Below are 115,343 nucleotides of genomic sequence, written 5' to 3' on the forward strand. Positions count from 1 at the left end.
CTGACCCACTCCGCGCTCGATCAGCAACAGCGGTGAGCCTTCCATGTCGCGCAGCCGCTCCAGAACTGACCACACCGTCGATTCGGGAAGCATGCCGGCGGCGATGGACAGTGATCGCCCGCCTACACCGACGGTGGGAACGCCTTCCACTATCTGGCCTGACACTGCAGCAGCCCACGCCAATGCTTGAACGACGGCATGGGTAGTCCATCGGTCTCGTCGGTGAAGAAACTCCTTAGCAACCCAGGTTTGAGCGTGGGTAAGCCATGAGCAAAGTACTGGATCGTAGGTACCCCCTGTGTGCTTTTGCTTGTGCCCGGTATCCCGGACTGGTTCTGGGAGTGTTGATGTGGCCCAGTCGAGGGCGCGGGCAGCGTCGCGGCGGATGGCGCGTTCGGGTTGGGCGTAGCGGGCGTACGCGGCACGCACACCCACCCACGCGGGTTCGGTGACACGGGTGAGGATGTCGGCGGTGCTGGCGCCGGCGAGGACGGCGTGGGTGATGACGGACTGGCGTGCTTCCGAGCGGGAGAGCCAGCGGCGGGTGTCGATGCGGCCGGTGCTGGCGAAGTCGAGGACGCAGCGCGGCGGCGGGGTGGAGCGGCAGAAACGCGGATGTAACCGGGCGTCATCGCTGCTGCCGAGGACCCGTTCGGCGGACGTCTCGGCGCGGATGTGGGCGACGATCGGGCTTGTAGCCGCTCCGCCCGTTCCTCCGAGCAGAGCTTCGAGCCGCTGAAGTGTGCCGGCATCGGACCCGACTATCAGGATGTCGGACGCTGCCGCCGGGTCAAGATCGACGAGGGTTCTGTAGCCACCTTCTTTGCACTGCGAGCCCGGCACGGTGATGCAGCCGGTGGCGTCGTTTGTCATCGGTGTGATGTCCAACGTGGGAAGTCGCGCTGAGAGAAGGCGCAACAACGGCCGTACCTCGTCAGCAGTGACTGTTCTTCCCGGTGCCAGCGGTATCAGCACGTGTCGGCCGCCGCTGGTCGATTCGTCGACTACTGCGCGGCCGCCGCATTCGGTCAACCAAGCCAGCAGACGCGTCACGTCGGCGACAACGGCGGCGTGGCCGTGGTGTTTGGTGTCGAAGTCTAAGGCAACGACGCCGGCGCGACCGCGTGAGAACAACGGCACAGCCGATGGCAATGCCGGCCTTTTGACCGTCAACGGACCCGCCGACACGTATTTACGCGTCGTCGGGTCGTACAGCCTCATCGACCGGCGCGCAGCAATGGCCGGTGCGAATCGATGCCACAGCCGGTCCGCAGTCGCATCCGGATGGACGACACGAGCATTCAATCTTGTACCTACTTCAGGGCACGATGTACCCTGAGACATGTCCGCCAAGACAGTCCCTTCGGGGAAAAGCAACACAGAACGAGTTGCGAGCTAGTCACTCGCCTCTCTGACTTCAGAAACCCTCGGCCCGCACGCCGGGGGTTTTTGTCATCTCAAGGTGCTGCGCAGATTTAGTTGGTCGTATGACCCAAACGTCGGTTTGGGGTCAAGACAGCTACGCAGTCAACGGCAGCACCCCCTGCTCTTGCGCGCGATTCAGCTCGCGCGCAAGATCTTCCCGGTCACTAGCAATCGCAATAAGATCGGCAACGTACTGACTCAGAGACGTAGCGCCAGCCGAGCTCCGCTGTGCCTTGAGCGTGTCAATCAGCTCTGACGGCAGTCGGACAGTCAGCGACGTCCGGTCACCCTTACTGGGCATCGGCATGGCACGGCCTCCTTCGTCTTCGGTCCCAACCGGAGTCCATCCTGAACCAGAATCATTTTCGAAGCGCTGTGACACGCCGAGGAAGACACCGAGAATTACACCCCTGTCATTCAGACGGTCTCCATGCGTTACCCGGACCGCACTCAACTGATGCGTCAGACATGGTCGGCGACCAGTGTCCGTAAACGTGGGGGACACTGTCTGGCATGGAGATTGCCCAAACCATCTCGAAAACTCTGCCTCACCCGCGCTACCGGCTGCCGTTTGCCGGAGACGTCATTGGTCTCGATACCGCCAAGCCTGTTCAAAAAGAGATGGCAATGGCCACCGAACTCGGGGGGATCTACGAACGCAAGATTTTTGGCCACCGACTCGTGGTGGTCTCGGAACCCGAGCTTGTTGCGGAAGTAAACGACGAGAAGTACTGGGCCAAATTTCTTGCCCTGCCACATCGGAAGCTACGTGCCATCGGCGAAGACGGTCTGTTCACCGCGTTCAACTCAGAGCCGAACTGGCATCGCGCGCATGTCGTGCTCGGGCCGGCGTTCAGCAAAGCGGCCATGCGCGGTTACCACGAAGCCATGCAGCAATCAGTCAACGAACTTCGGACCTCGTGGGACGGCAGATCGGGTCCGGTAGACGCCTACGACGAGTGCTCGAAACTGACCTTCGACGTCATCGGGCGTTGCGCCCTGTCGCATGATTTCGGCTCATTTCGCCAGCCCGTACCCTTTGCGGACGCCATCGCCCGCGTCCTTCAATATGTCAACAAGTCATCGAACGATGTGCCGATCATCCGCTCTGTCCTAGGTCGACGAGCGACGAGGCAGCACGATGAGGACCTCCGGTTCATACGCCACACCGTCGACACCCTGATCGAACAGCGAATGGCCCAGCCCAACTCCAACAAAACGACTCCGGATCTGCTCGCACACATGCTCAACACGCCAGACCCCCATACGGGCGACAGACTGACACTGGAGAACATCCGCAATCAGATCATTACTTTCTTGATCGCGGGAAACGAGACAACAGCATCAACCATCGCCTTTGCGTTGCATTTCCTGAGCACCCGACCGGATGAGATGCAGCGGATACGCGCCGAAGTCGACGCCGTCACTCCGGATGGCACCGACATCGAGTTCGAGAACGTGCCCAAGCTGCGACGGACACGACACGTCGTCGACGAAACTCTCCGCCTGTGGCCCGCTGCACCCGGCTACTTCCGCAAGGCACGTGAGCGCGGCGCAACCTCACTGGGCGGATACGAGGTGCCCGAGGGATGGGTCTTTGTTCTCCTTCCACAGCTGCACCGCTCACCGGAGTGGGGGCCAGAGGCACACAACTTCGACCCCGACAGGTTCGCCACAAGCCAGGCAAGCGACACCAACCGCCGCATCTACAAGCCTTGGGGTACTGGTCTGCGAGCGTGTATCGGCCGCCAATTCGCCCTACACGAGGCGGTGCTTGCGTTGGCGTCCATAGCTCGTCGGTACGAGATTCGGGCAGACCCCGATTACCAGCTCGACGTACGCGAAGCAGTGACAATGAGGCCACATGGCGTCAGACTTTCTGTTTCGCGGCGATCGTGACTGTACCGTCGTCTGTCTAGGTCGATCAGGAAGGGGAACCTGTGGACATCGTGAACAGCTGGCACCTGGTGGAAACCCTGGTTCCAGGACAGATGACAGTCATCAGTACTGGGGGGAAGGTCCGAGATTGGACCAAAATCGATCGCTTGTCACCTGGGCCTGAGTTCGATCTGCATGGTTTTCTGGAACTCACACGCAGTTCTTGCGCCGAGCAAGATGTGCTCTTCAAAGGCCGTCGGCGTGAAGCTCGCATTCGCGCAGTACCAGTTCTAGGGCCGTCAGGGGAAACCCACGGCATACAGGTCTGGGTGGGGGACCCGGAGGTCGAACCCGACCCCGTGCGCACCGTTTCCGGAATAGCCTGGCTACTCGAACGCACCGTCATCGAGCAGACAGTCGAGGCTTCCGCAATGTCCGGCGTCTCTGCTGCTGATCACGTACCGGAACGAACCCCGGCTGAGTACAACGCCAAGGCCGTCAAATTCGATGGGTCCGAGGAATTATTCGCCCAGGCGCTGGTCCCTACACACGGTCAAAAGTGGGACGGCCCAATGTCCGTTCTCCACGCAGATGGCCGAATCATGCGTTGGCATTGCTGGGGCAGGGGGAGAACTGACCCTCCCAACGTCGGCCTCAGGCTGCTGTGGCACGACGTGACAGACACAACGGAACCCGACAAACCGACATTGGCTGAGCTGGGAATGCCGAGCGGCCTCGAGAGCGGTGGAACACGCATCGCTGTATTCGACGGCCGAACCGGGATTTTGACGATGTGGCTACCGGAAGCTCCAACCTGGGTGAAATGGCGCGATCTCACAAGCGGCTGCGGCGTGTTGCACGACGACGACCGGGCGACACTGTCAGATGCTCTAGAAAAGTGGACACACGATACGTCTCCCGTGTCAGCTGATGTACGCATCCGTGCAATCGACGGCGACGAGGTGACCGGCTGGAAGTGGCAGCAAACCCGACTCGAGCTACGGCCCTACCCCGGACAACTTGGTGACCGGCTGGTCCTTGCGGTGCTCCCCGCGCTACAACCTTCCGAGCAGCCGCTCGAGGTTCCCACTCCCTGACAGATCGTGATAGCTTCGCCCCCGGCACCTTCCACTCTCCCCAAGAGTTGAAGACTTCCTGTCGGCCGCATGGCCCTCAGACGCAGCCTTTGAGCACCACGTGGAACACATTTCACGTGGCTAACAAGCACGCGTCTTGGAGCCAGAATGTCAACCCAGAGTCAAATTAGCAGTCAGGCCGGTTCGCCCCGTGGCCGCTTCCGCACACGCTCGTATGCCTCACTGACCCGTTGCGCCGGGTACCCCAACGCTTCCGCTATCTGGCGGGCGACCGGCGCGCTCAGCTTGCTCTGCCCGCGCTCGAGCGCCCCGATGTACTGGCTACTAACGCCGATTTCGCTCGCGAGCATCCCCTGGGTCAGCCCCCTGGATATTCGCAGATCACCGAGGTACTCCTCGTCCTCCGGCACTGAGACGAAATCGCTGATCTCACTCCCAAATTCCTTAGCGCATCGAGCAAGAGTGTCAATACGGGGATGGGACTGGCCTCGCTCCCACTGTGAGTACGTCGTCAAGGCCACTCCGAGAACGCGCGCAACCTCGGCACCACTCAGCTTGAGTTCAATTCGTCGTGCCCGCAGCTTGTCAGGTGCGAAACCACGCAACCGACGCCTCACCGATGGAACCTCACGAGAGGACACGATGCCACTTGTCCCAATTCGGTAGCACATAAAGCATGTTTCGATGCTATTGTATAGAGACAGTTGTTTAGACGATGCAATCGAAGTTCGCCCCTGGGCGTCGACAGAGCAAGATTCGGCTTACGGGCGCACACCGCATCAACCGCAGCGTCTACGCATCACTGATACTCCACAGAAAGTGAGAAGCCAACTGGCACAGAGTAACTCGAATTAGCAGACTCCAGATGCGCCGTGATTGGTCGTCCCGAAACGCATCCGGAGTCCCCTCCACCTACAGAACAAAGCCCGATATCGGGCCCAACTTGTATCCGCAGGGGCTCTCCCAGCCTATGCGGATCTAGCAGAACCGCAATCGGATCGGAGACACCTATGACATCTGTCGCGCAACCGCGAACGTTACATCCGGGCTCCACCTGCAATCCCGGCACCGCCCTCTGCCCCTCGGTCAACGACCGTGTTGCGGGCCTGGCCGTGTGTTCGCTCCCAGCCGTGCCCCACCACAGCCACCACAGGCTGATCTGCGAAGAGACGGGCGCGGTGATTGGTGAATGGACTGACGCCAATGCGACGTTCCTGGAACCACTTCCACGGTCTCCGCTCTTCAGCCACGTGGCCTAGTACCCCCCAATCTCGACTGATGCCTGAAGAGGCGATCAGTCGCGAGGGTCTACGCGGCGAACTCACTGCACTGAGGCTCCCGTGTAACCCCTCAGTTGGTGGACCGGCGCGAGGGTCGCACGGTGACGCTTCGACCTCATCGTGTGCCGAACTGCGCGACCCCGCCGGGACGTCGAACACACTCCCACCCCTCCACTTACAGAAAGGAACACGACCGATGCCTTGGATCTTCTCGCAGCTTTGGTTCTGGCTCGGCCTGCTGGGCTGAGCTCTCGTGGATGCCAGCGTGCAACGGACGCGCGCTGGCATCCACTCCCAAGGCATCACCCGTCGTCTGCGCTGAGGGATCACCCGAAGGCTGACCCTCGTTTTCGGTCGCTTTCTCAGCGCGGACGGTGGTGGTTCCACCATCAACCACTCCTGTCACACCACCCAATACCGCTGCATCGCAGCGGCTTACGAAAGGCACATCCGCACAATGTCTCCTCAGCAAGGAATCGGTGGGCGTCACCGCCGCCGCAGGGACCGGGCTCTCGTTCTGACTGCCGTTCCTGTGGCCGTCGCCCTCGCGTGGGGCACCGCGACCGCACACGCGGCACCGCAGGACTTCGTGACCGCACCCGACACCGCACAGTCCGTAACCACCGACACCACCCCCGTCGCACCGCCGCCCGCCCCGACCCAGGAACGCCAGTTCCTGCCCGGCTACCAGGCCTCACCCCAGGTGCAGCAGTCCCAGTGGCGTAGCTACAACGACTACAGGTCCGGCAACCAGCAGTCCTCGTACCAGACCACCTACTACGAGCCCGCTCCCGCGCCGCAGGCCGCTCCGACCGATGCACCGCCTGCCCTGCAAGCGGCCCCGCCGCCCCCGCCGCCGGTTCCGACGGTGCAGCGCAAGGTCATCGCCCCGATCGACGCGCCCGAAGGCTATGTCCTCGTCGGCGGCGAACTCGTCCCATACGACCCGAACCTGCTCGACCCGAACCTGGTCGAGCAGTTCAACAACACCGGAGCCGCAATCCAGGCCGACGGCGGAAACTGGCTCGTGGACAACGGATTCGCCGACGCCTCCCGCGCGGACCGCATCGCCGCAGGCACCATCACCGGCGTCGTCGCAGGCGGCGCGGCCGGCCTCGCCGCATCCGCCGTCCCGGCCGCAGTCATCACCGGTACCGCAGCCGCCATCGGCGGCGGACTCGGCGTCGCCGCCACCACAGGCACCGGAGCCATCGTCTGGGGCGGACCGGTCGGCTGGGTCTTCATCCCCGGTGCAGCCGCACTGGCCGGGGCAGGCGTGGGTGCCGCCTTGTCGGCACCGATCGTTCTCGGTCTGACCGGTGCAGGCGCTGCGATCGGCGGCGTTCTCGGTGCCACCGTCCTCGGCGGTGAGCAGCAGATCATCGAAGAGCCCGCGCCACTCCCGGCACCCGAGGCCGTCCCGGCACCCCCGGCACCCCCGGCCCCGCCGGTCACCGCCGCTCCGCTGGCACTGGATGCCCCCAGCGTTCAGAGCGCCATCGACGCCCCGGTGTGGACCGAACCGGCCTTCGAGCAGGCCGCGCAGTTCACCTCGACAGTGCTCGAGCAGCCCGCTGTGGCTGACACCGTCGCTGCGGTGAACACCGCCGTCGCACCGGTTCTCGACCAGGCGAACGCTGCCCTGGCAGGCCTGAACTCCGCGATCTGATCTCCGGGTGCAGCCCGACCGTACCGGTGGGCGGGCTGTATCCGAAGGTTCGATCCCGTTCCTGCACTTCGACACTCGGAAAGGCCCTGTTGTGGCACCTCGAGAGACCCCCGACGACAGCTCCGATGATTGGTTCGCCGACCCTATCGTCGCCGACACAGAGACTGCCGCTGCAGCGTCCGAGCGCAGACTGACCGTCCTGACCGACCAGCACCAAACCGACGCCGATCCCGACGACGACTGGTTCGCAAGCGACTCTGCGAACGACATGGACCCCGCCCGGCCAACGGACGGATACAGCTCCTTCGACGAACGGACCTCTCTACTTCGCACTGGAGGCCCCTACACCGCGCCCACGCCTCCGCAGTCCTGGTGGCGTCGCCACCGCTCCACTGTCGCCGTGACGACTGCCGTCACGGTCCTGGTCGGGGGAGGGTTGGGAGCAGCTCTGGTCCTCACCGGCGTCGATGACGAACCGCAACCACCGCCTGTACTGCTGCCCGACGAGATTTTCACCACCACAACGGCTCCGACCTCGACTGCTCCCGCCGCAGCCGGTGCCGCCGCAGCAGATGTCACCTGGTGCCGAAGGCAAGCCGACGGTGACCCGGTCACCGAAGACAGCGACGATCCCGGCGCGGTGGCGATCTGGCGGTTCGAGAAGGCCTTCTACTTCGACCGCGACGGTGCCGCTGCCCGCGCCGCAGGGGCACCGGATGCGGTGATGGCGTCCGCACAGCGGCTCCAGACGGGCATCGACCAGCTCGAACCCGACATCGAGTTCTGCGTGCTCGCTGATCCGGTCGACGCCGGGATCTACGACGTCACCGTCGTCGAACGCGGCCCTGGCATCGACGGCCGGATGAGCCGCCAACGGATCACCACCACCAAGACGCAGGACGGCACGACGCTCATCTCCGCCATCGTCCCGCGCTGACCCCTATGACCAGGCACATCCGCTGGACCCCACCGAAGAAGAGAGAAGCCGTGCACACAACCATCGACCAGGTTCGTCGCCTCACTCCGCGCCTGCTCGCCGCCACCGCCGCGATGACGGTCGCGGTCTCCGCCAGCGGCGTCGCGGCCGCGCAGCCCTCCGCCGCACCCACCCCGTCCGGATCGGCGACCACCAGCCAATCCAGCACCGACGGCGACTGCCCGGTGCTGCATCTCGTCGTCGTCCCCGGTACCACCGAGATCGACGAGAACTCCTCACCCGACGCCGATTCCGGATTCTTCTCCCGGCTGACCGTCCCTGCGATGCGCGATGCGAACTCCGGCGACGGCCCAGCGCTCGAACGCAGCTACGTCCCCTACCCGGCGAGTTTCGGTGGCAAGCCCGGCGATCGCTCCGCCGTTCCCTACGCCCAGTCCGTCGACATCGGCGTCGAGAACACCACCAGGATGATTTCCGACATCGCCGCACGCTGCCCCGGCACCAAGGTCTTCCTCTCCGGCTACTCCCAGGGCGGCGAGGTCGCCTCCCAGGTCACCCGCGAAATCGGAGCAGGAACCGGCCCCGTCGACGCCGACCACTTCGCCGGCGCAGCACTGTTCTCCGACCCCACCCGAGCTGAAGGCGAAGACGTCATCGCCAGCGGGGGATCGGTCCCCGCCCCGGCACCGGGCACCAGCGGCGCAGCAGTGGACACCGTCCAACTCGCCCCGGCCGTCGCCGCAGCGGCACCAGCAGGTGGCGGTATCGCACCGACACCGAAGATCGCCGGATTCGGAGCAGTCTCGGACCGCGTCGCTTCCTACTGCACCGCAGGCGATCTCGCGTGCGACACACCCATCGACGCCCCCGCCGCGAAACTCGTGGCCTCCATCGCCGGGCAGTCCTCGATGGACACCCGCGACCCCGTGAAGATCCTCACCGACGTCTCCACCGCCGTCGGACGGACCGCCCTGATGACCGGTGCGTCGGTGATCAACGACAACATCGACTTCGACTCCAAGGCAGGACGATTCGAGGTCAACTCGTCGTCGGAGACCGTGCTGTCGAAGATGGCGAAGTACTCCGACCCCTCCGCCACCTCGACCGACGAGATGATCGACGAGGCCGTCGGTGCGGTCACCAAGATCGCGGGCATGGCTATCGGGGCGGCGATCACCGTCGCCAAGGACGTCATCACCCCCGAGACGATCGGCCAGCTCGCCACCGTCGGCCTGACCAACCCACCCGCAGCCCTCGGCATTCTCGCGACCAAGGTCCTCTCGTCCGCGGTCAAGCTCGTGCCCCCGGCGACGATCGACTCGGCCGTCGACGTCGCGTTCAAGGAAGTGTCGAACACCATCGACGAGAACGCCGGTCTCGCTCAGCTCGTCACCGACACCTCGTACTGGAACACCGCGACCAAACATGGCTCCTACGACAGTGTTCCGGTCGGATCCAAAGGTGAGACCCCGGTCGAGCTGACCGTGCGGTGGATCGTCGCACTCGCCGCTGACCTGACCGGCGATCAGTCTCTCGCCGACAAGGTCGGGGCAGTGATCAAGCAGGGTGCGTCGCTGTTCGCCACCACCGACACCGTCCGTAGCGCCGGAAGCATCCTCGCCGCCCACGCCACCGTCGGGGCCAGCGGGACCGCCACGACGACCTCAGCGGGCACCACCACCTCGGACGTTCCCGCCGCAGCACCCACGACCGTCTCGCCGACCACCACTCGGTGACCGAGAACGCCGGAGAAGGAGGTGCCCCCGACATGGCCGCACAACCAGCAGAGCACCGTGACTACTACCGAGACGACGAACCGTCGGTCACCCCGGCCGGACTGCGGATACCACCGCAATCCCGGCAGGCACCGATTCACGAAAAGCCGGTCGCGGTCCACGGTCGCCTGCCCGCGATGTGGCTCCTCGCCGCTCACGGACGCTCCGGCGCAGGCACACTTGCCCAGATCTGGGCCCCGGCGGGCGATGCCCGCCGGGGCTGGCCCGCCCGCGACCGCCACCCGCACGTCGTGGTCGTGTGCCGCACCGACCGGGACGGCCTCGACGCCGCCCACGATCTGCTCTTGCAAGCGGCCGCAGGTCTGACCGGCGGCTGCACCCTCCTCGGATTGGCGCTGGTTCCCGATGCACCCGGCCCGCTCCCGAAGACTCTGCGCAGGCGCGCCGACGTCGTCGCCTCAGCAGCTCCGGCGGTCTGGCGGATTCCGTACGTCGAGGATCTGCGTACCCACAGCCAGAGCGAGCTCGCGATCTGGACACCCACCGAACCCGACCCACCCCCACCGGGACGGATGCGGGCACCAGACCCCTCGACCACCACCCCGCACCACCAGCTCGCCGTGATCGGGCGGGAGATCTTCGCCGCCGCCCGCATCGCCGCAGGCCACTGAACCACAACACCTTTCACCGGAACAGAAAGAGAACAACGATGATCACCACACTCACCGCATCGACGACCACATTCCTTGCGCAGAACATCGGCGACGTCAGCCCCACCGCACCCGACGGTGAAACAGGCGACAAGATCAACATGCTGCTGTCCTGGCTGATGTGGGGCTGCATCATCGCCGCCGTCGCCGGGATCATGCTCTGCGGAGCGATGCTCGCCTTCGAGAAGATCACCGGCGGGCAGGGCAACGCCACCGGAAAACTCGTCGGCGGCCTGTTCGGGTCCATCGTCATCGGTGGAGCCGCCGGCCTGGTCAACATGCTCGTCCTATGACCGGCGTCAGGCTCCAACCGGTCGAGCTGACACCGATCGGCGGCCCCGGACTCGACATGGGCTCGCTGACAGACGCCTCGGTGAACCTCGAGCAACTCCTTCACTGGCTGACCATGGCCGCGTGGGTATCAGCGTCGATGTCGGTGCTCGGGGCGCTCTACGGGCTCGTGATGCTCGCGTTCGGGAGCAGACGGGCACCCGGGGTCATCGTCGGCGGGGTCGTTGGAACAATCGTCGCCGCGATCGCCGCGACGACAGTCATACCGCCGCTACAGGAGACGCTGACGTGAGCATCCTCGCCGCCGGCATCGACACTGCCGTCGTCATCGCGCAACCACCGACCACCCCCGTCGAGTGGCCGGACGAAGTCTGGCAACCGATCATGACCGGCCTGTCCTGGCTGCTCTGGTTCGCGATCATCACCTGCATCGCAGCGCTGTTCGTGTGCGGGGCGGTATTCGTCAACCAACGCAAATCCACCGGAACACAGATCGTAGAGGACGCCACCCTGACCCGGATCCTGATCTGCGCGGCCATCATCGGCTCCGCATCCGGCATTACCCAAGCCGTCCTCGCCTGAGTTCAATCCCGCTGCACCCGAACTGCATTCAACCGAAAGGCATCTCCTGATGACCGTCTCGCGCACACTCCGGATCGCCGCAGCCGCGGCGACCGTCCTTGTTCTCGCTGCGTGCGGATCCGACAACGACGGCGACCCGGCCACCGGGGAAGGCAATCCGGCACCGGACCTCCGCTCTGCCCCGGCCGAGCTGACCTGGCGCGAGATCGCAGGGGTATCGGTGCCGACCTCACGGGTCGACGGGCCCGCCACCGGAACGTCGGTGAACCGCAGCGGGTACTCCCAGACCCCGCAGGGCGCGGTCCTGGCCGCCATCGTCGGCCAGACCGCACTCGCCGTCGCCGACGATCGCGCATGGCCGGAGGTCGTCAACACCGTCACCGCACCCGGACCCGGACGTGACGAGTTCGCGGCCGCACGTGCCGCCGTCACCGTCTCCGGATCCGTTCCGGCCGATTCCGCACCGAGGTTCGTCGGGTTCGAGGTGACCGACTACAGCAACGACCCGCTCTCGGCGGCGGTGTCGGTGGCTCAAACCATCGGCGGTGACGACCAGCTCTACGCCTACCCCGTTGCCCTGCAATGGATCGCGGACGACTGGCGCATCGTTCTTCCGACCGCGGAGGAGAACATCGACGCGGTCGAGCTGGACTCCCTCGACGGCTACACCACGTTGGAGCAGAACTCATGAGCGCCTTGACACGCAAACTCCTTATCGGCCTCGCTGTGTTCGTCGTCGTCGCGGTCATCGGCGCGATCGTGTTCGTCATCCCGAACATGAACGACGACGCCACCCCGCCGAGCACCGCTGCTCCGTCGCCGACGACAGCGGCACCTGCACCTGGTGACTCCGAGCTCGACACCGGTGCTGAGGGCTTCGGTGTTCCCGACGCGGACCTGTCCGGTCGCACGGTGATGGTCCCGAACAACCCTGCCGGCCAACCCCTGCCGCAGCGAGAACCGACCGGGCCGCGAGTCGAATGCACCAACGACGGCCGACCGGTCACCTCCCCGGAGTCGATGATGATCCAACGCAACTTCGGTGTCTCGACCCTGTACTCCGAGACGGACGGCCCCTCGTATATCGACGGCCTGGTCCTCGCCGGCTACACCCGCACCCCGCAAGGCGCGGCACTGGCCGCCGCGAACTTCCTACCCCGCGGCCTCGCGGGCGGACCCGTGGCTGTCGAATCCACGGAGAAGCTCACCCTGATACCCGACGAGAAGATCGGTACCCAGGAGAAGAAAGAAGCAGAACTCGCGAAACCGGTCAACACCGAGACTGTGGCATTGCGGGCACCCATGGCGTTCAAGATCCTCTCCTGCACGGACAGTTTCGCCGTCGTCGAGCTCGCTCAGATCCGCGATGTCGATGACGCCGGTAGACGGATGCAGAACCCGACCTACACAGGACTGCGCCTGAATATGGCGTGGGATGGTGGCACCTGGAAGGTCAGCAAACTCGACGGTGCCACTACTGGCGGCCCGTACAGCTCGCTCGATGGTTTCACCCGGTGGGCACTGTGACCCGCACAGCGGCCTTCGCCGCCCGCGCTGTCGTCATCGCACTGCTCTCACTGATCGCGGTAGTCGGGGCCAGCGGACTCGCCCACGCCCAAGATCCGACACCGGCACCCACACCGAATCTGACCGAGCAGATCAACCCCGACGCCGACGGCAACGACTTCCAGCAACAACGCCGCGAGTGCGTTGCCGAAGGCTCGCCGGTCCTCGGTGACGGTTGGCTCAACGACGCACTCGAGGGAACCGCCGTGGGCGGCTTCATGGACGAGGCACTGTGCCTGGACAACGCGTTCACCGATCACCCCGGCGACGCGTTCTCCACCGCCGTCGACTCCACACTCTCGACATTCTGGGGTGACCCGGTCGGAGACTTCGCCAAATCAGTGATGGAAGGCAACACCCAAGCATTCCGGTCGGTGATGACGTTCTGGATGTCCTCGGGCATCCCGGGCCTCGCCGCCGAGAACGCCATGTCGGGCCTGCGCAACATCATCTCCGGATTCACCGTGGTCGCCTTGTTCGCCTCGATCGTGATTGCGATGACCAAACTTGCGATCGCCCGAAAACAAGCGGTGATGGAAGGGGCCACCGAGACCGCGACCATGCTGGTGCGCACAGTCGTCACCGTCTCGCTCCTTCCGATCCTGGTGTTGATGTTCCACCAAGGCGGCGACATCGCCTCGTCGTATGCGCTGGAGAAGTTCGTCGGCGGCAACCTCGACGAGAAGATCACCGCCATCACCGCGTTCGATGACAAGACCGGTCTCGGCCCGATCCTCGCGCTCGCCTGCGCTGGATTCGCCTTCCTCGGCTCCGTCGCCCAGCTCATCGCCCTGCTCATCCGTGAGGCAGTGCTGTGCGTCGTCGTCGCTGTCATTCCTATCGCCGCCGCATCCTCGGCCACCGGCACCGGTCGCAGCTCCTACAAGTCGATGATCGCCTTCACTCTCGGCGCTCTCCTGTTCAAGCCGGTCGCGACGCTGCTGTACCTGTTCGCGTTCTGGGCGTCCTCGGCGTCGAGCTCGGACCAGATCGCAACAGTCATCATCGGCTCCGTCCTCCTGGCCATCATCGGGTTCGCCCTGCCCACCCTGATCAAGATCGTCGCTCCCGCCGCAGACACCATCTCCGCCGGCGGCCGGGAAGTGGGAATGCTCGGTGCAGCAGGCGGGGCGGTGATGGGGGCCGGCGGTATGGCCGCGTCGCGTGCCCTCGGCTCGGTCGCAAACTCCGTCGGCGGATCCTCGGGCGGCGGCGGCAAAGGCGGCTCCTCGGGCGGGAACGGCACCGGCGCACGTTCCACCCCCGGATTTCAGGGCCGCTACAACGGTGGATCGAGCCCCTCGCACGCGGGTGCATCGTCCGGGCCGTTGGGCGCCGCCCGCAGAGCCGGAACGGCCGCTGCATCGGTCGGGAGCGCCGGAACCTCGGCAGCTCTGCGCGGAGCGGCAGGGGCACTCAAAGCCGCCGGAAACGCCGGACGCACCGCCGGATCGGTCTCGACCACCCTCGGCTCGGCCGCAGAAGGCGCAGTCGGCAACTACCACGGACGGATTCAACGATGAGCGCCCAGCTCGAAGCCCCGTACGAGCCGCCGATCTACTCGGCAGGCAACCGGCCGCAGAGCACGTTCGCGTTCGGCCTCCCGACGAAGGTCATCGCCTACGGTGCAGGGTTTTTCGCGGTCTCGTTCGCGGTGCTGATCTTCGGCAACGTCGTGGCCGGACTCGCGTTGATGGGCATCGGCGCGCTCATCCTAGCCCCTCTGGTCATCGCCCCGAACGGCCGAACCCTCTACGAGACAGGACAACTGAGAATGCAATGGCTGCGGCGCAAGCACATCGACAAGTCCACCGAGTACCACGCCGGACCACACTCGAGGATCCCCGGTGGCCGCTACAAACTCCCCGGACTGCTCGCCCGCACCAAGGTCTACATGGGAATCGACCGACACGGCAACGAATTCGGGATGATCCACAACCCCGACGATCACCGCTACACCGTCGTCTTCGATGCCCTGCCCGGCGGCGACGAAGCGATCGTCCAGCGCGACAAGGACCTCTACACCGCCGATTGGGGTGTCTACCTCGCCGACCTCGGCCTGCCCGGCGACATCGTCGGTGCCGTGGTGGTGGTGGAAAACATCCCGGCTACCGGGCTGCGATTGGCGCGGCGAGCGGAACACGAACTCGTGGAGAACCCGCCGCCGTTGGCGAAAGCGTTCGTCGAGCAGTCCGCCGTCCGGATGCCCTCGGGTCGCCACCGCACCCTGGCACGGCTGTCGATCACCTTCCGCGCCACCACCCGCGAGCGGCAGAAGGATCCGGAGGAGATGGCCACCGAACTGGCCCGCCGCCTGCCGGATCTGTACGAGTCGCTGGCCGGTGCCGGGATCGACGCGCAGCCGATGACCGCCGCCGAGATCACCGCGGCCGTGCACCGCTCCTACAACCCCTCGACCGAAAACGACTTCGAGGAAATGGAGATCTCCGGCGAAGAGCACGGAGTCGACTGGGACGACGCCGGACCGGGACGAGCGAAAACCGAATGGGGTCACTACCGCCACGACGGCGGCGTCTCGGTCGTCTGGGAGATGGCCGCACCGCCCGAGTCGGTGTTCACCGACACCGTCCTCAAACCGCTCCTGCAGCCGCACGACGACCTCCCGCGCAAACGCCTCACTCTCGTCTACCGCCCCTACACCGCCGGGGACGCCGCCAAGAAGGTCGACAAGCAACACCGAGACGCTCTGCACGCGATCAACTCTCGCGGCAACAAGATCACCTCCGCTGGGTCGGAGAAGCGCCACGAGATCGCCGAGCAGGCCCGCCACGAGATGGTCTCCGGAGCCGGATACGAACGCTATTCCGCACTGCTGACGATCACCGTCGGATCGGTCGAGGAGATCGCGAATGCGGCGGCGGTCACCGAGTCGCTCGCCGCCCGCTCCCGGCTGCGGTTGCGCCGCGCGTTCGCGTTCCAGGACGCCGCGTTCGCCGCCGGTCTCGGTGTCGGTGTGCTGCTGCCCGATCAAATCTCCACTTCGATCCTCGTGCGTCGCAGCTAGAGCGCCGCCGACCGCATCCGGCCCACCCTGCCCGAGAAAAGAGACACCCACGATGACGACGACCGACCACCGCCCGCGCAGGAACTACGACCCGCGATACGACGAGACGAGGTCAGACGAGCATGGCCTGTACGAGACGTCAGCGCCGCAGCCGTCGGCGTTCGTTCGGTGGATCATCGGCGACACCGACTACGCCGAAATCGCCGCAGCCGTCGCCACCGGCGACGCCGAAGAGCCCAACCCGTACTCCCGACGCGGCATAGGCCTCGCACGGTGGCGCAACGACCACCCTCACGTCGAGCGGGCCGTCCACGACGCCGCTGGGGACCCGTGGTGGCGGGCAGCGCTGTCGTCGAGCACACGCGGCCTCAAAGGGCCCGGTGGTGGGCGGATGTCGACCGTCCCGGCCCCGATCGAGTACGAAGCAACCTCGGTGCAGATGTGCGGGCTCAACCCGTGGGCGATCGGCGCGGCCGCACCCTCGGCCGGCACCATCGTCGGCCAGCACGCCATCACCGGCAACGCCGTCTCGTGCGATCCGTTCGCGTACTTCCGCGACAAGCTCATCGGCAACCCCTCGATGTTCGTCCTGTCCCTGCCCGGCCTGGGGAAGTCGACGCTGATCCGCAAGATTCTCCTCGGGGCGTGCGGCTGGGGACAGACCCCGATCGTCGCCGGGGATATCAAGGGTGAATACGTCAAGCTCACCCACTTGGTCGGCGGGCAGGTGATCACCCTCGGGCACGGCGGGGGACATCTCAACCCCCTCGCCGCCGGTGCCCTCGGGCAAGCCGTGGTCCGCGCGATCGCCGCCCGCGATGCCGCCACCGACCCCGAACGTATCGCCGAGCTCGACGAGCTGATCGACGTCGCGACCATCACCATCTCCACCCGCCAGATCAATGCCGTCTGTGCCTTGGTCGAGCTGATTCGCTACGACACCCACTCGGTGAAGGCCTTCGAGAACTCCCTGATCGGTATCGCCCTGCGTGAGCTGTACGCCGACGACGGATTCTCCTACACCCGCCCGCCGCTGCTCAAAGACCTCTACGCCCGCATCGACGCCGGATCGGCGGACATGCTCCAAGCGGCCTACAAGACCGACCGCGAGGGCTACCGCGAGGCCATCACCGAACTGATGCAGGCCCTCGGCGCACTGACCTCCGGCCCACTCGGGGACATCTTCGCCGACCACACCACCGAACCGATCGACCTCGATGCACCGATGATCTGCATCGACGTCTCTTCCCTCGACCGCGGCGACACCACCCTCAAAGCCGCCGTGATGCTCTCCTGCTGGGCCGACGCGTACGGCACCGTGGAAGCTGCGCACCTGCTCGCCGACGCAGGACTGGACCGCCAACGCCTGTTCCTGATGGCGCTCGACGAGCTGTGGCAGGTCATCGGCGCAGGACCGGGCATGGTCGCCCGCGTCAACGAGATCACCCGCCTCAACCGCACCGACGCAACCGGTTTGCTGATGATCACCCACACCGGCCGCGACCTCGAAACCCTGCCCACCGAAGCCGATATCAAGACCGCGAAGGGGTTCATCGACCGCGCCGGCATGGTCGTGTGCGGTGGCCTGCCGATCGGTGAGGTCGAACGCCTCTCCGGGGAGCTGAAGTTCACCGCCGCCGAAGCTGGCATGGTCACGTCCTGGTCGCGCGGCGCGGCGCTGCGCGGATCCGAACGCCGCACCGTCCGTAACCCGATCGGGCGCGGGAAGTTCCTGATCAAAGTCGCCAAGGACAACACCCCCGGCATTCCCATCCAGACGGTGCTCACCGACGTCGAATACGACACCGGAGTCCACGACACCAACGCCCGCTTCGCTGAGTACTTCGCCGGCGGCCAGCACCACGCCGCCGATTCCGGTGACGCCCACTACGCCCAGGACTCTGTACTGGTCGGAGCGCAGTGATGACCGCCGAGTACCCCCGCGCCGAATACTCGGCGCAGACCCGCTCGTGGGCGCTTGATCAATACGAGAAGTCTCGCCACAACTACGCCTCCCGAGCCGAATGCGTTGCCGCCTTGGCTGTCTCGATCGGGGCACACGAGAACACCGTGGCCCGGTGGATCAAAGACAAGTACGGCTCGCCGCGTCGCCCCGCAGCGGACGAGGTGACCGCACGACTGCGGGCCGCCGAGGAGGAGATCACCCGACTGCGGTCGGAGAACCGTTCCCTCACCGAGCGTTTGGCCGCCCACGCCCCGCGATCGATCGGTGCGGAGTCGATTTCGGCGGCCGCGTTGTGAAGAAGGGCGGCGCGATCGCCCTCGCTGTGGTGCTCGCACTGTCACTGTTCGTGGTCCTGTTCGTCACCACCGGTGTGCGCGAGGAAGTGCCGACCGATTGTCTTCCCGGGAAGGGCATTTCCTCTGCTGCGGGTGGGGTTCCGGCGGGGTCGTTCGCCAAGCCGGTCAAGACCACCGAATCGACAGTGTCGAGCCCGTTCGGGACGCGGTGGGGCACCAACCATAACGGCATCGACCTCGCAGGTCCGGTCGGGACACCGATCTATGCTTACGCCGACGGCGTCGTCTCGAAAGCCGGACCCGCCGACGGGTTCGGGATGTGGATCGTCCTCGATCACAACATCGACGGCGCGGTCGTCTCCACGGTGTACGGCCACATGTTCCCCGACGGTGTGCTGGTGAAGGTCGGGGACCGCGTCACCGCGGGTCAGCACATCGCCGACATCGGCAACAATGGACAGTCGACCGGTGCGCACCTGCACTTCGAGTACCACCCCGGCGGCTGGGCACCGGGCAACGCGATCGACCCGCAACCCTTCTACGACGCCGCCGCCGACCCCGGCACCGGACAGACAGGCCAGACTCCACAATCTCCATCGACGACCGCACCCGCGCCCTCGACAGGAGGCGGTACCGCGGAGATGGCGGCGCTGCCCGCCACCGTCGGATCCGAGGAGCATTTCCAGGTCGACACCGTCCGCGTCGCCCGCGCCGTGCACGCGAAGTTCCCGCAGATCACCACGATCGGCGGGTGGCGCGCAGACGGTGGGGGGTTCGACGATCACCCCTCCGGCCGCGCCGCGGACATCATGATCGACAATTGGTCCTCCGAGGAAGGCAAAGCGCTCGGTGACCAGGTCAAGGACTACCTGTGGAGCAACCGCGACTACTTCCAGATCGAGTACATGATCTGGCGACAGGAATACATCCCCTCTCACGGTGAACCGAACACCATGGAGGACAGGGGATCTCCGACCCAGAACCACTTCGACCACGTCCACGTCACCACCGTCGGCCACGGACCGCCCGCACCCGGTCAGACCTACGGGCCCGTCCCCGGCGGCAGTGGATCCGCACCGAAAGCAACCGGCACCTGCACCACCGCACCCGGTGCCGGACTCGGCGATCACGGACAACTCGCCGCCGGCCAGATACCGCCCGAGTTCGAGCCGTGGCTCACCCTCTCGGCCGAGCAATGCCGCGAACTCTCACCCACGGTCCTCGCCGCTCAGCTCGAACAGGAATCCGGCTTCACACCCGGCCTGACCAGCCCCGCCGGTGCCGAGGGGTATGCACAGTTCCTCCCCGGAACGTGGGCGTCGTTCGGTTTCCCCGTCGACGACCAGGGAGTGGTCACCGGGGCAGCAGGGGAGGGCGACCCCAACGACATCGGTGACGCTGTCATGGCGCAGGGCCGCTACAACTGCTCGGTCGCAGACACCTTGCGGCCGGGGATCGAATCCGGTGCCATCACCGGCGATCCCGTGGAGCTGATGCTCGCCGGATACAACGCCGGCCCCGGAGCGGTACAGCAGTTCGGCGGCGTCCCGCCGTACTCGGAGACCCAGAACTACGTCACCACGATCACCGCCACCGCATCCGACTACGACCTGGCCCGATAGCCACCACCGACCAATGCTCGACGGAAAGGCCCGCTCATGAGCACCACACCGACACGCACCGGCTACCACCTGACGTCCCACGACCGGCATCGAGCACTGACAGCCCTTGCTCTGACCTCGGTCATCGTATGGACGGTGTGGGCTGTTCCCGTCGCCCGATTGATCCTGGAATCGATGATCACCACGATCGAGGACACCGGCCGGGCCGCGGCGACCCGCGACGTTCTCGCGCATGGTTGGTGGGCCGTCATCGTCGTCACCGCGGCGATGACCATAGGCAGCGTCGTCGCTGTCGCCGACGCCTCTGCGCGAGCGCAGAACTGGACTGTCACGGCGCTCCGCAAAGCCATCCACTTGGCGGCGACCGCGCTCGTCATGTGGGCGATATGGACGGTCAGCGTTGTCGCCGCAGCAGGAGTCCCCACCGTCGGTTGATGCTGCACCCACTCGCACATTGTTGTCGGTGGCCACCAGGACACTGACACCATCACAGATCAAGGAGCACAGACATGACACAGATCCTCCACAGCCGCCAGGTGGACGCACCGATCGTCGACTGGCTCGAAGTGATCGCCAAAGCCGCTGCACTGGGCCAGATCTCCGACACTGACGCTGAATCAGCGACCGAAGTCGACTCGCAGGAGAGCGCGAGATGAGCCGACGAGCAGGCATCGTGTTCGCGTGTCTCGGCATCGTCGGTGTCATCGCCATTGCCGCTGTGATCGTGTTCGTGTTCCGCGGCCCGGACACACCGCCACCACCGGGCACGGACGCCGGAATCGCCATCGACCCGTCCGCCACCGACCCGGTCGGCGTCGCGACGTCGGTGATGTCCGCTGTGTACACCTGGCAACCCGCAGTGCAGGATTCACCGTGGGATGCCCTGCACGCCCAGCGCGGCAACCTCACCGGCCCGATGGCCACCGCCGCCGCCACACCACCCGATCCAGCGCCGCAACCGATCCCGGAATGGTCGGCGTGGGCACGCAGCGGCGACATCGTCACCGCCGTCGCCCAACCGGACACCAGCGTCTACACCGACGGCACAGCCGCCGAGATGGACGGTGACACCCAGGCCACCGTGGCTCTCGTCATCGACCGCGTCGTCCAACACCGCAGCGGTGAGATCACCCCGTTCACCGGCTACACCGGAGCCGTCGACCTCGAACGCACCGACGACGGCTGGAAAGTCGCGAACTATCGCCTCGTCAGCGCGGGCCTCTAGCCGACTGGCCACCGACAACACCCTCGCTGTCCACACGCCGCACACACCGCAGAGAAGGATCCATTGTCATGGGAAAAGTCGGAATCCTCACCGAAAAGCCCTCCGCAGCACGTAACTTCGCGACCGCTTTGGGCGGTATGAGTGGCACGTTCGGGGGCACGGAGTACGTCATCGTCCACGCTCGCGGCCACCTGCTGGAGTTGAAGGATCCTTCCGCGATGGTGCCCGCGCCTCTCACCGACAAGTACAAGAGCTGGGAGCTCGAACATCTCCCGTGGAACGCCGACGACTTCCGCTGGGAGCGAGAAATCCGGCGCCGGGTGTCCGGCGGCAAGCTGGTCACCGATCCGGACGCGAAAAGCCTGCTCCACGAACTGAAGACGACCCTCTCGGGCTGCGAGAGCATCTGCAATGCAGCCGATCTCGACCCGACCGGTGAAGGCTCACTCCTGGGCTGGGAGATCGTGGAGTACCTGGGCCTTGAGAACAAGAAGCTCGAACGCATGGAGTTCCTCGACGAAACACCAGCATCGCTGCGTAAGGCCTTCACAGCCCGTCGCCCGGTCACCGCGATCGCCGCCGAGGGCGACTACCGCAAGGCCGACTTCCGGTCGAAGTGGGACATGCTCTCGATGCAGTTCACCAGACTCGCGACCAAGACGACCGGGGCAACCACCGTGCTACGCAACGGGCGGCTCAAGTCCGCGATGGTCGTCATCGTCGGCAACGGACTCGACGCGCACCACGGATACGTCAAGAAGGCGTTCTACGAGAACCGGTTTCGGGACGAGAACGGCGTGACATACACCGACCCCGAGGTCGATCGATTCGAGAACGAGAGCGATGTTCCCGGCGGCCTGCAGTCGTCACCGGTCGTCCACGACGGGACCACGCGCAAGAAAACGGGACCGCCGAAACTGATGGACCTGGCCGCACTGTCGTCTCTGTTGTCGAAGAAAGGTTTCGGGGCGAAGAACGTTCTCGACACCTATCAGAAGATGTACGAGGCGCAGGTGGTGTCCTACCCGCGCACCGAGGACAAGTTCATCTCGATCGAGCAGTTCAACGAGCTGCTTCCCTCGGTCGACGCGATCGCCGGCGTCGTCGGAGTGGATCCGGCGGCGCTGAGCCACCGCGGCCCGCGCACGAGCCACGTCAAGTCCGGTGGCGCGCACGGTGCCAACCGTCCGGGGCCCAACGTGCCGCCGAGCCTCGCGGCAGTGGAGAAGGCCTACGGCGAGCTGGGTCGGGAGATCTACGAGCTTCTCGCGAAGAACTACCTGACGATGCTCGCCCCCGATTACGAGTACGACCAGCATCGCGGGCACGTCGCGATGTATCCGAGCTTCGTCGGCTCGCTGAATGTGCCCGCAGTGCTCGGATGGAAAGGTGTGTTCGTCGTCGACGAGGAGGACCAGCAGACGGACGACCAGCCAGAAGGAGTCACCGCGCTCGGTACCGTCGCCGACCCATTCGTCCACGAAGGCTTCCCCGCCCGGCCCCCGCACCCGACAATGGGCTGGCTGATGAAACAGCTCGAGAAGCGGAACGTGGGTACCGGTGCGACCCGGACGAGCACCTATGCCGAGGTCACGAACAACTCGGGCGGCAAGGCCTTGATGGTCGAGCAGCGCGGCAAGATCACCCTCAGCGCGATCGGTGAACTCAACCATCGGATCCTGCCAGGCACGCACATCGGGGATCTGACGATCACCGAGCAGGTCTTCGAGCAGATGGCGCAGATCGAGGCCGGAACCGGCGAGGCAGCCGACTATCTGTCCCTCGTGGCGGACCTGGTGCGCCGCGACCTCGAGACGATGACCGCGAATGCAAAGGCGTTGTCCGGCGAGCTCACCGCACGGATGGGCAAGGCCGGGGTGACCCGGGAAGCGGTGGAGATGATCGAGCTGCCACCGGAGCTGCATTTCACCCACGCAGGCACGGTCGTGACCCGCGCGAAGCGGGTCTTCGGTGGCCACCGATTCACCGACACCGAAGTAGCGGCACTGCTCGCCGGTCAGGTCATCGAGATCGTCGCGACGAGCGCGAAGTCGGGAAAGACGTTCACCTGCACGGGAAAACTCGAACCAGGAGTGAGGGAGAAAGACGGCAAGCAGTACCCACACGTGAGCTTCAACCCGCAGTTCGCCGAGCGTGCACCTCGGACCGACCTGGTCAGCGGAGTGTGGAAAGGCAAATCCGTCACGTTCAAAGGCCGCGGATGGGGTGCCAACGAACACTGGCCGGGTAAGGACTTCACCGAGCAGGAACTCGCGTCGCTGCTGGCCGGGGAGACCATCGAATTCGACGCCACAAGCAAGACAGGTAAGACGTACCGGGCCAAAGGCGCGCTGGCCGCTGGTACCTACCAGGGCAGCAAGACATTCGGATTCAAGCTGAAATTCGAGGACCGCAAATCCACCGCAGGCACCAAGAAACGCACCGCGCGTCGGTAAACGGGTGCCGCAGGGCAGCGGCGGGGTCGTACGCCTGTACCCATCGGGAAACGAGTCCGCGCGGCAGGCTTTAGAAGAAGGTCAGCTGTGCCTCGTCGACGCGGACACGTCCGGGCTTCGTCCGGCGGGGTCGGACCGGGGGAGCGTGCCGGGCCGGCACCGCCGATGCGGTGAACCCGGCCGAATCGAGTCCGGCGCACGCGCGGCACGCCAATTCCTCTCGTACACGCGATCGTTCGGCCACGCGCGCACGTCCGACCGCAGTGTCTCGGGCACTCCACTCCAACTCCCACGCCGCCGATCCTGGAGGCGGCGCGCCCACAGCCCGGTCGGTCACTCGATCGAGTAGTTGATCGATTCTGTCGATCAACACCTGCGCTAGCTCGTCGAGCACACGCTCAGGCACCGTGACCACGGACTGGTTGTCGCTCACACCCGCCACTGTAGAGGCGGGCACCGACGAACAGCCCGCACCCGACGCCCACGTCGACGGGCCGAGCACCGACTCGATAACTCAGCGCCGAGATCCTCGATGGGGATTGCCGGGGTGTCCCTCCCCACCACCCGCGAGCGCGGACAACATGGCGCGCGTCGAGGCCGCGCAGGAACGGGAGTCCCGGGCCGGGAGTGTCCACACAGCAGGAACCATGCAGCGCTCGGGAGATCATTCAAACAACTGACATCGGGGAGAGCGACCGAACGGGTTGCGTGCCGCCTGTAGCAGAATCACCGGAATGTCCGAGAGTTTCTATCCGTCGCCTGGTCAACTCCCCTCGAAACCAGAAGAGTCCACGAGTGCTCACCGTTCCCGGGGACCTAAGCTCGGGTTGATCTGCGTTGCGGTGGGGCTGGGCATCGTGCTTGCGATATTTGTCGCGGCACTGATGTACGTGGGCCTTCGCATCAGATCCGCCGGCGGTTGGTACGCATTCGGCTTGACGGGGCTGATCATCGGTACGGCGTTCGCTGGCGTCGCTGCCGCTTCTTACCGCCGCTCGGAACCGGTGCGGTGGTGGCAGATCCTCGGCGCAGCATTCGGCGTTGGCTTTCTGCTGAACTCCATCAATCGAGCAGCGCGTACCGAACCGATCTCCATTCTGGTCGGTGTAGTCAACGCCGCCTCATTGGCTTTGCTGCTCATCGGCGGAATCGTCGCAGTGATACAGGTTTCCGCCAAGCCAACGGCGGGACCTTCGGTCGAGAGGCTGGTAGCTCCGATCGTCGGGCACACCGCAGATGGCCGGCCGGTCTACGGCCAACCGGTAAGCAATACGTCCGGTTTGGCACAACAAACCAACGTTTTCGCCGTTCTGGCATTGGTCTTCGGCATCATCGGTGGCCTGCTGGGCATAGTCTTCGGCCACATCGCATTGAATCAAATTCGTCGTACCGGAGAGGCCGGTCGAGGCATGGCGATCGCAGGACTAGCACTCGGATATATCTACTTGGCCTGCATACTCCTGGCCGTCGTCGGCTACGGCCTGTTCAGTCTCAACCTGTGACCGCACTCGAAGTCACGACGATCACCGTAGTTGACCCGCGCACGACCCCAGCGCCGATAGCGCACTAGGGGCCGAGACAACCGGTGCTGTGCCACCAGAAGACAGAATAACGTCCAACGAACCAGGTTGGACGAACGCCCGAAAACACACATGGGTTTTCGCGGAGGCGCGTCGTCTGCAGTTCCTCGTCGACGACGGTCGAATGCAGGTCAGTGAGCCGCGTTGTACGCCTCTTCGATGGCGGCCGGGATGCGCCCGCGGTCATTGATCTCGTACCCCTCGTCGGCTGCCCACTGCCGGATTGCGCGTGTCTGCGCCGGGTCACGCGTGGCCGGTGTCCCGGTCTTCGAGGGCGTCGTCGCACCGGCGGGGGAGGGCTTACGCTTACGGCCACCGACCCGTACCGCGTGCTCGATGTAGTAGTGGATCTTCTTGTGGAACTCGTTGGCGTTCTTCGCTTTCAGATCGATCACGTATTCGACACCGTTGACTGCGAATTCGATCGTCTCGCCGGATTCGTCGTCGATGACGGACCCGTCGATATCGTCCACCAATTGGGTTGTCACTCGTTTAGCCAAAGCCGGAGAACCTTTCGATCACACATGTCACGAACTCGATGATCGCCAGCGTAGCGAACAAACGAGTTGCCGAGCTGCAAACCCCCTTTCACCGGCGGAGGGGCGCGCCGCACCGTCAGTTCGTTTTTCAGAAACACACATTGAGCGGTCGATATGAGCGGCGATAGAATCGCCCAGTCCGAAGCAGCTCATATGATGTGCGACTCGCCGAAGGGGATCTGAAATGTCCGAACCTGCAACTCCATCGGCCGACAACGACTGGCTCATGAAGGAGCTACAGAGGGTCCAAGCCGAATACGTTCATAACCCTAGAGACGACTGGTACACCGAAGACGACCTGGTGGAGAGTGGATACCGCCGCGAAGCCTTGGTCGATCTTTTCGGAAAGCCGGTTCCAGGACACGACGGGATCATTGGATGGACCGTCTCATCGGTAGCAAAGATCGAGCAGACCCAGTTGGCCCCTGCCTACGAGCTGCTCCAGTCGGCTTTCGGCGCGTTCAGCGGCGCGGCCGACACCATGACCTCTCGCGTGATGTACAGCTCGCTCGATTCATAACATGTCCGAGACCCGCTACATGTCGGGAGCCAGGACCACATCGCACCAGAAATTTCGCCCAAGCGGGTAGTATTGAATTACATTGTCCGACAGCGCTTTCAAGCCGTCACCTGACATACGATCCGTTCTCGGCCAATCCCGGACAGTGAAAGGTGGACTGCCGAAAATACACCACCACGCAACAATCATTCCGCTATGCATCGGTGACTCACCGAATAGCGTCGGTGAGTCACCGGTCATGTAGCTAAGCGCCGTGGGCGGTGCCGCCGACAGCTTCGGCGATCATCGGAGCAATCCTTGCCGAGTCCGCGATGCCCTCGGAACTGTTCAACGTCAGCACGGCATACGCGTCGGGCAACGCAACATGAACCCCGCCGAAGGAATCGCTGGCTTCCTGCCATACCGCGAGCGCCTCCCCGTCCCCGAAGACATTGATTCCGGCGTCGTAGCCGTTGACTGCCATGTCGAACCGCATCCGAGCACCTGACAGGCCAACCTCTGCACGCACGGGAGGGGTGTACTCGATGCCGAGACTATCGAGCGCCGTGGTGAACTTTTGCGCAACAGGATCGGACTCGAAAACCGGCTCAGCTGTGGTCTCTACTTTCTGCAGCTCGAAGGTCATCGAACCGATTTCGTCCTGGCCAAGGTTCGCGGTGGCCACAAGCTTCACTGGAGTTGTCGTGTCGGACAGTTCGTACGCGATCGCGTTGGGGACAGTGCCGCCCACCTTGATCTTGTTCATCTGGGAGTCGAGGAACGCAGCGTCTGGCAGTGAGCCAACAGCAAGCTTGTTTTCCGCGTTGGGATCGTTGTCCTGGTACGCCTCGAAGCGGGATATCCACGCCGTCCCCGGATCAGTCTGCTTGCCGGAAACATTTGTCGTGTCGTACCAGAATGCGATGACCGGCTTGTCGCCGTACTCATTTCCGTCCTCACCGACCTGAATTGTCTTCACGTCGGTGATCGTGATGGTGACGTCCTCCGTCACGAGGACGTTGTCTTCGAACGACGCCTGGGCGGGTGCAGCAGTCGGCGCGTCGACAGCGACCGTCGAGCCAGGCGTCGGTTCAGCAGTTGGTCCTTCCGCGCCGCATCCGCTGAGAGCGATGGCCACGATAGTGACAGTCGCGCAGGTGAGAGACAACTTTTTGATGCGATGCATGCGGAGTCCTTGGTTGATAATGGGCCTGAACAATAGAACCAGTAGTTCGGTTTCTGATCATTGTTCACGAGTACCGGCAAGTCGGGTGCCCCGGCCCCGAAGCACCAAGCCCCACAACCTGACGTTGGCGAAGCTCAGGTCTGACCGACGGCGAACCGAATACCCGATCTGGACAATCCTCGTCCAGGACGCAGGTACTCCGGCCGTTCTAGACGGCCGTGTGCCTTCCTCAATGCGAGTCAATTTGTTTGACGTACTGCACTTCCCGGAATTTACTGGTCATAACGCGATCGGCACGTGGAAACCGGTTGAGAACCCGTACGTGAGCCGCGCCGGGGCGAGCGTCAGCCGTCTTCTGCTCCGGGGCGGGATGAAGACCTCGCCGCCGACTCCGACCGATACCCAGAGTCGCTCTCCGGCGACAACAGCCCTCATGGCTTTCTCGCCCTGATCGCAGCCGGGACGTCAGTGACGCCGGGTTCGGTAGATTGTGCAATGTTTCGCCCAGGCGCACGCAAGGTCGGACATGTACCGGCACGCTCTACTGCCGATGGAGCCGAACATGATCAGGGCAGCGATAGACGCGGATGTCGAACAGCTCGCCGGAGTGCGAGGGTCATCCTGATGACGGGTGAACGGTGGGTGTGGAATGCGCCGGGATTGAATTCTGGGCGCGCGGTGTTATCGTATGAGTAGCAAGGAACTGGTCCTCCGGGCGCAAGCCTCGACAGCCGGTCTGGCCCCTGGTGTAGCTACGGCAGCCAGGGGTTGCTTCATTTCTGGGCCTTCTCCGGCTCGCTGACCTTGACGAAGTGCACATTGTCGGCGATCACGTCGAACAATTTGCTGGTGCTGTTGGTGTGTGTGAGGGTCCGCCGATAGGCCATTGAGACCAGGTCAGGCAGCCACAGCAGGTGCTCGTGGCGCGGTGACGTCGACAGGAGGCGGGTGTTGCGGGGGATCAGTTTCTCGGACACCAAGGCTTTGTGGTCAGCCGTGTCTTTGTTGCGGAAGTTGCTCTGATTGCGTTCCTCGAGCACGAACAGATCGATGGCTGGCCACACATCGTCGCGGCCGGCTCCGAGCTGGATCGCGAGCTGGCGATAGCAGGCGGTCCGCGCGGTCTGAGCGTCGGTATCGTCGGCACCGACAGGGATTTGGTGCGCGATCACACATGCTTCGTGCCCATCGGCGAGGAAGTCGAGCATGTCGCGGGTCTGGTCGATTCCAGATGAGGTTTGCAACGCTTTCGTGGTGTGCCAGTAGGTTCCGTCGGCGATGTCCTCGATGCCCACCCGTAGCTCATCCATCGCGTCAAGTTCGACGATGACGGCGGTGAACACATAAAAGGTGTCCCGGTGTGCAACGACACCGTCTGGGGCCTGATACGACTCATCCAGGAAGGCCACGGGACCAGTGGTGCGTTTGTAGGCGTCGAACACGATCTGTGCAGTGGGATCGGGGCGGCGCGAAGGCATCACGACATCCTAAGGGCGGGCTCAGACAGGTCAGTTGTTGTCGCTTCCATCGACTGACCCTGATTGTCGGTGTTCCCGCTTATGATCCTCTGATCTGACAGACGGAGGATCGATGGAGCCCAGGCATCAGCGTGCCGAGCGTGAGATGGCCCGCGTGATGAGGAACATGGGATTTCATGACGCACGGGAGATGTCGGGACGTCACGACAGCGGCATCGACATCATGTCGATGTCCGCGATTGCGCAGGTAAAGATGCACTTCAAAGCCGTAGGTCGCCCTGCCCTACAAAACCTGGTTGGTGCACGTGGGGTCGACCACTCGAAACAGCTCATCTTCTTCTCGTATGAGGGATACGCGAGAACCGCCCTTGAGTACGCAAATGAAGTAGGGATGGCGCTGTTCACTTTTGATGACGTTGACTGGACGTGCGCTCCTGTCAACCGTGCCGCTACCGAGCTACTTCGTAGGCAGACAGCCAACAGGGATGAGCCGGCCGAGGATCAGATCGGTCCGTTCGAACTCCGGACCGGAGCACCGCCCTCGATCGAGCGGGTTCCCGCACCAACGAGCAAGACCTTGGTGGACAACTCGCCAGACACCGAGGGTCTCGTTGTGTTCGCCATTGCGCTCGCCGTCAATATCGCTCTCATTTTATTGTTTGATCTTCCCGCGATCTTTTGGATAATTTACTGGTTTTTAGCTATTGCTGCCATATCAGTGGTCGTGCGCGGAGATAAGTAATGTTATTGCTCGCGGCCGACCTCGGTTTACTTTGAGACGGGTCCGAGCTCGGATCCGATTGGGCCGCGCACTCACTCAAACCCGCCTCGGCTAGATAACTACTCACGCTTTCAGACTAACCCCGCCCACACCAGTACAGAGCACGCTCAAGCGGCGGTGCCCCGCTGACCACAAGCCCCGCGACCACTGGGCTGACAGACTGACTCGGTGCGCCACCACGATTTGTCGAAGCGATTGTTGAGTGCCACGTGGTCTCCCTTGCTGGGGGTTCGGGTGGTGCACTCGGACTTGCCGGAGCCGTGGACGTCGGCTCTGTCCCGATTGGGACGCGACCTGCGTGTGCGCCAGTACGGCAACGATATCGAACACGTCGATTGGGAGATCGACTACGACCCGGAGATCGACGGTGTGGTCCTGCTGAGCGCGGTGACGGTTGCCGGCGTCGATCCGGGCGAGTTCGGTGGTAGCTGGATCGGGACCCGCGTCGATTCGGACGAAGAATTCGCGCTGTGGGCGATGGCCGATTCGGTCCAGGACGTTGTGGCCGACCTCGGTACCGCATGGCCGTGGGGTGACGGCGGTGGATTCATGAGCGCCCGACTCGTCGACGGTGTCGCAATATGGAAGGACAGGAACGGTCGCGCGACGCGCATCGGAGACCTCGCCGGGATCGTCTAACCAGCCCAAACCTTGACTCCAACTAACGCTGCGCCCTGATTCGTTCCACGGCTTGGCTTTCGAATACCTGCATAAACCGGTGCGTAGTTGCGCGGTGACAGCTGAACTGCGAGCGCAAGCGAAAGACGCTGCGGCACAGTATATGCAGAGGTTTACCTGACATAAGATCCGTTATCGGCAATGAAACCCGCTTTCATCACGGGTGACGAAAGCTATCGGGAATTGCGCCCGAAGCAACGTGTTGCCATAGGGGTAACTGTTTCCAGTCGGGTGGGAACCCCATCTCGAGTGGAGTGCGAATGGAGGAAGGCAGAAAGGAGCGGTCGATCAGGCTCTCCAGTTGCTTGATCCATGTGCTACCAGGCGATGTCGTCTGCAACAGGAACGCAGCCGTGGAAATTGTGCCGTAAATTTTGTCGGATTGAGCGGGAAGTCCGTCGAACAGTGGGACCGACCGTAACGAACTTGTTCCGATTGGAACGAGCGTCCGATTCCATAGCCGAGAATGATGAGCGGAGATATTTCGGACGATTGTGAGCTGCTCGAGAAGGTTCGCCAGAGTACTGCCTGGACCTGCGGCCCGGCGTCGACGGTTGCGCCTGGCGGCTGACGATCCACGTCCGCGTCGTGGGCCGGTGGTTTCCGGAGCTGGCGTCGGCGGGATGCCGAACCAACACGCAATCGCGTCACGGTCTTCTTCCTGCATTCCGGCGAAGAGCTTTGATAGATCGCTGAAGTCCAACACGTCAGTGAGGACCCAAATCGGAACCCGTCCGGCGTAGTTGTCGAAGTGATGTTTGAGCGACTGATCCTTGTTCCTTTGGCGTTTCACCCGACCGAACGCTGTTGCGAGCCAATCCATATGGTCACCGTTACCAACGAATAGTGGGTCGAAGTTGTCACCGTCGAGGTGCGACATAGGTCCGCGGGAACCGAGGGTATGACCTACCTGGCTGCGGATGGCGACTTCCACGCGTTCGATTGCGCTCAGCATGTATGTCTTTAAGTGCCGGTCGAATTCGTACATGCGGACGATCTCGTCGAATGTCGTACCTGACACAAATTGGCTTCCCGACCCCGAATCAACATTTGGGTCCACGAACGGGTACCAGTAGCCGCTGAGCCGGTAATACCCGATCGCTCTCAACCAGCGATCTGCAATGCTGGAGTCCGGGATTGCCATCCCCCGCGACTCTAACCGCTCGACCTGCTGGGCGATCGTCAAGAAAGGTTTGAGGTCAGCCATCACCAGAGTATAGAAATCCGGCCCGCACCCAGCTGAGCTGAGGCGGGCCGAACGATTGCAACGATGGTAGCGCAAGTGGGGTGTTGGCGACAAGCAACTGGAGGGCGACACTCACACCCTCATCCCCACGACGACGTGCTGTGCGCAGATACTGGATCACTGAACCCGTATCTTTGGTGTCTACCGTCGACACCCGGATGGCGACCCGAGGTTGGACGGATAGGAGATCTCGTCGTGTACGACGGAAGCGTTACAGACTCCCCCCGCCTGCTGCTAGATACGAATGTCGTCATCGCCCATGAGAACGACGGCTCAGAGCCGCACCTCAACGCGGCCGCGGCGGACACCCTCGTCCAGCTCGCACGACATCTTGGATTCGAGCTACTTCTCAGCAGCGGCACTCGCAGCGACTTCGTCAACGCTCCCGACCAAGTACGCCATGCGAGGCTACGGACCCTTCAAAAGTATTACCGGGTGCTGGACCGAGTCCCAGAAAACCCACTCGTCAGGCAGCAATTTCCCCGTCATCTTTCGACAAACAACGCGGCCGACCTCGAAGTACTGTCGACCTACGGAACAGGATTCCCAACTGTTCTGGTCACCGAGGACAACGCCATGCGGGGACGGGCCGCCCGAGCCGGACTCACCAATGTGTTCGACATCGACGCGGCAATCGACTGGCTTCGAGAGCTCCAAGATCCGGCCCTGAACAACGCAGCATCAGCCGCGATCGTGCCGGCCTATCAGATCAACCGCAACGCCGATCTCTTCGCCAGCCTCAGAAGCGACTACGAGCCTTTCGACCGGTGGTGGTCCGACAAAGTCGTCCATCAGGAACGGCCAGCCATCATCCTGGGCTCACCCTTGGCCCCGGATGGTTTGGCGGTACTCAAAGAAGAAACCGGTACGTTCGAGCTCGGCGAACGCCTTTTGAAAATCTGCACTTTCAAGGTGCAGGACGGCAGCGGGTCAGGTCAAGCGCGACGTGGCGAGCTCCTACTGAGAGCCGTCATCGACTACGCAGCGGCCCGCAATTACCCCGCTATGTATCTCACGGCCTGGCCGAAACACGAGAAACTGGTTGGCTGGCTGAAGCAATTCGGCTTCTTCCAACACACGGTTACCGCGGACGGCGAACTGGTGATGGCCAAACACCGCGTTCCACCGCCGGGGCAGGTACCACTGGCACCGCTCGATCACGCCATCCGGTACGGCCCTCGTTCCTTAAGAATCGAAGAGGCGCACGTCGTGCCGATCAGGCACCACTACCACGATCGACTGCTACCAGACAGCGACGACCAGGGTTCGTTGTTCGAGAATGAGCCGTGCGGAAACGCAATCCGGAAGGCATACCTATGCCGCTCGAACACGAGGTTGCTAGAGCCCGGCCATCTTCTGGCTTTTCTTCGAACAAAGCCTGACGAGGAAGCTCGGGTAACTGCTGTCGGTGTCGTAGAGCAAACTTTGGTGAGCGCCCGGCCGAGCCAGATTGCGGCCTTCGTGCGGGGGCGAACCGTCTACGACTATCAGGAGATCGAGCGAATGTGTTCCAGGGGCAGCGTCCTTGCAGTCCTGTTTCGACTCGATACCCGGACTTCGCCCCCCTGGCCGGCCGCTACATTGCGTGCCGCCGGTGTCATGTCGACATCGCCCCAGAGCATTGCCAGGGTTTCGAAGGGAGGTGTCGCGTGGATTCGCACCCAGTTGGACGCGTGATTCTCATGTCCTTCCATCCGGAATACGCTCAGCGCATCTTGGACGGCACCAAACGAGTTGAGTTTCGGAAACGCCGCATCGCCGATGACGTCACACACGTCGTTGTGTACGCAACTGCTCCGGTCAGTGCGGTAGTCGGAGCGTTCGAGGTACGAGACCAGCACTCTCTGAGCCCGCACAAACTGTGGCTACGCTTCGAGGAAGTCGCAGGCATTGGCATCAAGGACTACGCGAACTACTTTTCGGGCCGAGAGACCGGAGTAGGAATCGAGGTGGGCGACACCTGGAGGGCACACACGCCGATGTACCTGCTTGAGAGTTTCGGCATCGCTCGCCCCCCACAGAGCTTCCAATACCTGGCCGACGACACCGCCGTGCTCACACTCAAATCCTTGAACAAACAACAAACCTCGCAGGCAAACGACGGCCCCGAACTACAAGTCGACCGACGTTGATTACCGCTGGGCTGTCGACATAGACGGCGAAGGTTTGCGGCGCAGTCGCTTGCCCGGTGTCGCCACAACCTACGCCTCCGCGACCTTGTCTTTGCCAGCTACACGCGCTGCTGGCGTGAGTTCGTACACTTTTCGGCGGCGACGCGTATCGAACGTCATCGAGTACGGGCTCGCCGCCAGGCTCCGGGCCCTGACGTCCAGCAGTCCCAACGCTAGATGTGGGGCATAGGGGTCGCTTTGTATCTGATGCCCGCTGTCTGGAAGTGCATTTGAATCAACCGTCAGCAGTTTCGGTATCGGTAGTTTCCAAAATATCCGCTTCCTCCAGCTGCGCGATGGCTGATCGAAGAGCGTGGAGTGCGCGAACATCATCCTCGTTGTAGGTGACGATCCTGTCCCATGCAGCAGCGTCTCCGGATCGAGCAGATTCGATCCAGTCCAGGGTGTCGGCACCGGTAGCGCCGGACGTACGCCATCGCGCACCTGCAGCAGGCGCGAGTTTTTTGAGACCGTAGCCGTGGGGTGCGTAGAAGTCTGGTCTGACAAGGTCTGTGAGCACGTCGACACCGCGTTCGGTGAGCGAGTGCACTGTCGGGCCGAGGATACGACGAAGATGCTGCTGCTCGGTTCTGCCGTAGTGAAACCAGCGAGTGCCGTGGCTGTCGCCACCGACGAGTTGTTCGCTGAGCCAGTCGACGAACCTGTTCGTCAGAGCTTCTTCATCTTCGTCATTGGACGCCCCGAAGGAGTAGTACACAGAGCCGATATCGGGCCTGGTCACCAATGCACCCCATAGATAGACACGGCCCTGCCTATCGAACTCGCAATCGACGTCGATGCTGGTGTCACTGCTCGGGACCGGGGACGCCGTGGTGCTGGTTCGGATCAGACGCACGCTCGTGGGTGCCGCGAGGTCGATAGTCTCCTCCGGCACATCATCGTTGACCACTCCCAGCAAAGATGCGACCAAGTAGTCCAGACGTTCCCCAGTCGGGCTCGCCGCGAAGTGCTTGCGCAGGTCCTTTCGAATCGTGACGAAATTCGCCGACCGGAAAGTCATCTCCTCCACCTCGGCCGACAGAGTTCTCGACAAGTGGGCGATCTCAGCGTGCAGCGGATCGTCAGGATCGTAAGTTGGTATAGGCAGCCGCCATACCGCTTTGTCGACGTGCCGTTCGTCTTTCCCATAGGACATGAGGGGCCGGACCAGCTCGGTCAAGCTGGGCGCGTTCAGAATTCCGACTAGATAATGGCCCTCGCTCAAGGTCGCGACAGCGGCCCAGTAGACCGCGTGCTCGATCACGGCAGACGTGTCTGTTACCAGTGCTGCCGAGACATGCATTCCCGATGCGGCGTAGGCCACCCGTACGGCGGGCAGCGGCACCTGCTGGGTGAGCTTCTTCATGTGGTCGATCTGTTCGGCGAGAGTCATCTTCGATTGACCATGTTCGTCCCAGACCGCTTCTCCCGCTCTTACCCATGCGGCGAGTCCGGGGTAGGCATCGATCTTGGAATGGTCACCACCCATCACCGTTCCATCACGCGTGAGAGGAACCACGAATTTCTCGGGTTCGCGCAGATGGAACGGCACGATTTGTTCGCCGAGAATGGTGGGGTACAAGAACTCCGTTTCCACCGTGCCGTGAAGGGCAGGAAGATTTTTCCACGGCAGCTTCTCGCTGGCCGACCGCTTGGATTGCACGGCCCGTCGTCCACCGGGCACGCCCAAACTCGACGTTGGCGCATCTTCCACGCGGAACATCAATCGTGGGACCAGGTTGGCTCCTTGCGCGAAACGTGAAGCGTAAGGCGACCGTTCATCGTCTTCGGTGCCGACACTGAGCTCACCGAGATGCTGGCGAAGAAGCACGGCTGTGTCGACGCTGGCATGGCGGTGCGGCGCACGTCCGGTCCAGATGAGCGCGGTTGACGGCATGGTTCGGGCCTCTTCGGTGCGGGTCCCGAAAACCACGGCTGAGCTACGTGGGAACAGGTGGGGTCGGATGCGCCTGAGGTCCCAACTGGGAGTGAACGATATGTTCGCACCGTCGAACTTGCCGCGCCGAAACCCCGACCAGTACTCACGGTCCACAACCGGGTTCGGTACGACGAACGCAAGACTGCCACCGGTCTTCAAGTAACGTTCGGCCGCGCGCGCGATGAACAGGCCCGCAAGGTCTTGGTGCGTCGCTGTTGTTTCGTTGTGCCAGAACCCTCGATCACTGGCCAGCGATTTGAACCGCCGTTGCATGGGTTCGGTCATGTACCGGTAGGACAGCCAGGGCGGGTTTCCGATCAGGACGTCGACGCGGTTCTCATCACGTCCCAACCAGGCGGGACGAGCCGCATTCCGGATGTAATAGCTCCAGATGTGGTTCCGGCCGGCTTCGTGCAATTCTTTCAATCGCACGAAGTTGGCGTTGAGATCTGGCAAGTCAGCGGAATCCAATGCGAGGCGACGGACGGTGCCATCGCTCAAACGTTGGGTCTTCTTCCCTGCTGCACGGCCGGACTCATCGACCAGCGCCTGAACCAGGTCGTCGAAGCTCGCACTGTCGGCCAAAAGATGGTCCGCAAAACGCAGCTCACCAGTGATGAGTTGATCGCCGGTGTCGGTAGGAATGACCAGGTAGTCGACAGTCAGCAAGTCATTGCGTTGATCCCAGCCGAGAGAATCTCCCAGGTAAACAGGTACGGACAAGCTGCCCCGGTCGGCCGCATTGAGTCGATCCCGTCCCAGCGCGAGAAGGTACGTCACGCGCGCGAGCGCAACCGCTACTGGGTGTAGGTCGATACCCATCACCTGCGACGACACTTTCGACATGGCATCCGCCAAGGACATACCTGCCGCGTCGGCGGCTGCGAGGAACCGCCTGACAGCATAAAAAAGGAATGTCCCCGAGCCGCAGCTCGGATCGAGAATGCGCTGGTGCAGAGGCTCGTTCACCACTTGCGAGACGATTTTGCTGGCGAGCCAGTCCGGGGTGTAGTACTCACCCAACGCCTTACGGGTTTGCGGCGAAATCACGGACTCGTAAAGCACTTTGAGAACATCGTGTTCGACTGCCGACCAGTCGAATCGAGACAGTCTGCGGGCCAGGGATGCGATGTAACCGTCGCCGCCGGGAACTTCGAGAACCCAATCGAAGAAGTCGCGGTCGACCACTCCGTGCAGACCTGCGATCGCGAACTGGTCACCGGAGAGCAGAGTGGCCGGTGCCAGCTCTTCGGCCTGTAGGCCGAGAACCAGATGGGCAATGATCTCAGCGCTGTTGACCAGCAATGTGTGTTCGAGGAACAGCTCGTCGGTGTCCGTGAACTGTGTGCCGAGGGCACCCCGGAGAAGCTTTACCCACAGCTCGCGCTTGAGCTGGACTGTAGGGGTGTCCTTACCGGCGGCGTAGATCGCTGAGAGCGTGGAAAAGTCGAGAGCGTGCGAAGAGCTTTGAGCCCCTAGTCGCTCGGCGATCTCCGTGGGGGTGGGTTTGATGGCCCGCCGGGTGGCAAGTACGCCTTCGAGCCAGCGCAAGAGCTCGTCAGCACCGGCCGATCCACCCATACTTGTCACACGAGTAGCTTCCCGAAGACCCCCGTCGACCTCGTGATAAGCGATCCACTGTCGACCGTCGGTGAGGATGCCGACGTACCGCTGGCCCATCTCAGACGACCTTGTCGCCACATAGCCCGCAAGCTGCGTGCGAGCTGCCTCGACCGCACCCGGCGTCGCGAGTGAGCGTTTGACTTCGATGACCGTGCAACCCACTTCGACGTCGATGCGACGACCATTTCCCGCGGGCGTCTCAAGGTTTACGTCCAAGTCCTGCTCGGCCAGGCCCAGTGACGCGTCGAGTAGCAACATTCGTACGTCGGATTGAATGGTGGCTTCGCTGCGCACGGACTCCGCCTTGTTCACGAGCCGGTCCATCAATGCACCACGGGGGGTGGATCCTGCCGCAGTCGCCATGCTGGGCAACGCTACTAGGAGCACTTCTGAACGCGCGCACGCCCAACCTACGCATTGCCGACCATAGAGTGAAGTGCCGCAAGCGACACGCCGGCCGCAATTGAACACCCGATACGGCCTACCAGTCGCTATCTCGGGGGTGGATAGCGTGCGCTAGTCCGGATTGCTCGGCGGGAGGTCCGAAGCCGTATCGAGATCGTCGACGATCAACTCGACTGTGAAGTCGGTGGATGGATACGGCGTCATCTCGCTCGTTTCGTCCACGAACTCCCGGCGGCCCTGGAGGATCGCGGCAGTAACGATGTCGGTCATTTCGAGCTCGAGACGATCGTTGGGATCCAGGTACCCGCGTTCCAGCGTTGCTCGTAAGGCCTCCAACCCAAGCAGAATCCGAACCTGGTCCCGTTCTTGCGACGAGAGCTCGGCCGTGCTGCCGAACTGCGCTGAAGGTCGGGATCCGTCGCAATTTTGAGGATCATCTGCATCACCGGTCTGGTCAGTCACTGGCACGCCTCCTCGTCCTTGACTTCCGCTAGAGCGGAAGTGTGAGCCAGAGGACTACCCTCTGGTCGTGCCAGCTCGGGACACCTGCGAGCGTCGGGCTCGCTTCCCCGGAAGGATGCGAGAGACCGCGGTTATGAGCTAGTCTGATGACGTTCGACCGTCGATGAGGGTCACGGTCGAGCGTCCATCCAGCAACAGCACTGCACCACACCATTTCTCGGGTGTCGGTGTCTTCGAGCTGTGGGCTGGCCGACGCTCCCAGTGAAGGCCCTCCATGTCGATTCCTCACCCGCTCCCGCCGAGCCATTTTCCGGTCCCGTCCCTTGTCGACGGTGGTGACCGTCGATGACCACCCGCACCGTCTCGACAGCCGAGCTGCAGCGCCGCTCACAGATCGCTGCCGCCGCCTACGAACGCGGCCGCCGCGCCACCCTGGCGGCCGCACGCCGCCGTAGCCTGCCCGACCGGGCGAACGTGCGCCGCGAGGAGATCCGCACTCGCTCCCACTCGTACGAGCCGCGTAGTGACAGTCGCGCATTCGGGCTGCTCGACTCCGACGTGTCGTTGGTGCGGGCGGCGGCGTATCTCGCCGCGTCCGGTGTCGCGCACGAGCTGATCACCGCGCAGACGTTCACCGATCCCACCCAGCAGGAGTGGGCGGACGCCACAGGTAATCGGACGGCTGTGCACGAGGATGCGTGGCGGGAGCGGTTGGTCGACAACGGTATCGACGATGCGGTGCTCCGTCCGGGTCTGTCGCTGGACGTCCTGGAGTTGCCTGCCGAGCTCGATGGCCTCGATTTCGACGACATCGCCGAGCACACCCTCGACGTGTCCTCCACCTCTGCCGACGTCGAACCGCTCCGTCTGGCCGATCTCATGCTCGACACACCGCGCCAGGAACAGTCCTCGGGTTCGGTCGTCGACATCACCGACCGGGTCGCGCAGGTTATCGAGCTCGACCGCGGCGTCGACACAGCGGTCGAGGCTGGTGTGGACGCATGGTGACCAAGAAGGCGACCTCGAAGGGTGCCGGCGCGTCCTCGTCGATGCTGCCGCTCATCGCAGTCATGCTCGCGATCGCGGCTATCGCCCTCGGATACGGGTCGCTGTGGCTCGGGCACGCGTTCACCGACACCGGCCAGCAGATCCCCGGCAATCCGTTCGTCGCCCTGTTCTCCGTGGCCGGCGGGCAGCTCACCTGGCCGACCGTCTCGACATGGATCTTCGTGATCACGGTGATCATCGCCTCCGGTCTCGCCGGGGTCGCCGCAGCGGCACACGCGGCCGGAAGCGGCAAGAAAGACGATGTCGACGCCAAGGCCCGACTGATGGGGCCCTCGTCGAAGCTCAGCGGGGTAACCGGCAAGCAGGCACTCGAACGGGCGAAGAAGCTGAGACCAGACCTCGTCGACCGGGACGCGCTGGACGATGCCGACATCGGGGTCATCGTCGGCCGCACCGTCCAAGGCAATCAGAAGGTGTTCATGTCGTGGGAGGACATGCTGTTCGCTCTCGCCGGGCCTCGGATGGGTAAGACCGCGGCGCTGGCGATCGATGCCCTGTGCACCGCTCCGGGCGCGGCATTGTTCACCTCGAACAAGCGTGACGGTCATGACTTCACCCGTGGTGTCCGTGAGTTGCTCGGCGCGGTGTGGCGCTACGACCTACAGGGGATCGCCGAAGGCCCCCGCACCGGCGATGACGGGTTCTGGTGGAACCCGCTGCGCGTGATCGAGACGATCATGGACGCCCGCAAGCTGGCCTCATACTTCGCTGCCGCATCGAAGGACGATTCGGCCCGCGTCGATGCCTACTTCGACGGCGGAGCTCAGGAGTTGTTGGCGCAGATGATGCTCGCGGCGGCGTGTGCGGACGGGGATCTGTTGCACGTCTACGGCTGGCTCTCCGACGAGGGGAACGAACTTCCCCAGCGGCTGCTCGAGGTTCACGGCCACCACATCATCGCCAACCGGCTCAAGTCGACCAGCGAACTCAACCCGCGCCAGCGAGATGGCCTGTACGACATGGCTCGTCGGTTCATCGGCCTGCTCGAGGAGCAGGCCTACGCGATGTCGGTTCTTCCACCGAATCGCCACGACATCTCCGTCGAGGGCGCACCGGACACCAAGATCGGCGGTTCGGTGCGGTACCCGCACTCGATGCGCGAATTCGTTGTCGAGGACTTCGTCACCAGTAACGACACGCTCTACGCGTTGTCGAAGGAAGGCCCCGACTCGTCGTCGGCGCTGACCACGGCGTTGATCGGGTCGATCATCGACGCCGCTCAGCGCGTCGCGCGCCGCAGCCCGCGCGGGCGACTGCCGGTGCCGATGCTCGGCGTCCTCGACGAAGCCGCGAACGTCTGCCGACTCCCCGAGCTCCCCGCCTGGTACTCCCACCTTGGATCGCAGGGGATCTGTGTGATGACGATCGTGCAGAACCTCTCTCAGGCCCAGAAGGTGTGGGGCCAGGACGGGGTCAAGCAGCTCCTCGATGCCGCGAACTTCCTCTGGTACGGCGGCGGTGTGAAGGACAAGAACACTCTCTCCGAGCTGTCGGCGCTCGTCGGTGATCACGACGTCGAACGCTGGTCACGATCGAGTAGTGGCGGAATGTTCGACAGTGGGTCGTCGTCGAAGTCGCAGTCCTGGTCCAAGGAAGCGATCCTGACCGTCGATGATCTCGCCGCGATCCCGAAAACCCGGGCACTGGTCCAGATCTCGGGCAATCGACCGGTGTTGGTGAAGAAGATGTATTGGTCCGACGGCCCCAATGCCGACGCGATCGATGCCTCGTTCGCGATGTACGGCATCCCCGACAAGGAGCAGATCTCCGTCCCTGATCGAGTACACGCCACCGCCACCATCGACGACGTCGACGAGGAGCCGTTCCTGTGACTGCTGACGACGACTTCCACCCCGACGACGACTTCCCCGACGAAAACTTCCCCGACGACCAGCCCGACAACTCCGATTCGGATTCGGATTCGGATTCCGAGAAGGCTGCGTCGACGAAGTTTCCGGGCTTCGATGTCTGGTTCGAGACGTGGCTGTCGGCGATCGTGGCCCGCAGGCTCTCGTCGTCTGCCGGGAAGAACCGGGTGTTCTGTCCACGCTGGTTCGAGCATCCCGAGGTCGTGGTGCGTCTGCACGCACTGTGGACGGCGTGGGAGGCAGCGTCCGCGGCCGAGGACGGGGCCGCGATGTCGGGGTGGTGGGTTCATCACGCGGACCCGCAACTGCGCACGATGCTCGACGGCGAGCATGGCCCGATGTACCTGTGCAGCCGTGACTCTCATCAGAAGACGCCGCCGATTCGGCTGAACTTGGTGCAGGCTCCGGCCGGCTGGTTCGACGAGCTCACCGGCTGAAAAACCTGACACAACCCCTGACCCGAAACAGCCAGAAGCCCTGGTGGGTCCTGCATGACCCACCAGGGCCCTTTGTGGCCGGAGATTGCGCCTCCAGCCGACGACGACGTTAACGACCCCCACCCGGCCTCGGGTTGCGCGGGTCGCTTACACCTCTCGCCCGACTTCAGGAGCGCACGCTGTGGCCAAAGATTCCGACGATTTCCAACTCGATTTGTTCGCCGAGACAGAGGACAGTGACACCCATGATCGACCCGATAACGCAGGAGATAATGAAGCTCTACCTGGAGCACCAGGGGCTGCCGCCGGAGTTGAGCCCGGAGGATCAGCAGGCGTTCCTCGAGAGCGAGAGCGAGCGGATCGCGGAGCGGATCGACAATATGAAGATCTATATGGAACAGCAAGTGCTGCGGAACTACATGCGCGACAACGGCCAGCCTCCCCCGTACATGGAGAAGGTCGGGTTGATCAATCAGGCGTGGGCGCAGGCGACGGACTTCGTGATCAACGAGGAGATCTACGGCCATCTCCCGCCGGAGATGGAGGCCTACCCGCCGGATCAGGAGAGCCCGGAAGCCGAAGCCGAGCGGGATCGGGCACGGATCCAGGTGCACCGGAGCGATCCGGAGCGGTGGCGCAACCCACTGAACTGCGCGGACCCGGACAAGGAAGCGAACCAGCTGACGGACCTGTTGTGGGCGGAGCAACCGATGAGGTTCCGGTACTACGCAGCGCATTTGATCGCGGCGCGGATCGAGGACAACGAGCCCTACCCGACGTCGACCGAGCACCCGCTGTTTCTCACGTTCACGAGCCAGCTCGACGAGCGGGTGGCCGAGCACGCGGCAAGCGGAAGGTAACCCGCCGCAGCGAATCCGACGCCCAGCTGGACCTGTTCGCGTTCGACGCCGACGGTGCAGCGCCGATCGACCCGACTGCCGTCGATGTCGGCGGCACACCGCTGCCCACACCAGTCGATCCCGACGTTCTGGTCGCTGAGGCCGACGCTTCCCAACCGGTGCCGAAGTTGCAGCCCACCCCAAAGGTTTTCGCGGACAACGCCGTCGACGCCACGGTGCTACCGCCGTCCCCGGTCGAGCTGGTGCGCGACGCGTACGGGCGGCTGGCGCGCGAGGACGAAGCCTATGTGCGGCTGGCGCGGATCCGCGCCGACCTCGACGGGACACTGACCGCCGAGCAGGTCACAGACGCTCTGATGGAGCTGCGGCGTGCGGGCGATGTGTCGTTGATTCCCGAGGAGAACCAGAAGACTCTCGGGCCCGACGATCGCGCCGCCGCGATCAGCTACGGCAACCAGAGTCGGCACCTGATCGCCGTCGACGGCCGCCGCGTCGACCAACTCCTCGCCGCGCAGAGCACTCCCCCACCCAGCGTCGAGACCGACTCCCCCACAGTCGAACCGACACCCGATCCCCCGGCGATTACCGCAGTCCCTGACACCACCGAAGGGATGATGGTCGACACTCAGACGGTCGCCGAGCGATTGTGGAATGTCGAGCCCGTCGACTTCCGGCCCGGCACCGAGATTCTGGTGCCCTCCGGAGCGAAAGCCCGTGTATCGGCGAACATCGACGCCCTGCGCACCCTCGCCGTCATCACCGCGCAGGATCGCTACGCCACCGCCGACGAGCAAGCAGTCCTGGCTCGCTGGTCGAGTTGGGGCGCGACTCCACAGGTCTTCGACCCGCGACGCGACGATTGGACCGCCGAACGCGAGCAACTACGCACGCTGCTCGACGACACCGCCTGGGGTCAGGCGCAGCGCACCATCCTCAACGCCCACTACACCGACCCGGCCATCGCGGCGGCGATGTGGAAGGCGACGATCCGGGCCGGGTTCACCGGCGGCCGTGTTCTCGAACCGGGCTGCGGGTCGGGAACATTCATCGCCCACGCCCCGGCGTCGGCGCAGATGGTCGGGGTCGAGCTCGACGCCACCACTGCCGTGATCGCCGCGGCGTTGAATCCCTTGGCGCAGATCCGCGGCGAAGGGTTCGAGAAGACCACCGCGCCGGCGTCCTCGTTCACCGCGGCGATCGGCAACGTCCCGTTCGGGGACTATCGGCTCTACGACCCGGTTCACAACCAGGCCAAGCACTCGATCCACAACCATTTCATCGTCAAATCGTTGGCGATGACTGCACCCGGCGGGTACGTCACCGTCCTGACCTCCCGCTACACCCTCGACGCCCAGAACCAGCGAGCCCGCCGCGACATCGCCGCCCTCGGCGACCTCGTCGGCGCAGTGAGGTTGCCGTCCAACGCGTTTCGGCGGGTCGCCGGGACAGAGGTCGTCACCGACATTCTCGTGTTGCGTCGCCGCGCCGACGGAGCGAAGCCCGCACCGTTGACCGAGCGGTTCCTGCAGCTCGAGAACGCCACTGCTCTCGACGATGCCGGCGAGGACAAGGGCGTATCGATCAACGCCGTCTACACCGATCACCCCGAGTGGGTGCTCGGTGAGCTGCGGGTCGGGCACGGCATGTACGGCAACGAGACTCTGTCCGTCGACGCGACCGACAGCGACGTCGACCTCGCTTCCCTGGTCGAGGATCGGCTCACCGCGATCGTCGATGTCGCGAAGACCGACGGCCTCGGGCTCACCGCATCGTGGCGCGACACCCTCGGGCCGACCCGGGAAGACTTCGAGCGCGGGCTCCTCGCGATCGGGAACGGCCCGGCCCAGGACGAGCTCGCGGTGGGAACGCTGCGGCACGACGCGCAGATGGAGACCATCGAACGCTGGAACTCCCGCGATTGGGAGCCGGTGAACACTCGCGGAGCCAAGCAGGTCGCCGAATGGGGCGAGCTGCTCGCGCTGCGCGACACCACCCACGCCCTGATCGACGCGCAACGCGGCCCCACCGACCCCAGTCAACGGCAAGCGCTGCGGGAGATCCTGGGTGAGCAGTACGACGCCTACGTTGCCCGCTACGGCCCGATCAACCGGTTCAAGATGTCGATACCCAAGGACCTCACCGAATCGCAGCACGACGCCGCTCTGGCGAAGCTGATCGAGACGTGGCGTAAGGACGAAGGGGTTGCCGGCGACCCCTACGCCGGAGAGGTTCCCGAGGACGTCTACGCCCGGCTGTCCGACGATGCCTGGATCAACCCGCGCCAGCCCACCAAGCTGCAGAGCCACCTCGGCCGAGCTATCCGCACCGACCCGACGTTCGCCGCAGTGCTCTCCCTCGAGCATTTCGACGAGGAGACCATGACGGCCCGCAAGGCGGCGATCTTCCACACCGACGTCCTGCACTCGCGTGAGCTGCGCCGCTACGCCGAGACGGTCGACGAGGCGATGGCCATCAGTCTCGACGAGCACGCGCGTCTGGACGTCGGGCGTATCGCCGAGCTGCTCGGAACCACCGCCGAGCAGGCCGAGACGCAGATGGAGGGACGCGCTTTCCGTACGTTGACCGATCCGACTCGGTGGGTGTCGTCGTCGACGTACCTGTCGGGCAATGTCCGCACCAAGCTCGCCGACGCCGAAGAGATCGCCGCCCTCGATCCCCGCTACCAGGCGAACGTCGATGCATTGACTGCGGTGATCCCTCCGCGCAAGACCGATGTCGATGTCGCTCTCGGTGCGCCGTGGGTGCCGATCGAGACCTACACCCAGTTCGTCCGCGAGACCTTCGAGGTGCCCGCCGATGTTCCGGTGACCATCGAGCGGGCATCGGGACGATGGTCGGTCACGGTCGGGCACTACGCGGACTCGGGAGCGCAGAATCTCAAATGGGGTCTGGTACCCAAACGGGGCGCGTGGTCGACGAAGTACAACTTCGAGCACCGGCCCGCCGAAGACCGCGGTATCGGCAACGCCGGTATGCGCGCCGGGGACTACGAATGGCCCGCGATGCTCACCGACCTGCTCAACAGCGACCCGATCGAGATCACCAGCTCCAAGGAGTTCCGCGAGAGTGCCGGCGCACCGACGGTGCACGATGCCGCGACCCGCGCCGCTCAGTCCAAGGCGCGACGACTGGCGCAAGAGTTCGGGCAGTGGGCGTTGCACGCCGACGAAGTGCGCCGCGAACAGCTCCTGGACATCTACAACGACAAGTTCAATTCGCTTGTCGCGCCGGTGCATTCGGGCGCTCACATGTCCTTTCCCGGTCTCGGGGAGAAGTACTCGCCGTACCCGTATCAACGCGACGCCGCCGCTCGGATCGTCTCCGAGCCGACGGTGCTGCTCGATCACGTCGTCGGGGCCGGCAAGACCGGCACCATCTTGATGGGTGCGATGGAGCTCAAGCGCCTCGGATTGGCGAACAAGCCGTGGGTGGTGGTGCCCAACCACATCATCGACCAGGTCGTGCGCGAAGCGGGTCAGTGGTATCCCGGCGCACGGATTCTGTCCGGATCGGCGGCCACCGACGCCGAGGGGCGCCGGTTGCTGGTCGCGCAGTCCGCCTCGCAGGACTGGGACATGGTGATCGTGCCGCGGTCGGCGTTCTCCTCGATCGGGGTCGATCCCGGCACGAAAGCCGAATACATCCGTACCCAGGTCGAGGCCATCGCCGCCGAGCTCGACAACGTCGAGCGCATCCAGACCGGCAAACGGCTCGAGGCGATGAAAGCCAAGCTCGAGGAGAAGCTCGAAACCGCGCTCGAACAGGCCGGGAAGGATCTGGGGCTCACGTTCGAGGCATCGGGGGCGGACTACCTCTTCGTCGACGAAGCCCACGAGTTCAAGAACCTCGCTCGCGCGTCCGGGGTCACCGAGCTCGCCAACGAAGGTTCGCACCGGGCCACCGATCTCGATCTGAAACTGAACTATCTGCGGTCGATGCGCCGCGAGGAAGCGATTACCAAAGGCATCCCGCCAGAGGAGTACGTCGAACGGGTCGCCACGTTCGCCACCGGAACCCCGGTCGCGAACTCCCTCGCCGAGCTGTGGGTGATGCAGCACTACCTGCGTCCGGATCTGCTCGAGGACGCCGGGGTCGCCCAGATCAACGACTGGGGAGCGACGTTCACCGACACCGTCGAACGGGTCGAGCTGAATTCGTCCGGATCGAGACTGCGGGCGATCACCCGGGTCGGTGAATTCACCAACGTCGGTGATCTCATCGGGATGACCAGCGTCTACACCGACGCGGTCACCCGTGATCAGGTGCCCGCGAACCTGCCCGTCAAGGACGGTGGCCGCAACACCGACGTCACGTTCACCCCGGCGCTGGAAGTGCAGGACTTCATCGCCGACCTCGGGTATCGCGCCGACCATGCCGACGCCAAACGCCCGGATATCGACAATGCGCTCAAGGTCGCCAACGACGGCCGCAACGCCACCCTCGACCCCAGGGTCGCGCACCTCGATCCGGCACCGCCGGAGCATTCCCGTGCGCACATCGTCGCCGAGCGAATCCTGGACGTGCACAACGACTCCAGCGAGAACACCTACCTCGATGCCTCCGGTGAACCCCACCCGACGCCGGGTGCGTTGCAGATCGTCTTCTGCGACCGCTCCACCCCGAAAGCCGACGGGTCGTGGTCGATCTACGACGGGATCCGCGAGGAGTTGGTCGCCGGCGGAATGGAGCCCGCGCAGATCGCCTACGTCCACGACTACCCGAAGCCGTCGGAGAAGGCCCGCCTGTTCGAGATGTGCCGCACCGGACGGGTATCGGTGGTGTTCGGGTCCACCGAGAAGATGGGCACCGGCACCAACATTCAGGATCGCGCGATCGCGCTGCACCACGTCGACGTGCCGTGGCGACCGGCCGACCTCGAACAGCGTGAGGGCCGAATCATCAGGCAGGGCAACCAGAACGGGCATGTGAAGGTGTTCAACTACGTTGCCGAGAAGACCTTCGACACCGTGATGTGGCAGACCGTGCACCGCAAGGCGCATTTCATCGAGCAGCTCAAGAGAGCGGACCGCTCGATGCGGCGGGTGGTGGACCTCGACAGCGATTCGCTTGCCGAGAACTCGGCGATGACCAAGGCCCTTGCCACCGGTGACGATCGGTACATCCAGCAGATCGAGCTCGACTCCCAGCTCCAGGAGCTCCAGTCCGAGGCGGATTCGCATTTTGCCGAGCAACGTTCGATCGAGCGTGACCGCGACCGGTTGCGCCGCGAAGTACCCCGCGCGCGTCAGCGGGTTGCTCAATTGGCCGAGGCGGCACCGGTGCTCAAAGGCCGGCGCGAGGTCGAGCAGTGGCCCGGCATGACCATTCGCGGGGTGTTCTACGACAAGCGCAGCGACGCCGCGAATGCGATGGCCTCGGCACTGCAGGGCACATATCACTCGCTCAAAGGCGAAGGATTGACCAAGACGGTGGTGATCGCGGAAATGAGCGGATTCCCGATCGAGGCGTCCCGTCCCGCCCAGGACAGTGCGCTGTATCTGTCGTTCTCCGGACTCGGGTCGTCGACGAAAGTGATCGAAGCCCGCGACCTGCACCCGAAGATCGGGGACACTGACCGCAGCCAGCACGCTTTCGGGCTGCTGACGCGGGTGGAGAACATGGCGTACACCGTCGACACCGACCTGGCCAAGGCCGAACGCTCACTTGATCGAGACGAACAACGCCTCGACGACCTCGACCTGATCGAGCTCTCGGAGTTTCCGAAAGCAGTGCAGCTCAAAGACCTCTCGAACGAAGTCGCCCGACTACGCAGGGAGATCAAGGAAGCCGAAACCAGCCCCGAAGCCCTCGCCCGAGATGCTGCACGCGCCGAACGCGCCGCAGCGAAAGGCCGCGAGCCGAAGTGGTCCCTCATGCTCAACCCCACCCCCGCCCTCGTCGAAGACCTCGGAATGGGCAGCGCCGACGCTGTACGAGCGATGATGCACGACAAAGCTATTGCTGCTCAGCTTGCCGCTGCGCAGAGTGCGGTCGCGGACGGACAGCTGGGATCGGGCGATACCTCGACCCGCCCCGGAAACTTCCTCCGCGCTGTAGACGACAACCCTGGAACGACCAAACCCTGGAACGGTACCGACAACCGAGCTCCTGAATCCGGGCCCGATCATGGGACAGAAAGAGGCCACGACTACGGTGCCGGGGACTAGCAGGGCAACTATAAACAGACGGTCCGTCAAGATATCTTGACGGACCGTCTGTACCTACTGCTTTCGGTCAGCTACCGGCGCTGCCCCTCTGATCCAGGACTTTTCTGCAACGTTCCTTCTGGCTTGTGCGCATCTCCGTCACCGACCAGGCCCGCGAAGCCGGACACCTTCCAAGTCTTCTTTGTGTTTGGACGCATCTCACCGTCTTCGGCGCTGATGAGAATTGTCTTGCCACCCGGGTAGGAGACCAGAGCGTCACCGCCTAGATGAGCCAATGCGGTGTGGGCTGCGACCAGGTTCTCGGCTGCGCGAAGTGTTTCACCATCTGGAAGGAGACCCTCGCGCTCACCAACAGCACTGCAACGCCGAGTCAATGCGCCGACGAATGCCGCGACATCGTCGACCGGTTCCGTGTGCTCACGCGCAGCAGACTCTTCCTGTAAACGCTTCTGTTGCTGGGCTTGCAATTGTTCAGGCGACTGTTTCAGGAGCCAGAGTGCGCTTGCTGGGGGTTCTTTGCCCGCACGCTTCGCGGACCGTACGGCCAGCTTCGCTGCGGCGTGTGCGCTGCGCGCGAAGCGGTCAGGCGGCAGGTCGTGAATGCGCTGTTCTAAGTTCGTCATCGTCGTCGGCTCCCTACGGTTTCCCGCGTTACACAGTTCAGTGTGCGCTTGGTGCACCAGAAATGCACGTCAGCTCGGTTCTACGGGAGCTGTGGATGCGAGGAGGTGGGCGTCGGCGTAGTACTCCCCCCATTGAGCAATGAACTGAACGAGCACCTGATCCTTGAGCTTCTCAGCCTCATCCCCCAGCAAATCGACCACCTCGAAGATGACCTCCGGGGGCAACTTCGGATCGTTGCCACCATCGGTCTCGGAATTCTCGAAAATGAACCGGAACCGCTCCCAACATCTGTCCAGCGCCTCTGCCCGGACTTCCTTCTCACGTTGAAGCCTCGCGGACTCGGCCGCAGACTCGCTGGTGCGGCGGTACGCAATGAAAGTCACCACGGCTGCGCTGATCGCGAAAAGACCCGCCGTGACAACACCCAAAGGTTGCGCGGTGACTTTCCAGAACTCCAATGGACCAGGAACCTCGTAGAGGCGACCCAAACAGAACGCAATCGCAAGCAGCACAAGACCGATCACTACGACGATCGCCTCGCCCACCCTCATACGACGGACCGCATCGTCCGCCAGGATGTCAACCGAGGTGTCCCGATCCACGCCTCCGGTCGAGCCCGGAGTACCGCTGGTCATGATCCGGCATTCAAGTAGCCGATGGGTCCGCCGCTAACGACCTTGATTCTGCTGCTCATGATCTGCCGCACCCGATCTTTGTACTGGACGGGCACTGCCGGACTAAGCGCCCGGTCCACCAAGCCTGGGTAGACGCGGTGCAACAGGGTGCCGCTGTAGTGAAACCGAGGCTTGTCTTCACCGGAACGTACTTGTTCGCTTTCGACGTCTTCGATCTTGTACACGGCAACCGGGACGGTCGCGACGGTGACGACGAACAGCTCGTTATCGATCACTCTTCTCGGGTACGAACGCCACCATCGAAGGCTGGTGGCATCGAGCTCCTCATTGGAATGTTCGGTGCTGAAACCAATCCACGGGCGATCCTCGCCGGGGTACGCCCGCTTACGTGCATCCGTTCGCAAGACGGTCAACTCACCCTCTTCGACAACAAGGTAGCTACGCCGTTCGAGACGCTCGACCACTTCCAAACGAATGGGGTTCTCCAGGACGCGGGCGGCAAGAAGCTTGTCTACCGCCCCCATGGCAATGTTGAGGCGAGATGACGTCTGACCGCGCGTGAGGATGTCCGGTACGGGCTCGTCCATACGTGTGGGGGGCGCGAATTTCGCTAGGGCCATGGTTCGTTCCTTCGATAGGAGTTTCTCCAGATCGGAGCCCGACGTAGCGCCGTGACAGTCGTCCTTGGAGATGAGAACTTCACACTACCCGTGTATTGGGTTCGATACATGATTGCTCCGCTGAACCTTTGGCACCCCGCTCAAACCGGGCGGCCCTTAGAGGCCCCGAGGTAAGGCGATGCAGTGACGGATTTCGCCGTCGCGCCGGTGTCTCGCGCGATGTGGCGGCACGCCCAGCCTGATTGTGGGTCCAATAGCTCCGGTTCACCTAGGGCGGACGAGCCCATCCAGTTAATTCACCTGAATGACGCTTCTCGCGACTGATGTCCGGCCGTCACCAAATTAGGGACGATCAGTAGGGCAGTTTCCATTCGATCGGAAACCACGGATCTTGCATTCCCAGATACACCTGAGATTTGAGAACGGCTATGGTGAACGTCCGATTTATTCGGACATCCGTATCCTCTTCAGGCTCATCGCATGGGATCACTACTCTCAACGGGTTGTGCACCGCTGTGTATTGTTCAGCTGTGTAGAACTGATCGACCTCTATTGCCCGACTGGCCACCAGAGGGGACGAGTCCACCCTGTCAGCCGAGGGCGTTATCACAATATCGAAATTAACAACTTTTGAATCCGAACCTACTTCGTTTGCGTTTTCTTTTTGGCAAGCCTCGTCGGCGTAACGCAAGCACACAGTCATCTCTGCCGGGAGACCGCTTCCGTCCAGTACATGGACTGCTGCGCCGCAGTTGGGAAAGGTCATCGCCCCACGCTGAGAGAGATATGTATTCTCAAGGGCTAAGGCAAAAGACTGCTTTAATTTACTTGTAGTTGGCATGTCTGGATGCACCGAACCTAGAATAGTGTAGTTCGATTGAAGGGGAGCAGCGACCCGAAGTACGCCGTAGGCAATAGCCCCTGCCAAAACAGCCACCACCATTCCAATAACTGCCGCGCGTTGCGCGACACTCGCCGGCTCACTACGGTCGGTATCAATCAGTTTCCGTGCCTGCTCGTTTATTACCTTTAGAAGATCTTCCTTCTCCTTTCCGTCTGGAAGTTTCTCCCATACGGTGACTTCTTTCGACAGCGTCTCGCGGATGTTCTCTCGATTTCGGACACTGATGATGTAGTTGGAGTAAATTATCGCTGCCGTCGTCAACAACGCAACGAACCCTGATATGAGGGAGCCGATCACTGCTGGCTGCATGCGCGGATGATACTCCGCATCAACCTTCTCACAATGAATCCATCTTCATCCGATGCGAGCGACGCAGTTTGGCGTTACAGCCCGAGCTCATCGTCATACAGACGCTCCGACTCGGGCGCACTGTATCGCTCCACCGGCAACCCATGTCCGGTCCCACCTTGACCGTTCCTGGAGCCGCGGGCGTCTGCAAGTATCCCCGCGACGCGCTTCTGAGCAGCAGCATCGTCGATATCCACGTTGGTGGCGCGGACCTTGGTGTCGGTCAGTCCTTCGATCGGGGATGCCACGACAGCGTGCGGTGACTTGTTAGTAGCGCGGATACGTTGTTCGGCTGTGTGCCGTCTACTAGCCAATGTCACCGAATGCAGACGCCGGCCTTGTTCGGTGATGGCGGTGTCGAACACCGCGGCTGCGGCGAGGTCTGCAGCGCGGCGTTCGGGCTCGGCGGCTCGTTGCACGATCGCGGGCCACTCGCTGGTCTCGGCCTGAACGCGTCCGGCGGCGTCGCGGGCGGCACGTTGGGTGTCGCGGACCTGGCGGGCGAGGCGTTCTTCCCGCAGTCGTGCGTCGTCGACGGCCGGTTCGATGCTCTTGCGCTCACGTCTCTTCGCAGTCGACAGCTGCTCGGAGAGCGTCGCGTGTTCAGTGCGTGCGGCCTCGTACTGTGCGGTGACGCGGCGTAGTTCGGTCTCGATCTCGCGCGCTGCTGCGATCGCAGCGGCTTGCTCGTCGAGGCGCGCGTACAGCTTCTCGGTATCCGCAACGACAGTCGGCTCGGTGCGGTCGCGTCCGGCTCGGTCGACGAACGCGGCCAGCTCGGCGTCCGGGACGAGCCGGATCGGGTCTCGTTCCATCTTCGCGAGCAGAGCGGCATCGGCCGGCGAGAGCACAGGCTGCGGCTCGGGTGCAGCCGCGGCGGCGTCCTCTACTGCCAGCTCGGTCGGGGCCGTCTGCTCGAGCTGCTCGACTGCGTCGGCTGCTGGTGCGTCGACAGCCTCAACGGAGGGCTGCACGTGCGGCGTCAAGGTTGGAGCGTCGGTCATCGCTGCACGCAGGGCTGCCTGTTCGGCCCGCCACAGCATCGCTTCGGTGCTGTCGACGTCGGCCTTGAGCTCGGCAAGCGCGGCGAGGTCGATGCTCTCGGCCGCCAGGCGTGCGGTGGTGACGTCGACGGCGGTGACTTCTCCCCCGTCGGCGGCGGTGACGCGCTCGTACTCCGCCGCGGCCTCGTGTGCGCGGGTGCGGGAAGCAGTCGCAGTGTCGTCGACGAATCCGGCGCGCCAGATCTCCCAGTCGAGACCGCGCTGCGCGAGGGCGCGGGCATCGTCGTCCCCGGCGGCAGCGACGTCGGCGGCGACAGCGGGTCGGATGACGGTGTCGATGTGATGCCAGAGTGCTTCGGCCTCGAACTCGCGGTCGGTCCACTCCTGGCGGGTGTCGAGCATCGCGATGCGGGCAGGGCGTTGCCGGTCGGCTCGCTCCTGCAGCTCGGCGAGCATCGTGCGGGCATGGAACTGTGCGGGGCTGGTGCCGTCGGAAATCCGGTTCCGCAGCTCCCGGTACCTGGTTTTCGCGTCGTCGAGATCTGCGGTGAGCAGGCGCACTCGTTCGTCGGTGGTGACCGTCGGGTACGGCAGCTCGATCGTCTCGATCTGCAAGCGCAACGCATCCCACACATCGGCTCCGGCGTCGACGTCGTCGGTGCCGGCCTCGACCGTAGCGGCCTCGATGTCGAGTGGCGGTGCGCCGGCCTCGTGGTCGACCCCGGTGTACTCGCCGTCGTACTCCGGCGGTGGTGCCTGGTCGTAGCCGCCGTCGTACTCCGGTGGTGGCGCTTGGTCGTATTCGACGGGGGCGTCGAGCGCGTCGAGGGAAGCGAGATAGTCGGCATCGGCGTCGACCGGAACCGATGCGGTTGAGCCGTCGACGACGGTGTCGGTCGCAGCAGCCTGGGTCGGTAGTGCTGCCGGGATGACGAACTCGTCGGGCAGCTCACCGCCGATGGTGTCGGAGACCGCCTCGTCGACGACGGGGACGGCTTCTTCGTCCTCGATCGAGAGTGGTTCGGCGGTGGGTGGGGTGTAGGTGCGGGCGAGGTGGTTCTCGCGCACCAGCATCTCGGCCCGCCACGTCAGCGCGGTGGCGAGTTCGTGGGCGGGCAGGGTGACACCGTGATCGACCGGGTCGATGCCGCCGTGCAGGAACTCGTACGCGGTGCCGAGCAACTGTCCCGGGGTCCACAGGGTCGGGTCGGCGGCGTCGACGGTCGCCACGAGCGAGGGCCACGCCGCATCGGACATGACGCGGACGGCGGCGGTGTAGCCGAGCAGTTCGATCAGTACCGGCGTCCACGATGGTTCGAGGACCGCGCCGTCGGTGTCGGCGTCGAGCGCGGCGACGGAGAGTTCACCGGACAGTCGCCACCACAGTGCGGCAGCGGGCAGCTCGTCGGGCAGCGGCGACGTGGCGAGGGAGTCGCGGACGAGGGTGTGGACTTCGATTCCGGCGCGTGCGGCGGCGGAGAGTCGGTCGGCGAGGATCGGGAAGTACGGGTCGCGGGCGATGTGGGTGTCGAGTTCGTCGACGAACGGACGCCACCGGGCGACGGCATCGTTTCCGGTGTCGATCACCTCGGCGGCGCGGCGGTCGAGGCTGCGTTGCGCTTTCACCGAAGCGGCGGCGAGCTGCTCGGGTCCAGTCGGACGGCGATCGGCCGGGTCGACGTCGTGTGCGGCGCGGAACACCGCGAGATCAGTGAGCAGTTCGAGGTCGGGTTCGTCGGTGAACAGCGGCCGCGCCCACACCGGTGCAGTCGTCGGTGTCCACGTGGCGACGTCGGCGGCGATGCGTGCGCAGTGCGCCACCACCAGTTCCTCGCGGGCGTCGAGGTAGGCACCCCACTCGGGAAGATCGTGTACCGCTGTCGGGATGGCAGGTAGCCACGGCAGCGGCCCAGTGGCGGAGGAATGCTTGCCGCTGGGGTCCAGACGCCAGTCGAGCACCGCGGCCCTGTCGAGAGCGGTATCGAGTTCACGCGAGCGGACAGCACTGCGCAGGGCCTCGACGGGATCGCGTCCGTGTGCACCGAGGATCGCCAAATGTCCGCGCAGGGTCGGCCACGCGGGCTCATCGGTCAGACCCGGTGCCTCTTCTTCGGCGGCCACGTCGATCGCGGCCATCACCTCCGGCCCGAGGTGCACTTCGGAGCCGGTGGCCACCGAGTAGTCATAGGCCCGCGCCGCCGGCGAGAGATTCAGGTGCGGATCGTCGGCTTCGGCGAGAGTCGAGTGCGCCGAGACCTGTGCGCCGTCGCGCCGCAGAATCTCGCGGAGGTCGTCGACCGCGGTCGGGGGAAGCATTCCGCGTTCGGTCATCGCGGTGTGCAGGTCGCCGTCCGACGCGGTCGCCAGATACAGGTGGTTGGCTTGCTTGCCGCGGGTGAGTCCGACGTAGGCGAGCTGGCGGGTTTCGTCGCCGGTGGCCACGACGTGGCAGGTGTCGGCGGTCGAGCCCTGCGCGGAGTGCACGGTTCCGGCGTAGCCGAGTTCGGTGGCGGACTGCACGTAGTCGGGTGACAGGGTGACGGTGCGCCCGAGTTCGATATGCCGGACCCGCAGCGAGCCGTCCCGGCCGACTTTCTCGACGATCCAGCGGTCACCGTTGCGGACCCAGTCGGTCTGCGAGAGCGGGTTGCGGCGGTCGTTCGAGCGGGTGCGGACGGTGTCCCCGGCGCTGGCCATGAGCCCGTCGGCGAGGACGGCTTCCCGTCCGACTCGCTTGCCGGTGGCGGCGAGGCGGTCGGTGCGGGCGCGGGTGTTGAGTTCGGCGACGAGCTCGCGGGTCGGGGCGAGCATGAGCGCGTCCTTGCCGGCCGCATGATCGGCCGCCCACGCGGTGTAGGCGTCGTCGGTGACCGTCGCGATCGACCCGACATGGACCCGTCCGTGGTCGATGTAGAACCCGATCGCGGCCTCGTCGCCATCGCGCAACGCAAGCGAGGCGGCACCTTCGGCAGGGTCGCGGAACCGGACGACCTGAGAGAGCGACAACGCGCCGATGCGGTCGTGAATATCGCGGAGCACACCACCGGAGGCGACGGAGGCGAGCTGTTGATCGTCACCGATCAACCGCACCGTTGCACCGCGCTCGACGAGTGCAGTGATTGCTTCGTCGAGATCGAGGGTGCCGGTCATGCCCGCCTCGTCGACGATGACGAGTGTGTCCTCGCCGATGTCGGTGTACCACTGCGGAACTTTCACCGACCGGCCCTCGCGCAAGCGTTGGGTGATGTCGACGAACTTCGCCAACGTATCGGTAGTCGTCAAGATATCTTGACGCAGAACTGCGGCAGCGGCAGCGGTCGGCGCGAACCCGACGACCCGCCCGGCGGCGTTCTGCCACGCGGTCGTCAGTGCTTTCATCGACGCGGTCTTGCCGGTGCCTGCGGGTGCGAGTGCGAGCTGCACTTTCGCTCCCGAGGTCGCCATCGCGCGCACCAGCGACCGCTGGCCGGCGTTGAGGTCGAGACCGTTCGCTGCGGATTCGAGCAACGCAATCTCGACGTGCTTGTCGTCGATCGCAATACCGTCGGTGCGCGCGGCGTGGGCGACGATGCGCGCTTCGGCGTCGAGTACTGCTGCGGTGGTGAGCAACTGCGATTCGTGACGGGTGTGTACATCGGCACCATCGCGTCGGCGCATCACATCCGGGGCGATATCGGCAGCGGGGTCGGTGTCGGCGGCACCGGAGAGGTCGATCGACAACTCGTCCCCGCACGCGAGGTCGGTGACCTTCTCGACGAGTGCGTCGATGCGCTCGGCCGGTGGGTCGAAGGTGCGTACTTGCCGCACGACTTCGGCGCGAATGTTGTGCCGCAGGAACCGTGATCGTTTCCGCGAGACGATGTCGAGTGAGCGTTCCGCGGTCTCACGCACCCATGCGTGATCGAAGTCCGTCGTCGCTTCGGCGGCGGTGTGCGCGGTGATCGAGGAGACCAGTTCCGACAACGCCTTCTGTGATCCGAGGATCTCGATCGCTTCTGCTCGCCAGCCGCTGCGTTGGTCGGCGTGCGAGACCGGTTCGTGCTTGGCGGCACGGGTTTCCAACGTCGCTTGCTGGGCGAGGGAGATCGCTTCGATGGCGGTCGGTTCGCGCCCGTGATCGGCCTGGAAGGTGCGCGCAAGTTCGGCGGTGCGGAGTTTGATCGCGGCGCTGCGCGAGGACCACCGCTCGGCGAGACGTTCGTCCATGCTGTCGATCTCGCGGACTGGACGTTTGCTTCTATCGGTCGACGCTCGCTCGGCGAACCGGACGCCGATGCGTTCACGCAACTGCGCTTCGAGAACGGTGTTGTAGACCTCGGAGGCGGGAACGTTGTTGCGGTACAACGCGGCCCCGTCGAGTGCGAGCCACTTGATGGTGCCGTCGGGCATCGTGGCGGCGACCTTGTTGCTGATCGCGACGTGGGTGTGCAGGTTCGGATCCCCGGCGCGTGAATCGCGGTGGGTGAACTGTGCGGCGATCAAACCGTTGCCGTCGACTTGCGCCACTCCCCCGGTACCGACGCGGGTGAAGCACGCGTGCTTCTCGAGGTACGTCACCGCGGCGGCGATCGCGGACTCGTGCGCCGCTTCGATCTGTTCCGAGACCTCGCGCGGGGCGACCGCCCACAATGCCGACACCGATTTCACCGGTGTGAACGTCAAGTCGAAACCAGCTACAGCGGTGGTCTTTTGCCGACCGACCTTGGCCACCCAGCCCGACAGTTCTCGCTCGTTCGCCGGCGCGCGTCCGTACTCCTTTGCGAACATTCTCGATCCGACATCGGTGCGGATCCGCGCGCGGTCGGCGTCGTCGATCGGGGCGTTCCACTTCTGCCCGCGTGCGAGATTGTGCGCCACGAACGCCTCCGCGCACGCCACCCGATACGCGGTCGCTCCGGAGTCGATCTTGAACGCCCGGCCCAATTTCGCCGACCGGGCGGCGTCGGCCTGAGACGCACCTTGCGCGAGCGCCAGCTCGAACATCAGGTCCGCGTTCGGGTGCAGACCTTCACCGAACAGGGCCTTCATCTGCGCCTCGGACACCTGCTGGCCTGCCGCGACCGATCCCAGACCAGCGAGACCCGCCCCGGCCCAACGGCCCGGTGACTCCCCTTTTTCGGAGTAGTAATCGGCCAACGAGGAAGCCCCGCGCTCGGTGGAATCGGCAGCCGCAACCTGCCGGGTCAGGTACTCGTACCCATCCCCAGCGGTCAGCTTGTGCAGACCCATCACAAACGCGGACTGTACCAGCGAAAGCACGCGCAGCTCCATAGTGCATGAGGTGTGTGGGTTCGTTTGGGCTTTGGATCGGTAAATGGTGACAGGTGGGATTGGGTTGGTGAAATGCAGGTTTGGTGGTGGTGGGTCGGTGATGTGGTGGGAGGTTGTGTCAGGATCTGTGTGTTTGACGGTGTCTGGGGCTATGGTTGGCGGCATGGCGTCGACACAGGCTCGGATGACTGCGCGTGCTCGGGCGCGGGCGGCGCAGCAGAAAGTGCTCGCGGACCGTCAGCGCCGGGACGCGGCGAACATGGCGTCGTTGACGGCGTTCTTCACCGCCGCCGAGCAGATCGACGCCGCGAAACTCGCGATGGCTCGCGCGCTCGACGACATCCGCACCCGCGAAGGAACACTCGCCGCCGCCGCGACACTCACCCAGATCACGACCGGCGAAGCCCGCAAACTTCTGGCACTGCTCACCGACACCGCCGACACCGGCACCGGCTCGACGCCGGACACCGTCGCGGCACCGGCCGACGACACGAACGGAGAACACAGATGAGCGTCTACACCGGCGAACTGGTGGCGGCATTGACCGACGCGGGCTACCCCGCTCCCCACACACCGGACACGGATCCGAACGTGCTCGCCTGGAGCAGCGACGGCACCGTTCCGCACATCCATGTCGACGACACCGGCCGGGTGCGCGTGCACACCGCGGCACGCCTCGACGCGGAGTTCACCCTCGGCCCGCAGCGTCAGTCCGCCGCCGATTGGGTCGCACTGCTGCACCCGCACCTTGCATCACGTGTCGCCGCCGCGACCGGCATTGCGATCGCCGAACCCGTGTCGGTCGTGCAGCGCCGCGCAGCGCTGGTGTGGCTCGAGCCTGATTTCGACAGTCACGGGACGTACGCGGTCTACACCGACAACGCACGCATCCGCGTGTCGGACAAGATCGGCGTCGAGACCGCAACCGACTTGTTCGGCACCGCCCGCGGACACCAACTCGGCGTCACACCGTCGGTGCTGTCTCTGCTGCAATCGGCACTCCTGGGAACGGTGATGATCAACGCCGACCTCGCCTACGCGTCGGCGGTCCAGGGGTACAGAATGTGGCTGCCCGCGATCTCCTTCCGCGACACCCGAGGGTTCATGGAGCGAGCTAACATCCGATTCGGTGGACGCGAGAAACCCGCGCAACCGTCCGTTCCCGACGCGCGTTTTCGTGACTTCCACGCCCCGACCATCGAACTCGCGGCCGGAGGATCGAAGACGACATCGACCTTTGCCGACGCGTCCTCTGTTGCGTTCGTTGTGCTGCGGAACGCGCGGCGTCGACACGTCGCCGATGGTCACCACCTATCGGGACGCTGACCGTGACCGCGACGATGCAACTGGCACTGTTCGGCGGGGACACCGTCGCCGAACCGGAGATGTCGGTTCGTCGATCGTGGCGTCCGTTGCAGGGACCGTTGACCGCCAAGACCGTGGCACGGTTCTGGACGAAAGTGGTCATCACGCCGACGTGCTGGCTGTGGCGATCGGCCGTCAGTTTCCCAGACGGGTACGGACGCTTCACCTTCACCGACGGCGACACACCACGAACATTGTCTGCGCACCGGTTCGCGCTGTTGCTCGCGCACGGCGACCTCGGTGACGGGATCGTCGGCGAGCACGACTGCGACGAAACCCTGTGTGTGCGAGTCGATGACGGGCACCTCAAGCGCGGCACCCAATCGACGAACCTTGCACACGCTGTTGCAACCGGACGCCACATCGGACCGACCCCGGCAGGCGGCGATCCGCGCGGGCGCTACGGGCGGGCCGTGGCGATCCGCGATGCACTCAAAGACGGCTACGACGCCGACCGACTCCGCGCCGCCCTCGCCGGATACAGCGTCGACGCACAAGCACCACCGACCTTGTTCTGAACCGAACGCCACCGAGACATGTCGGTGGCGTTCGGTAGAGATAGATCCATCAGGCCTGGGCCGCACCGCCGCACCGGTGAGAGCAGTCCTCGACGAAAAGGACGTACGACATGACGCTCTCCTCGCTCTTTACCGACGACGTCGGACCGCTGCCCTTGCTCGCGGTCGCCGGTGCCGGATTCCTGATCTGGTACGTGCGGTACCTCGGCGAGAACGACCCCGGATGGAAGGGTTTCGTGGCGAACATTCTCACCGTCATCGGCGTCGGCGCGTACCTCGTCGTCCTCGCGGTCGTGTTCGGCGCGTTCATCGCAGTGATCGTCGCGTTCATCGCCGTGATGCTGTTCATGCTTCCCCTGTTCGCACTCGGCGGTGCCAGCGGAGTCGCCGACCGCAGACCCCGACGCGGGTACCACCGCGACCCCTACGGCAACGACTACTACTGACCGCCCGGCACGCCTACAACCGGCACTCTGCATACACCGCACTCGCGCGAGGTGACGTCGGTGCAATGGCGACTGTGCACCACCTGCAACAGCACTCGTGCACAGATTGCGTGCGCCGCGCCGGACTGCGGTTGTACGACCGCACCGCGACACCGGTACAGAGTTGTCGACGCCGCTGCGCCGCTCACCCAACTAAGAATTTGCAAGATGCGCTGCGCGGATCTCGTCTGGTAGTTCGAACTATCCGGAGGCCGACATCTGTTTGTGGCAGGATCTGTTTCATGGGGTGGGAGCAGATTTTCGAGTCGTCGATACCGTTGGTCGTCGGGTTGTTCTCCGGCTGGGTTGCATCGCGTGCCGCACGCAAAACACCACACGAGAAGCTGAAGGCTTTGATCGAGATTCAAGCAGCCTTGGGCCCTAGCGCCGACCCCAGCGGGACCATAGAGAAGTCGATCGAGCTCGAGCTGAAGCGGCTCGAACGGTCGACGGTGTCTCTCGACTCGACGTGGCCTCAGATTGTCTGGGCTCGGTTCCTCAACAACCCAGCAGCTGTAATAGTTGGCTGCGGCCTAGTCCTCTACTCCGCGTTGTTCGTCGTGGCACTCAATCGCTTCGGCGGTTCCATGGGTGGCGGCGGTACGACTGATGCGAACGACAGCAGCTATGTCTGGGTCTTCGTTGGACTGGTGGTTGCTGCGATGGCGATAGTTGCGGCGACATACGTGAGCTACAGACGGGATCGTCGCGCCCTGCTGCAGGACTGACATTGCCTACGGTGATGCTCTAGACTCGGCTGCAAGTTCGAGCGTCGATGAGGGTCACGTTCGAGCGCGCCCCACCCGTACCGATTCACCCCGCACTGCGTTCACCGCATTGTGGGTTGTGTTGCTCTGTGAGCGATCGGTGCCTGTCCGGTGGGGGATATCCGCGCACCGAATCTGGAAGGCCCTCACCATGTCTGTCTCTCCCGCTGTCGACAAAGACACCGCTCTGGCGCGCGCCCGCGCCGCGATCGAGAACCGCACCAAATACATCGAGTCCCTCTTCGACGCCGCCCAGGCTTCCGCTGATGCGCGCGAGAAGGTCGCCGAAGCGACCCGCGCGGCCGAACGCGCGAACGCCGAACACGCCGCCGCGTACAAGGAAGCGATCGACGCCGGATGGACGGTCGCCGAACTGACCGGGAGTGGTCTGACCGCTCCGACACCGGTGGGCAAGAAATCATCCAAGACCTCCAAGCGCACGACCGGTCGCGGTACGCCGCGCCGCCGAGTCGGTGCCGAGAACACCGCCGGCCCCGACGGACAACGCGATGACGACGCCTCGTCGCCTGCACCCGCCGTGTCGTCCGAACCGCAGTCCTCGACTGTGTCCGCGCGCTGAACACTGCTGCCCTCGCACCACCCGCGCACCGGCACCGGTCGCGGATCCCCCGTGCGCCCTTCGCACGCTCGACGCATCTTCTCCTCGTGCGGGCGCACCCACATCACCCGAAGGATCATTGACCATGAGCCAGCCCGAATTCAACGTCGAAGTAGCCTCCCTCGACCGCAACGGCGACCCCGGTTTCGTGCACTACCGCGGCGCGTTCTACACCTCCCGCTCCGCCGGACAGTTCGCCCTCACCCAAGCAGCAGCACTGTCGGACACCCGCGAAGTCGACACCGTCTCCGTCGTCATCGACGCAGCCGGAGAGGGAACCTCACGCCGTGATGTCGAGTTCATCGGCACCCCCGGCGAACTCGCCGCCGAACTGACCGCGCTCCCCGCCTACGCCTCCGGCGCGCGGCGCACCGTCATCCCCGCACCCCGCGCAGTGACCGCCGCCGTGGCCGCTGTCGTCGAAACGTCACCCCCGTTACCCGACTCGGCGGTCGAGGGTCCCGACGCCGTCGCAGTTCTCGACGTGGAGGTGTACTCCACCCGCCCGGGCCCGATCCCGAACTCGCGCACCGACGTCGGCGCGTACACCCCCGAAGACGCACACCGCATCGCCGAGCAGCTCGCGGCAGACCTCGGCGGCACCATCGAACCGATGCGCAACGACACCGTGCTGCGCGTGACCCACGCAGCGGACGTCTCCGACACCGACCGCATCGCCGCAGAACGGTCCGTGCAGGTGCGGAACCTGCGCGCGAACCTCTCCGTCCTAGACCCGGTCGCCGACGCCGAACACATCACCGCACTCGCCGCCGACCTCGACGATCTGCGAGCTCGATCGAGGCCGGCCGCACGCCCGGACAACACCGCAGCTGTGTCCGCGTCGGTATCGACGCCGCCGATGGCGCACGCAGCGGACGCCGAACGCTCCTCGACACGTCCGCGCGGGTTGGTCACTCCCCCGACCGGACGCTCCTCCGGAGCTGCACGGGCCACCTCGTCCACGCTGCACACCTCCCCCGCCCCGACACACACAGCTGCGACATCGCGGTCAGCCGACCACGGTCTCGGATGACCACCGACCACCAGTTCCCACCGCAGACCCGGGAAGGGCGGCACCGACTACCTCGGCCCCCGCAGCGATCCGCCGCCACCGAGGGCGACAGCGCCGTCAAGCCTGCGTTCCAGCTCGACGGCGGCGACCTCGGCGCGGTCCTCGAGTTCGAGGCGGTGCTGTGGAACGAACCGATGACCGGAGTCCTCCGCGAAATCCACATCACGCCCGGACGCGTACGCGTGGTCGTTCTTCAGACCGAACAGCAGAAGGGCCTCTACCCGCGATACACATCCAGCGGTGACCCCGATGCGCCGTACCTGGTCGACTACGACATCGACTTCGGCGACGCGGTCCGGATCGTCGATCGCCACTGACACCGCTCGTCCGACTCGGCTCGTCCGTACACGCGAGAAAGGCACCCACACAGCCGGTGTGGGTGCCTTTGTCGTTCGGGCAGGGTTCGGACGGGCGGTCAGTGCTGCGGGTGCGGCGCGGTGCCGGGTGCGCCGAAGATGCCGGCCGCCAGTGCCCACGCGGTCAGGGTGCGGCGTTCGGCGTCGGTCGTCTCGTCGGCGTGGAGGTAGTCCCACTCCTGCAGCGCGTCGAGGTCGTGTGCGTCGGCTCCGACGTGTCCGCACCACCACAGGTACGCCCCGATCGGCGATTCCACCTCGGCGCTGACACCGCCTGCATCGCTCACGCGCATCCGTCTTCGTGGGGCACGAACCGCCGTATCGTCAAGATGTGTTGACGCTACGGCTTCGTCAACACATCTTGACGATTGCGCGGATGCGGGGGCGTGTTCCTGCGTCGTGGACGCGGCGGGAGTGTCGACCATGGGTCACTGCCCTCCCCGAAACGTGTTGAGCCGCTGCCACAGTGCGCGCTGAGCGCGCCCGTACTCCACGAGATGTTCGAACAGGTACTCCTCCGGCAACTCCTCGGCGGCGTGGACGATGGCCGCTGCCACGGTCCGGTAACTGCGCCGGTAGGACTGGGAGAGCACGATGTCGGCGTAGTGGACGGCGGTGAAGCCGTCTGCCCCGGCGGTGATGACTTCGTTCAAGCGGCGACGCAGGGGCGCGTCCTTGGCTCCGCCGGATCCGGATCGCATGAAGGCTGCGGTGACGCTCGCCGGGTCGTAGGGTTCGCCGGCCGCGACGAGACCTGCGATCACGACGAACATTCGCCGGTACGCGACGTCGTCGAAGTCCTCGGCGGTCACGATCGCGGTGATGCGCAGATCCTCGGCGGACACTCCCCCGGTGTGGGCACTCCACATCAGGGCGCACAGCAGCAGCGCCTCGGGGTCGGTGGACGGCTCGTGAGCAGTCTCGTCGTCGACGCCGTGGTCGTCGTCAACAGCGGCGAGGCTGCGAACGACACGCTCGGGCTCATCGGGCGGTGGGACTGCACTCAGTGGCGTCATCGTCGGGCTCGTTCTCGCAGGTGAATCTCGAAAAGGGTCAACGGAGTTGGTCGGTCAGGCGGCGGCGAGCTTGTCGAGGGCGTCGATCCGAAAGCCGGACCAGTGGGTGTTCTCGTCGACGACCACCACGGGCATCTGCCGGTAGCCGAGCCCGTCGGTGACGAACTCGCGCGCCGCTGCATCTTCGGTGACATCGACGGTCGTGTATTCGATCCCATGCTTGTTCAGACGTCGTTTCGTTTGATCGCAGCTGTTGCATTCGGGTTTCGTGTACACGGTGATCGACATAGCTCACTCCTCGAGGGAATCGTTCCGGTGGGTTCAATTCTACGCCAAATCGTTCCTATAAGCCATAGATAAAGCTAGACAATTTGACTCGAATATACTGGCGCGCAATAGATTCCGGACTGCCTAGCAGTTCGCAATTACGTCGGTTGCGTTGTTCCTGATAGTGGCAGCACACGGAGAGAAATACGAAAAAGCGACGGGGAACAGTTCATTCCACATTCGGGTCATGATGCCGTCGCCCGACTACTGCTGCGACGCCGTGATCGAGACATGCGAAAACGCCGCCGGAGCTGTTGCTCTACGGCGGCGTCAGTCGGGGGCTATCAGTATTCGAGTTCGTACTGTCGGGTGCGGTGTGAGACCAGAGACCTGCGGATTCCGAACGGGCCTTTCAAGACCATCTGCCGCCGCAACTGCATCCATTCTTGTACGAGTTCGGGTGTGGTGTTTCGTGCGGCTTCGTTGCGGAGGTGTTGTAGAGCGGCCAACCAATTCTGGATTTGTATTTTTCCTTCGACTACGCGGTGTTGTGCATCGGGCGAGATGGGGAATCTGCTATCGAGACCACGCTCCAGGTGGGTTCCGAGTTTGCGAAGGTCTCCGCTGATGAGGCAGTCCAGTCGGTACCAGTCGATCGCCGTCGATGCAGCTTTGCGGTTCATGCTCGATCACCGCTCGGGGCATGGGCCGGGTTGTCGATGATGTCTGTATCTCGGGGTTCGGCCTCGACCCACCTGACGATGCGGGAGACTACTTCTGCAGCGCTCGCGGCGAGTGCCAATACGGCTGCGGTGATCAGGAGAGTCCAGGTCATGACCAAGGTATTGCCTGGGTCGCTGTGTTGGGTCCAGAACGCGATCGTGGTGATGACGATTCCCGCGATCAGCACCAGCAGGGACCACTGCGCCGGTCGGGTCCGATGTTCGGTCTGCAAGGCGTACAGCGCTATTGCGGCGACTAGGACGACGATCAGTCCCACTGCGTACAGGATCATGATGTTCCCGCCTGGTCAGTCTTCGGCTCGAAGAGAATCATATGTGTCCACGAAGACGTGGGCCGAGACGACGAGCTTGCGGACCATGTGCAGCTGGTGCATATTCCAGGCGGTCGGCGTCATGATCCCGAGCACCCACACCCATATCACGAAGATGCCCGGAAATGACGGGAGGTCGAGAAGGAAGTACAACGCTACGAGAACCACGGCCCCAGCGGTGCAGACCCGGAAATAGAGACTGATCCGGTGGTTGAGAAAGCCCGTGTAGGTGTCCGCTGCGGCTTCGTATCGCGTGAGATGGTCGAGTGTGGGTTCGGACGTCACGAGATCGAGAGCCTTGTCGTGATCGGCCAAGGCAGAGGCGATATCCATGGTGTCCCCATTCATCGTGTCGTCGTCGGGCGGTCAGTGGTTGGACGCGTCGTTGCGGCGTTGGTCGCCGATGGACTTGGCCATGTTCGCGGTGGCGACGATCTCTTTCGTGCCTTTCGAGCCCAGCTCGTTGCCGAGACGGACAAGAGCGAACACCAATGCCACTGCAAGAGCGGGAAATGCGAGTTCGATGATGCTGACAGCGGATCCCCTCGTGACGTTGTATGCGGCTGCGGACACCCCGAGGATGCCTACCAAGACAGCGGCAAATCGGTTGAGGCCGTATCGAAGCCGGTCCACTGCCTCCGCTGACTCGAAGTAGCGTTCGGCGTTTTCTATGCTGTCGTCGAACAGGAATTCGTGGCGGATCTTGGCGTGGTCACGGAAGGTGGTGAATGGGTTCATCGGTTGTTCCTGTCGTCGTCGGCGGTGGTTTGGACGAAGCTGCGCTTCTGGTCGGCCTCGTACTCGTCACGGGTGCTGTTGAACTGCCGTGCGATCAGGTAGCCGAACAGGATGGATCCTGCGATGAAGGCGGCTTTCCATCCCCAGGCGAGGTCTGGGTAGGTGACGGCGAAGACAGTGGCAGCGACTACGGCGAAACCGATGAGGGCGAGTGCGTTGCTGTGCAGTGTCACTCGGGACGGCTTGCGTATGTAGGCGGTGCCGACGGCGTAGGCCCCGGTGACCAGGACGACGAACACGATCAGTGCTGTGCGGTTGACGAGATCCATGGCTTCTTTCGTTCCGATCTGTGGTGTCCAGTCGTGATCGACAGCTGTGTCTGTCGTTGTGTCGTTGGTGGGTCATGTTGCCAGGTGGTGCCGACACACTGCTGGGTGTCGACACCACCGGGGCCGGGTTGGGGTCAGCTGGTGAGCTGTTTGCGTGTGGTGGTCTCTATGGCGATCTTGGCGCTGTCGTAGATGCGGTCGGGGATGGTGACGATGCCGGCCGCGAGCTCCTGAACGGTGCGGAGCGCGGTCTCGCGTTCCTGCCCGGTGGCCGAGTCGTCGAGGGCGATACCGAGGGCGCTGCGGATCCGGCGAACGGTTCGTTGGCCCTCGACGCTGGTCACGCGTAGGCCCATGGTGCGGGCGTAGCCGTCGGCGCTGCGCCAGGCGGTGCGTGCTTTCTGCGCGACGACGGCGAAGGCCTGCACGCGCTCTGCGGTGTCGGGGCACTGTTCGGGCCGAGAATCGTTCATGGCGGCGAAGGCGTCGATGAAGGCTGCGGTGCGGGGCTCGGTGAGGTCGTCGAGCAGGGGCCTGATGAAGATGGAGTACGGGTCGGCCAGGTAGGCGGCGTAGGCGTCCGCGACCTCGCTGTAGACAGCGTGGGCGGCGGCGTAGTCGGCTTCGAGTGCCTTCTTGGCGTTGCGGCGGTCGACGACATGGCTGCGGGTCCGAACGATCAGGTACGCGGCCAATGCGAGGGCGAGCACAACCACGACCATCCAGACCAGCGGAGTCCAGTCCATCGGGGCCTCAGGTGCGACGTCGGACGCTGGTAGCGCCGGGGCATCTGAGACCGGTGCGTCCGGTACCGCTGGTGGATCGGAAAGGCGAACGTCAGACGCCTCCTCTGAAGAGATCTGAGAGAGAAGCACGGTATCGATCAACATGGCGGCGACCGCGATGACGAGCCCTCCCCCGCACATCTGTAGCGCGGTCCTGTCGTCGGCACCGTACATGCGAGACCAGAAGAACTTGGCTCCCCCGCCCATCATGGCAAGGACACCGAGCGCGGTGCTCATCCACATCAGGTAGGACATCAGTTCCAGTACACCGGATGCCATCGGGGGCGCATCGGGTGAGGTGAGTGCTTGGGCGAGTACGAGTGGGGTGTTCATCGACAGTGGCCTTTCCAGCATCGGCAGGAGAATGCAGGGTCAGAGTTGGCGGGCGAGGTGTGCGTTGGCAGAGGCGGCGGCAACGTCGTAGCCACCCCACGGTGAGCGGTTCGGGACCGAGCGCAGGCCGATGGTGTCGCCGCGTCGGGTAATGACGGGCCATCCGGTGGGTCGCTCCCCGATGAGCTCGATGACCTTCGCTGCCCACACCTGGTCCTTCTGCGACGGTCTGCGTTCGGGGATCACGATCGGGAGGTCGTCGAGCCAGCAGGGGTGGGCGTGATCGAGGGCGTCGCTGACTGCTTCGTGTTCGTCGGCGCGGTTCTCGCCTTCCCACGGGCAGCCGGTGCACGCGCCGCGGTAGACGTCGCCGCCGACGCACTCACATGGAGCGTCCCTGCTCGTGTCCGGGCACTGGCAGTCGAGGTCCGCTGCAACGCAGGTGGGTTGGCAGGTGTCGGTGGCTGCGGTGGGGTCGCAGATTCCAGGCCGGAACGCGTGGGAGGCGGCGGTCGAGCCGTGCCGCCCCCAGGTGGTCGCCCAGGTCTCGAAACTCCGCGATGCGAGCTGCGACCCCTCGGGTGGGGCTGGCGAACAAGGTCGGGATGCCATGGCGGTCGATGTGCAGGTTCTGCTCGTCTGCTGCGACGTCGGCCAACACGTCGAAGATGTCGATCTGGCCTGCGGTCTCGGCCATCACCGCACGCCCAGCTCGGGACGGGTGAGGGACTGCAAGGCCAGCGAGAGTCGGACGTCGCTGGCGTCGAGAACGACCGGATGGGTGCGGCTGTACCAGGCACCGGGTGCGTCGAGGAGGGCGGTGACCTCGACGCGGCCTGCGGGCGCGGTGCGGTAGCCGAGAATGTCGACGACCGTTCCGTCGAACTGGGTGTCGAGCGAAATCAGTTTCATTCCAACTCCTGTGAGGCGGCGAGGCGCGGCCGTAGCGGGCGCGAGGGTGGCGGTCATGGGTACTCCCGAGTTCTCGACGAGGAAAAGTGCGTGGGTGTTCAGGACGGCAGGTTCTGGCAGTCGGCGCATTCCCAGCGCCCGCCGGTCGAGGTGCAGGTCCGGCGCTCCTCGCAGAGCCAGCAGATCTGGTTGCGCTTGCGGGGCGAAACCTGCTGCACCGCAGCCACGGTGGCGGCCTGCACCCGGTACTGCTCGCGGGCGCTCGCGTCGCGGGCGGCGAGGTCGGCGCGGACCTGTCCGGGCTCGCGGTCCGGTCCATCGGTGCGCACGTTGAGCATGTCCCCGAAAGCGGTGCGGCAGGACTGGCACACCTCCCCCGGTACGGCGACCGGGAGAGCGCACCCGGGCAACGCGCAGTCATCGAACAGTGTTGACTGCCAGTCACATTGGGTCGATTCGGTGCGCGTCGAGGTCATACCCCAACCCTACAGCGTCACGCTGTAGGGTTGCGAGGGGTACGGCGAAGTATTTACAGCGTGGGGCTGTAAGGTGCGGGTATGTCGACAATCAGGCTCGTGCGGGGATCGGAGGAACCGTGGCCGATGCCGAATTGACACTCTCGGAGGTTCTGGAACTGATCGAGGCCTCGACCGGGAAGGCGATCGCGTCCTCGACGTGGCGGTCGTACGTCGCTCGTGGTCAGGCCCCGAAACCTGCCCGCCACCTCTCGCGCACACCGCTGTATTCGCGGGAGGACATCGAGGCGTGGCTCGCAGGCCGACCCGGCAGTGGTGCACGAACCGACCTGCGCCCACGCTGATCGCCGTTCGGCGTTCCCGGTTCACCACTGAGCGTCAACATATCTTGACGAACCAGGAAGGCCCGGGCCATCGGTGTGATGGTCGGGGCCTTGTTGTCGTGCTGGTTGCGATGCTCCAGCGGATTGTCAGGCGTCGTCGTCGACGGCTGCGTACGCGGCGTCGACGGTGATGTTGCCGATCGCGGCCTGCTCCACCGGGGTCAGGGTGTGCCCGCTGTCGGCGAGGAAGGTCAGGTAGCTGTCGATGCCGACCATGCCCCGGTAGTGCTTGGAGGAGAACCGCCAGTAATCCTTGGCATCCTGCGGCCCCGTGAGGCGGGCCTCGAACGCAGTAAGCACTCGGGCGAGCAGCAACACCTCGGCGCGAGCGGGCGTGGCAGCGGTGGCCTTACGGTCCACCTCGTGCAGCGGCGAGCCCATGATCTCGCCGTACCGCTCCGAGCACTTGGATTCGGTGAACACATCACCATGGGTCGCCAGGGTGGTCACCATCCACTTGGTGGCGTTCTTCGGGGCGCTCTTGCCCGCGAGTAGACCGGCAAGGAACGTGCGCCTGGCTTCGGTGGCGGTGGCTCCGGCACGGTTGAGGGCCTTCGCTTTTCGGCGCTCTGCGCGTTCTTTCTCGATGCGTTCGGCTTCGGCGCGCGCGGCTTTACGCTGCGCCGGGGTCAATCCGTCCTCGGTGTCGCCGCCCTCTGCATCGGCGGCGGCGATCTTCTCGGGGGCGAGTTCGAGGCCGGCCGCAGCCCGGTTGTCGTGGCGCAGGAAGAACTCGTACCCCCAGGCGGTCACTTTCTCGACCGTGTTGGCGTGCCGCAGCTGCTCGTACGCTTCGGCTTCGTCGTCGCCCTCGGTGTCGAAGTCGACTTCGTCCTCGGCGACCTCCTCACGGGTGGTCTTGTCGACCCAGACGGTGCCGGTCTCGTGGACGTGGACGTGCCACAGGTGCGGCGCCTGCTCCGGGACGTCGGCCGGGACTGCACTGCCGTCGGAAGTGCGCAGGTCCGCGAGGGAGTACCACTGCCCGTCGGTGGTGGACGGTTCGTCGTGGAGCAGGATGAAGCCGCGTGCGATGTAGTCGGCTGCGGCGGCAGTGGTCTCGGCGCGTTCGTCGATGCGGCGCGCGAGGGTGGCAAGGCGGTACTCGAAGCCGAATCTGTTGTCGAAGATCTGCTCGATCGCTTCGGTGATCCACGGCTCCGTCTCGGCGGCGGTTTCGAGATCAGCAAGCAACGCAGCCCCTTCGAGGGTGAGCTGGCGGTCGTCGAGCTGCTGGCGGGCGCGCTCGGATCGTCCTGCGCGACCGGCCTTTTCGACGTACGCCTTCGGGACGTGCAGTTGCGCGCTGACCTTGTGGACGCTCAGGCCCAGCTCGAGCAGGCCCGTGACGGCGGCGGCGCGTTGGCCGGTGGTGAGGTCTTCGCGCTGATCGTTGGACACGACCTGCTCGGTGATGCGTTCGATGCCTGCGGCCTTCTCGTCGTCGGACTGCTCACGCACCAGTACCGGGATCGAGGTGAGACCGGCTTCGCGGGCCCCGAGAGTTCTGCGCTGTCCGTCGTGGACGACCAGGGTTCCGTCGGCGCGGCGGACCGCCGAGACCGCCTGGAGGACACCGTGGGCGGCGATGGAGGCGACGAACTCAGGGTCGGCGGTGATGTCGACTCCGTCGCGGACGTTGTCGGTGATGTCGAGTTCGTGGGGGTCGACGTGGACGAGGGTGTAGCCGGTCGAGGTCGGTGCCGATTGTGCAGACATGGTGGTGGTCATGATGGCGGTCTCCCTGATTAGAGTGCGGCGGTGAGGCACCGGGCAGATTCCAGCTGCCCGGTGCCCGTTCGCAGGTGGGCGTAAGGCGAGGGTCAGCGGTCGGCGGTCTTCGCGACGGGTAGTTCCCAGATCGGATCTTCTGCACAGGGGTCGCTGATGTCGACCCAGCGCCCGGTGACCGCGTATCCGCTACGGCCGAGCAGCACCTCCGCCATGTCCGGGGTCCAGTCCATCGGCGCGTGCTCCTCGATGCCGGTCGCGTCCAGGTACTCGACCTCGATGCCGCCCCGTCGGATGGACACTCCCACTCCGCGTTCGGGGCGTTCGTCGCCGTATTCGGAGGTGACTGCCGTGAGGTTCCGCTTTGCTTCTCCCATGCCCCTAACCTTACAGCGTCACGCTGTATTGTCAAGTCCTGCAACGGTTTTCGGTTCCATGCAAATCCGAGCCGCCACGTTGCGGGCATCGAACGGCGGCACCACCCCGCTCACTCGAATCACCTACAGCGCAGGATGATCGAGCCTGCGACTCACGCCGGATCGGTGCGACGGGTGGGGTTCTGCACCGGGGGCCGGAGGTTGTAGGTGTCGTACCACTGCTGGGCGGCTTGCTTGCTCATGCCGAGGATCTCGCCGATCTTCGACCACGGAACAGGGCGCTCCTGACTGCGGAGGCGTCCGATGATGGCGTAGCGGTCGGCGATCATCGTCGAGGCCAGGAAGGCGTTGATCTCGAGCGCGTCGACGTCGGAGACCGCGCCGGCCATGCGTCGCTCGGAGTTCGCCTCCCAGGTCGCAGCGTCCTTACTTCCCTGCTCGCGCACCATCTCCGCGAGTTCGACATCGAGCAGTGCCGCCTTGTATTCGACGTATAGTTCGGTCAACTCGGTCGGGGTGAGGACGTTCTCCGATTCCATATCGTCAACATATCTTGACGTTCTCTATTCGTCAACACATCTTGACGATTGAGCGTGTTTCAGTCGACGGGAGTAGCGGCCTCGGCGGGGCACCACTGCTGATGGAGGCGAAGGAAACCCTTGCCGTTTCCGATCGGTATGTCGAAGCTCAGACAGCAAATCCACTGTCCGCGAGTTTTCGCCCACGCATGGAGCAGTCCGGGCGACTTTGTGTCCATCGCGAGACCCTCTGATCTCTCGCCTGTCCGTCACTGTTGCTGGAGCGTGTCCGTTCAGGAATGAAATCGCCGTCTCGTGGATCTACGCATTCGCTGCGCTGGCCGGGGAGGTTGTCAGACAGTTGGCTCCGAACAGGGCTTTGAGATCGCCGTATAGGGCTGGTGTCTTGTGTACTCGAAACTTCGGATCGGTTGCCCACCGTGTCGTCGTAGTGCCGGTCAGGGCGATGTGGACGTCGGTGTTCCCGGGATGGCGTTGCAGAGTTTCACGGAGGGCTTCGATGTTCGGTCGTGTACAGGAGTGCACCGCGAGGGTGAGGGTCATCGGGGAGAGTGATGGGTCGGCATTCCCCAGCTCAGGTACGCAGATGTCGACTGCAACGACTGACGTTCTACCTTCGCGAATACTGACGTTTGCGGTAACAAGTAAGACGGAATCCTCGGTGAGCGCATGCTGGAAGCCGGCGTAGGTCGTCGAGAACACCAGTATCTCGGTGGCAGCGTCGAGATCAGCGATCTCGACGATGGCCCACGACTCACCTTTCTTGTTCACGCGACGGTCGACAGCGGCAATGATGCCACCGATCTTGATCTTCTGGCCGTGACGAACCTTTCCGGCATGCACAGCCGCGATGGAGGTGTCCGTCATCGATCTGAGCGAAGTGGCGATGCCGTCGAGCGGGTGGCCGGACACGTAGAGTCCCAACATCTCTCGTTCGAGTGCGAGCTTGTGCTTGGTGTCCCACTCCTCGTCCGGCACCCGCACGTTGAACACCGCGGAGATGGACTCATCGGCGTCCTCGCCGCCGAACAGATCGAATTGACCGATCGCCTCGGCCTTCTTGGTGCCCATCACCGCGTCGATTGCGTCGGCGTGAATGAGCATCAGCCCCTTGCGTGGATGGTCGAGTGAGTCGAACGCGCCGGCTTTGATGAGGGATTCGGTGACCTTCTTACTGCAGGCAGTGGCGTCGATCTTGCCGAGGTAGTCCGAGAAGTCGGCATACTTGCTCTTCTGCTCGCGTGCCCTGATGATCGACGCCACCACGTTGGTTCCTACGTTGCGGACCGCACCGAGGCCGAAACGGATGTCTTTGCCCACCGAGGCGAAGTCGACGCGAGAGGCGTTGACGTCGGGAGGCAGCACGACGATGCCTCTGGTGCGGCAGTCCGCTAGGTAGACGGCGATTTTGTCCTTGTCATCGCCGACCGAGGTGAGTAGGCCCGCCATGTACTCGGCCGGGTAGTTGGCTTTGAGGTAGGCGGTCCAGTACATGACCAGGCTGTATCCGGCGGCATGTGATTTGTTGTAAGCGTAGCCTGCGAACGGCAGGACGGCCTCCCACAGTGCGGTGACAGCATCGTCGCTATATCTGTTGCTGCGCATGCCGTTTCGGAAGTTCTCGAACTCGGCGGCGAGCACTTCGGGCTTTTTCTTACCCATCGCTCGCCGGAGAAGGTCGGCCTGTCCGAGGGTGTAGCCGGCCACCTTCTGCGCGAGCTGCATGATCTGCTCCTGATAGACGATCAGGGCATATGTTTCTCCCAATATTTTGCGGAGTGGTTCCTCGAGCTCCGGATGGATAGGTGTTACTGCCTCGCGACCGTTCTTGCGGTCCGCGTACGCCCAGTGCGCTCCGACCCCCATCGGACCTGGTCGATACAGTGCGTTCGATGCAATGAGGTCGTTGAACTCGGTCGGTGCCATGCGAAGTAGAAGCTCTCGCATACCAGCCGAATCCATCTGGAAGACACCGAGGTTGTCTCCTCTGGCGAGCATCTCGTAGGTAGCCGCGTCGTCCAGTGCAAGGGTGTCGAGGTCGAGGTCGATTCCGCGGTTGGCCTTGATGTTGTCGATGGCGTCACCGATGACCGTGAGGTTTCGCAGACCGAGGAAGTCCATCTTGAGCAGACCGATGGCCTCGCACGACGGGTAATCCCAGCCGGTGATGATCGCGCCGTCCTGCGCGCGCTTCCACACCGGAATGGCGTCGGTGAGCGGCTCCGAGGACATGATGACCGCACAGGCGTGCACGCCTGCGTTACGGATCAGGCCTTCGAGGCCCTTGGCCGTCTTGTAGATCGTGGCCACGTCGGGGTTGGAGTCGATGAGCGCTCGAACCTCGGTGGCCTCCTTGTACCGCTCGTGCGACGGATCGGTGATACCTGCCACCGAGATGTCCTTGGCCATGATGGGGGGCGGCAGCGCCTTGGTGATCTGATCGGCGATACCGAAGCCGGGCTGGCCGAACTGCACACGGGCGGAGTCCTTGATGGCCGCCTTGGTCTTGATGGTGCCGAACGTGATCACCTGGGCGACGCGGTCGCTGCCCCACTTCTCGGTGGCGTAGCGCACCATCTCACCGCGGCGACGATCGTCGAAGTCGATATCGATATCGGGCATCGACACGCGCTCGGGGTTGAGGAATCGCTCGAACAGCAGTCCGTGCGGCAGCGGGTCGATGTTCGTGATGCCCATGGCGTAGGCAACCAACGATCCGGCCGCGGAGCCTCGGCCCGGGCCGACCCGGATACCGACGGAACGGGCGTAGTTGATGAGGTCGCCGACGACGAGGAAGTACGCCGGGAACCCCATTTCGAGGATGACGCTGATCTCGTACTTAGCGCGGTCGCGGTACTCCTGCGGCACACCGCTGGGGAAACGCCATTCGAGGCCTCTGTCGACCTCTTTCGTCAGCCAGCTGCCTTGGGTGTCGCCCTCGGGAACCGGGAAGATCGGCATCCGGTCGCGGGGTGCCCACACCTCGTCGTACGGCTGCACTCGCTCGGCGATGAGCAGCGTGCTGTCGCAGGCACCGGGCACCTGATCGTCCCAAAGCTCGCGCATCTCGGCAGCGGACTTGAGGTAGTAGCCGTCCCCGTCGAACTTGAAGCGCGTGGGATCGCTGAGCGTCTTACCGGTCTGAATGCACAGCAGCGCCTCGTGGTTCTCGGCAGCGTCCTTGGTGACGTAGTGGCAGTCGTTGGTAGCGAGCGGCGGGATGGAGAGCTTCTTGCCGATGTCGAGCAGGCCCTCGCGGACGCGTCGCTCGATGGACAGACCGTGGTCCATCAGTTCGAGGAAGAAGTTGTCCGGTCCCCAGATCTCCTGCCACTTGGCCGCGGCCTCGAGGGCTTCACGGTCCTGACCGAGACGTAGGCGCGTCTGAACCTCACCGGACGGGCATCCGGTGGTGGCGATGATGCCCTCGGCGTGCTGAGCGATGATCTCCTCGTCCATGCGGGCCCACTTGCCCAGCTGACCCTCGATGGACGCGAGCGAGGACAGCTTGAACAGATTGCGAACGCCGGTCGCGTTCTCCGCCACCATCGTCATGTGCGTGTACGCACCGCTACCGGAGACGTCGTCGGACTTCTGGCTTCGATCGCCCCACAGCACGCGCTTCTTGTTGAACCGGGACTCGGGGGCGATGTAGGCCTCGATGCCGATGATCGGTTTGATACCGGCCTTCTTGGCCTCGTTGTAGAACTCGCTGGCTCCGTACATGTTGCCGTGGTCGGTCATCCCGACCGCCGTCATCTCCAACCGCGCCGCCTCGGCGAACATCGCCCCGATCTTGGCGGCACCGTCGAGCATCGAATATTCGGTGTGGTTGTGCAAATGCACGAACGACGTTCGACTCATGGTCACCCCGATCAGCTAAGAACGCCTACTGGTTGTCGGGATCACCTCGTCCCTAGCAGCCATATGACCAGCTAGGGTCACACTGAGTCGAACAATCGACACGCGTAGTCGAACAACTGTTAGATGTAGAGCAGGTGGCGAAGTTGGATCTGGATCTGTCCGCGCTACGCGCGATGGTCGCTATTGCCGATGAGGGTCAGTTCAGTCTGGCTGCGTCTCTGTTGGGTGTAAGTCAGCAGGCGGTGTCCAAGCGAATCGCCAAGCTTGAGGGCCAACTCGGCACTCGTTTGTTCGAGCGGCAGACCGGCAACGTCGCGCTGACCGTTCACGGTGCTCGCTTTCTGCCGCACGCGCGCACAGTCCTCACATCGGCCGACACAGCAATCGCAGCGGTGCGAGAACTGCAGGTACTCCGTGTGGCGGTGCATGGTGCCCAGATCGTCGACGGAAACCTGATGAGGTTTTACTTGGAGAGGCACCCGGACGCCCAGATCGAGCTCATCATGATGGGACCGTTGAAGACATCGCGAGACGCGGTGGTCGCCGGCCGAGTGGATGTTGCATTCGCCCGCCATAATTGGAGTGCTCATCGTTTGCCGACCTATGTCAATGCTGCGCCGGCCTACCTCGACGCTCTGCATCTGTTGGTCGGTAGCGGCCATCCGCTCGCGCAACGCGACCACATCGAGTTCGACGACCTCGCAGACCTCACCGCATGGGTGCCCGGAGCTGGATTCGACTCCGAAGTGGGCGACTTCTACCGCCAGCTGAGCGACAGTTGCGGCGTCACAATCAACTCCGAGCGGCACCCCGGCGGGATAGGTTTCACCAACATTCTCGACCGCATCGCGGACTCGCAGGCGTTGGTCACTTTCGGCGGCGAAGGAACCACAACGCCGTGGCATCCCAATATTCGTCGTGTACCCATAGTGAACCCCACGCCCGCCTACCCCATGGCACTGCTGTGGCGAGAGACAGCAAGCTCGCATCCTGCGCTCAACTCGTTGATCGACTTCGTCGCCGGCAGCTACCGCAGCAACGAAACGAGTTCCCTATGGCTGCCAGAACCAGATCGCGCATTGTTCCGAAAATGACCGCCGCACCACGCAGGTGCGCACTCCACTCAAGAGGGCTCGCCGAAAGCCGTTGCATTACAACGCAATATGAGAAGAACAAGCCTTTGGCAAGCACCACGCCCGCAGCCCAGAATCAGTCAAATCGATTGCAACAACAACAGTTCACTGGCTAGAGACCTTCGGAGCGGACTTTGAGAGGTGTCCCGTCGCGGAAGGAGCCTCCGGACGAGCCTGCCACGGTGAGCGCCACGTTTTGTGCACGGATGGACAGATGTCCACGTACTGTTGCCCACCATGCCGAGACCTGGTTGGCGTGTTTGTATCACTCCACACGAGTTGGTGCCGCGGCCAGCGGTGCCGGACACAAATTTGGAGTGGCCTGGGTTCGCGCGGCCAGAGTTGGTGGCCGGCACGCCGTTCCTCATTGACCCATCATTTGAGTATGACATCGAGTTGAATGCCTTCTTCAGATCAGTCGATATGCAGGCGAAGGCGCGCCACACCCAGGTGGGCTACGCCCGCGATCTAGCCGCGTTTTTGAACTTCGTTGCTGTCTCACGAGACAGAGCTCGTTGGTGCGACGTCAACGAGGCTGACCATCTGGCGTACTGGCGCTGGCGCAGGATCGACTCTCAAGGGCCGCACATACAAGGTGCGACATGGGACCGAGAGGTTGCCGCAGTCGACAAGTTCTATCGATGGCAGGTCCGCGCGGGCCATATATTGAACAACCCTGTGCCGCAGAGAGTTCGACGACCAATGCCGTTCGGCGCGGGCCTCGTCCGTCATGACTCTTCGACCACAACACCGGCAACCTACTCGCACGATGCCGCGACGGATCGTATCGAGTGGCTCCCACCCCAGTCCTACCGTTTATGGCGCGATGTCGGGATTCGCGGATATCGCGCCGACGGTGTCCACGACACCGGGTTTCGCGGTCGCTGGGCGGCGCGCAATGCATCATTCTGCGACTTGATGGTGCGCACCGGCATGCGGTTGTCCGAGCAAGCGGCGCTGACGGTATTCGATGTGCCAACAGCTCGCGGTCTCGGGGGCTATCAACGTTTTTGGCTGCCGACGGCCATCGCCAAAGGTCGTTCGGCCCGCCGAGTCTACGTTCCTGAATCCGTGATCGCCGACCTGATCGGGTACGCGACACTCGATCGCGCGGAGGTCATCGCCCGCGCACGCGCCTGCGGACGGTACGAACAGGTTCGCCGCCCGCTCGTGATCCCTGATCCGCATTCGCCGGTCGTCGTACAGACTCGGTCCGGTCTGCGATCGACCGTGAAAGTTTCCAACCTCGATGCCGACGAACGACGCCGCTTGCTCATCGACGGGCCCGATGGCTTGACGCCGGCCGCGTTCTGGCTGTCGGAGTTCGGCACCCCCATCGCGGTCTCGACCTGGAAAGACATGTTCGCAGTCGCCAACACACGGTGTCGTCGAGCAGGAGTTCCTCTGACTGCACATGCTCACCGCCTGCGGCACACGTTCGCGGTGGTGACTCTGGAACAGCTACAGCGCGGACATATCAGCGCGATGACCGAAATGACTGCCGAACAGCGAGGGCAATGGACACAGATCTTCGGTGACCCTCTGGACTGGGTGCGACGTCGCCTCGGACACCGCTCCGTGGTGACAACACAGATCTACTTACACGCGCTGTCGGAATTGGAAATGGAAACGCGAATGATGTTGGTGCCCAACACATGGGAAGATCCCCGCGACACTCCACTCGACGTCTTCGACGTCGCCACTGAGAACAAAACACAGTGAACGGTCGCGGCAGTACCGGCACCGGGCGCCGCGCGATGCTCCCATCTGGCCCGTACACACCGACCGAAGGCGAACACGCCATCGCCTCCGGCCTCACGGTCCGATTCGATGGTGAAGACGGCCGGACTCTGCTGGTGGACGTCGCGAAGATGGCGCTGCCCGGTTGGCACACGGCAGTTGCAGAGGCTCTGGCCCTTGCCCTCGGGGCGACGGGACGCAGCAGGACGCTCAGCTCAGCGAAGGGACTGGTTACGAGGGTGCGATCCATGCTGCGATCCCTCTCGGAACTGCCGGATCCACCGACCGGACCACCGTTGCTGGAGACCGCCCACCTCCAATCTGTCTACAACCAGCGCAGAATCACGCAGAAGGACGTCTACGCCTGGCGAGGCATCGCACTTTTCGGACAGTTCCTGACGTTGCCACCGCTGGTCGATACGGTGAATTCATCAGTGATCGACTACACCTGCCGCCAAATCGGGCAGACCCGGATTGGCCAACCTGGCTACTCGGACGGAGAGTTCGATCGTATTCTCTCAGCCGCTCGGTCAGACATCACCGCATTGCGCGATCGAATTCGACTCTCGGAAGCTGCAATAGGACAAACGGGTGAACAGGAAGGCTTGGAGGGCGACAAAGAGCTCGTCGCGATTGCGGAATCAGGAGTCGTACCCCCGAGCCGGAGCTTCAGCGCGCACGTCGTCAGACTGGAGCTTGCGAGCCGGCTCTATATGACGATCCGGGACCTCGCGCCAATGCTCGTGTTGATGGTGGCGCTGACCGGCCGCAATATCGAAACCATCAAAGAGCTCCCCTGGGAACACCGAATCCTGGAGACACGCGCCGTCGAAGTTCGTGTCATCAAACGCCGCCGCGGCAATCACCGATGGTTCGAGACCGCGACGTGGGAGATCGGGCCACCGGGTCGCGAACTGCACTATCCCGGCGGTCTTTACCTACTGCTACACGAACTGACCACTCGCAGCAGGAACACTTCTGGCAGCGCATCCGTTTGGTCGATCTGGCGTAGCGGCCACAACACCGGCCTTCGCGGTATCGAAGAACATTTCGACCCATTCGCTCGCGAACTGACCGCGACAGCAATCAACCTTGCCGGATGGCGCACCCGGCATTGCCTCCACGCTGACGTCGTCGACGGAACGCCCCCGGCTCCGCTTGCGGTCACCGGCAACCGGATCAAGACCACGGCAGACGTGCGCCGTACCAAACAGATCGGCGGTCACCTCCCGTCCGCTGCCCGGAGCAACACCATCCCGGTTCTGTTCCGGAACTATCTACGCGGAGACCCGACAACACAGGAATGGGCACACACCGTTGTCGCGGCTGCCGTCAGCGACGCCGAATCGAGCGCTCTGGCAGCACACAGACGAGCGCTGCACGTTGCCGGAGGCACACTGAACGTGCAGCCGGAACGCTCCACCACCGATCCCGATGGTGAAACCCCGTCGACGCATGCAGACGCAGCCGATACCGCCTGGTCAGCGTGCCGGGATCACGAACACCATCCCGCCACCGGGAGAAGCTGTCGCGCATCGTTTCTCGACTGCTTTCACTGCGGAAACTGCGTGGTCACACCGGATCACCTTCCTGGACTGCTCGGATTGCTCGATGCGCTGGCGGCCCGCCGCGATCAGCTGTCGGAGGCCGATTGGTGGGTCCGATACGGACCGACGTGGGCGGCCATCCGCCATGACGTTCTCTCGAAGTTCAATCGGTCCGAGATCCTGGCGGCAACGGAGATCAAACCCACCGATGCACTTCTCGATCTCGTCGAATCACCATGGGAGCAAACATGACCAACGCCCACCCTCAACCGTCGACGTCGCATCCGTTCGACGAACGATGCGTATTGAACGGGCGGCCGGTGCGCCCGGAGACAGAACTCAGCCGAGCTTCCCGATTCGTAGACGACGTCTGGGATCTCAGTCCAGCTTTCTTTCAGCAACATCATGTTGCTCTGATCCTCGACTTCACATCCGTGCCATCTGTCTATCGCACCGTGGCCAAAGAACTTTTCATCGGGCTACTGGGCGGGCCTGCACCCGCCAGAGGACGCGGCTTACCGAAGGTAGCAACGATTGCCTCGATGTTGCCCACGCTACGCCACTTCTTCTCCTGGCTCGCCTCGCGACCCAACCTGCGCCAGCCGCTGCTATCGGAGTTGCAACCTTCCGATTTGATTGCGTACCAACTGCATTTGCTCGCGACGCAACCCACTCTCACGGTTCGTGATCGCTATCGCAGTTCGGTTCGGTCGCTCTATCGCTACCGCGGACTCATGGTTACCGATCAGCTGACTTTCGACCCGTACCACATCGATGGTTGGAGCGAGTCCGGCGACAGGAGCGGACCAGACAACGCGACCGCCAGAATTCCGGAGGCGGTGCTCGGACCCCTACTCACATGGAGTCTGCGATTCGTCGATGAGTTTGCATCGGACATTCTCGCGGCAGACCGCGAGTGGCGACGAGTTCGATTGGGACAAGGGTCAATTCCGCCCAAGACGAGACGATGGGTCAAGGAGGAGCTGGACCAACTCATAGCTGAATACCGTGCCGCGGACCGCCCACTACCGGGGCATAACGGACAACCGAGCATTCGCCACCTGTCCCGCATGCTTGGATGCGATCGCACGACCTTGCGGACCTACCGCCACCTCATCGAAGACACAGCTCGACTGGTCGGGGTCGACAACGACGTCTCGTGTGACGTGGTGATCAACGGACGGATCAACGGGTCCCCCTGGATCGACCGCATCCTGTTCAATCGACGTGATCGTCAAGCCGGGATCTTGCACCTGCTGTCGGCGCTGAGCGCAGCCTGCTACGTCATTATTGCGTTCCTGTCCGGCATGCGTGACAGCGAGATCAAGCATCTGCAGCGGGGCTGCATCAGCGTCAAACGTGACCCTCACGGCAGGCCCTACCGGTGGATGATGACCAGCCTCGCGTTCAAAGGTGAACGCGACCCCACCGGAGTGCAAGTGACCTGGGTTGTCGGCGCTCCGGCCGCCCGCGCCGTGGCGGTCCTCGAACTCCTCCAACCCGGTAACGAAACCCGGCTGTTCGCACCCTCAACTCATGGCACCGCAGTGCGGATCGGCAAAACCGCCGCCCACGTCAATTTGACCAAGACCACGAACGACCACATCAACAATCTGGTGTCCTGGATCGACGGCTATTGTCGCGCACATGGTCTCGCAGAGAACATACCGGCTGTGAATGCCCAAACCTGGCGGCTGACAACCCGCCAGTTCAGACGAACGCTCGCCTGGTTCATCGCACGCCAACCCGGCGGATCCATTGCCGGAGCAATTCAATATCGCCACCAAGCTGTCCAGATGTTCGAGGGCTACGCCGGCACATCGGATAGCGGTTTCCGCGCCGAAGTCGAGTCAGAGGTGGCCCTTGCCCGAGGGGAGGGTCTGATGGCAATGATCGATACCCATGAACACACCGATCTCGTTGGACCCGCCGCCGACGAAGCCCGCCGACGTCTGAGCGAGCTCGAGTCGAATATCCGATACCAAGGACAGGTCGTCACCGACCGGCGTCGGCACGACCGCTTGATACGCCGATTCGACCCAGCAATCTATCCAGGCCGATACGCCACCTGCGTCTACGATCCGGACAAGGCACTGTGCACACGCGCACAGAACCTTTCGGGCCAGAACGCGCCGACGCTCGGTGATTGTCGACCGCTCGAATGCCGCAACGTCGCGCTCACCTCAGGCAACCTCGACGAGTTGCGTTCGGAGAGCTCCGATATCGAGCGCGAGCTCGAACGAACACCGTCGCTGCCTCCGTTGCTGCAGCATCGACTACGGCAACGGAGTGAGCAGATAAATCAGTTCGTCGACCGACACGATCCGAACTCAATCCGATGAGTAAACGCATCGACCTCCCGAGCGAGCAGGACGTCCGTCGAGTGATGACAGAGCACCTCGAAGACGCAGCATCGGCCGGCGGCCGCGCCACTGTCATCGGCCTTGCCCGTCGACTGGGTCTGTCCAACGCAACCTTCTGGCGGCACTACCCCGCTATCGCTGCCGAACTCAGAGCCGCTTCCGTCGCAGCTCCCGTCGCCACACGGCATGACGACCGGACCGAACTCCTTGCCTCCAACAAGCGCGTGCAACGAGACAACGCGGCGCTGACTCAAGACCTCACCCTCGCACTGGCCGTCATCCAGCGGCTAACACTCGACAACCACGCCCTACGGAAAGAACTGGAAACAACGTCAGGGGTGATCTCCCTGCAGTCACGCTCGAACTCCGCGGACGCTGTCGTGGGCGCGTGTGGCCGGCAGGACCGCTAAGCCTCGATAAAGCTGCAAGATACTGGCGTCGGGGAGGAAGTATCCTCTGACCAGAATTGATTCGAGTTCTCACACAGCGAATCAGACCAGACCACCGAGTATGTTCACCGCTGTCCTTTTTGAGATGACTCGTTCAGCTTTTGACGTCGGACGGCAGATACACCAACGACAATGCTTGCGATCCCAGCCATGAGGACAAGCGTTGACAGCGGGTCAAATTCATGAGTCTCCACACGCGTGTCAAAATCCTGTGCAGCGCAACGCACGACGACCAGCGGTAGAAGGGGACGACTGGACTCGACGTCGACAGCCCCCGGATAAGCATTCTCGCAAATCTCTGAGGCCGAGCGACCGAGCCCAATCTGGCTGGTCGCCCCAAAAGCAACACCAACGAGCAAGACGCCGACTAGAACCAGCAGGACAGCTGGCCGTAGCCACCGAGAACCTGTATTGCTCATGCGTTCGAAGTCTAGCCGCCGTCGAGTTGGCGGCGGTCACGGTGACCGAATTGTGACCAAACTCGTGTTCGCGTGCCTCTCCAACGGTGGGCAAACTGACCGTACTGTTCGGTTCGTCCTTGATGCCCTTCACTGTGGGAGCTCCATGAAACCGAGCAGGTTACCTCTCAAGTCGCATATTGGCGATCCAAGCCCATTGATCAATGTCCGCTTCAGGCAGCATCGGACGCGAAACTAAATTGTCGCTCGAAGAATGTCACTTATCGGTGCGTTAATTACATCCCTTGCATTGCTAGTTTCTACACCTGGCGTTGCGAACGCCGATCAATTTCGCAACAACCAGTGGGTCCTCGGCTCCATCGAACGCGAATTTATCGATTTCCTTTCGGGCGCTAACCAATACGGCCAAGGCGGCACCTCGAGTATCGGAGAACCCACCAGTGGCGAGCTCTGGGCAGGAAACAGCAACGAGGGGCGGTGGCAGGAATTCGGGTTCACGAATCGCATTTACTGGTCGCCAAATGTCGACCCAAATAAAGGTCGTCAAATCGGCGGCTTGATCATGAACAAGTGGCTCAATTTGCCATCGCGTCAGTACAGAACGTATGTCAACGGCCCGTATCAATACGAGAAGCGAAGCGACGAACGTGGACGACTCGGCTACCCGGTCACACGTGAGAGCCCTGCTTCGGGCGGGCGATACAACAACTTCCAGGGCGGCGCGATTACATACAAGTTCGGAGCCACATCCGCCTATGCCACCTGGGGGAACATTCGCGATCAGTGGGCTGCGCAGAATTACGAGCTTGGACCCTTGGGCTTCCCGAGCAGTGATGAGTACCTGTGTCAAGATGGAACAACGTCCAATGATGGTTACGAGTCATATGGCGCTTCCGGACAGAACTTCCAGAACGGCCAGTATCTGACGTCAGGACGCAAGCCGCCGACATTGGGCTACAGCTCGGTCCTCTTCTCCAAACTCACCTATCAGTCATCTTCCCAATACACGACCGCAATTTCGCAGGCATCCACTGCTTGGAATGCACTTGGGAGCGTCCAGGTTACCCCCTATGACCCTGTGAACCCGACGCTCACTAATGTGGAAATTTCCGACGCCAACCGTCCGGACGTCACATGGGCCGGGCTATACAGCAACACCGACTTTGGGGTGGACACTATTCAAATGAATACAGCGAAGCTCGGTAACGCCAGTAATCAACGGAACGTTATGACACACGAGATGGGTCATGCGCTCGGTTTGGCGCACAACTGCAAAAGTCAGCTGATGGATCCGATTTCAAACTCATCGGTTTTTGCGCCGCAGTTCATGGATCAAGCCGCCTACCGTCAACTCTGGGGATGACATGATGAAGGTCAGAAGTTTAGGATCAAAGTACGGCAGGGTGGGCGTTGCGAGCTTATTCGCCTGCATTGTATTAGTTGGCTGCAGCACTTCGGCAGGCACGCAACCTGGAGATGCTGGCGCGACTGCCAGCGTGACTACGCGCACACAAGCAGTGGAAATGGACTCGGCTTTCGATGTGACAGACCCTCAGCAGCTTGCCGGTTGGGCCGACGCGGTCTTCGTCGGAACAGTGATTGAGCAAGTCGGTACGAAGGCAGTTGGGCCGTTTCCCGAGACGCAGTTTTCTGTTGAGGTGCTTCAGACCCTAAAGGGTGACGTCGCGGGCCAAATACTCGTCAATCAGCAAGGCGGGTATGGCACCGACGGTACGTTGTACTTACTGGACGATGACCCACTGATCGAGCCGGGAGCAACATACCTTATGTCGGCTGGCTTCTTGCCGTCCGAAAACTGGTACACGGTCGCTCCACGCGCGGGCAAAGTGACGTTGTCAGCAGAGGAAGTTGCTGCCGTCAGCGATGGAACTGCGCGGCGATCAACCGATGAGCCAGCGCCGGTCGCAACAATGCGAGATGCCATCGACAACGAGATTCCGTTCGATCCGAACCGCGAATCGGAGCCCGTCAGCTCCGAACCGCCAGTGCCACCAAGGTAGGTGTGTGTGACTTCAGTCGACTGGACCGGAAGCTGATCTTCACGTCCCACCAGTGCAGTTCGGGGGTGTATGACTTATTCCCGAACTGCACTGACGTTTTAGCCTGTCTTGGCTGTCGACGGGCCAAATCCTCATCCGCGTTGGCTCCGCTACAGCGGCAGCTCATGGTCCGAGCCTGATTCGGGCAGGTATCGAACCTCGTTGGTGATGGCCCGAAACAGCGGGAGACTAATCGGATGCACAGTGGTCAGAGGCAAACCCCGTCTACAATATGTTGACCAGGACTCTCCGAGGTGGATCGACGATGCGGCGCGTGGGGGGATCGAAGCTCACGGGCCAGTTCTCGTACAGGTCGGGGGTCATTGTGCGACCGCCAATCGGTGCGGCCCATGTTCGGCGACTGCGTCGGTGACCGCGGGGGCCCAGCGCAAGCCGTGTTCGCCGAACATCGGTGCGGTGAGGGTGTAGCGGCCTGTGCGCTGGGTGATTCCGCGTCCGTGGACGGTGGTCTCGAGGGTGATCGAGCCGATGCGGCCCCTGCCTTGCTCGATGCCGCCGTAGCCGACGGGGCGAGAGAAAATCGTCAGATCGAGACCAGGCATTCGACCGTCCGTGATTGCGAATACCCCTGCGTGAGTTCGGTTTCGGGCCAGCAGGGCACGTGCGCGGGTCGGCGGTACGTCGCGACCGTGGACGGTGCTGATGACCAGATCGATCCCATCGATGCAGATATTGGCGGCGTCGAGAGGGTCTGCTTGACCGGGGTCGATCAGGGCGATCTTCGACAAGTCCCCGCCGTGTTCGTGGACGGCGAGGAGCCCGAACTTGGGTTGACCGATCAGTGCGACGTGGTGGCCGGCCGCGGTGGCGGTGGCGACGAGTCCGACGAGAATCGATCCGGCACCGGTGATCGACAGGGCCGTTCCGCGGGCCAGCGCGCCGCGTGGCAGCAGTTCCGACAGCGGCATGGGCACCGGCAGGGTTTTGAGGGTTCGTGAGCGCACGGGGCCGCTCAGTGCCCGTTCATCGCCGTCGGTCGCGGCGGCCTGCGCGTTCGGCTGCGAGGGGGCGAATGCGGGCGAGTCGTCGGAGTCGGTGGGTGCGTGGTCGCGGCGTCCGGGGATCGCGGCCATGCTGCGGCGAAGAGCGGCGAGCTGTGCAGCCTTGTCCAGGCTGGTCAGGTCGGGAATCGTGTCGGCGATACCGGCCATGAGTGCGACCTTTCGCCGAACGGATCAGTGCCCTCAATCTATGCGAACATACGTTCGATGTCGAACTACCTGCGTGTGCCCGAAGCTGGCCCTGGTTCGCGAACCCTAGCGGCGTTCGCGAGGTGGTCGAGGGAGAGTTCGGGGTCGGCCGTCAGGTGGCGATGTTCGGCGAGCAGACGCCTGACGTGATCGAGGTCCGCGCGCACGGCCGGGTCGTCGGGGTCGTAGCCCTCGTCGATGATGGCGGCGCGTTCGTCTGGGTCCATGTCTAGTTCGACGCAGCAGCGCCGGGCGCGGTTCCCGTGTCGTAGATCAGGTCGTCAGAGCCGTCGTAACGGAGGCGCGCGAGTTCACCATTTCCTGATCCTGCTCGCCGTGGCGAGCCGGTCCCTGGCTAGATTCAGGGACCGGCGCGCCCCTGGTGTCTTTATGGCCGCTCATAAAATCCCGTGCGGGCGGCGGTCACGACGGATAGATCACTTTCATGGCGGCCAGCAAGCTCAGACTGTCCGAGTCCAGGTAGATGGACCAGTAGCTGTCGACGAGCGCGAAGTGGATTCCCAACCCCGAGCCGCCCCGAGCAAGAACCTGAAGGGTCTCGTCGTATCCGATGGTCAGTTCCGAGTTGTAGGTCCCTCCTGCAATCGCGTCGTACCTGTCCCGCAGATCGGTGACGACCATCGCCGGCCAAACCGGTACTGACCTTTTTCTCAGATCCTCTCGCAGTTGCTGGACCGTCGGCGAGTCGTCTGCGTTGTCTGCTGCGGCGATCAAATCCTCGCTTCGGACCTGCGGCTTTTCTATAGTTTGCACTGCTCCGGCACCGCGGTACACCCCATCCAGGTCCGCGCCGGAACGGAGGTCGTCGAAGCTCAGATTTGCGATAGACAAGTTGTTCTCGATTACCGCAAGCCTGCTCGGTACAACCCGAAAAGTAGCTGCCTCATCGTCCGGATCGGCACTTGTATCCACAACGAGCACTGGATGTTCCGGCTCGTCACATGCCCGCTGGTCGACTACGAAGAGATAGTCCGGCGGCGGAGATTCCACCAAGCCGACAATGCGTGACACCGACATGTCGGCAAACTCCGGGTCGTCGACCGTCGTCAGAAAGGCTTGAGCCTCATAACCACTGTCTTGCACGTGCGACGCCTGGGCATCTCGCGCAACCTGCGCCCAGGCACCGTCATCGCCGAAGTACGTACGGATGAGCAGGGATTGGCCCTCTGGCAGAGTTGGCATGGCACCGACTCTAGTCGTTCACAACCGTGAAACCGATGCAGTTGCGAGGGACCGAACATTCGATGCTCAGGTCAATTGTTGACGAGTTGGCTGGCTCGCTGAAATGTCACGCCGAGAAGCGATCCGATATCTCGGACGGGTACCTGAGCGGTGGCGAGCTTCTTCGCGAAGGCCTCGGTGCTGGCTTTGACGCGGGCTTCGTCCTCGGCCAGACGTGCTCGCTGTGTCGCGATCTCGGCGATGTGGACCGCGAGATCCTCTCCCCCGGGTTCGAGCTGGATGTGCTGCTCGATCTCGACATCGGCGAGGGCGACTCCGGTTTCGAGGGCGATGAGTTCTTTCGCTGCGGTGTGGACATCGTCGATGCGACGGGCTTGAGTGAGGGCGTCGAGTTCGGGGACGGCGATCATCCACCACTTGCCGTCTCGGGTCACCGACACCGTGTAAGTTTTGCTCACTGCTGTGCCTCCTTCATGGCTGCGAGGATCTTGCGGTAGACACCGGGCGAGATCGTCCGGTGCCCATCGGGCACAGTCACTTTGACTGCGCCGTCGGCCGAGACCCACGTGCTGTGCGATCCGACCGTGCGGACCGAGGTGAACCCGGCCGCTTTGAGGGCCTTGACCACTTTCCGCGTGGGCTGCTCGGTAACCATGACTTTAGTCTAGTCGATTGGACATTTTCTAGTCAAGTCGACTAGACGAAATAAGGTCGAGTAGCGGTGGCGTGGTCGACACGGGAGGAAGTGCCTATTACGCATTTCCTCATCTGGTGCATCTGCCTGCGGGTTCGGTCTGGTTAGAGTGGCAGTCGACAGCAATGTGTTTCCATTCGAGAGAGGCCGCATAGAACCGTGGCGAAAAAAATATTCACCCAATTGGTCGACAATATCGACGGCTCGGTCATCGACGACGAATCAGGCGAGACAATCGAATTCTCCGTCAACGGCGTCGACTACCTCGTAGACCTGAAGGCAAAGAACGCCAGCGAGTTTCACCGCAAGATCGGCTACTACATCGAGCACGCGACCCGCGTCGGCGGGCGTAAGCGTCGGCACTCCCCCACCTCCACGGCTCCATCTGCTGCACCCTCGAACAGCGGGGCCACACGTAATCCGGCTCAGACCAGAGCTGTCCGGCAGTGGGCCGCAGACAACGGTTACGAGATCAGCGATCGCGGCCGCATTCCCGCTGCTATCGAAGACGCATTCAACGCTGCACACTGATCATTACTTCAGGATCACCGCGCGAACTCGACGGTGTATCCGGCCTGACCGTCGATCGACAGGCTGTACTTGCACACCACCGAGCGTTGTCATGTTCGAGCCTTCCTTCCTTCGCAACTACGGATACGCCGTCATTTGCGGGCCCCGCTCCTGCAGACCCCCGCTTGAATGCCAGCAGACGAAACGAGGTGAAGTTCACCGATCAGTCAGCCGCGGGCTTGGGGAACCTGGGAACAAACTCCCGCCGGAATCGGCGCAGCCTCTTCACAAATGTCGAGATGAGAATAAACGCAACAAAGACGGCGACCATGACACCGGTGACGATCTGCAGCCAATCCGCGGCACCACAAATGGTCGCAATCACCACTGCAATCACGCCACTGATCATGGAGTTCACGACTCCGACGATGACGGCGGATCCGCCGAACAGATGAAGGACTCCGATGCGCCGTCCGAAACCGTATGTCTGGAGGAGACTGGCCCAATCATCGTGATACCCGGTGACGAAGTACGGCTCGAGGCCAGGCAACAGATCTAGGTACGCGTGCCGCAGACGGTTCATACCAATGACTAACCAAAGATCTTCGAGGTCAGCTTCTAGCAACCTCGTGTACGTCGACAACCCAACTAACAAAACCAGCGGTAGAACGAGCGAGGCAATGACTCTGAAATTCTGCCCGAATCCAGTTGCCTGGACCATCAACGAAAGGGCAACGACGGATGCCGAGACAATCGCCAGGAACGTTCCCGTGCGACTGAAGATTTCCTGCCAGAGTGCCCCCCGAGCGGCGAGAAGGCTCCAGTGCTCGACGCCGAGGATCTGGGCGTTCAAGGCGTCGGGGCCCCTATCCGCAACTGGTCGAGGCTCAGGAAAAGGTGGCGTAGCCGGGTTCTTCATGTCGTCCTAACAGGTCGAATCGAAGGCCAGCTTCCTGCCCGGCTCAGTGCGGCAACCGTGCGATCGCGGGCAAGGGTCGCTGGGCAATGTCATGAGGTTACGCCGCCGCGCAGTGACCTACCGGCTTCCGGCCCGCAGATCTTCGAGGCGATGCAGACAGTACAGAAACTTGGTGCCACGAAGCCGAACATAACAGAATTTGGACTTGACGGTCCACAAAAAGCTGGCACAGTAGCTTCCGCGTGCAGGCAGTCGAAGAGTCGTTCACTGCGGACGAGAGCGCACCGGAAGGACTGCAACGATGAGCGATGAGCGGCCAGAGGAAACAGGCCGACGGTCACCGGAAACCGTCACCCCCGCTGAGACTGCCGGTATTCACGGCCACGAGATGTCCGGGCACTCCGGTCATGCCGTCGGCCGAGAGATGTTCGCGTGTCCGCACTGCGGGCACCAACTCAGCATGTTCAGGGAGTCGCGGTCCAGCCCCGGAGACAAGGCTGCGGCGTGGGTGGCCGGCGTCGCCGGATCCTGGCCCTTCCTGCTGATCATGTTGCTGTCCATCTTTGCGTGGTTCGTGATCAACGCCATCCGGCCGATCTTCGATCCGGAGTCGTCAGCCATGCTCGACTATCTGGGAACGGTTCTGGCGATCATTGCTGCCTTGCAAGGACCGCTGATCCTGCTTTCTCAACGCCGCGAGTCCGATCGTGACCGCGCGCGAGACATCGAGACCTTCGTGATTTCACAGAACACCGAGGCCGACCTGCACTCGATCGGTTCCGCGGTCACCACCGCCCTCGAACAATGGGAACGAGATCGAGCCTTACATGCTTCGGTCGAGCCTGAACGCACTTGTGAAGGTGATGACTGCAAATAGGAGACGGACAGTTGCCCTTCCGGATCAATGGCCAACGAGCCGCCGGTCCCTCCGGAGACGGCCCGGCAGGATCTGGCCGACGGCTTCGACGCGTGGCAGCGCCACTTCTCCGACGGTCTGCAGCGAATGCAGCGCTCCGGTGAACTGAGGCAGGAGGCCGATACCGACGACCCGGCGACGTGCCTGTTTGCATCGACTCGAGTCACGAACTGCCGCCGAATCGTTCGGTACGGATCCGCGCTGCATCGTGGCCGAGGTCGACAAGCCACCCGGTGACGGCTTCCACGAACGGCGATGGCCCGCAAACGAATACGCGCGGAGACCGTGATGCGGCGAACGTCCGCTCGGCGATCGTATTCCGGGTCAACCGCCCGCCCTCCTGGAATCCAGGTGCGGACTGTCGGGTGTGCACGATGTCGACGGTAGTTCGTGTCAACCCTACGAGCTCGTCGGCGAACATCTCGTCTCGCGGACTGCGGACCGAGTACAACAACCGACAGTCGGAGCTGTCCGCCTCGCGTTCGCGTGCGGACGCAATCGCGAACAACGGCACGACTCCGGATCCGCCCGCGATGAGCTGGATAGGAGAGCGGTCGGTATCGGAGCGGGACCAGACGAAAAAGCGTCCGAGAGGTCCTTGCACCTCGACATCCTCACCCTCCGCGAGGTGACGTACGAGAAACGGTGACACCTCGCCCGTGGGCAGTTCCTGGACCATCAGAACCACGCGAGTTGACTCACCCGAGGACGCAAGAGAGTAGGACCGAGACGCCTGGTATCCGTCCGGTGCCGTGAGCCGGACATCCACATGAGCTCCGGCGTCGTTACCGGGCCACGTCGGCACATCCAATTCGAGGCGCACGGCCGATGGATTCTCGAAACGCCGACTGATCACCCGCCCGAGATGCCACTGGACGCCGCTCGAGGTTGTCACGAGTAGCGCTCTTCCCGCCATGGGTCGCCCCGAAGGTGGTAGCCGTTCTGTTCCCAGAACCCCGGTTCGTCCGAGGGCAACATCTCCATTCCGAGAACCCACTTCGCGCTCTTCCAGAAGTAGAGGTGGGGCACCAGGAGTCGGGCCGGACCGCCATGTTCGGGTGTGAGTGGTTCTCCTTCCGCCTCGGTGGCTATCCAGGCCTGCCCATCGAGGAGATCTTCGAGCGGCAGGTTCGTGGTGTAACCGCCGGAGCTATGAACCATCACGTAGTCGCAGCTGGTCTCGACATCGTCGAACAACAGGTCCAACGAAACACCCCGCCAGGCCATGTCCAGCTTGGTCCAGTGAGTGACGCAGTGAATATCGGTGACGATGTTCTCGACGCCCACCTTCTGCAGCTCATGCCAGTTCCACCGGTGTGCGACTTTGTCCTCGGTCGTGATCGTAAAGCTCCATTGGCTCTCGTCGATTGCCGGCGTCGGTTCTATCGAGAGCACCGGCCAGTCGTGGGCGAGGGTCTGCCCGGGGGGCAGTCGAGCGTCGGTGGACCTTCGCTGATTTCCGAAACCACTGTTGATAACTCCCACGACTGCACCTTTCCTCGGGCATTCACTACCGCGGCCTACGCGAACGGAACCGAAAACTGTTTCATATCACCGAGCGTCGAGTTGGACCGGAAGTCTGGAGTCGTGCTCCGACAGCCGTGTCGGGGAACGGTTGAGCTCCTCGGCGAACGCCCTCGGCGCGGGTCCTCGCGCAGCTCACGGTCCCCTTCCTGTTTAAGTACCCAAATATGGACTTTGGGGTCCAGTTTTGTGACTGGAATATATCGGAAAACCTAGGACTTTCGCGGCGAATATTGCTTTTCCAACGGGTTTCTCACTTTCGATCCAGCCTGGAGCTTACGGCAGATAGCCAGGAATATCTGGACCCATAGGTCCGTTAAACGATACGATGGCGCGGCCGCCGCGCCATTCGCAAGGAGGAGCCCACGTGATGACGAACGACTACCGCAAGACTCCTGAGTCGGTCAGCCGCCTCAACGACATGCAACTTCGGGTGACGCAGCAGGGCGGGACCGAGCCGGCGTTCCGCAACGAGTACTGGGACCACCACGAACCGGGCATCTACGTCGACATCGTCTCGGGTCAGCCGCTGTTCTCGTCCACCGCCAAATACGACAGCGGCACAGGATGGCCCAGTTTCACCGCCCCCATCGACGCCGCCGCCGTTACGACCGAGGTGGATCGGACATACGGGATGAGCCGCACAGAGGTGCGCTCGGCAGGTGCCGACAGCCACCTCGGGCACGTGTTCCCTGACGGACCGAAACCCGGCGGCCAGAGGTACTGCATGAACTCGGCCGCAATGCGCTTCGTACCCGCTTCCAGGCTGGTCGAAGAAGGGTACGGCGACTTCGCCACGTTGTTCGACACCGACCAAAATTCCTCGAACGGAGCGGCCTCATGACCAACGAGATCAACAACACCGAGACGATCACGAGCGGCGCGACAGCGGAAACGGCCGTCCTGGCCGGCGGGTGCTTCTGGGGGATGCAGGACCTGATCCGCCGTCATCCCGGGGTACTCGGGACCCGCGTCGGATACACCGGCGGACATAACGAGCATCCGACGTATCGCAACCACCCGGGCCACGCCGAAGCCATCGAGATCGTGTTCGCCCCCTCAGAGACGACCTATCGCGACATCCTGGCGCTCTTCTTCCAGATCCACGATCCCACCACGCTGAACCGACAGCGAGGCGACCGCGGCACCAGCTACCGGTCCGCGATCTTCCCCGTCACACCGGAACAGGAGCGGATCGCCCGCGACACGATCGCCGATGTGGACGCGTCGGGTTTGTGGCCAGGTAAGGCGGTCACCACGATCGAGCCGATCGGCCCTTTCTGGGAGGCTGAGCCCGAGCATCAGGATTACCTGCAGAAATATCCGAACGGCTACACCTGCCACTTCCCCCGCGATGGTTGGGTGCTGCCTGATCGGAGTTCGTCGGGCGCGGGAGCGTAGCGGTCGTCCGGTCGGGCGCGGGCCATCTTTCGGCCCGGCCCGGCCGCGAAGCCCTGATCTCGACACCGGTGTAGTTAGCCTGGGGAGATGACCGACAGCGTTAGCGGCTCTCGCCCGCGCCGCTTGACCACGCGCGGTGCCGCAACGAAGGCACGAATCGTCGATGCGGCCGATCAGTTGATGTACGAGCGCGGTGTTGCTTCCACGACCCTGGCCGACGTCCGGGCCACGAGCGAAACCTCGAAGTCACAGCTCTACCAGCACTTCGCCGGAAAGCGCGCACTTGTGTTGGCAGTCGTCGAGGTCCGCGCCGACGCAGTGCTGTCACAACAGCGCCGTCGTCTCGAGAGGATCGAGTCATTTCGCGGACTCGAACTGTGGCGTGACTGTCAGTTTCAGAAGACGGCTGCACGATGTCAGAAGTGCACTGCAGTGCAACTCCGAGTTCTCGAGCACACGTCCGGCCTTATCCAGTGAGCGCTGCGATCCCTGACTGGATAGCGCATTGATGGTGAAATTTCCCATCAAGTTTTACTGGCCGTCGGTGAGCTGCGGGTCTAGCGCCGCGGCCGGCCATGGACGGCTGTTGTCGCGCGAAGTGCTCGATCGGACACTTGCGGCATGGGCGGCGAGAAAGTTGTCGACGATTTGGATGCAGTCGTCGGCGTGGATGTGGCGCAGTCCTGTGAGGCGAGCGAACACTATCGGTCCGAGGAGCTGAATGAGGGCGAAGGTGGTGTCGATCTCGCCGAGCACAGCGCGAGCGTCAGGCGCCGTCAGGATCTGATCCAGGGACCTGCGGTATTGCTCTATGACACGGGCCCGAAGCGAGACCACCGCGCCAGGATCGAGATCGCGCCGGCTGGCGTCGCCGCTGTTGACGGGCCCCATTGCCAGCCAGGCCAGCGTGGTCATCTGCACCGGAGCTTGGTCGATGAGGTCGGCTTGGGTGGTGAGCAACGAAATCAGACGTTCACGTAGCGGACCGGTATCGATATCGGTGTCGACTGGGGGTAATAGTCGCTCGAAGGTTGCAGCGAGCAGGTCAGTGGTACTTCCGAAATGTCGGTACAGAGTGGCACGTGCAACCTTCGACATGCGGGTGACCGCCTCCACGGTGACCGCCTCCACACCGCCGGTGGACAGCAGCTGACCGGCCGCTTCGAGTAACCGGTTACGTGAGCGCGCCAGCCGGGGGTCGGCCGAGCCCTCGGTTGCAACGAGAGGGTCGACCATGAACGGGCTCCGCTCCATTTGACTGACAAGACATGTCCTCGATTGATCATTCTGTCACACCCGCAGAGTTGTGATACTAATAGTCTCGAACCGAGACGATCAGTCTCGAACTGGGAGGCTGGCCGTTGAACGAACGTAGATCCGACTCTGCCAGCGTCGCTCGATGGAGCGGTGCCCAGTGGTGGATGTTGATTGTGTCGTGCATGGCAGTCGCGTTGGTGGTGGCCGCAATGGCAGCATTGTATTCAGCGTTGCCCCAGATCGCGGTCGCGACAGGGGCGACGCAAGCCCAACTGACCTGGATAGTCGACGGTTATACGTTGGTTTTGGCGTGCTTCGTTCTGCCTGCCGGTGCGATCGGTGACCGGTACGGTCGCCGGGGGGTGCTCGTGGCGGGGTTGGCGTTGTTCGCTTTCGCGTCGGCATTGCCCTTGTTTCTCGCCGACCCGGCGTGGCTGATCGCTGCTCGCGCGTTGGCTGGGGCGGGTGCGGCGCTGGTCATGCCCTCGACGCTGTCGATACTGACCGCGGGATTTCCACCGGCGCATCGCGGCCGCGCTGTAGGTGTGTGGGCCGGGGTTGCTGGATCCGGGGCGGTCCTGGGCATCCTCGGGGCTGGTGTGCTGCTCGAGCAGTGGTCGTGGACCTCGGTGTTCGTCGGGTTGACCGTCGCCGGAGCGGTTCTGGCCGGGTTGGCATGCAGTATCGCGGAGTCCCGCCAGCAGGAGCATCCACCGGTCGATTGGGTGGGCGCGGTGACCGTAGTTGTCGCGGTCGGGGCGATCGTCTTCGCTGTGATCGAGGTTCCGGCCCGTGGCTGGTCGGATTCGCTCGTCGCCATCAGCACTGCGGTGGGCTTGTTTGCGGTTGCGGTGTTCGTCGTCGTAGAACTACGTTCCTCGGCACCCCTACTCGATGTCCGGTTGTTCGCCCGCCGTGGTTTCGGTGCCGGCGCGCTGTCTGTCTGTATCCAATTTCTGGTGACCTTCGGGGTGTTCTTGCTGTTGGTGCAGTATCTGCAGTTGATTCTCGGTTATGGACCGCTCACCGCCGCGTTGGCGTTGACCCCTATGGTCGTGCCGCTCATCGTGATCTCGGTGATTGCACCCTGGCTGTCGAACATTGTTGGGCTGCGGGTGATGACCACTGTAGGTCTGCTCACCATCGCGGCGGGACTGGTGATGGTGAGCAGACTGACCGTCGCGGCGACTTACCCTGACCTGCTGTGGCCCTTGCTCATCATGAGTGCGGGTTTGGGGTTGTGTACCGCCCCTGCGACTTTCGCCATCGTCTCGGACACTCCTGAGGCCAAGCACGGGGTGGCTGCCGCGGTCAACGACGCAGCTCGCGAAATCGGTGCCGCGATTGGGATTGCGGTAGCCGGTAGCGTGCTCGCGGCCGGTTACGTTCAGCACATTCAGCCGGCTCTGCCCCAGCTACCCGAGCCTGCCCGTGGTCCGGTGGCCGATTCTCTGGCCGCCGCGTTACAGGTCGCCGACCGCGCAGGACCAGCTGGTCAGCCGCTGGCCGAGTTCGCCAGAGCCGCATTCGTACACGGAAGTGGTCAGGCGACACTGTCGTTGGCGGCGCTGACCGCCGCTGGGGCACTCGTCCTCGCCGTCTTTGCGCCAGGTAGACGCAGCCGTACGACAGCCACCGCGGGTGATGGACGTCGGTGAAGGTCGGCCAGGGTGTCTATTCTTCGGTGTGATTCGTGTCCGTGGCCCGGAGTTGGGCTCGGGCTTGGGACTGCATGAAGTGTTCGACCTCGACCACCACGAACAGGGCAGTAGCGGTGGCTACCGAGCGGCCCTGCGCATCGTCCATCGTGGCCGTGAGATCCAGTTTGCGCCCATCACGAGACCGAACGGCAGCACGCAATACGTATGGAGTGCCGAGCAGAACCGGCGCCAGGTAGTCGAGCTCGAGACGCCGCGTCACGGCGAGCTCACCCACTGTGTAGAGCAGGAAGCCGAACAGATCGTCGAGAACGGTCGCCACCGCGCCTCCGTGTGCTATCCCGGGTGCCCCGACATGACGTTGATCGAACACATGGTGAGCCACCACGCCGTTCTCGTCACGCTGGACCGACAGGGCGTGGCCGTGCGGGTTCTGCGGCCCACAACCAAGACAGTCGGGGTGGTGGGGCGGTAGATCAGGCGAGTCGAAACTCGTGCTCCAGAACGAGCGCGCCCAGTTCTCGACAGCCGGGCCGGCCGACCCGCTGACCTCGTCCGGAACTCTTTTCATGGTCGGACCTCTCTGTCGTGAAAAAAAATTGTGCCGAGTCTGTCGCGTCATCGTGCGCTCGGCCTGCACCGCTGTTAGTTTCGATAGATAAACTGCACTATGTCAGAAGTGAACCGCGCGTTGAAAACGTCGGCGAGGTTGCAGATGAGGGTCATCCACCCCGCAGCCCAGTGGCTGGCGTCGTGATCTGATCGGCCCAGGGATTCGGACACTAGACCCGCTTGGAATAGGGATCTACAAGCATGAGCAGATCGCGTCGATCTTTCAGCACCGAGTTCAAAGACGAACTGTGCCGAGAGGTCATCGACTCTTCCAAGCCGATCAGTGAGGTCGCCAGGGCGTACGGTGTCGGCGACGACAGCTGCAGCACAGTGCGATGCGCCCCGTGTACCGCGCGCCATCGAACGACGGTGGGCATCATCTCGTGATGGCGGACAGCGAGCGTGAAGCAGACTCCAGGGACTCCACCAGGATCAGCTCGAGTTCCGACAGTCTGGCAGCCGACACGGCCACCGCAGCTGCGCGTGTTCGTACATCGAGACCGCGTTGTGTTCCGGCGCGGGCAGTTTCGGTCCAGGCCTGGGCGCAGTGATCGGCGGCCACCGCGAGGTCTGCGGTAGCGGGATCACCGGTCAGACGTGCAATCTCGGTACAGCCGTCGGCGAGAAGCCGACGAAAGAGCCCGCCTCCGGTTCCGGCCTTTTCGATGAAGATACCGAGACTGAACAGCAGCGTCTCGAGGTCATCGGGCGGAAGGTCGACCCAGCTCTTGACGTCGGTTGCCAGCTGGTCGACCGCGGCCAAACCGTCGGCACCGGCTGCTGGTATGTGGTCGGCTATTCCCGGTGTCGATGGGGCGTGCATGCTGGCGGCGGATCGGGCGAAGGCCGCGGCCGCGGCAGTCGACACGGGCGGCAGTGTCTGCGGCCACGTGATTCGGTACGTGCAGTGACGTGTCGGTTGCGGGAACGAGGTGGAAGATCGCGCCCGAGCCAGCGCGTCGAGCGGGATCTTCTGCACGTCGGCCCGATCGTTGTCGACGACCGAGGCAGTCCCCCCGATCTCGTCGTAGCCGATCACCACGATGTCGTGGCGACTCATCTGCAGTTTCACCCGTAAGTAGGGCAGCTCAGCGATATCGGCCCAGACCAGACTGGGTCTTCCCGCATCGATGTCGTCGCGAACCCATGACCATCCCTCACCGGGATCGTCGGTCGTGAGAACCTCGACTTGTCCGCCGAGCCTGCGCGGTAAGTCGATCTCGAAGTCGGCACCGCGGCCGACCAGGTACATCGGTGGGACCAGGTCGTCCGATCGCAGGTAGGACAAACCGAGATCACCACCCAGTGCGAACACCAACCCCTCGTCGGGTGGTCCGTCCCATCCCAGACCGTGCCACTGGAGAAGGTCTCGCATTGCACCTGACCCGCAGTGCCCTCCCATCCGGTGGGGATAGTTCTCGATCAGAGTCGTGGGGGTCACTGTGGCTGCCTTTCGGGTGGTTGGTCGAGCGCGCGTGTCGGCATGCTCAGCTGTTCTGGATTCTGTCGAGATACGTTCGGCGAGCAGTCATGTCGACGTCCGCGAGGAACACCGAATCTGTGTTCAGGGCCGCACCCAGTCCGGTCGCCAGCCGCCGGGGGACGAATTTCACCGCCGCGACCATTGCGCCTGCGAGACGGGTGACGCGGACGAAGGGGCGTGGATTCTCGATCAGATCTGCTGTCGCGCGGGCGATTTCCTCCGGCTCGGCGTTGCGTAATCCCTTTGCGCCGGCGGTTCCGGCGACGAGTTCGGTGTTGGTGAACGTCGGGCGGACTGTGGACAGTCGAACCCCTGACTTGCGGTACTCCAGTCGTGCGGCCTCTGTGAATCCGATGACTGCGAACTTGGTAGCGCAGTAGGTCGCCAAACCAGGTACCGCGAGCTCGCCGGCCAATGACGCAGTGTTGATGATGTGTCCGGTGCGGCGCGGCAGCATGCGCTGAAGAGCCAGTTTGGTCCCGAAGATGACACCCAGGACGTTGATCTCGACTTGACGCCGGGTTACTGCATCGTCCTCTTCGTGGGCGTGGCCGGTAGGCATGATGCCCGCGTTGTTGATCAGGATGTCGAGGGGTCCGAGTTCACGTTCGACCAGGTCCAGAAACGTTGTGAACGAGTCAGGTTCGGTGACGTCGAGTCGGGTGACGACCTTCACCCCGAGTTCGGCGGCGGCCTCCTTCGCACGTGCCTCGTCGATGTCGCCGATGGCGACCCGGTGGCCTCGTCGAATCAACTCCTTCGCTGTCTGATAGCCGATGCCGCGAGCTCCACCTGTGATCGCCACGGTCCTGGCGGGGGTGTGAGGTGCGTTGTTTGTCATCTGCTGCGCTCCTTGCATAGATGAGAGACATCGGTAGACGCCTGTCGGCCCGCTCTCGCGGTAGCGGCTGCGCACACGGGAGAGGGATATGGGTATCGCGCGTCGTCTCGTGCCCGGGGAGGCGTTCGGATCGGTCGTTCATCGCCCGCAGCCGCAATTCCAGCGGCAGAGCGAGTCTCGTCTGTTCGGTGCAACTTCCGGTGTCGGCCTTACCACGGCCGCGGCGACGAGACAGTCATGTGGCACAGCTCTGCCAGCAGGTATCGGCTCACCCGATTCGAAGGTGTCCGAGGCGGTCCGAGTGTTCACGATCGCGATTGTTCGCGGAGAGAGCTCCGACCGATCGGCAGTCGGCCGCGATACGGGGTTCGGCGCGTATGTTCTCACCGCTTGTGTTCATCGAGACTCCCGCGGAAGGTTTCGATCCCCGGGAGTTTCGTCCGGCCGGGTGCGGCCGGTGAAAACATCATCGAGTGGGTGAGCGCCCGTGAAGATCGTGGGGCCGTAGGCGTGCCGAAGCACCGTCAAGATCGCGTTCAAGGGTAGGTCGTCGAAGACTCCTCGCTCGCGGACATACTCCATGTGCTGGGCTCCGTCTGCGGTGAAGGCATGCATGAGAGCATCGCGATCGCCGTCGAATTCCACTGGCGGCACGCCGAAACGAGCGCACAACTCGACATTGAATGCCGGCGTGGCCTTCAACCACCGGCCCTCGATGTAGAGGCGACTGTAGCCGTGGTAGACGAACAGGTCGGTGCCGCCCATCAGCGTGCGCAACGTCTCGGTCTGCAGGTGATTTCGGACGTCGGCGAAGCCGAGCAGTGCTGGGATACCCGCCGCCCGGCACACTGCGGTCAACAGCACCGCCTTCGGGACGCAGTAAGCGCGCCCGGCCTCGAGGACGAAGCTCGCTCGATAGTGGGCCGGATCGTCCGACACGGTGTATGGGTCGTACCAGATTCGGTCGCGGACGGCGGCGAAGAGGCGTCTGGCCTTGTCACGGTCGCTGCTCGCATCTCCGATTGCCGCGGCGGTGAACGCCCGCACGGATTCGTGCTCGATGTCGAGGAAGTCCGTTGCTCCCAGGTATGCGTGTGGTGGCTGCGTAGTATGTGCTCCGGGCGGGCGGTCTGTCATGGTCATCGCTGATGTTCCCTTCTCTGAGCAAACCGGTTGCTGTTGTGTGCACAACGACCGAAGGATCGGTCAGTTGCGCGCGAGTCCGCCGAGCATCAGGTCTTCGCGTTGGACGGGGAGTCGCTGGGCGATCACCCGTTTGCTGTACATGAACTCGCGCGGGCGACCTATGCAGTCGGCGGCAATGAGCTCACCGGCCTGGAGATAGAAGCAACTGAAATCACTGTCGCGGGTGGGGTCACCGCTGAGAACCACTTCGTCGTATCCAGTGTTGAGGCCGGCGATCTGCAGCTTGAAGTGATACTGATCCGACCAGAACCACGGCAACGCTTCGATTTTTCTGGACTTCCCGCAGGCGGTCGACGCAGCGACTTTGGCCTGCTCTCCTGCGCTCGAGACGGACTCCAACCGTAGTCGACGGCCGTAACGGGCCATGTCGTGGCTCGCGCAGTCCCCCGCCGCCATGATGTCGGGGTCGTTGGTCCGAGTGTGATCGTCGATCACGATGCCGTTGTCGATGACAAGACCCGCATCGGCGGCGAGGTCGGTGTTCGGCTCGACGCCGACACCGACGATGACCAGATCTGCGGGGATCGATTCTCCGCTGGCCAAGGTGATTTCACGAACCTCACGGTCACCGGACAGGCCCTGAACCATCGCGTTCGTTCTGATGTCGACTCCCTGTTCGCGATGTATCCGCTCGAAGAACGTCGATACCTCGGGAGCAGTGACCCGCTCGAGCACACGCCCAGTTGCCTCGAGGACTGTGACCTGTACGCCCAGTGCGCGCAGCGATGCCGCTGTCTCGAGTCCGATGTAGCCGCCTCCGACGATCACCACCCGCTGGCCAGGGCCGGTGGCCATACGTATCCTCTCGACGTCCGCTGCGGTGCGCAGGTAGTAGACCCCGTGGAGATCGGCCCCGGGAACGGTGAGCCGACGAGGGCGGGCTCCCGTGCACAGCGCGAGCTTGTCGTAGGCCAGCTTCTCCCCGGTGTCGAGAACGACGTTGCCTTCCGACCGAACGATGGTCTCCACCTGCGCGTTCAGGAGCTGAATACCTTGCTTGGAGTAGAAGTCCGTGCTGCGAATGGCGATATCGTCGAGTACGCATTTGCCCGCCAGGTATGCCTTCGACAGCGGGGGGCGTTGATAGGGAGCGGCAGACTCGTTACCGATGAGGACGATGTCGCCTGTCCAACCTTCTTGGCGCAAACTAGCTGCCAGTTGTGCCCCAGCATGGCTTGCGCCGACGATGATCGCCCGTTGCGATGTCATACGCTGGAAGTAGGCGTCAGGCGCACCATCATCTTGCTGATGCCCCGCACGAAATTCGACTGAACATACTCGGGGTCGCCGACGACCTCGATGTTCTCGAAGCGGGGAAGCAACTCCTCCCACAGAATCCGCAGCTGCATTTCGGCCAGCCGATTGCCCATACACCGGTGCACACCGAATCCGAACGCGATGTGATTGCGCGCATTGGCACGATCGATGATGAAATCATCAGGATTCTCGAAAACGCGTTCGTCGCGGTTACCCGAGGCATACCACATCACCAATTTGTCACCCTTGCGGATGAATTGTCCGTTCAGAACGGTGTCGGCTTTGGCGATTCGGCGCATGTACGCCAAGGGTGTTTGCCATCGGATGATTTCCGAGTTCATGTTGGGGATCAAATCGGGATTGGCCTTCAATTTCTCGAACTGGTCGGGGAATTGGTTCAACGCAAGAACGCCACCGCTCATCGAGTTTCGCGTGGTGTCGTTGCCACCGACGATCAGCAGGACGAGGTTGCCCAGAAATTCCATCGGACGATCGATCAGATCCTTGGTGTCCTCGTTGCTCTGCAACATGGTGATCAGATCGAAACCGGACTCTTCCCCTGCAGACCTCCTGGCTGCTTTGTCATGCCAGAGAGCGCTGAGGCCACGGGCCATGTCACGCATGCCTTCGAACACCTCGTCGTTGTCCGAGGGCCCACCGTTGGCTTGCTCCATCGAGGTTGCCAAATCGGACCAGTAGACGAGTTTGCGGCGTTGTTCGTAGGGGAAATCCAGAAGAGTTGCGAGCATCCGAGCTGTCAACTCGATCGAGACATTCTGCACCCAGTCGAACGGCTCGTTCAAGGGGAGGTCGTCCAATACCTCCCGTACGCGCGATCGGATCAGTCCCTCCATCTCCCGGAGGTTCTTCGGTGCGACAACCCCCTGGACGGCAGCGCGCTGCTTGTCGTGGTGTGGTGGGTCCATCGCGATGAACATCTCGATATCGAGAAACCGGGGCGGAACGCCGATGACGATGAACGGTTCGGCCGAGAACACAGCGTGATTCTTGTCGACGGCCACGATATCGGCATGGCGCGTGACCGACCAGAACGGGCCGAACGGACTATTGGGTTGGTAGTGCACCGGTGCCTCGTTCCGCACGCGCTCGAAGTACGACTGCCACCGCCCTTGTCTGTAAAGAAAGGGGTTACTGAGGTCGATGTCGGCGAGCTCGACATCCTCGACCGGTGGGATGGGACTTTCGACGAAGATCTTCTTGCCATTCGTGCCAGTCACCCACCGTCGGGTCTTGTCGTACAAATGAGCGCCCTGGATCTGCAGCCCTATCGGGATGGTCGACTGGACCTTGTCGGCGATCGACTCAGAAACTTTCATGCTGTCGTGCCTGCCTTTCGCACATCACAATTGGAATTCAGGTGTTCGAACGATCAGGCCATCCCACGCTTCCGAGGCCACCATCTGGCACGACAACCGAGACGTGGGTTCACGCTCGGGGTTCATCGCCAGCATCTCCTCCTCGTCGGCGCCGGACAGACCCACCTCTCCTGACCACTGCGGGTCGACGATCACATGGCAGGTGCCACAGGCCGTTTCGCCCCCACAGTCTCCATCGATCCCCGGCACAGCATTGTCGGTTGCAATCTGCATCAGCGAGCGACCTTCGACCAGAGCCGCCTCGTGCTTCTCACCATCGTGGGCGACGAAAATTACAGCTGCCATGTCAACTCCTCGTTTTCCGGCGTGATTGACGAAAGTGTCGTCGCAAACGCGGGTGACGGCTATGTTCGGTGGAGTCATAAACTTGTGAATTCGGGTCAAAGGGGTCACCGTGAAGCTGAGCGACGAGGGCGTGCCACCGCTTGCGTTCGTTCAGTTGCTCGAACGCCGCGCACTCGACCCTGACGCCGCCGCGCGGCTTCGTGTGATCATGCACCGCGAAGGAACCAGTGAAGCGACGCTCATTCAGCATGACGTTCAGGCACCGATACGGTGGTTTCGGGAGGTCTATCCCGAACTCGATATCGCCCAGGCCACTCGACTCGGATTTGCGTTTGCCGAGCAGGCCCAGTTGACATCGTTCGGGCCTCTGAGTTCACCTTTGATCAGCGCTGGTTCGGTCGCCGAGATCGTCGATCTCCTGACATACCTACCATTGATCTCCACGGCGTTGAAGTCGCAGTTCCACACCGGCGACTACGGTCTGATCGTCGGGCTCACTGCGCACACAGGCGATTCCGCACTGGACTGCTTGGTCATCACCTACGGTGGGTCGGCGTTACTACGACTGCTGGACATGCTCGCCGGTGACATATCGCCGGTGACACTCCATCTGAGCTGGCCGGAGCCGGCCGAGGTGAGCCACGACGAAGGTCCGGGGGCGAATCGCCGGTTCTTCGACGCTCCGATTTCCTTCGTCCACGTACCCGAGGAGACCCTCAACAAGGCTTGTCGCTTCTCGGACCCCCTCGCATATCGTCTCGCTATCGCTGATCTGCAGCGAACACTCGCCCAGCGGAGTGGGTCCATGTCATCCGCCGAGAAGGTGAGGCAACAGTTGGAAAAGGACCTCGGACAGCGAACCAACCATGATGTTGCACAAGCATTGTCGATGTCGAGTAGCACGTTGAAACGGCGGCTTGCCGAAGAAGGAACCACCTATAGCAAGGTGCGCCACTCGCTGCTGTACGAGCGCGCGATGCTACGGCTCCTCGACCGATCGGTTTCGGTCAGCGAGATCGCTACCGAACTCGGATACAGCGACCTCGCCAACTTCTCTCACGCCTTCAAACGCTGGACCGGACGCTCTCCGAAAGATTTCCGAAATCCCCGACTCTCAGACGACCCGGATTCGACGTAGACCCCGCAGAACGGGGTCGAGATCGATGCCTCGTTCGTTCGCGGCCTGATCGATCTTCATCTCGGAGATTTCTGAGACGTCACCGCCTCCCTGCCGTGAGAAGAAGAGTGTGTGCAAACCCGAGTACCAACCACTAGTCACTCGACGGTGTCGGCCGGCACGCGTGCGGTCTCCGATTCGAGAAAGTCGACGAGAGCTTCCAACAGGCTGTCCGCGCGGGTTTCGACATCGGCCAGGACAGAGTCCACGTCGTCGAGAAGACCGTGGGCGTGTCTACGCGCAAGCGTTCCGCGTTCGTAGTAGCCGGGGTCGAGTAGAACCCGCGGTACTGGATCCGGTGCCGCGATCTGCTCCGGATGTTGTGACCGCGCAGTGGGCTGCAGGTGGGTGGGTGCCCTTCCGTCCCAGTGCATTCGCACGATGCCCGCTACCGCACGGGCGGTCAGCGGGGTCGCAGCCAACGGGGTGTGGCCCCACCGGTCGATCGCAGTCGACAGCGGATGTTGACCGGCCGGGTCGAAATACCGGTCGTATCCGCCGAGCCCGGTGCCGTCCACGGCATCGAAAGCGTCGGCGAGCATTCGGGTGCTCGGATACCGGGCCTGATGGCCGAGCACCTCACACCAGCGCTGGTACACCGTGCGCGGAGAAATGCCCGTCCCCGCCAGCGCGAGGGAGGTGAGGGTATGAACGCCGCGGCCTGTCTCGATGCGAAGGGCGTCGAGACCCGCATCGGCGGTGACATCGCATGCCCGCAGGGCCGCGATCTGCGTGTACGGCAGACCTGTCGTAGCGAGCGTGAGGATCAGCGCGTCTCTGCGCGCGAACAACGCTGACGGCCAACCGTATTCGGGGAGTCGGGCGATGATTCCGCCGATCACGGCTGCCACCTCCTGCAGGCGCGACGTGCGGGCCCCATCCAGCGCAGCCCGGACGGTCTCAGCGCGCCCTGGAGGAGGTAATAGATGCCGATGATGAGCGGAGTCGATCACCGCGATCCGGCGGCGTTGGGTCGTCGGCGCGGCGGGGTGCGCATACAGGAACCGAGCAAGTGACTCAGGAGAGGCCGCCAATGGGGGTTCGCCATGGGCGGTGCACCAGTCCTCGAACAGTGACCACGTGTGCCGATCCCGCCTCGGTATCGACGTGTTCGTGATGTCCGATGCACGTATCGGACAAGGGCGGTCGTCGTGGTCAGCATCTACCCCTGTCGTCCCGTCGCCGCTCACTGGTTCGGTCGGGTGCCTGGTCATAGGCCGAGCTCGGTGACGGCGTTGCCGACCAGTGGCGCATTCTCGTGAGCGTATGTTTCGACCATTGCGGGTGTGGTGTGCCCGGTTTGGCGCATGATCGCATGCGCGTCGGCACCGTTGCGGAAGGCCTGCGTGACGAAGCCGGAACGGAGGGAATGCCCGCCGAGCTGGGCGACGGTGTCGGGGCCGTATCCAGCTCGAGTAGCGCGGCGGCGGATCGCCGCGTGCACCGCGGCTCCGGACAGGGCTGTGTCGGAGAGGTTGCCGTTCTTGCGGACGGACCGAAACAGAGGGGACCGTTTCTCGACTACAGGAAGGGTGCCGCGGCAGATATGGGAGTCGAATTCCACTGCGCGGGAAAGTATTCGGATGACAGCAACTCTGCCGCCGGTGTCGAACGCTGCGACGATCTGCAGCCATCGCACCCACGCGCAGACCGGACATGACTCGTGGCGGTCGGTGAACGGGAGTGCTTTCACGGTTCCGGTGCCGTCCTGGTCGGTCTTCGATTTGCGGATACGTACGTGCGCGCCGTCGAGGCGGTCGCGGTGGACATCGCGGCATTCGAGCGCTACGAGTTCGCTGCGGCGGAATGCGCCGGTGTAGCCCATCAGGAGCAGCGCAGTGTCGCGGCGTTCGAGGACCTCCGACGCCCACCCGGCCCCACCTCGACGCGCGTAATCGACGATCGTAGTGATGTCGGAGGTCAGCAGCGGTGCGCGCGGGTTACGGGGCCGCTCCCCCGCAGACGCGTAATCCCGCCGAATACCCGAGAGAGTGGCGCGCACCATCTCGTGCCCGCACGGGTTGTCGTAGCCGGTAGCGCGGTGGCGGTCCGCGACCGCCGCGATCCATTTGCCGAACGTCGACGGCGCATACGCCCGCGTCCCGTCGACGGTGAGCGTGTCGGCAGCCGCAACGAGATAGGCCGCCACCGTAGCGGGATGCGCCGGCAACGCGTGGTGCCCGGCGACGGTGCACCAGGTCTCGAAGCGTCGCCACGCCGAATCGTAGGCGCGGCGGGTAGCACCGGACCGTGCCGACGCCATCGACCGTTCGATCCGAGCGGCGACCTCGCCCGACAGGTCCGGAAACACCTCCGCACTCCTCACCGGGACGACTGAATCCGTGTCCAGGACCTCACCTAGCTGCCGATCTGCCATGACAGGGACTGTAGCGAGCACCCCCGACAGCTCTTTCGAGTTGAAACGCGCTGAGCAGGGATTTAGACGAAGACGGTGCGGGAAGGAAAATTCTCGTCGGTCACCGCACAAATAACGTTGGTGACTGTGACACCGCCGCCAAAACGGGCCTTGTCGGCCATCGCCGCGTGTGCGTCGCGGACGACCCCGCTCCATCGGGCGAGAACTACGTCGGCGGATGTTGCAGCGGGATCCCGTGGTCGACGAACAGTCGCACCGTCTCATCCAGCTCCGCTGCGGTGCGGCACCCCCAGCGCAGGAAGTTGTACAACGAACTGGCGGATGCGGGATCGACGCGCGCTGCCTCGATGGCGGCCTCGGCTGCAGCGTGCGCGTCAGCCCATAAATCGCGCTCGGGTGCGGGATAGGACGAGCGCGTCGGAGGTGTCCCGGGATCGACCGGCTCATAGGGTCGTGGGCGCAGCAGAGATGCGTGCGCACCGCCGGCATTGATCTCACCGCTCTCGACCATCGCGATGCCGATCGCTGCGGCCTCGAGGACTTTCGCCTGCTCGTCCCAGTGCAGGTCCTCGAACGGAACCCACGCGGTCCGCAACGGGCGAGAACGACCGGCGGCCCTCCATATCGCAACGAGTCTCGTCGCCCACCGTCCGGTGCGAACCAGTGGCGAGGACACTTCGTCGACGACGGTGCGCAGAAGCCGGAACCACACTGCGGCATGTACCCGGCCTGAGCCGAGTTCCACCCATCCCGTCGTCAGAGCCTCGGTGCTGCGCCGATCGAGGTCCGTGACCGCTGAAGAAACCGGAACGGGCGAGACCCGTTCGTCCGAACCGAACCGGACCTGATCCCAGAAGATCGCATGACCAGGGAAAGCAGAGCAGGGTTCGAGTCGACAACGGTGGTCGAGGCAGCTGCTCAGCACCGGATATTGACGCAGCAGAGTCATGTTGATATCAGCAGTGGATTCGAGGCTGTCGACACATGCCGGGCATGCCCGACTGCGCGGAGTGCTAGCCCACGGCAACCATGCCTCGCTCGTGGGTGTGCGGCGTCGTCGATCCTCCCTCGCGAGGTCGGCCGGTAGCAGGATCGAAAATTGGTGGACGTAGGTGTCGAAGTCGCAGTCGGCGGGGTCGGTGCTGTCGAGCAGCCACGGTGTCCACCCCGCCAACGTCATCATCCGTACCCTCTCTACCGGAACTGCGCCGCGAACAGCCAGCTCGGCAAGTATCGGCTCCGGTGTGTAGCGGTCGAGATCCTCGACAGCACAATCGATATCGACGTCTGCGAGCAGGTCAGAAGGCCTGATGTGCGGATACAGCTCGCATATCCGGGCCAACCAGGACGAGAGGGCCTCACCTGGCAGTGGCTGCGGGTGCAGCGGCCACGGGCGAACGTACGCATCATCGGGCATAGGTGCGAGCCGCGCGTTCATGCGAGGTGGCGCTCGAACTGGCGGCGGCGCTCCGTGGGGCCGACGTACGGAGTGCGCGTGAGCACCGATGAGGTGATCGCTTCCTCTCCGCTGTCGACGGCGGTCACTGCTGCGGCAGTGAGCAGCGTTGTCAGTTCACCGATGGTGCCCTCGGAGCGAGTGAGGAGGTAGTCGGTCATCTCCGGTGATGTCAGGTGCGAGGGTTTGCGGAGGGGGAAGCTCGTGGTGAAGCTGGCCAGCAGTGATCTGGCGTCGGCCGTGTTGGTCCAGACCGGCAAAGTCATGGGGTGGAATCGGTTCTCCAGCTGAGGATCGGTCCGGATGGCGAGGTAGGCGTCGCGGGTTCCGACGGCGACAAGAGGAATGCGTAGTTCGTTGCCCAGGAATCGCAGCACGTTCAAGAATTCGCGGCGGACGTTGTCGCGGCCGGCGAGAACATTGTGGAGCTCGTCGATGATCAACATCCGTACGCCGGTGGCGCGGAGCAGCATCAATGCTTGCTGTTCGAGTTCGTGGACCCGATTGCGTGGTCGGGTCGGTGTTCCCAACGCTGTGAGCAGTGCGAGGTAGAACCGGCCAGGTGACGGGTCCGGGGGCATCTGCATGCACAACACCGGTATCTGCTCGCGGTCGGACAAGCTGATCGGCGGATGAGTGCGCCGGAACTTTTCGATGATCATCGACTTGCCGTTGTTCGTCGGACCGAGCAACAGTAGGTTCGGCATACGCTGCCGGTCCGGCCACGACAGCAACGTCTCCAGATGGTCGATGACCGTACGAGCCTGCGGATACCCGATCCACCTCTCCGACCGGATCAACCGGATCCGCTCCGCATCGTCGAGTACGGTGAGCGGTCGAACCGACTCCCGCAGGTGCCCCAAACCCTCGCCGGACGACTCGGTGGGTTCGTCGCTGCTTCCCATCGATGCGGTCATCGCCTCACCATTCCTCGATGTCGCTGAAGACCGGCGTTGCGGTGCCGCCGTCCGCTCGAGGCTCCTCCGGCGGGTGAATCGCCGGGATCGGTGCAGACGCGACGCCGGTGAGATGCATACGGCGGGCACGGTTGCGCCGGGCTTTGCGGGTAGCTTTCTGCGAGCGGTCGGTGACCTCGCGCATCTGCTCGATCATCGAAAACAGTGCGCTCTCATCGACGTTCGACCGACCTTGTTCGCGGAGACGAGTGATAGCAGCTCTGTGCTCCCACAGTGTCACCGCGGGATGTGACATCGTCCGATACGGCACCTCGACATAGCCGGCACCCTCTGGTTCGAGGACCCAGATTCTGCTCAAATCGCGTGGGTCACGTCGTATCACGAACCGCCCCAAATCCTCTCGCCGCGCAACCCACGGTTTGAGCGCGTTCGAGAAGTAGTGCACGTGATCGAGAACGAAGCCCGTGCGCGTCAGACGTCGCCGGATGACGGGAAGAAAGTCCACCAGGAACGCGGTTTCGCCGAGCACCACACGAGGGGCATGACCAACTGCGGCGACCGCGCCGGCCCACACGGCGGCCGGAGTGTTCCCGATCCCTGTGTGAACGCTCGCGTGATACGAGGCTATGGCCAGGACCAGCCAGCGCTCCAACTCACGCAATGTCAACGCCGCGTGCTTGTCCGAGTCGTAACTTCCTCGGTCCGCGGGGTTCGAGAAGGTGGTCCCAGGCAGCTCGTGCACCGCCGTCATCGCCGTTCCGATGATGCGTTCGACGATCCCGCCGTAGTGCGGTCGGCCCGGAGGACGGTATTCGAGTGTGATCGCGTGCTGGGCGCATCCGCGACGCAGCGCTTCGCTTTTGAACTCGGAGGCGTTGTCGAGATACAACTGTTTCGGCTTCCCTGCCATCGGCCAGTGCACCTGCTCCGCGAACTCGCATGCCTCCAGCCATGTCTGTTTCTCGCAGCACACGCGGCCCAGGCACAACCCGACCGATATCGACGACGGCGGCTCCAGAGTGACGACGAACCCAAGTACGGAACGGCTGAAGACATCGATGGCGATCGTCAGGTAGGGGCGGCCGATCGGTTGCCGCTCGTACTCGTCAACGACCATCAGATCGACGACGGTGTGGTCGATCTGGACCTGATCGAGAATCCCCGACACCGTCGGTGGACTGTCGCCGGCGGACTGACGTGGGCGGGCGGCATCGGGTCCTCCGCGTGACCTGGCCACCGATGCCGGATGGAGCGCGGCGATACGCGCGGTGACGGTATTTCTGGCCGGCACAGGCAGACCCGCGCGGTGGCACGCCAACGCGATACGTCGATGCAGCGCAGCGACACTGAGCTTCTGACGGTGAAGAAAATATCGGGTGAGATGATCGCCGATCACGTCCTCGACCTCGGCCGTTACTCGGCTGCGGCCACGCCCACCCGACGAGACCTTCGTCAGAAGATCGGTGACTGTCCCCGTCCCGTTCCTGAGCCTGCCGACCAACGTGTAGACCTGCCGCCTGGACAACCCCAACCGCTGCGCGGCATCGTCGACCGCTTCCAAACGCACCGGATGCATCTCCAGCAAGGGAGCCAGGACAGCGAAACGGGTCTCGGCCTGGGACCACCGCTCCCCCGACGCGGTCAGCACACCGGTCTCCACGACGTCGAGCTTGTCAGGGTCCATCACAAGCCTCCCTGTCACCGAGAGCCGAACGTGCGACCGTGCACCGCACTTCTGACATCAGGATGTCAGAAGACCACTGCACTCACCCTCGAAACACCTGCAAAGAGTGCAGCCGTCTTCTGAAATTGACAATCGAATTGTCAGTTTCAGAAGTGAGCTGCATTAGTTCAGAAGTCGTGTGCACAGATTGCTGGATGCAGTCGCATCTGCCCAAGATCATGCCTCCGTCTGACAGTAGCGGAGGTAAAGCGATCACCCGGTTCGGGCGCTACCCTTAGGGGGTATGCCTGCTACGGTCGAAGGCATGCATTCAGAGATCGGGCACAGTCACCGGGGCACCGCCTCGGTGACTGGCTTGCTGATTGCAACGGTGGTGTTCGGTGTGCTGCTGATGCATTCCGTCTCCTCGATGTCGATGTCCTCGATGTCTCGGTCGATGAGCGGCGGCCATGCCTCGATCGCAGCACCGTCCCGCATGGACGACTCGGTGTCGATTCCGGTGATGGCCGGGGAACACGACTGCCCGTCTGCACACCAGATGATGCATCCGTGTGTGGGCACGCCGGCGTCGTGGCCCGCGCTGACGGTCCCGGCGCTGAGCACTGCCGTCGACCTGGTGCCGACGTCGGTGAACCGGATCGTCGGATGCACTGACTGCACGCTCGAACGTGCGCCGCCGTGGACGTTATGGGAGTTGGACAGATCGGTGACCTTGCGAGTGTGACGGGGAGCCCGACAGACGCATGTCTGTCGGCGGATCGATACACGGCCATTCTCTGTACTACTCACTCTTGCAAGGAGTTTCCTCATGCGTACCAAAGTCATTGCCTCGATCGCTGCTGCTGCTGCGAGCGCGTTCCTCGTCGTCGGCTGTAGCGACAACGGGGCCGATTCGTCGATGGATGGCCATTCGATGGGATCGATGTCCTCTACCTCGGCATCGTCCGCGCCGGCGAGCTCGACGGCGCAGTTCAACGATGCCGACGTGATGTTCGCGCAGATGATGTACCCGCACCACGCCCAAGCAGTCGAGATGGCCGACATGGCCGAAGGCCGCACCGACAACCCGGACGTGCTGTCGCTGGCATCGGCGATCGCCGGCGCACAGCAGCCCGAGATGGACCAGATGACCACCTGGCTCACCGAGTGGGGTAAGCCCGCGCCCTCGGCTGACATGAGTCAGATGGGCGGGATGGACCACAGCTCCGACAGCGGCATGATGACCGCTCAGGACATGGACGCGTTGATGGCAGCGTCGGGACCCGAATTCGACCGCCAGTGGTTGACGATGATGATCGCCCACCACACCGGTGCCATCGAGATGGCGAACACCGAAATCGCAGACGGTTCCAACCCTGACGCCCTGGAGATGGCCCGCACCATCGTCGCCACCCAGCAGCAGGAAATCGAGACCATGCAGCGGCTGCTCGGCTGACCTGGTCCGCTATACACAACGATGGCCGCATCCTCTCCGGCGGAGAGGGTGCGGCCATCAGCGCTTCGCAGTCGTCAGGGCTGCGTTTCCGGTACGAGATCAGCTCTCACAGTGACGGTGTGCGCTGCGACGGAGAATTGGAACTCCCCTCGTTCACCGCTCCGGTGATGGTGTCGGGCGTGAGGTCGAGTCGCCGAAGCAGCTGCGCGTTCGCGGCGACGATGATCGTCGACAGCGACATCAGGATCGCGCCGATCGACATGGGCAGCACGAACCCGACCGGCGCGAGCACTCCTGCCGCGAGCGGAACTGAGATGAGGTTGTATCCCGCTGCCCACCAGAGGTTTTGCTTCATCTTCCGGTACGAGGCGCGCGAGAGTTCGATCACCGACAACACCGACCTCGGGTCGTCGCTGGCGAGGATCACTCCGGCCGACGCGATAGCAACGTCGGTACCCGCGCCGATAGCGATACCGACATCGGCCTGCGCCAGAGCCGGTGCGTCGTTGACTCCGTCACCGACCATCGCCACCGTGCGCCCTTCCTGTTGAAGTTCAGCAACGTTGTGGGACTTGTCTTCCGGTTTCACCCCCGCGAAGTAGCGGTCCACACCGAGCTCGGTCGCGACGGACTGCGCGACGGCATCGGCATCACCGGTGATCATCACCACCGCGATACCCCGAGCGTGGAGCGCATCGACTGCGGTGCGTGATTCGAGGCGGATCTCGTCTGCCAGCGCGAGGGCACCGATCACGGCCCCGTCGGCGAGGACGTGCAGGATGATCGCCCCGTCGCCCCGCCACCGGTCGGCGACAGCGAGTTCGGATCCGCGCTCCTGCTCGAGCAGCGCGGGCCCGCCGACCTGGACCCGGGTGCCGTCGACGTCCGCAGAGACCCCGACGGCGGGAGACGACTGGAAGTCTGCTGCAGCCGGGACGGTCAGGTTCCGCGCGCGTGCGGCCGCAACGATGGCGCGAGCCAGGGGATGTTCTGAGTCGGCTTCTGCGGCAGCGGCCAGCGCGAGGACGTTGTCGGCGGTGCGCCCGTCTGTCACCTCGATTGCGGTGACGGTGGGTTCACCCTTGGTGAGGGTCCCGGTCTTGTCGAAGAGCACGGTGTCCACCGTGCGCATGGTTTCGAGTGCGAGCCGGTCCTTGACCAGGACACCGCCGCGGGCGGCGCGTTCGGTGGCGATGGAGACCACCAGCGGAATCGCCAGTCCGAGTGCGTGCGGGCAGGCGATGACCAGCACGGTAATGGTGCGGATGACGGCGTCGTCGGGCATCCCGACCAGAGTCCACACAGCGGCGGTGATGATCGCGGCACCGAGAGCGAACCAGAACAGCCAACCGGCGGCCGTGTCGGCGATGCGCTGAGCGCGCGAGGTCGAGTTCTGGGCGTCGGCGACCAAGCGGCCGATGCCGGCGAGGGCGGTGTCCTCCCCTACTGCGGTGACCTGGACGCGCAGACCGGAGTCGGTGGCTACCGTGCCGGCGACGACGTGGTCGCCGTCGCTGCGGCGGACGGTGCGTGATTCGCCGGTGATCATCGATTCGTCCATGCTCGCCGATCCGGAGACGATGGTGCCGTCCGCCGGTACTCGGCCGCCGGGGCGGACGACGACGACATCACCGAGCTGCAGCTCGGCCGGGGACACCGGCACCACATCGTCGCCGTCGACGCGTTCGGCGGTGTCCGGGAGCAGCGCCGCCAACGAGTCCAGAGCGGAGGTGGTCTGCGCGAGGGATCGCATTTCGATCCAGTGCCCGAGCAGCATGATCACGATCAGCAGCGCCAGTTCCCACCAGAAGTCGAGCTGATGATCGAGCAGGCCGAGGCTCGCTCCCATCGACGCAATGAATGCGACGGTGATCGCGAGGGCGATGAGCAGCATCATTCCCGGTGCACGGGAACGGATTTCGCTGACTGCGCCGGTGAGGAACGGGGACCCGCCCCAGGCGTACATCACGGTGCCCAGCACCGGGGAGACCCAGGCGATCCACGATGAGTCGGGCAGTGAGTATCCGAGGAGCATCGCGAACATGTTCGAG

109 protein-coding genes and 1 pseudogene (2 of these 110 cut by a window edge) are annotated in these 115,343 nt (G+C 63.5%); 58 read left to right on the forward strand and 52 right to left on the reverse strand.

Annotated features, from left to right (window positions below):
• A protein-coding gene (locus CH302_RS28160) for a hypothetical protein (protein ID WP_094610733.1) crosses the window boundary here: on the reverse strand, positions 1 to 1,305 show its 5' portion. Its footprint begins 525 nt before the window's first position; the window shows 1,305 of its 1,830 coding nt (coding positions 1-1,305); it begins with the start codon at positions 1,303 to 1,305; its stop codon lies off the left edge, out of view.
• Between the two features lie 633 nt (positions 1,306 to 1,938).
• Here CH302_RS28160 and CH302_RS28170 point away from each other — a divergent pair.
• Positions 1,939 to 3,324, forward strand: a complete 1,386-nt coding sequence (locus tag CH302_RS28170; protein WP_176458347.1) for a cytochrome P450 — start codon at positions 1,939 to 1,941, stop codon at positions 3,322 to 3,324.
• Positions 3,325 to 3,365: 41 nt separating this feature from the next.
• On the forward strand, positions 3,366 to 4,400 hold the full coding sequence (locus tag CH302_RS28175) for a GAF domain-containing protein (RefSeq protein WP_255139170.1): 1,035 nt from the start codon (positions 3,366 to 3,368) through the stop codon (positions 4,398 to 4,400).
• Positions 4,401 to 4,573: 173 nt separating this feature from the next.
• Here the strand turns inward: CH302_RS28175 and CH302_RS30930 are convergent, their stop codons facing one another.
• Positions 4,574 to 5,071, reverse strand: coding sequence for a helix-turn-helix transcriptional regulator (locus CH302_RS30930; protein WP_094610732.1), 498 nt, complete (start codon positions 5,069 to 5,071; stop codon positions 4,574 to 4,576).
• 1,066 nt (positions 5,072 to 6,137) lie between these two features.
• Here CH302_RS30930 and CH302_RS28185 point away from each other — a divergent pair.
• The 18 genes from CH302_RS28185 (at position 6,138) to CH302_RS28265 (ending at position 23,761) form a co-directional block, all read left to right on the forward strand.
• A complete protein-coding gene (locus CH302_RS28185; RefSeq protein WP_255139173.1) occupies positions 6,138 to 7,349 on the forward strand; it encodes a hypothetical protein in 1,212 nt (403 codons plus the stop codon).
• A 91-nt stretch (positions 7,350 to 7,440) separates the two neighbouring features.
• Positions 7,441 to 8,286 carry a hypothetical protein gene (locus CH302_RS28190; protein WP_094610731.1) on the forward strand — a complete coding sequence of 282 codons (846 nt, stop codon included), beginning with the start codon at positions 7,441 to 7,443 and terminating at the stop codon, positions 8,284 to 8,286.
• 50 nt (positions 8,287 to 8,336) lie between these two features.
• Positions 8,337 to 10,022: a cutinase family protein gene (locus tag CH302_RS28195; RefSeq protein ID WP_255139175.1), complete on the forward strand. Its 1,686-nt coding sequence runs from the start codon at positions 8,337 to 8,339 to the stop codon at positions 10,020 to 10,022.
• A gap of 32 nt (positions 10,023 to 10,054) precedes the next feature.
• The gene (locus CH302_RS28200; RefSeq protein WP_094610802.1) at positions 10,055 to 10,693 is read left to right on the forward strand and encodes a DUF6668 family protein; all 639 of its coding nucleotides are present in this window, start codon (positions 10,055 to 10,057) and stop codon (positions 10,691 to 10,693) included.
• A 38-nt stretch (positions 10,694 to 10,731) separates the two neighbouring features.
• Entirely contained in the window at positions 10,732 to 11,025 is a 294-nt protein-coding gene (locus CH302_RS28205; RefSeq protein WP_094610729.1) for a hypothetical protein, read from the forward strand.
• Positions 11,022 to 11,315 (forward strand): hypothetical protein, encoded by a 294-nt coding sequence (locus CH302_RS28210; RefSeq protein ID WP_094610728.1) that lies wholly within the window; start codon positions 11,022 to 11,024, stop codon positions 11,313 to 11,315. Before CH302_RS28205 ends, CH302_RS28210 begins: the two co-directional genes overlap by 4 nt.
• Positions 11,312 to 11,605, forward strand: a complete 294-nt coding sequence (locus CH302_RS28215) for a hypothetical protein (RefSeq protein WP_094610727.1) — start codon at positions 11,312 to 11,314, stop codon at positions 11,603 to 11,605. Before CH302_RS28210 ends, CH302_RS28215 begins: the two co-directional genes overlap by 4 nt.
• A gap of 49 nt (positions 11,606 to 11,654) precedes the next feature.
• Positions 11,655 to 12,296: a hypothetical protein gene (locus tag CH302_RS28220; RefSeq protein ID WP_094610726.1), complete on the forward strand. Its 642-nt coding sequence runs from the start codon at positions 11,655 to 11,657 to the stop codon at positions 12,294 to 12,296.
• A complete protein-coding gene (locus CH302_RS28225; RefSeq protein WP_094610725.1) occupies positions 12,293 to 13,132 on the forward strand; it encodes a hypothetical protein in 840 nt (279 codons plus the stop codon). The genes CH302_RS28220 and CH302_RS28225 overlap by 4 nt, the downstream gene beginning before the upstream one ends.
• Positions 13,129 to 14,694, forward strand: coding sequence for a hypothetical protein (locus CH302_RS28230; RefSeq protein WP_141215892.1), 1,566 nt, complete (start codon positions 13,129 to 13,131; stop codon positions 14,692 to 14,694). The genes CH302_RS28225 and CH302_RS28230 overlap by 4 nt, the downstream gene beginning before the upstream one ends.
• The gene (locus CH302_RS28235) at positions 14,691 to 16,196 is read left to right on the forward strand and encodes an SCO6880 family protein (protein WP_094610723.1); all 1,506 of its coding nucleotides are present in this window, start codon (positions 14,691 to 14,693) and stop codon (positions 16,194 to 16,196) included. Before CH302_RS28230 ends, CH302_RS28235 begins: the two co-directional genes overlap by 4 nt.
• A gap of 52 nt (positions 16,197 to 16,248) precedes the next feature.
• Positions 16,249 to 18,120, forward strand: a complete 1,872-nt coding sequence (locus CH302_RS28240) for an ATP/GTP-binding protein (protein ID WP_094610722.1) — start codon at positions 16,249 to 16,251, stop codon at positions 18,118 to 18,120.
• On the forward strand, positions 18,120 to 18,458 hold the full coding sequence (locus CH302_RS28245; RefSeq protein WP_094610721.1) for a transposase: 339 nt from the start codon (positions 18,120 to 18,122) through the stop codon (positions 18,456 to 18,458). Before CH302_RS28240 ends, CH302_RS28245 begins: the two co-directional genes overlap by 1 nt.
• Positions 18,455 to 20,080, forward strand: a complete 1,626-nt coding sequence (locus CH302_RS28250; protein WP_094610720.1) for a peptidoglycan DD-metalloendopeptidase family protein — start codon at positions 18,455 to 18,457, stop codon at positions 20,078 to 20,080. The genes CH302_RS28245 and CH302_RS28250 overlap by 4 nt, the downstream gene beginning before the upstream one ends.
• Before the next feature lie 36 nt (positions 20,081 to 20,116).
• Positions 20,117 to 20,515 (forward strand): hypothetical protein, encoded by a 399-nt coding sequence (locus CH302_RS28255; protein ID WP_094610719.1) that lies wholly within the window; start codon positions 20,117 to 20,119, stop codon positions 20,513 to 20,515.
• Between the two features lie 74 nt (positions 20,516 to 20,589).
• Positions 20,590 to 20,736, forward strand: a complete 147-nt coding sequence (locus CH302_RS30375) for a hypothetical protein (RefSeq protein WP_176458345.1) — start codon at positions 20,590 to 20,592, stop codon at positions 20,734 to 20,736.
• A complete protein-coding gene (locus tag CH302_RS28260) occupies positions 20,733 to 21,305 on the forward strand; it encodes a hypothetical protein (RefSeq protein ID WP_255139178.1) in 573 nt (190 codons plus the stop codon). The genes CH302_RS30375 and CH302_RS28260 overlap by 4 nt, the downstream gene beginning before the upstream one ends.
• A gap of 68 nt (positions 21,306 to 21,373) precedes the next feature.
• Positions 21,374 to 23,761 carry a DNA topoisomerase III gene (locus CH302_RS28265; RefSeq protein ID WP_094610718.1) on the forward strand — a complete coding sequence of 796 codons (2,388 nt, stop codon included), beginning with the start codon at positions 21,374 to 21,376 and terminating at the stop codon, positions 23,759 to 23,761.
• Between the two features lie 70 nt (positions 23,762 to 23,831).
• Here the strand turns inward: CH302_RS28265 and CH302_RS28270 are convergent, their stop codons facing one another.
• Positions 23,832 to 24,194 carry a hypothetical protein gene (locus CH302_RS28270; RefSeq protein WP_141215891.1) on the reverse strand — a complete coding sequence of 121 codons (363 nt, stop codon included), beginning with the start codon at positions 24,192 to 24,194 and terminating at the stop codon, positions 23,832 to 23,834.
• 301 nt (positions 24,195 to 24,495) lie between these two features.
• Here CH302_RS28270 and CH302_RS31030 point away from each other — a divergent pair, with 301 nt between their 5' ends.
• Positions 24,496 to 25,263: a DUF4190 domain-containing protein gene (locus CH302_RS31030; RefSeq protein WP_255139179.1), complete on the forward strand. Its 768-nt coding sequence runs from the start codon at positions 24,496 to 24,498 to the stop codon at positions 25,261 to 25,263.
• A 209-nt stretch (positions 25,264 to 25,472) separates the two neighbouring features.
• Here the strand turns inward: CH302_RS31030 and CH302_RS28280 are convergent, their stop codons facing one another.
• Positions 25,473 to 25,841 (reverse strand): histone-like nucleoid-structuring protein Lsr2, encoded by a 369-nt coding sequence (locus tag CH302_RS28280; protein WP_094610716.1) that lies wholly within the window; start codon positions 25,839 to 25,841, stop codon positions 25,473 to 25,475.
• Positions 25,842 to 26,064: 223 nt separating this feature from the next.
• On the opposite strand from CH302_RS28280, the gene CH302_RS28285 reads away from it, so the two are divergent.
• On the forward strand, positions 26,065 to 26,400 hold the full coding sequence (locus tag CH302_RS28285) for a hypothetical protein (RefSeq protein WP_094610715.1): 336 nt from the start codon (positions 26,065 to 26,067) through the stop codon (positions 26,398 to 26,400).
• 244 nt (positions 26,401 to 26,644) lie between these two features.
• On the opposite strand, the gene CH302_RS28290 is transcribed toward CH302_RS28285, so the two are convergent.
• Positions 26,645 to 27,517 carry a DUF5067 domain-containing protein gene (locus CH302_RS28290; protein ID WP_217903137.1) on the reverse strand — a complete coding sequence of 291 codons (873 nt, stop codon included), beginning with the start codon at positions 27,515 to 27,517 and terminating at the stop codon, positions 26,645 to 26,647.
• 821 nt (positions 27,518 to 28,338) lie between these two features.
• Positions 28,339 to 29,043: a hypothetical protein gene (locus CH302_RS28295; protein ID WP_094610713.1), complete on the reverse strand. Its 705-nt coding sequence runs from the start codon at positions 29,041 to 29,043 to the stop codon at positions 28,339 to 28,341.
• A gap of 112 nt (positions 29,044 to 29,155) precedes the next feature.
• Here CH302_RS28295 and CH302_RS28300 point away from each other — a divergent pair, with 112 nt between their 5' ends.
• Positions 29,156 to 29,785, forward strand: a complete 630-nt coding sequence (locus CH302_RS28300; protein WP_094610712.1) for a restriction endonuclease — start codon at positions 29,156 to 29,158, stop codon at positions 29,783 to 29,785.
• Between the two features lie 207 nt (positions 29,786 to 29,992).
• A complete protein-coding gene (locus CH302_RS28305; RefSeq protein WP_094610711.1) occupies positions 29,993 to 30,463 on the forward strand; it encodes a hypothetical protein in 471 nt (156 codons plus the stop codon).
• 196 nt (positions 30,464 to 30,659) lie between these two features.
• On the opposite strand, the gene CH302_RS28310 is transcribed toward CH302_RS28305, so the two are convergent.
• Positions 30,660 to 31,709, reverse strand: coding sequence for an Abi family protein (locus CH302_RS28310; RefSeq protein ID WP_094610710.1), 1,050 nt, complete (start codon positions 31,707 to 31,709; stop codon positions 30,660 to 30,662).
• A gap of 234 nt (positions 31,710 to 31,943) precedes the next feature.
• Here CH302_RS28310 and CH302_RS28315 point away from each other — a divergent pair, with 234 nt between their 5' ends.
• Together CH302_RS28315 and CH302_RS28320 are read left to right on the forward strand one after the other, a co-directional pair.
• A complete protein-coding gene (locus CH302_RS28315) occupies positions 31,944 to 33,425 on the forward strand; it encodes a hypothetical protein (protein ID WP_094610709.1) in 1,482 nt (493 codons plus the stop codon).
• A 5-nt stretch (positions 33,426 to 33,430) separates the two neighbouring features.
• Entirely contained in the window at positions 33,431 to 33,880 is a 450-nt protein-coding gene (locus CH302_RS28320) for an ASCH domain-containing protein (RefSeq protein ID WP_141215898.1), read from the forward strand.
• A gap of 274 nt (positions 33,881 to 34,154) precedes the next feature.
• Here the strand turns inward: CH302_RS28320 and CH302_RS28325 are convergent, their stop codons facing one another.
• Positions 34,155 to 37,844, reverse strand: coding sequence for a ribonuclease H-like domain-containing protein (locus CH302_RS28325; protein WP_141216748.1), 3,690 nt, complete (start codon positions 37,842 to 37,844; stop codon positions 34,155 to 34,157).
• Between the two features lie 153 nt (positions 37,845 to 37,997).
• Positions 37,998 to 38,156, reverse strand: coding sequence for a hypothetical protein (locus CH302_RS30380; protein ID WP_176458344.1), 159 nt, complete (start codon positions 38,154 to 38,156; stop codon positions 37,998 to 38,000).
• A 537-nt stretch (positions 38,157 to 38,693) separates the two neighbouring features.
• Here CH302_RS30380 and CH302_RS28335 point away from each other — a divergent pair.
• The 5 genes from CH302_RS28335 to CH302_RS28355 all read left to right on the forward strand — a co-directional run bounded on the left by CH302_RS28335 (position 38,694) and on the right by CH302_RS28355 (position 48,769).
• Positions 38,694 to 39,356: a TraI DNA relaxase gene (locus CH302_RS28335; protein WP_094610707.1), complete on the forward strand. Its 663-nt coding sequence runs from the start codon at positions 38,694 to 38,696 to the stop codon at positions 39,354 to 39,356.
• A complete protein-coding gene (locus CH302_RS28340) occupies positions 39,350 to 41,248 on the forward strand; it encodes a type IV secretory system conjugative DNA transfer family protein (protein ID WP_094610706.1) in 1,899 nt (632 codons plus the stop codon). The genes CH302_RS28335 and CH302_RS28340 overlap by 7 nt, the downstream gene beginning before the upstream one ends.
• Positions 41,245 to 41,721 carry a DUF4913 domain-containing protein gene (locus tag CH302_RS28345; protein ID WP_094610705.1) on the forward strand — a complete coding sequence of 159 codons (477 nt, stop codon included), beginning with the start codon at positions 41,245 to 41,247 and terminating at the stop codon, positions 41,719 to 41,721. The genes CH302_RS28340 and CH302_RS28345 overlap by 4 nt, the downstream gene beginning before the upstream one ends.
• Before the next feature lie 245 nt (positions 41,722 to 41,966).
• The gene (locus tag CH302_RS28350; RefSeq protein ID WP_094610704.1) at positions 41,967 to 42,581 is read left to right on the forward strand and encodes a hypothetical protein; all 615 of its coding nucleotides are present in this window, start codon (positions 41,967 to 41,969) and stop codon (positions 42,579 to 42,581) included.
• Between the two features lie 158 nt (positions 42,582 to 42,739).
• Positions 42,740 to 48,769 carry a helicase-related protein gene (locus tag CH302_RS28355; RefSeq protein WP_255139226.1) on the forward strand — a complete coding sequence of 2,010 codons (6,030 nt, stop codon included), beginning with the start codon at positions 42,740 to 42,742 and terminating at the stop codon, positions 48,767 to 48,769.
• Between the two features lie 71 nt (positions 48,770 to 48,840).
• On the opposite strand, the gene CH302_RS28360 is transcribed toward CH302_RS28355, so the two are convergent.
• From CH302_RS28360 to mobF, 5 genes are all read right to left on the reverse strand, one after another.
• Positions 48,841 to 49,392, reverse strand: a complete 552-nt coding sequence (locus tag CH302_RS28360) for a hypothetical protein (protein WP_094650295.1) — start codon at positions 49,390 to 49,392, stop codon at positions 48,841 to 48,843.
• Between the two features lie 69 nt (positions 49,393 to 49,461).
• Positions 49,462 to 50,028: a hypothetical protein gene (locus tag CH302_RS28365; protein ID WP_094610703.1), complete on the reverse strand. Its 567-nt coding sequence runs from the start codon at positions 50,026 to 50,028 to the stop codon at positions 49,462 to 49,464.
• A complete protein-coding gene (locus tag CH302_RS28370) occupies positions 50,025 to 50,648 on the reverse strand; it encodes a hypothetical protein (protein WP_094650297.1) in 624 nt (207 codons plus the stop codon). Before CH302_RS28370 ends, CH302_RS28365 begins: the two co-directional genes overlap by 4 nt.
• Before the next feature lie 352 nt (positions 50,649 to 51,000).
• Positions 51,001 to 51,861, reverse strand: coding sequence for a hypothetical protein (locus tag CH302_RS28375; RefSeq protein WP_094650299.1), 861 nt, complete (start codon positions 51,859 to 51,861; stop codon positions 51,001 to 51,003).
• A gap of 74 nt (positions 51,862 to 51,935) precedes the next feature.
• A complete protein-coding gene (gene mobF, locus CH302_RS28380; protein WP_176458343.1) occupies positions 51,936 to 58,163 on the reverse strand; it encodes a MobF family relaxase in 6,228 nt (2,075 codons plus the stop codon).
• Between the two features lie 175 nt (positions 58,164 to 58,338).
• Here mobF and CH302_RS28385 point away from each other — a divergent pair, with 175 nt between their 5' ends.
• The 8 genes from CH302_RS28385 to CH302_RS28420 all read left to right on the forward strand — a co-directional run bounded on the left by CH302_RS28385 (position 58,339) and on the right by CH302_RS28420 (position 63,318).
• Positions 58,339 to 58,686 (forward strand): hypothetical protein, encoded by a 348-nt coding sequence (locus CH302_RS28385; RefSeq protein WP_141215890.1) that lies wholly within the window; start codon positions 58,339 to 58,341, stop codon positions 58,684 to 58,686.
• Positions 58,683 to 59,501 carry a hypothetical protein gene (locus CH302_RS28390; protein WP_094610698.1) on the forward strand — a complete coding sequence of 273 codons (819 nt, stop codon included), beginning with the start codon at positions 58,683 to 58,685 and terminating at the stop codon, positions 59,499 to 59,501. The genes CH302_RS28385 and CH302_RS28390 overlap by 4 nt, the downstream gene beginning before the upstream one ends.
• A 2-nt stretch (positions 59,502 to 59,503) precedes the next feature.
• Positions 59,504 to 60,058 carry a hypothetical protein gene (locus CH302_RS30385; RefSeq protein WP_176458342.1) on the forward strand — a complete coding sequence of 185 codons (555 nt, stop codon included), beginning with the start codon at positions 59,504 to 59,506 and terminating at the stop codon, positions 60,056 to 60,058.
• 110 nt (positions 60,059 to 60,168) lie between these two features.
• Positions 60,169 to 60,504, forward strand: a complete 336-nt coding sequence (locus CH302_RS28400; RefSeq protein ID WP_094610697.1) for a hypothetical protein — start codon at positions 60,169 to 60,171, stop codon at positions 60,502 to 60,504.
• A 281-nt stretch (positions 60,505 to 60,785) separates the two neighbouring features.
• A complete protein-coding gene (locus tag CH302_RS28405) occupies positions 60,786 to 61,271 on the forward strand; it encodes a hypothetical protein (RefSeq protein WP_094610696.1) in 486 nt (161 codons plus the stop codon).
• 190 nt (positions 61,272 to 61,461) lie between these two features.
• Positions 61,462 to 61,890 (forward strand): hypothetical protein, encoded by a 429-nt coding sequence (locus CH302_RS28410; protein ID WP_094610695.1) that lies wholly within the window; start codon positions 61,462 to 61,464, stop codon positions 61,888 to 61,890.
• Positions 61,891 to 62,014: 124 nt separating this feature from the next.
• Complete coding sequence (locus CH302_RS28415; protein WP_094610694.1) at positions 62,015 to 62,962, forward strand: hypothetical protein; 948 nt, start codon at positions 62,015 to 62,017, stop codon at positions 62,960 to 62,962.
• On the forward strand, positions 62,959 to 63,318 hold the full coding sequence (locus CH302_RS28420; protein WP_094610693.1) for a hypothetical protein: 360 nt from the start codon (positions 62,959 to 62,961) through the stop codon (positions 63,316 to 63,318). The genes CH302_RS28415 and CH302_RS28420 overlap by 4 nt, the downstream gene beginning before the upstream one ends.
• 98 nt (positions 63,319 to 63,416) lie before the next feature.
• On the opposite strand, the gene CH302_RS28425 is transcribed toward CH302_RS28420, so the two are convergent.
• The 12 genes from CH302_RS28425 to CH302_RS28485 form a co-directional block, all read right to left on the reverse strand.
• Positions 63,417 to 63,644: a hypothetical protein gene (locus tag CH302_RS28425; protein WP_141215889.1), complete on the reverse strand. Its 228-nt coding sequence runs from the start codon at positions 63,642 to 63,644 to the stop codon at positions 63,417 to 63,419.
• 141 nt (positions 63,645 to 63,785) lie between these two features.
• Positions 63,786 to 64,373: a DnaB-like helicase N-terminal domain-containing protein gene (locus CH302_RS28430; RefSeq protein WP_094610691.1), complete on the reverse strand. Its 588-nt coding sequence runs from the start codon at positions 64,371 to 64,373 to the stop codon at positions 63,786 to 63,788.
• Between the two features lie 54 nt (positions 64,374 to 64,427).
• Positions 64,428 to 64,661 carry a glutaredoxin family protein gene (locus CH302_RS28435; RefSeq protein WP_094610690.1) on the reverse strand — a complete coding sequence of 78 codons (234 nt, stop codon included), beginning with the start codon at positions 64,659 to 64,661 and terminating at the stop codon, positions 64,428 to 64,430.
• A 323-nt stretch (positions 64,662 to 64,984) separates the two neighbouring features.
• A complete protein-coding gene (locus tag CH302_RS30390; RefSeq protein ID WP_094610689.1) occupies positions 64,985 to 65,323 on the reverse strand; it encodes a hypothetical protein in 339 nt (112 codons plus the stop codon).
• Positions 65,320 to 65,655, reverse strand: a complete 336-nt coding sequence (locus tag CH302_RS28445; protein ID WP_094610688.1) for a hypothetical protein — start codon at positions 65,653 to 65,655, stop codon at positions 65,320 to 65,322. The genes CH302_RS30390 and CH302_RS28445 overlap by 4 nt, the downstream gene beginning before the upstream one ends.
• Positions 65,656 to 65,670: 15 nt before the next feature.
• Complete coding sequence (locus CH302_RS28450) at positions 65,671 to 66,027, reverse strand: hypothetical protein (protein ID WP_094610687.1); 357 nt, start codon at positions 66,025 to 66,027, stop codon at positions 65,671 to 65,673.
• Positions 66,028 to 66,060: 33 nt separating this feature from the next.
• On the reverse strand, positions 66,061 to 66,432 hold the full coding sequence (locus CH302_RS28455; protein WP_094610686.1) for a hypothetical protein: 372 nt from the start codon (positions 66,430 to 66,432) through the stop codon (positions 66,061 to 66,063).
• Entirely contained in the window at positions 66,429 to 66,761 is a 333-nt protein-coding gene (locus tag CH302_RS28460) for a hypothetical protein (protein WP_094610685.1), read from the reverse strand. The genes CH302_RS28455 and CH302_RS28460 overlap by 4 nt, the downstream gene beginning before the upstream one ends.
• 134 nt (positions 66,762 to 66,895) lie before the next feature.
• Complete coding sequence (locus CH302_RS28465) at positions 66,896 to 67,879, reverse strand: hypothetical protein (protein WP_094610684.1); 984 nt, start codon at positions 67,877 to 67,879, stop codon at positions 66,896 to 66,898.
• Between the two features lie 39 nt (positions 67,880 to 67,918).
• On the reverse strand, positions 67,919 to 68,491 hold the full coding sequence (locus tag CH302_RS30790) for a DUF6349 family protein (protein WP_255139189.1): 573 nt from the start codon (positions 68,489 to 68,491) through the stop codon (positions 67,919 to 67,921).
• Between the two features lie 84 nt (positions 68,492 to 68,575).
• Positions 68,576 to 68,791 carry a hypothetical protein gene (locus CH302_RS29720; protein ID WP_141215888.1) on the reverse strand — a complete coding sequence of 72 codons (216 nt, stop codon included), beginning with the start codon at positions 68,789 to 68,791 and terminating at the stop codon, positions 68,576 to 68,578.
• Positions 68,792 to 68,889: 98 nt separating this feature from the next.
• Entirely contained in the window at positions 68,890 to 69,267 is a 378-nt protein-coding gene (locus CH302_RS28485; protein WP_094610680.1) for a hypothetical protein, read from the reverse strand.
• A gap of 119 nt (positions 69,268 to 69,386) precedes the next feature.
• Here CH302_RS28485 and CH302_RS28490 point away from each other — a divergent pair, with 119 nt between their 5' ends.
• Entirely contained in the window at positions 69,387 to 69,611 is a 225-nt protein-coding gene (locus CH302_RS28490) for a helix-turn-helix transcriptional regulator (protein WP_094610679.1), read from the forward strand.
• A 126-nt stretch (positions 69,612 to 69,737) separates the two neighbouring features.
• On the opposite strand, the gene CH302_RS28495 is transcribed toward CH302_RS28490, so the two are convergent.
• From CH302_RS28495 to dnaE, 4 genes are all read right to left on the reverse strand, one after another.
• Positions 69,738 to 71,381, reverse strand: a complete 1,644-nt coding sequence (locus tag CH302_RS28495; RefSeq protein WP_094610678.1) for a ParB/RepB/Spo0J family partition protein — start codon at positions 71,379 to 71,381, stop codon at positions 69,738 to 69,740.
• Positions 71,382 to 71,473: 92 nt separating this feature from the next.
• Positions 71,474 to 71,758 (reverse strand): hypothetical protein, encoded by a 285-nt coding sequence (locus tag CH302_RS28500; RefSeq protein WP_094610677.1) that lies wholly within the window; start codon positions 71,756 to 71,758, stop codon positions 71,474 to 71,476.
• Positions 71,759 to 71,910: 152 nt separating this feature from the next.
• Positions 71,911 to 72,297: a hypothetical protein gene (locus CH302_RS28505; protein WP_094650301.1), complete on the reverse strand. Its 387-nt coding sequence runs from the start codon at positions 72,295 to 72,297 to the stop codon at positions 71,911 to 71,913.
• A gap of 300 nt (positions 72,298 to 72,597) precedes the next feature.
• Positions 72,598 to 76,161, reverse strand: coding sequence for a DNA polymerase III subunit alpha (gene dnaE / locus CH302_RS28510; RefSeq protein WP_094650303.1), 3,564 nt, complete (start codon positions 76,159 to 76,161; stop codon positions 72,598 to 72,600).
• Between the two features lie 134 nt (positions 76,162 to 76,295).
• Here dnaE and CH302_RS28515 point away from each other — a divergent pair, with 134 nt between their 5' ends.
• The 7 genes from CH302_RS28515 (at position 76,296) to CH302_RS28545 (ending at position 85,833) form a co-directional block, all read left to right on the forward strand.
• Positions 76,296 to 77,255, forward strand: coding sequence for a LysR family transcriptional regulator (locus CH302_RS28515; protein ID WP_094610798.1), 960 nt, complete (start codon positions 76,296 to 76,298; stop codon positions 77,253 to 77,255).
• Positions 77,256 to 77,639: 384 nt separating this feature from the next.
• Positions 77,640 to 79,016: a tyrosine-type recombinase/integrase gene (locus CH302_RS28520; protein WP_255139193.1), complete on the forward strand. Its 1,377-nt coding sequence runs from the start codon at positions 77,640 to 77,642 to the stop codon at positions 79,014 to 79,016.
• Positions 79,017 to 79,051: 35 nt separating this feature from the next.
• Positions 79,052 to 80,833 carry a hypothetical protein gene (locus CH302_RS28525; RefSeq protein WP_141215896.1) on the forward strand — a complete coding sequence of 594 codons (1,782 nt, stop codon included), beginning with the start codon at positions 79,052 to 79,054 and terminating at the stop codon, positions 80,831 to 80,833.
• Between the two features lie 818 nt (positions 80,834 to 81,651).
• Positions 81,652 to 82,923 (forward strand): hypothetical protein, encoded by a 1,272-nt coding sequence (locus CH302_RS29725; protein WP_141216749.1) that lies wholly within the window; start codon positions 81,652 to 81,654, stop codon positions 82,921 to 82,923.
• Positions 82,920 to 83,354, forward strand: a complete 435-nt coding sequence (locus tag CH302_RS28535; protein WP_094610795.1) for a hypothetical protein — start codon at positions 82,920 to 82,922, stop codon at positions 83,352 to 83,354. The genes CH302_RS29725 and CH302_RS28535 overlap by 4 nt, the downstream gene beginning before the upstream one ends.
• A 711-nt stretch (positions 83,355 to 84,065) precedes the next feature.
• Entirely contained in the window at positions 84,066 to 85,175 is a 1,110-nt protein-coding gene (locus tag CH302_RS28540; RefSeq protein ID WP_094610794.1) for a matrixin family metalloprotease, read from the forward strand.
• Between the two features lie 133 nt (positions 85,176 to 85,308).
• Positions 85,309 to 85,833, forward strand: coding sequence for a hypothetical protein (locus CH302_RS28545; protein WP_141216750.1), 525 nt, complete (start codon positions 85,309 to 85,311; stop codon positions 85,831 to 85,833).
• A 359-nt stretch (positions 85,834 to 86,192) separates the two neighbouring features.
• Here the strand turns inward: CH302_RS28545 and CH302_RS28550 are convergent, their stop codons facing one another.
• The 5 genes from CH302_RS28550 to CH302_RS28570 all read right to left on the reverse strand — a co-directional run bounded on the left by CH302_RS28550 (position 86,193) and on the right by CH302_RS28570 (position 88,941).
• Entirely contained in the window at positions 86,193 to 87,044 is an 852-nt protein-coding gene (locus tag CH302_RS28550; RefSeq protein WP_052056697.1) for a hypothetical protein, read from the reverse strand.
• A gap of 65 nt (positions 87,045 to 87,109) precedes the next feature.
• The gene (locus tag CH302_RS29730; RefSeq protein WP_094724361.1) at positions 87,110 to 87,310 is read right to left on the reverse strand and encodes a hypothetical protein; all 201 of its coding nucleotides are present in this window, start codon (positions 87,308 to 87,310) and stop codon (positions 87,110 to 87,112) included.
• 196 nt (positions 87,311 to 87,506) lie between these two features.
• On the reverse strand, positions 87,507 to 88,286 hold the full coding sequence (locus tag CH302_RS28560) for a DUF6924 domain-containing protein (RefSeq protein ID WP_052056699.1): 780 nt from the start codon (positions 88,284 to 88,286) through the stop codon (positions 87,507 to 87,509).
• A gap of 71 nt (positions 88,287 to 88,357) precedes the next feature.
• Positions 88,358 to 88,744, reverse strand: coding sequence for a hypothetical protein (locus CH302_RS28565; protein WP_032385459.1), 387 nt, complete (start codon positions 88,742 to 88,744; stop codon positions 88,358 to 88,360).
• Complete coding sequence (locus CH302_RS28570) at positions 88,741 to 88,941, reverse strand: type II toxin-antitoxin system HicA family toxin (protein WP_008720157.1); 201 nt, start codon at positions 88,939 to 88,941, stop codon at positions 88,741 to 88,743. The genes CH302_RS28565 and CH302_RS28570 overlap by 4 nt, the downstream gene beginning before the upstream one ends.
• Before the next feature lie 198 nt (positions 88,942 to 89,139).
• Here CH302_RS28570 and CH302_RS28575 point away from each other — a divergent pair, with 198 nt between their 5' ends.
• Positions 89,140 to 89,511: a histone-like nucleoid-structuring protein Lsr2 gene (locus CH302_RS28575; RefSeq protein WP_094610791.1), complete on the forward strand. Its 372-nt coding sequence runs from the start codon at positions 89,140 to 89,142 to the stop codon at positions 89,509 to 89,511.
• 202 nt (positions 89,512 to 89,713) lie between these two features.
• Here CH302_RS28575 and CH302_RS28580 read toward each other — a convergent pair whose 3' ends face one another.
• Positions 89,714 to 90,343 carry a hypothetical protein gene (locus CH302_RS28580; RefSeq protein ID WP_052056700.1) on the reverse strand — a complete coding sequence of 210 codons (630 nt, stop codon included), beginning with the start codon at positions 90,341 to 90,343 and terminating at the stop codon, positions 89,714 to 89,716.
• Positions 90,344 to 90,917: 574 nt separating this feature from the next.
• On the opposite strand from CH302_RS28580, the gene CH302_RS30395 reads away from it, so the two are divergent.
• Together CH302_RS30395 and CH302_RS31035 are read left to right on the forward strand one after the other, a co-directional pair.
• Positions 90,918 to 91,286 (forward strand): DUF1003 domain-containing protein, encoded by a 369-nt coding sequence (locus tag CH302_RS30395; RefSeq protein ID WP_176460803.1) that lies wholly within the window; start codon positions 90,918 to 90,920, stop codon positions 91,284 to 91,286.
• 27 nt (positions 91,287 to 91,313) lie between these two features.
• The gene (locus CH302_RS31035) at positions 91,314 to 91,562 is read left to right on the forward strand and encodes a hypothetical protein (RefSeq protein WP_371828738.1); all 249 of its coding nucleotides are present in this window, start codon (positions 91,314 to 91,316) and stop codon (positions 91,560 to 91,562) included.
• Here the strand turns inward: CH302_RS31035 and CH302_RS28595 are convergent.
• Positions 91,489 to 92,220, reverse strand: coding sequence for an FAD-binding oxidoreductase (locus CH302_RS28595; protein ID WP_170949168.1), 732 nt, complete (start codon positions 92,218 to 92,220; stop codon positions 91,489 to 91,491). The two genes, CH302_RS31035 and CH302_RS28595, sit on opposite strands and share 74 nt — an antisense overlap.
• Positions 92,217 to 92,810, reverse strand: a complete 594-nt coding sequence (locus CH302_RS28600; protein WP_032385462.1) for a molybdopterin-dependent oxidoreductase — start codon at positions 92,808 to 92,810, stop codon at positions 92,217 to 92,219. Before CH302_RS28600 ends, CH302_RS28595 begins: the two co-directional genes overlap by 4 nt.
• 409 nt (positions 92,811 to 93,219) lie before the next feature.
• Here CH302_RS28600 and msrB point away from each other — a divergent pair, with 409 nt between their 5' ends.
• The 3 genes from msrB to CH302_RS28615 all read left to right on the forward strand — a co-directional run bounded on the left by msrB (position 93,220) and on the right by CH302_RS28615 (position 94,727).
• On the forward strand, positions 93,220 to 93,693 hold the full coding sequence (gene msrB, locus CH302_RS28605) for a peptide-methionine (R)-S-oxide reductase MsrB (protein WP_032385463.1): 474 nt from the start codon (positions 93,220 to 93,222) through the stop codon (positions 93,691 to 93,693).
• Positions 93,690 to 94,250: a peptide-methionine (S)-S-oxide reductase MsrA gene (gene msrA, locus CH302_RS28610; RefSeq protein WP_032385464.1), complete on the forward strand. Its 561-nt coding sequence runs from the start codon at positions 93,690 to 93,692 to the stop codon at positions 94,248 to 94,250. Before msrB ends, msrA begins: the two co-directional genes overlap by 4 nt.
• Before the next feature lie 87 nt (positions 94,251 to 94,337).
• A complete protein-coding gene (locus CH302_RS28615) occupies positions 94,338 to 94,727 on the forward strand; it encodes a TetR/AcrR family transcriptional regulator (RefSeq protein ID WP_255139202.1) in 390 nt (129 codons plus the stop codon).
• 54 nt (positions 94,728 to 94,781) lie between these two features.
• Here CH302_RS28615 and CH302_RS28620 read toward each other — a convergent pair whose 3' ends face one another.
• Positions 94,782 to 95,486, reverse strand: a complete 705-nt coding sequence (locus CH302_RS28620) for a TetR/AcrR family transcriptional regulator (protein ID WP_032364248.1) — start codon at positions 95,484 to 95,486, stop codon at positions 94,782 to 94,784.
• Between the two features lie 203 nt (positions 95,487 to 95,689).
• Between CH302_RS28620 and CH302_RS28625 the strand changes: the two genes are divergently transcribed.
• Positions 95,690 to 97,165, forward strand: a complete 1,476-nt coding sequence (locus tag CH302_RS28625) for an MFS transporter (protein ID WP_371128951.1) — start codon at positions 95,690 to 95,692, stop codon at positions 97,163 to 97,165.
• A gap of 16 nt (positions 97,166 to 97,181) precedes the next feature.
• Here CH302_RS28625 and CH302_RS28630 read toward each other — a convergent pair whose 3' ends face one another.
• A complete protein-coding gene (locus tag CH302_RS28630) occupies positions 97,182 to 97,736 on the reverse strand; it encodes a PaaI family thioesterase (RefSeq protein WP_032364186.1) in 555 nt (184 codons plus the stop codon).
• Between the two features lie 242 nt (positions 97,737 to 97,978).
• On the opposite strand from CH302_RS28630, the pseudogene CH302_RS30795 reads away from it, so the two are divergent.
• Positions 97,979 to 98,098 (forward strand): annotated as a pseudogene (locus CH302_RS30795) (transposase); the annotation flags it as partial.
• Between the two features lie 55 nt (positions 98,099 to 98,153).
• Here CH302_RS30795 and CH302_RS28640 read toward each other — a convergent pair.
• The 6 genes from CH302_RS28640 to CH302_RS28665 form a co-directional block, all read right to left on the reverse strand.
• Entirely contained in the window at positions 98,154 to 99,218 is a 1,065-nt protein-coding gene (locus CH302_RS28640; protein WP_032382558.1) for a BtrH N-terminal domain-containing protein, read from the reverse strand.
• A gap of 46 nt (positions 99,219 to 99,264) precedes the next feature.
• Positions 99,265 to 100,101: an SDR family oxidoreductase gene (locus CH302_RS28645; RefSeq protein WP_032364247.1), complete on the reverse strand. Its 837-nt coding sequence runs from the start codon at positions 100,099 to 100,101 to the stop codon at positions 99,265 to 99,267.
• Between the two features lie 396 nt (positions 100,102 to 100,497).
• Positions 100,498 to 101,238 (reverse strand): transglutaminase-like domain-containing protein, encoded by a 741-nt coding sequence (locus CH302_RS28650; protein ID WP_032370982.1) that lies wholly within the window; start codon positions 101,236 to 101,238, stop codon positions 100,498 to 100,500.
• Positions 101,239 to 101,307: 69 nt separating this feature from the next.
• Positions 101,308 to 102,516: an NAD(P)/FAD-dependent oxidoreductase gene (locus CH302_RS28655; protein WP_032370840.1), complete on the reverse strand. Its 1,209-nt coding sequence runs from the start codon at positions 102,514 to 102,516 to the stop codon at positions 101,308 to 101,310.
• Positions 102,513 to 103,901, reverse strand: a complete 1,389-nt coding sequence (locus CH302_RS28660) for a cytochrome P450 (protein ID WP_032364182.1) — start codon at positions 103,899 to 103,901, stop codon at positions 102,513 to 102,515. The genes CH302_RS28655 and CH302_RS28660 overlap by 4 nt, the downstream gene beginning before the upstream one ends.
• A 24-nt stretch (positions 103,902 to 103,925) precedes the next feature.
• Positions 103,926 to 104,246, reverse strand: coding sequence for a 2Fe-2S iron-sulfur cluster-binding protein (locus tag CH302_RS28665; protein WP_024793405.1), 321 nt, complete (start codon positions 104,244 to 104,246; stop codon positions 103,926 to 103,928).
• Between the two features lie 109 nt (positions 104,247 to 104,355).
• Between CH302_RS28665 and CH302_RS28670 the strand changes: the two genes are divergently transcribed.
• Entirely contained in the window at positions 104,356 to 105,384 is a 1,029-nt protein-coding gene (locus CH302_RS28670; protein ID WP_052047647.1) for a helix-turn-helix domain-containing protein, read from the forward strand.
• 137 nt (positions 105,385 to 105,521) lie between these two features.
• Here CH302_RS28670 and CH302_RS28675 read toward each other — a convergent pair whose 3' ends face one another.
• The 5 genes from CH302_RS28675 to CH302_RS28695 all read right to left on the reverse strand — a co-directional run bounded on the left by CH302_RS28675 (position 105,522) and on the right by CH302_RS28695 (position 111,857).
• On the reverse strand, positions 105,522 to 106,265 hold the full coding sequence (locus tag CH302_RS28675) for a recombinase (RefSeq protein WP_230591063.1): 744 nt from the start codon (positions 106,263 to 106,265) through the stop codon (positions 105,522 to 105,524).
• Between the two features lie 368 nt (positions 106,266 to 106,633).
• Positions 106,634 to 107,800: a site-specific integrase gene (locus CH302_RS28680; protein ID WP_032364181.1), complete on the reverse strand. Its 1,167-nt coding sequence runs from the start codon at positions 107,798 to 107,800 to the stop codon at positions 106,634 to 106,636.
• Positions 107,801 to 108,005: 205 nt separating this feature from the next.
• Complete coding sequence (locus tag CH302_RS28685; RefSeq protein ID WP_241064937.1) at positions 108,006 to 109,217, reverse strand: TniQ family protein; 1,212 nt, start codon at positions 109,215 to 109,217, stop codon at positions 108,006 to 108,008.
• A gap of 17 nt (positions 109,218 to 109,234) precedes the next feature.
• Positions 109,235 to 110,173 (reverse strand): TniB family NTP-binding protein, encoded by a 939-nt coding sequence (locus CH302_RS28690; RefSeq protein ID WP_094610788.1) that lies wholly within the window; start codon positions 110,171 to 110,173, stop codon positions 109,235 to 109,237.
• A 4-nt stretch (positions 110,174 to 110,177) separates the two neighbouring features.
• Positions 110,178 to 111,857, reverse strand: coding sequence for a Mu transposase C-terminal domain-containing protein (locus CH302_RS28695; protein WP_094610787.1), 1,680 nt, complete (start codon positions 111,855 to 111,857; stop codon positions 110,178 to 110,180).
• A gap of 304 nt (positions 111,858 to 112,161) precedes the next feature.
• Here CH302_RS28695 and CH302_RS28700 point away from each other — a divergent pair, with 304 nt between their 5' ends.
• Together CH302_RS28700 and CH302_RS28705 are read left to right on the forward strand one after the other, a co-directional pair.
• On the forward strand, positions 112,162 to 112,581 hold the full coding sequence (locus CH302_RS28700; RefSeq protein ID WP_094610786.1) for a hypothetical protein: 420 nt from the start codon (positions 112,162 to 112,164) through the stop codon (positions 112,579 to 112,581).
• A gap of 84 nt (positions 112,582 to 112,665) precedes the next feature.
• Positions 112,666 to 113,292 carry a DUF305 domain-containing protein gene (locus tag CH302_RS28705; RefSeq protein WP_094610785.1) on the forward strand — a complete coding sequence of 209 codons (627 nt, stop codon included), beginning with the start codon at positions 112,666 to 112,668 and terminating at the stop codon, positions 113,290 to 113,292.
• 106 nt (positions 113,293 to 113,398) lie between these two features.
• Here the strand turns inward: CH302_RS28705 and CH302_RS28710 are convergent, their stop codons facing one another.
• Positions 113,399 to 115,343: the 3' portion of a heavy metal translocating P-type ATPase gene (locus tag CH302_RS28710; protein WP_176458355.1), read on the reverse strand. 290 nt of this gene lie beyond the right edge of the window; 1,945 of the gene's 2,235 nt are visible here — the last part of the coding sequence; its start codon lies off the right edge, out of view; the stop codon is at positions 113,399 to 113,401.

The organism is Rhodococcus sp. 15-2388-1-1a (genome assembly GCF_002259145.1).
In the GTDB taxonomy this organism is placed as follows: Bacteria; Actinomycetota; Actinomycetes; order Mycobacteriales; family Mycobacteriaceae; genus Rhodococcoides.

Coding starts and splice junctions, on each gene's coding strand:
- CH302_RS28170 (WP_176458347.1), top strand. CDS start 1,939: ATGGAGATTGCCCAAACCATCTCGAAAACTCTGCCTCACCCGCGCTAC.
- CH302_RS30930 (WP_094610732.1), bottom strand. CDS start 5,071: ATGTGCTACCGAATTGGGACAAGTGGCATCGTGTCCTCTCGTGAGGTT.
- CH302_RS28185 (WP_255139173.1), top strand. CDS start 6,138: ATGTCTCCTCAGCAAGGAATCGGTGGGCGTCACCGCCGCCGCAGGGAC.
- CH302_RS28200 (WP_094610802.1), top strand. CDS start 10,055: ATGGCCGCACAACCAGCAGAGCACCGTGACTACTACCGAGACGACGAA.
- CH302_RS28205 (WP_094610729.1), top strand. CDS start 10,732: ATGATCACCACACTCACCGCATCGACGACCACATTCCTTGCGCAGAAC.
- CH302_RS28210 (WP_094610728.1), top strand. CDS start 11,022: ATGACCGGCGTCAGGCTCCAACCGGTCGAGCTGACACCGATCGGCGGC.
- CH302_RS28220 (WP_094610726.1), top strand. CDS start 11,655: ATGACCGTCTCGCGCACACTCCGGATCGCCGCAGCCGCGGCGACCGTC.
- CH302_RS28225 (WP_094610725.1), top strand. CDS start 12,293: ATGAGCGCCTTGACACGCAAACTCCTTATCGGCCTCGCTGTGTTCGTC.
- CH302_RS28235 (WP_094610723.1), top strand. CDS start 14,691: ATGAGCGCCCAGCTCGAAGCCCCGTACGAGCCGCCGATCTACTCGGCA.
- CH302_RS28240 (WP_094610722.1), top strand. CDS start 16,249: ATGACGACGACCGACCACCGCCCGCGCAGGAACTACGACCCGCGATAC.
- CH302_RS28245 (WP_094610721.1), top strand. CDS start 18,120: ATGACCGCCGAGTACCCCCGCGCCGAATACTCGGCGCAGACCCGCTCG.
- CH302_RS28255 (WP_094610719.1), top strand. CDS start 20,117: ATGAGCACCACACCGACACGCACCGGCTACCACCTGACGTCCCACGAC.
- CH302_RS30375 (WP_176458345.1), top strand. CDS start 20,590: ATGACACAGATCCTCCACAGCCGCCAGGTGGACGCACCGATCGTCGAC.
- CH302_RS28260 (WP_255139178.1), top strand. CDS start 20,733: ATGAGCCGACGAGCAGGCATCGTGTTCGCGTGTCTCGGCATCGTCGGT.
- CH302_RS28265 (WP_094610718.1), top strand. CDS start 21,374: ATGGGAAAAGTCGGAATCCTCACCGAAAAGCCCTCCGCAGCACGTAAC.
- CH302_RS31030 (WP_255139179.1), top strand. CDS start 24,496: ATGTCCGAGAGTTTCTATCCGTCGCCTGGTCAACTCCCCTCGAAACCA.
- CH302_RS28285 (WP_094610715.1), top strand. CDS start 26,065: ATGTCCGAACCTGCAACTCCATCGGCCGACAACGACTGGCTCATGAAG.
- CH302_RS28295 (WP_094610713.1), bottom strand. CDS start 29,043: ATGCCTTCGCGCCGCCCCGATCCCACTGCACAGATCGTGTTCGACGCC.
- CH302_RS28300 (WP_094610712.1), top strand. CDS start 29,156: ATGGAGCCCAGGCATCAGCGTGCCGAGCGTGAGATGGCCCGCGTGATG.
- CH302_RS28310 (WP_094610710.1), bottom strand. CDS start 31,709: ATGGCTGACCTCAAACCTTTCTTGACGATCGCCCAGCAGGTCGAGCGG.
- CH302_RS28320 (WP_141215898.1), top strand. CDS start 33,431: ATGTCCTTCCATCCGGAATACGCTCAGCGCATCTTGGACGGCACCAAA.
- CH302_RS28325 (WP_141216748.1), bottom strand. CDS start 37,844: ATGGCGACTGCGGCAGGATCCACCCCCCGTGGTGCATTGATGGACCGG.
- CH302_RS30380 (WP_176458344.1), bottom strand. CDS start 38,156: ATGACCGACATCGTTACTGCCGCGATCCTCCAGGGCCGCCGGGAGTTC.
- CH302_RS28335 (WP_094610707.1), top strand. CDS start 38,694: ATGACCACCCGCACCGTCTCGACAGCCGAGCTGCAGCGCCGCTCACAG.
- CH302_RS28340 (WP_094610706.1), top strand. CDS start 39,350: ATGGTGACCAAGAAGGCGACCTCGAAGGGTGCCGGCGCGTCCTCGTCG.
- CH302_RS28350 (WP_094610704.1), top strand. CDS start 41,967: ATGATCGACCCGATAACGCAGGAGATAATGAAGCTCTACCTGGAGCAC.
- CH302_RS28360 (WP_094650295.1), bottom strand. CDS start 49,392: ATGACGAACTTAGAACAGCGCATTCACGACCTGCCGCCTGACCGCTTC.
- CH302_RS28365 (WP_094610703.1), bottom strand. CDS start 50,028: ATGACCAGCGGTACTCCGGGCTCGACCGGAGGCGTGGATCGGGACACC.
- CH302_RS28370 (WP_094650297.1), bottom strand. CDS start 50,648: ATGGCCCTAGCGAAATTCGCGCCCCCCACACGTATGGACGAGCCCGTA.
- CH302_RS28375 (WP_094650299.1), bottom strand. CDS start 51,861: ATGCAGCCAGCAGTGATCGGCTCCCTCATATCAGGGTTCGTTGCGTTG.
- CH302_RS28385 (WP_141215890.1), top strand. CDS start 58,339: ATGGCGTCGACACAGGCTCGGATGACTGCGCGTGCTCGGGCGCGGGCG.
- CH302_RS28390 (WP_094610698.1), top strand. CDS start 58,683: ATGAGCGTCTACACCGGCGAACTGGTGGCGGCATTGACCGACGCGGGC.
- CH302_RS28400 (WP_094610697.1), top strand. CDS start 60,169: ATGACGCTCTCCTCGCTCTTTACCGACGACGTCGGACCGCTGCCCTTG.
- CH302_RS28405 (WP_094610696.1), top strand. CDS start 60,786: ATGGGGTGGGAGCAGATTTTCGAGTCGTCGATACCGTTGGTCGTCGGG.
- CH302_RS28410 (WP_094610695.1), top strand. CDS start 61,462: ATGTCTGTCTCTCCCGCTGTCGACAAAGACACCGCTCTGGCGCGCGCC.
- CH302_RS28415 (WP_094610694.1), top strand. CDS start 62,015: ATGAGCCAGCCCGAATTCAACGTCGAAGTAGCCTCCCTCGACCGCAAC.
- CH302_RS28420 (WP_094610693.1), top strand. CDS start 62,959: ATGACCACCGACCACCAGTTCCCACCGCAGACCCGGGAAGGGCGGCAC.
- CH302_RS28430 (WP_094610691.1), bottom strand. CDS start 64,373: ATGACGCCACTGAGTGCAGTCCCACCGCCCGATGAGCCCGAGCGTGTC.
- CH302_RS28435 (WP_094610690.1), bottom strand. CDS start 64,661: ATGTCGATCACCGTGTACACGAAACCCGAATGCAACAGCTGCGATCAA.
- CH302_RS30390 (WP_094610689.1), bottom strand. CDS start 65,323: ATGAACCGCAAAGCTGCATCGACGGCGATCGACTGGTACCGACTGGAC.
- CH302_RS28445 (WP_094610688.1), bottom strand. CDS start 65,655: ATGATCCTGTACGCAGTGGGACTGATCGTCGTCCTAGTCGCCGCAATA.
- CH302_RS28450 (WP_094610687.1), bottom strand. CDS start 66,027: ATGGATATCGCCTCTGCCTTGGCCGATCACGACAAGGCTCTCGATCTC.
- CH302_RS28455 (WP_094610686.1), bottom strand. CDS start 66,432: ATGAACCCATTCACCACCTTCCGTGACCACGCCAAGATCCGCCACGAA.
- CH302_RS28460 (WP_094610685.1), bottom strand. CDS start 66,761: ATGGATCTCGTCAACCGCACAGCACTGATCGTGTTCGTCGTCCTGGTC.
- CH302_RS28465 (WP_094610684.1), bottom strand. CDS start 67,879: ATGAACACCCCACTCGTACTCGCCCAAGCACTCACCTCACCCGATGCG.
- CH302_RS30790 (WP_255139189.1), bottom strand. CDS start 68,491: ATGGCATCCCGACCTTGTTCGCCAGCCCCACCCGAGGGGTCGCAGCTC.
- CH302_RS29720 (WP_141215888.1), bottom strand. CDS start 68,791: ATGAAACTGATTTCGCTCGACACCCAGTTCGACGGAACGGTCGTCGAC.
- CH302_RS28485 (WP_094610680.1), bottom strand. CDS start 69,267: ATGACCTCGACGCGCACCGAATCGACCCAATGTGACTGGCAGTCAACA.
- CH302_RS28495 (WP_094610678.1), bottom strand. CDS start 71,381: ATGACCACCACCATGTCTGCACAATCGGCACCGACCTCGACCGGCTAC.
- CH302_RS28500 (WP_094610677.1), bottom strand. CDS start 71,758: ATGGGAGAAGCAAAGCGGAACCTCACGGCAGTCACCTCCGAATACGGC.
- CH302_RS28505 (WP_094650301.1), bottom strand. CDS start 72,297: ATGGAATCGGAGAACGTCCTCACCCCGACCGAGTTGACCGAACTATAC.
- dnaE (WP_094650303.1), bottom strand. CDS start 76,161: ATGAGTCGAACGTCGTTCGTGCATTTGCACAACCACACCGAATATTCG.
- CH302_RS28525 (WP_141215896.1), top strand. CDS start 79,052: ATGCTCCCATCTGGCCCGTACACACCGACCGAAGGCGAACACGCCATC.
- CH302_RS29725 (WP_141216749.1), top strand. CDS start 81,652: ATGCTTGGATGCGATCGCACGACCTTGCGGACCTACCGCCACCTCATC.
- CH302_RS28535 (WP_094610795.1), top strand. CDS start 82,920: ATGAGTAAACGCATCGACCTCCCGAGCGAGCAGGACGTCCGTCGAGTG.
- CH302_RS28540 (WP_094610794.1), top strand. CDS start 84,066: ATGTCACTTATCGGTGCGTTAATTACATCCCTTGCATTGCTAGTTTCT.
- CH302_RS28550 (WP_052056697.1), bottom strand. CDS start 87,044: ATGGCCGGTATCGCCGACACGATTCCCGACCTGACCAGCCTGGACAAG.
- CH302_RS29730 (WP_094724361.1), bottom strand. CDS start 87,310: ATGGACCCAGACGAACGCGCCGCCATCATCGACGAGGGCTACGACCCC.
- CH302_RS28560 (WP_052056699.1), bottom strand. CDS start 88,286: ATGCCAACTCTGCCAGAGGGCCAATCCCTGCTCATCCGTACGTACTTC.
- CH302_RS28570 (WP_008720157.1), bottom strand. CDS start 88,941: ATGGTTACCGAGCAGCCCACGCGGAAAGTGGTCAAGGCCCTCAAAGCG.
- CH302_RS31035 (WP_371828738.1), top strand. CDS start 91,314: ATGGCCAACGAGCCGCCGGTCCCTCCGGAGACGGCCCGGCAGGATCTG.
- msrB (WP_032385463.1), top strand. CDS start 93,220: ATGACGAACGACTACCGCAAGACTCCTGAGTCGGTCAGCCGCCTCAAC.
- msrA (WP_032385464.1), top strand. CDS start 93,690: ATGACCAACGAGATCAACAACACCGAGACGATCACGAGCGGCGCGACA.
- CH302_RS28615 (WP_255139202.1), top strand. CDS start 94,338: ATGACCGACAGCGTTAGCGGCTCTCGCCCGCGCCGCTTGACCACGCGC.
- CH302_RS28620 (WP_032364248.1), bottom strand. CDS start 95,486: ATGGTCGACCCTCTCGTTGCAACCGAGGGCTCGGCCGACCCCCGGCTG.
- CH302_RS28625 (WP_371128951.1), top strand. CDS start 95,690: ATGGCAGTCGCGTTGGTGGTGGCCGCAATGGCAGCATTGTATTCAGCG.
- CH302_RS28630 (WP_032364186.1), bottom strand. CDS start 97,736: ATGAAAAGAGTTCCGGACGAGGTCAGCGGGTCGGCCGGCCCGGCTGTC.
- CH302_RS28645 (WP_032364247.1), bottom strand. CDS start 100,101: ATGACAAACAACGCACCTCACACCCCCGCCAGGACCGTGGCGATCACA.
- CH302_RS28650 (WP_032370982.1), bottom strand. CDS start 101,238: ATGACAGACCGCCCGCCCGGAGCACATACTACGCAGCCACCACACGCA.
- CH302_RS28655 (WP_032370840.1), bottom strand. CDS start 102,516: ATGACATCGCAACGGGCGATCATCGTCGGCGCAAGCCATGCTGGGGCA.
- CH302_RS28660 (WP_032364182.1), bottom strand. CDS start 103,901: ATGAAAGTTTCTGAGTCGATCGCCGACAAGGTCCAGTCGACCATCCCG.
- CH302_RS28665 (WP_024793405.1), bottom strand. CDS start 104,246: ATGGCAGCTGTAATTTTCGTCGCCCACGATGGTGAGAAGCACGAGGCG.
- CH302_RS28680 (WP_032364181.1), bottom strand. CDS start 107,800: ATGGCAGATCGGCAGCTAGGTGAGGTCCTGGACACGGATTCAGTCGTC.
- CH302_RS28685 (WP_241064937.1), bottom strand. CDS start 109,217: ATGCCCGATGATGCGTACGTTCGCCCGTGGCCGCTGCACCCGCAGCCA.
- CH302_RS28690 (WP_094610788.1), bottom strand. CDS start 110,173: ATGACCGCATCGATGGGAAGCAGCGACGAACCCACCGAGTCGTCCGGC.
- CH302_RS28695 (WP_094610787.1), bottom strand. CDS start 111,857: ATGGACCCTGACAAGCTCGACGTCGTGGAGACCGGTGTGCTGACCGCG.
- CH302_RS28700 (WP_094610786.1), top strand. CDS start 112,162: ATGCATTCAGAGATCGGGCACAGTCACCGGGGCACCGCCTCGGTGACT.
- CH302_RS28705 (WP_094610785.1), top strand. CDS start 112,666: ATGCGTACCAAAGTCATTGCCTCGATCGCTGCTGCTGCTGCGAGCGCG.